Origin of the sequence: Streptomyces sp. NPDC090021 (assembly GCF_044748225.1) — a bacterium.
Classification (GTDB): Bacteria; Actinomycetota; Actinomycetes; order Streptomycetales; family Streptomycetaceae; genus Streptomyces.
The window spans coordinates 1-108,930 of sequence record NZ_JBIVFO010000029.1; the positions used below are offsets into that span (position 1 = coordinate 1).

Here is a 108,930-nt window from a genome sequence, read left to right on the forward strand (position 1 = left end):
CACCCCCCAGGTCATCCCTTCGACAGGGGGCAGACAGCCATACCGGGCCCGGGGGCCAGGCGCCCCGTTTCGGGGCCACGAGAAAGGTAACGGGGGGGGCGGGGCAGACGACAGCCGTACCGGCTCGGGCGGTTCAGGAGTCCGGTCGGGCAGGGCGGTTCAGGAGGCGACGGGCTCGTGGGTGATCTCCACACCGCCGGAGTCGCCGAAGGTGAGGCGGCAGGTATCGGCGCGGTAGGTGGCCACCGAGACCGCCGCCGTGCCCGCCGCGGTGAAGTACCGGGTGGTGACCAGGAGCACCGGTGCGCCGGGCAGCCGGTCCAGTTCCTTGGCGTCGTCGGCCCGGGCGGAGCCGAGTTCCACCGACCGGTCCTGACCGTCGAGGACCAGCCTCTGCAGCTCGCGCAGGACGGCACGGGCGCGGGCCGGTCCCGACGGGGCCTCGATGGCGGGCAGCCCGGGCACCGAGGCGGCCGGGACGTACAGCAGCTCGGCGGCGACGGCCTGACCGTTCGTCATCCTGGTCCGGCGCACGGTGTGGACCGGCTGGTCGGCGGCGAACGCCCCGCCGGTACCGAGCAGCTTCACCACCGCGGCGGGCAGCAGGGACTCCGAGGCGTCCTGCGGCTCCCAGCCGTCGACGGCCTCCCCGGGCCAGCTGTGCTGCGCGCTGCCGACGGCGACGCCCACGCGCGGCGGGGCGACGGTGGTGCCGACACCCCGGCGGCGCTGCAGCCGGCCTTCGAGCTCCAGCTGTTCCAGCGCCTGGCGCAGGGTCGCGCGGGCGACTCCGAAGCGGGCGGCGAGTTCACGCTCGTTGGGCAGCACCTCGCCGACGGCGAAGTCCTGGTCGAGCGCCTCGCTGAGGACGGTCTTGAGGTGCCAGTACTTCGGCTCCGGCACCGTTTCGAGCTGCGTGGTCCCCACCCTGACTCCTCCTGCCATCGCTGCACTCGCCGTGTGTTCCAGCGGCAGTTCCGCGCCCTTGTTTATTAAAGGTTCCTGCACTATCCCTGCGACGATAGGACGGTGCACCCCCTTGGTCAAGACCAATGCTCCTACCTTTGCCGGGCAGATCGGGCATATGTATCAAGCCGTTCACGGGATGTTCTCGTATCCCACAAAGGCTTGTAGTCAAGGGCTACCCGACGGTAATCATGGCGGTGGGCACTCCTGACAGCCTGTCTCGCAGCAGTCCAACCGACGAGGAGCAGCATGACCGCCACGGTCTCCTTCACGATCGATTCGCCGCTCGGCCCCCGCACCACCACCGTCGCCTACGAACGCAAGGGATCGGGCGAACCGCTTCTCCTGCTGCACGGCATAGGCCATCACCTCCAGGCCTGGCACCCGGTGACCGACATCCTGGCCGCCGAACACGACGTGATCGCCGTCGACCTGCCCGGCTTCGGCGCCTCGGAGCCGCTGCCCCAGGGGTTGCCGTACTCCCTGGACACCGTGGCCCCGGCGCTCGGAGCGCTCTGCACGGCCCTCGGCGCCGAGCGCCCGCACGTCGCGGGCAACTCCCTCGGGGGCCTGCTCGCCCTCGAAATGGGCCGGAGCGATCTCGTCCGCTCGGTCACGGCCCTCTCCCCCGCCGGGTTCTGGACCGAGGGCGAACGCCGCTACGCCTTCGCGGCGCTGCTCGCCATGCGGGCCGGCGCCAGGGCGCTGCCCCTGTCCGCCGTCCACCGGCTCTCGCGCAGTGCCGCCGGCCGGGCCGCACTCACCGGCACCATCTACGCCCGCCCGTCGCGCCGTTCGCCGGAGGCCGTGGCCGCCGAGACTCTGGCCCTGCGCCACGCCACCGGTTTCGAGGACACCCTGGCCGCGGGTGGTTCTGTACGCTTCACCGACGACGTTCCGGGGCTGCCGGTCACCATCGCCTGGGGCACGCGCGACCGCCTGCTGCTGCGCCGCCAGGGCGTCCGCGCCAAGCACACCGTCCCCGGAGCCCGGCTGGTCCGGCTCCTCGGCTGCGGCCACGTCCCGATGAGCGACGATCCGGCGCTCGTCGCCCGCGTGGTGCTCGACACGGCCCGCAGCGCCGCCGCCCCGGTCGCCAGGTGAGCGCACGGGACCGCCGAGCCTGCGGGGCGGGCCCGGCCGGGGCGGAGCGGAGCGGAGCGGGCCCGGCCGGGACCGTGAACGCGCCGCACCGTGAACGCGCCGGACCGTGAACGCGCCGGACCATGAGCGCACCGCACCATGAGCGCACCGGACCGTGAGCGTGCGGGACCGGTCCGAGTCAAGAGGTTGAACGTCTGAACGGGCGAGCGGCTGGCGGCTGTTCATCCGCGGTTCGCGTGGGCGACGCGACCGGGCCGGTGCGCGACGGCACGCTGGTCCGACCCGTCCTCGCCCCCCCTGGAGACGCACCGATGGCTTCGATCCCGCACACCCGACGGTCCCTCATCGGCGGTTCCCTCGCCCTGTCCTCCGCGCTGCTCGCCGCGCCGGCGCTCGCCGCCCCCGCCTTCGCCCGCTCAGGCCGCCCGAACGCGCACTGGGGCGTCCAGTCCGGCGAGATCACCGCACACTCGGCCACCGTGTGGGCCCGCTGCGACCGCCTCGCGCGCATGTACGTCGAGACCTCGCCGAGCGAGGCGTTCCGGTACGCCGTACGCCGCCACCGCGGCCCGCTGCTCGGCCCGTCGAGCGACTTCACCGGAACCACCGTCCTGCGCGACCTCCCGCCCGGCCAGCAGATCCACTACCGGGTCGTCCTGGCCGACCCCGACGACCCCCGCCGCACCGCCGAGCCCGTCCACGGCACCTTCCGCACCACCCCGGTCTCCCGCCGCCGCGACGTGCGCTTCCTGTGGTCCGGGGACCTGGCGGGCCAGGGCTGGGGCATCAACCCCGATGTCGGCGGCTACCGCGTCTTCGACGAGATGCGGCAGCGCGATCCCGACTTCTTCCTCTTCAGCGGGGACACGATCTACGCCGACGGACCGATCAAGGCTGCCGTGCCGCTGCGCGACGGGACCGTCTGGCGCAACATCACCACCTCGGAGAAGTCGAAGGTCGCCGAGACCCTCGACGAGTTCCGCGGGAACTTCCGCTACAACCTGCTCGACCGCAACCTGCTCGGCTTCAACGCCCAGGTGCCCGTCCTCGCCCAGTGGGACGACCACGAGGTGCGCAACAACTGGTACCCGGGCCAGCTGATCGACGACCCCCGCTACACCGTCAAGGAGGCCGACGTCCTGGCCGCCCGTGCCCGCCGGGCCTTCGGCGAGTACTTCCCGGTCACCGACCTGCGCGGCGGCCGCACCGAGGGCCGTATGTACCGCGTGATGCGGTACGGCCCGCTCCTCGACGTCTTCGTCCTCGACATGCGCACCTACCGCAACGCCAACTCCCCTGGCGGGCAGGCCGAGGACCCCGTGGGAATCCTCGGCACCGAGCAGTTGGCCTGGATCAAACGCGAACTCGCCCGTTCCCGGGCAACCTGGAAGGTCATCGCCGCGGACATGCCCCTGGGCATCGTCGTCCCCGACGGTGCGGCGAACTTCGAGGCCGTCGCCCAGGGAGACCCGGGCGCCCCGCTGGGCCGGGAGCTGCAGATCGCCGAGTTGCTGCGGCACATCAAGCACCGGCGCATCACCGGCACCCTCTGGCTCACCGCCGACGTGCACTACACCGCCGCGAACCACTACGCGCCCGAGCGGGCCTCCTTCACCGACTTCGCTCCGTTCTGGGAGTTCGTGTCCGGCCCCATCGGAGCGGGCGGCTTCCCGGCCGGGCGGCTCGACGCCACCTTCGGCCCCGAGACGGCCTTCGTCCAGTCGGCTCCCTTCGCCAACATGTCGCCGTCCGAGAACCCGCCGTACTACGGGGAGGTCGAGATCGACGGCGGCAGCGGGGACCTCACCGTCCGCCTGCGGCGCCAGGGAGGGGGCGTACTCTTCACGAAGAGCCTGCAGCCCGGCCGAGTGGGCCAGTAGGACGTCCGGAAAGAACTCCGAAAACCGGGTGAAATCGGCCAGAGGGACACTTAACCAGTCGGTCACAGATCGTTCGTGATCACGCAACACCCTTGAGCAACAGTGGTGTGCATGACTGACCGTATCCACACCTCCGCCCAGCGTCCCCACCGTCACCACTGGCGCCGCGACGTCGTCGAACTCGCCGCCCTGTTCTGCGCTGTCGCGGTCGCCGACGCCATCGCCAATCTCGTCGTGCACGGCCCCAGGGGTCCGGTCCTGCTGGTCGCCTCGGCCATCGCGCTGCTGGTGACCGCCGCCTTCCACACGTGGTGGGCGCGGCGCCACAGCCATGCGCCCCCGCCCAGCACACCGCCGCCCGGCGATCCGGTGGCCCCGGAGCCCGCCGCCACCGGCGAGGCCGGAGCCGGGGCCGGGGCCACCACCCTGTGGCGGCTGCGCACGACCGTACGGGACCAGCCCGGCTCCCTGGCCGTCCTCTGCACCGCCCTCGCCCGCAACGGCGTGGACATCCTGACGTTGCAGACGCACCCGCTGCCCGAGGGCGGCACGGTGGACGAGTTCCTGCTGCGCGCCCCGCAGAAACTCCCCTCCGCCGACCTCACCCGGGCCGTCTCCCGGGCCGGCGGCCACAGCACCTGGATCGAGCGCGCCGACGCCCACGACCTCGTCGACACCCCGACCCGGCTGCTGGGCCTGGCCACCCGCACCGCGCTGGACGCCGCCGAACTCCCGCTCGCCCTGCGCCAGCTCCTCGGCCGCTGCACGATCCACTCGATCCCGGCGACCACGCTCTCCGGCCGCCCCAACGCCGGCGCGGACGCCCCGGTCGAGGGAGTCCTGGAGGCCACGGTCATGCGGCTGCGCGACCCCTCGGGCGGTGCGATCACCGTGGAACGGCCCTACCTGCCCTTCACCCCCACCGAATTCGCCCGGGCCCGCGCCCTGGTGGAACTCGACGCCCGGCTCGGCCCGCGCGTCCCGCGCAGCCAGGACGTACTGACCCTGCCCGAGGGCAACGAGATCACCGTGCGCCGCGCCGACGGCTCCGACCTGCCCGCGGCCCGCGCCATGCACGACCGTTGCTCCGAACGGACCCTCGGGCTGCGCTACCACGGGCCCGTCGCCGACGCCGACCGCTACCTGGGCCACCTGCTCAGCCCCCGCTTCGGCCGCACCCTCGCCGCCACCACCGCGTCCGGGAAGCTCGTCGCCCTCGGCCACCTGCTGTGGGACGGCGACGAGACCGAGGTCGCCCTGCTCATCGAGGACGACTGGCAGCGCCGCGGCATCGGCTCCGAACTGCTGCGCCGGCTCCTCGCCATGGCCGTCGAGGCCGGGTGCGACAGCGTGTACGCCGTCACCCAGGCCGCCAACACCGGCATGGTCGCCGCCATGCGCGGCCTCGGCCTCCCCCTCGACTACCAGATCGAGGAGGGCACCCTGGTGATCACTGCTCGGCTGGACGCCACCCCCGCCGGCCCGCGGCACCCGTACGGGCTCCCGGTCGGGCTGCCGCACGAACACGGGGCCCCGCGACGCCCGCACTGAGCCCGGCCGGCCGCGGCACCCGCGGGCGCCCGCTCCCCGGAGCGGGCGCCTCCGTTCGGATCCGGCCAAACTCGGATCCGAGCCGCGGACCGCAGATCCACCTCCGGTCCGTGAAGTCCCCTGCGCACAGGGGTGGTTGACCCACACCGGCCGAGTTCGACAGCCGTGCTCCAGCCCGTGTCAGGAGGCCGACGACAATCGGTGATGACGGAAGGACGCGTCGCATACGAAGATGGCCGCATGTCAGAGACCCTCCACACCGGCAGCGCCCCCCGGCTGCCCCGCCAGGTGGCCGACGCCTACGTCGACAGCCTCATCGCCCTCGACCCGATCACCGGCACCTACCTGGGTGTAGCCGAGAGCTCCGCCAAGCTCCCCGACTTCTCCCCGGCGGGTCGCGCGGCAGTCGCCGACCTCGCCCGTGAGACCCTCGCCCGTCTCGACGCCGCCGAGGCGCTCCCCGGGGCCGACACCGACGCCGAACGGCGCTGCGGCCGTCTGCTCCGCGAGCGGCTGACCGCCGAACTCGCGATCCACGAGGCCGACGAGGACCTGCGCGCGGTCAGCAACATCCACAGCCCCGTGCACTCGGTCCGTGAGGTCTTCTCCCTGACGCCGGCCGACACCGACGAGGACTGGGCGGCGATCGCCGAGCGGCTGCGCGCCGTCCCGGCCGCCTTCACCGGCTACCGCGAGAGCCTCGCACTCGGGCTGGAGCGCGGCCTGTACGGCGGCCCGCGCGCCACGCAGACCATGATCGGCCAGCTGACCACCTGGGCCGGCCAGGACGGCACCGCCCCGGCCTTCTTCGAGGACTTCGCCTCCGGCGGCCCCGAGGCGCTGCGCACCGAGCTGGACGCGGCGGCCGCCGGCGCGACGGCCGCCGTCGTCGGGCTGCGCGACTGGATGACCTCGGTGTACGCCCCCGCCGTCGAGGGCCGGCCCGACACCGTGGGCCGCGAGCGCTACGCCCGCTGGTCGCGGTACTTCAACGGCACCGACCTCGACCTGGACGAGGCGTACGCCTACGGCTGGTCGGAGTACCACCGGCTGCTCGCCGAGATGAAGACCGAGGCAGCCAGGATCCTGCCGGGCGCCGGCCCCTGGGAGGCCCTGGCGCACCTGGACGAGCACGGCATCCACATCGAGGGGGTGGACGAGGTCCAGGCCTGGCTGCAGGGCCTGATGGACGAGGCCATCGAGAACCTCGACGGCACCCACTTCGAACTCGCCGAGCGCGTCCGAAAGGTGGAGTCCCGGATCGCCCCTCCGGGCGGCCCCGCGGCCCCGTACTACACCTCCCCGTCGGAGGACTTCTCCCGGCCGGGCCGCACCTGGCTGCCCACGATGGGCCAGACCCGCTTCCCGGTCTACGACCTGGTGTCCACCTGGTACCACGAGGGCGTACCGGGCCACCACCTGCAGCTCGCGCAGTGGACGCACGTGGCCGACCAGCTCTCCCGCTACCAGGCCACCGTCGGCTGGGTCAGCGCCAACTGCGAGGGCTGGGCGCTCTACGCGGAGCGGCTGATGGACGAGCTGGGGTACCTCAAGGACGCGGAGCAGCGCCTGGGCTACCTGGACTGCCAGATGATGCGCGCCGCGCGGGTCATCGTCGACATCGGCATGCACCTGGGCCTGGAGATCCCGGCGGACTCGCCGTTCCACCCGGGCGAGAGGTGGACCGTGGACCTGGCGCAGGAGTTCTTCGGCCTGCACAGCGGCCGGCCGGCGGAGTTCGTGGAGAGCGAGCTGACCCGCTACCTGTCGATGCCGGGGCAGGCGATCGGTTACAAGCTGGGCGAGCGCACCTGGCTGCTGGGCCGGGACAACGCGCGTGCCGCGCACGGCGACTCCTTCGACCTGAAGGCCTGGCACATGGCGGCGCTGTCGCAGGGTTCGCTGGGGCTGGACGACCTGCTGGACGAGCTCTCGAAGCTCTGACGCCGCCGCGGCCCGGTGGCCGCCGGGCCTCACGTCGTACGGGCCGCTCGTCTCCCCCCGGGGCGAGCGGCCCGTAGGCGTGGGCGGGCGCGTCAGCAGCCGCAGTCGGCCGAGTCGGTCGGCGCGGTCAGCGGGTCGGCCTCGTCGCGCTGCCGGGTGCCCTGCCAGGTCTCGACCTCGAAGCCCTCGCGGATCCAGTACTCGATGCCGCCGAGCATCTCCTTGACCTGGAAGCCGAGTTCGGCCAGGGCGAGGGCGGAGCGGGCGCCGCCGTTGCAGCCGGGGCCCCAGCAGTACGTCACCACGGGGACGCCCTTGTCCAGGAGCCGCTCGGCCTGCTCGGGTACGAGGGCGGTGGGCAGGTGGACCGCGCCCGGCACATGCGCCTGGTCCCAGGAGGGCGTGGACCGGGAGTCGACGAGCTGGAAGCCCAGCTCGGCGCCCGACTCCCGGTGGGCCCTGAAGGCGCTCGCGACGTCCGAGACGTCCGCGTGGCAGGCCAGGCTCGCGGCGAAGTAGGCGGCGGCCACGGCCGGAGAGGCCGGGGGGACGCGCAGCACGGGGTGGGCGGCGGCCGGGGCGGAAGAGGTGTTCGGCGTTGTTGTCATGGCCAGAAATCTAGGATCTGCCGATCTTCCATGGAAGTGACATTCCCCGGCCCTTTCCTTGTCCTGCCGGGGAATTCCCTGCTAGACCTGCCGCATGACCGACTATTCCCCTGACGCCACCGACTGGCGGATCCTCGAAGCGCTCCAGCGGGACGGCCGCGCCAGCTTCACCGAGCTCGCCCGCTCCGTGTCCATGTCCGCGAGCGCCGTCACCGAGCGGGTCCGCCGGCTGGAGGAGGCGGGTGTGATCACCGGCTACACGGCCGTGGTGGACCCGGAGAAGCTCGGCAAGTCGATCCTCGCCCTGGTGCGGCTGCGCTACCCGCACGGCAACTACAAGCCGTTCCACGACCTCCTGGAGGCCACTCCCGAGATCCTGGAGGCGCACCACGTCACGGGCGACGACTGCTTCGTCCTCAAGGTCGCGGCCCGCTCGATGCGGCACCTGGAGGAGGTCACCGGCCGGATCTCGGGACTCGGCTCCGTGACGACGAGCGTCGTCTACTCCTCGCCGCTGCCCCGCCGCCCGCTCAGTCCGTGACCGCGCCCGCCCGCCGCCCGCTCAGTCCGTGAGCACCGCCGTGCGGTGCCGCACGACGGAACCGCCGCGCTGCTTGACGATCTCCAGCTGGGTCTGGACCCGGGTCCGCAGGTCGGCGACGTGGCTGACGATGCCGACGCTGCGGTCCCGCTCGCGCAGGGAGTCCAGGACGTCGAGCACCTCGTCCAGCGCCTGGTCGTCGAGGCTGCCGAAGCCCTCGTCGATGAAGAGGGTGTCGAGGCGGGTGCCGCCCGCCTCGTCGGTGACCACGTCGGCAAGGCCCAGGGCGAGGGCGAGCGAGGCGAAGAAGGTCTCGCCGCCGGACAGGGTCGCGGTGTCCCGCTCGCTGCCGGTCCACGCGTCGACCACGTGCAGCCCCAGGCCGGAACGCCCGCGTCCGCCGGCCCGTGCGTCGGAGTGCACCAGGGTGTAGCGGCCGCCGGACATGCGCAGCAGCCGTACCGTCGCGGCGGCGGCCACCTGCTCCAGGCGGGCGGCCAGCACGTACGCCTCCAGCCGCATCCTGCGCTCGTTGTCGGCGGAGGTGCCCGCGGTCAGGCCGGCCAGCCGGGCGACCCGGTCGTACGCCTCCCGCAGCGGGCCGAGCGCGCGCAGTTCCTGCTCCGCCTGGCGGGAGAGCCGGTCCAGCTCCGCGCAGCGGACCCGGGCCGCGTCACAGGCGGAACCCGCCGTACGAAGCTTCGCCTCGGCCCGGGCCGCGTACGCCTCGGCGGCGTCCGGTGCGGCCGGGGGCAGCGCCGCCGCCTCGGCGGTGCCGGTCTCGCCGAGGCGGTCCGCGAGCAGGGCCTCCTCCGCCTGCCAGGCGTCCAGCCGGTGCTGGAGCGCGGTGCGTTCGTAGTCGGGGAGGACGGCGTCGGCGGCGGCCTCGATGGTGTCGAAGCCGGCCTTGAAGGCGGCGTCGGCGAGGTGGTCGTCGGCCTCCTTCAGCCGGGCGGCGGCCGTTTCCGCCCGGCGCAGTGCGGCAGCGGCCCCGGCGACGATCCGGACCCGGTCCTCCAGGGTCCGGGCTCGGGCCGCGACGGTGGGCGCGTCCCGCCGTACGAGGGCGAGTTCGGCCTCCAGTGCGGCCTGTTCCCGCTCCAGGGCCTCACGGCGGGAGGCCCTGGCGGCGGCCCGGGTCTCGGCGTCGAGCCGATCGGCGTTGCGCGCGGAGTGCTCGCGCTCGGCCCGGGCGAGCTGCTCCCGGGCGGCGTGCAGGCCGACGGCCGCGGCGTGGGCGGCGGCGTGCCGGGCACTCAGGTCCGCGGTCAGGGCGAGGAGTTCGCCGGTGGTCGCGTCCCCTGCGGCGGACGCCGCCTCGGCGCGCGCCTCCCGGGCGGCGGCGAGGCTGCGCTCGACGGCGGCCCGGGCCTGCTCGGCCCGTTCGAAGGCGGCGTGGGCGGCGTCCTCCGCGGCACGGTCCACGTGGCCGGGTGCGGGACGGGCCGGAGCCGGGTGCTCCGCCGATCCGCACACGGTGCAGGCCTCCCCGGCCACCAGCGCCTCGGCCAGTTCGGCGGCGATACCGCGCAGCCGGGCCTCCTTGAGCTCCAGCCAGCGTTCGCGCGCGGCGGCCGACTCCTCGCGCAGGTCGAGCAGTTCGCCCTCGGCGCGGTCCGCCTCGGCGGCGAACCCGTCACGTCTGCGGGCGGCGTTCAGGTTCATCCGGGCCGGTTCCAGCCTGCCCGCGAGCTGCTCGGCCAGGGTGGCTGCCTGCTGGGCGGCGTCCACCCGCTCCTGCAGGGCGCTGCGGGTCTCCTCCCAGCGCTCCAGCCATTCGGCGGACTCCTGGCGCTGCTCCTCGGCGGCGCGGGACTCCCTTTCCAGGTCGGCCCGTTCGCGGCCGATTTCGGCGCTGCGCTGCTCGGTGCGCCGGGCGGCGCCGAGCGCGCCCAGTTCCTCGCGCAGCCGCTGTTCGACGGTGGCGAGCTGTTCGGCGCCCGCCTCCCGCAGTGGGGGCGGCAGTTCCGTGCGGGCCGTCGCCTCGGCGTGGGCGGCGGCGAGGTGGGCCGAGCCCGCCGCACCGCGCAGTTCCAGGGCGGGGGCCACCTGGGCTGCCCGCCGGGCCCCGTCCAGCAGGCCGCGCACCCGCTCGCGCTCGGGCTCCGCCTCCGCGAGCAGGGCTGCCCGACGGGTGGTCTCCGCGTGCCGGCGCTGGAGCCGGTCGAGTTCCCGCGCGTCCTCGGCGGCCCGCCGGGCGGCGGCGTGCCGGCTCTCGACCGCGGCCAGCGCGTATGCGGCGACGTCGAGCCGTTCGCGCGCCGAGCAGCGGGCGACGGCCGCCCAGGCGCGGACCGCCCCGGCGAGCCCGGGGTCTCCCGGCTGGTGCCCGGGCAGCGGCCAGGCCCGCAGGTCCGCGCTGTCGCCTGCGGCCTGGGCGAGCCGCTGCGCGGTGTGGAGCACCTTCTCGTCGCCGGCCCGGACCCTGGCCTCGGCGGCCCGGCGCCGTTCACCGAGGAGGGTCTCGACGGCGGCGAAGCGGCGGGTGTCGAAGAGCCTGCCGAGGAGCCGGCCGCGGGCCGCCTCGTCGGCGCGCAGGAACCGCGCGAACTCCCCCTGCGGCAGGAGCACGACCTGGCAGAACTGCTCGCGGCTCATGCCGAGCAGCTGCTCGATCTCCTCACCGATCTCCTGGTGGGAGCGGCTGAGCGGCTCCCAGCCCGCTCCGGTGTGCTCGCGCAGCCAGCTCTGCGCCTTGTCCTTGGTGGTGCCCGTGCCCCGTTTCTTCGGCCGTTCCTGTTCGGGGCGCCGGGTGATCTCCAGACGGCGGCCGCCCGCAGTGAGTTCGAGGGTGACCTCGGTCGGGGTGCCGGCGGCGGCGTGGTCGCTGCGCAGGGTGGCGCCGGGGGCCTGGCGGGCGCCGGGTACGGAGCCGTAGAGGGCGTAGCAGACGGCGTCGAGGACGGAGGTCTTGCCCGCTCCGGTGGGGCCGTGCAGCAGGAAGATGCCGGCGCCGGAGAGGGCGTCGAAGTCGATCTCCTGGGGTTCGGCGAAGGGGCCGAAGGCGGTGACGGCCAGCCGGTGGAGCCTCATCGGTGGTTCTCCCGGACGCTGTCGTCGGCGCGTACGTCGTCGAAGGCGCCCTGGAGGACGGCCCGTTCGGCCTCGTCCGGGAGACCGCCGCCGCGCACGTGGGCGACGAAGTCCTCGGCGATCTGCTGGTCGGTCCGGCCGCGCAGCCGCTGGGCGTAGGAGGTGCCGGTCTCCTCCTGGCGCCCCTCGGGATCGAAGGCCAGGGTGAGGGTGTGCGGGAAACGGGCGGCGAGGCGGGCCATGGGGTCGTCGGGGCGGACCGGGTCGGTGAGGGTGGCCTCCACCCACGCGTCCTCGTGCACGGCGTGGACGGGGTCCGCGAGCAGGTCGTCGAGGCGTCCGCGCAGCCTCGCGAGGGCGCGGGGTACGGGGGTGTCGATGCGCTCGGCGCCGCTGATCGAGCCCTGCGCACCGAGCTCGATCAGCCACATGGTCTTGCGGTGGTCGGCTTCCGAGAAGGAGTAGGCGAGCGGGGAACCGGAGTAGCGGACCCGTTCGTTGATCGTCTGGCAGCCGTGGAGGTGGCCGAGGGCGGCGTAGTCCACCCCGTCGAAGACGGAGGCGGGTACGGCCTCCACGCCGCCGACGCTGATGTCGCGTTCGCTGTCGCTGGCCTGTCCGCCGGTGACGAAGGCGTGCGCCAGGACGACGGAGCGAGTGCCGGGCGGGCGGGTGGCGAGGTCGGCCCGGATCCGGTCCATGGCCGCGCCGAGGACCGCTTCGTGGCTGACCCTCTGCGTGCCGAACTCGTCCTTGACCAGGGCGGGCTCCAGATAGGGCAGCCCGTACAGCGCCACGTCACCGTGTACGTCGGCCAGTACGACGGGGTCGGCGCAGCCGGCCGGGTCGGTCCGCAGGTGGATCCCGGCACGGCCGATCAGCCCGGCCCCGACGCCGAGCCGGCGGGCGGAGTCGTGGTTGCCGGAGATCATGACGGTGGGCACCCCGAGCTCGGCGAGCCGGTGCAGGGCCCGGTCGTACAGCTCGACGGCGGGCAGCGGGGGCACGGCACGGTCGTAGACGTCGCCGGCGACGAGGACGGCGTCGACCTCGTGCGCGCGGACCGTCTCGACGAGGTGGTCCACGAAGGCGGCCTGGGCACCGAGCAGGTTCACCCGGTGGAAGGCGCGGCCGAGGTGCCAGTCGGAGGTGTGCAGGAACTTCACTCGCCGGCCCCGCCGCACATGCCGTCTCCCCCTGGTCGTCTCCCGCTCGCTGGTCCCCTCTACGCTAACCCGTCCCCGGGGTCGCTCAGGGCGCGTACGTCTCCCCGCCCAGGGTGAGGCCGGCCGTACCGGCCGTGATGTCGGCGAGCCAGGCCTCGAAGGCGGGCAGGTCCGCCTCGGGGAGGGCGACCTCGATCTCCACGGCGGCCCCGTAGCGCAGGTCCACCACGGTCCGCCCGGTGGAGCGCAGGTCGTTCTGCGTCTTGCCGGCCCGCTGGTGGTCGACGGTGACGGTGGCGAGCCGGTAGCGCCGCCGGGTGACGGTGCCGAGTTCGTCGAGGGCCTCGCCGACGACGCCGCCGTAGGCCCGGATCAGCCCGCCGGCGCCGAGCTTGACGCCGCCGTAGTAGCGGGTGACCACGGCGACCGCGTAGCGGACGTCCCGACGCATGAGCATCTGCAGCATGGGCACCCCGGCGGTACCGCCGGGCTCCCCGTCGTCGCTGGCCTTCTGGACGGCGGCGTCGGCGCCGATGACGTAGGCGTAGCAGTTGTGGGTGGCGGTGGGGTGCTCCTTGCGGATGCGCGCGACGAACTCCTGCGCCTCCCGCTCGGTCGCGGCGGGCGCGAGCGAGCACAGGAAGCGCGAGCGGTTGATCTCCGACTCGTGCGCGCCCTCACGGGCCACCGTCACGTACTGGTCTGCCTTCACCGCTCCACCCTAGTCCGTGGCCGCGCCCGCCCCGCCCCGCCCGCCCGACCTGGGCCGACGCCCCTTGCCCGAGCCGGCCACGGCAGCCGATCATGCACGGATGAGACCCGAAGTCCAGGAGTTCGTCGCCGCAGGCCCGCTCCCCGACTGGGACGCCGACGAGGAGGAGATCGGACGACGGGCCGATCAGCTCGAAGCGGTCTGCGCACCCGTCACGGCCGCCGAGGCGCAGGCCCTGGCCACCTGTTTCGGCCCCGACGACTGCTACGGCATCGCCTGGTCGCTGGTGCACGTGATCGAGACCGGCCCGGGCCCGGTGCCGGCGATGGCGCCGCCCGGCCCCGGTGCTACCGACTGGCACCGGACGCTCTGGGATCGCTGGGGAAACCGATCGGGCTGACCGCGCTGCGCTCGCCGGGCCGGCGGGAATCGGGCGGGCGGGGTTTCGGTTGTTGCGGCTGAGCAGCAGACGACGGCAGACAGCAGCAGGAGGCGGCACGCGTGTACGGCGATCCGGCAACCATTCGCAAGATCCTCACCGAGCTCGGCGACACCTGGGCCGTGGTGGGCCTCTCGAACAACCGCGACCGTGCGGCCTACGGGGTGGCCCGCGTGCTCCAGCAGTACGGCAAGCGCGTGGTCCCCGTGCACCCCAAGGCCGAGACCGTGCACGGCGAGCAGGGTTACGCCTCGCTGGAGGCGATCCCGTTCAAGGTGGACGTGGTCGACGTGTTCGTGAACAGCGAGCTGGCCGGGGCCGTGGCCGACCAGGCGGCCGCCGTCGGGGCCGACGCCGTCTGGTTCCAGCTCGGCGTGATCGACGAGGCCGCCTTCGACCGGACCCGCGAGGCCGGGCTGACGATGGTGATGGACCGCTGCCCGGCGATCGAGATCAACTCCCTGGGCTGACGCGTCCTCGAGAACCCCGGTCACCTCACAGATGACCGGGGTTTGGCGACTCCATGCAGCCATTCGGCACAATCGGGCGTCTGGAAGTGCACCGTGCGGTAAGCCTCTCAACAGGCGGCGGGCGCCGGCCTGGCCCTCGCCGGAACGGTCCTGCCGGCCGCCGGCTGAGCAGCTCCGGCTCCCCGCGGCGCCCTACTTCTCCGCCTCGGCGAGCGCCGCCTCCGCAAGCCCGGCCTCCGCGCGCTCGACCTCGGCCAGCTCGGCCTCGGTGAGCTCGGCCAGCACCCGCAGTTGCTCCGGGGTCGTCCCGTCGGGGATCGGTACGGGTGCCGGGGTCCGCAGCGGCGGCTGCCACCCCGTCTCCGGCGTCCAGCGCCGTACGATGCGCGCCGGCGCCCCCGCCACCACGGCGTGGTCGGGCACCTCGCCCCGTACGACGGAACCTGCGGCCACCACCACGTTGCGGCCCAGCCGCGCGCCCGGCAGGATCACCGCGCCCGTGCCGAGCCAGCATCCGGGGCCGATCTCCACCGGCGCGCTGCGCGGCCACTGCCGGCCGATGGGCTCGTGCGGATCGTCGTAGCTGTGGTTCGTGGACGTGATGTAGACGCCGGGACCGCAGAAGGTGTTCGAACCGATCTCGATGCGGGCGTCGGCGATGACGTGGCTGTCCCGCCCGATGACGACCCCGTCGCCGAGCAGCAGCATCGGTTCCGTGCCCAGGTCGAGGCCGGGCATCATGCCGGCGGTGAGGGTGACCTGCTCGCCGATGATGCAGTGCCCGCCGAGCCGGATCCACCGCTCGCCGAAGACCGTGCCCTGCGGGAAGGCGAGCCGGGTGCCGTCCCCGATCGCGCCGAACCGCAGCCGGCCCGGAGTCTGCGCGGTCACCGCGCCGGCCTGCTGCATCCAGCGCCAGCCGGTGTGGACCACGCGGCTCGCCAGCCTGCGGCGCAGGGCCGCCACAGATGAGAACGTGTTCTGTTTCTTCGGCACCCGGCCACGGTAGTGCGCCGGGCCCCGGTCGTCCGGACGGCGGTCCTGTGATCTTCACCCCATCGCGGGCGCGGTGGGCCGTGTGCCCTACCGTGCTGTTGGCGCGGCACCAGGACGACGGACCACGAACGACGGACGGCAGAGGAAGAGAAACATGACGGACCAGGCGGCCCAGGCGGCACAGGCACTCGTGGCGGGTGTCGGCGGCAAGACCCCGGACATCGACCCCACGGCCTTCACCGCGCCCACCTCGGTCGCGGTCGGCGACGTCACCCTCGCCGCCGGCGCCAGCATCTGGTACTCGGCGGTGCTGCGCGCCGACTGCGGCCCGATCACGCTCGGCGCCGACAGCAACGTGCAGGACAACTGCACGCTCCACGTCGACCCGGGCTTCCCCGTGTCGGTCGGCGAGCGAGTCTCCATCGGCCACAACGCCGTCGTGCACGGCTGCACGGTCGAGGACGACTGCCTGATCGGCATGGGCGCCACCATCCTGAACGGCGCGGTGATCGGCGCCGGTTCCCTGGTCGCCGCGCAGGCGCTGGTCCCCCAGGGCATGGTCGTCCCGCCCGGCTCGCTCGTGGCCGGCGTCCCCGCGAAGGTGCGCCGCGAGCTGACCGACGAGGAGCGCGAGGGCATCAAGGTCAACGCCCTGATGTACGTGGAGCTGGCCAAGCAGCACCGCGCCTCGGTCAGCCCCGAGGGCTAGAAATCCCGGGCCGCGCGGGAAGCCGTTCCGCCGGGCCCGGGCGCGCCGCCGTCACTCGCCGACGGTGGCGCGGGCGGCCGCCGGCTGCGCGGGGATGTCCGCGTCGGCCGTGCCCGCCGCGCCGGCGGCCTCGGCCGCCTTCTTCATCCGGCTGCGCACCACCAGGGTCACGACGAGGCCGAACGCCACGGCGAGGCCCAGGGCCAGCCAGGAGAACCGCTTCAGCCACGGCTCCGCGACGATGCCGACCGAGTAGATGACGGCGGTGGTCCCGCCCGCCCAGAGGATCCCGCCGAGGACGTTGGCGACGAGGAAGCGCCAGTACGGCATGTGCAGCACGCCGGCCAGCGGCCCGGCGAAGATCCGCAGCAGTGCCACGAACCGGCCGAAGAAGACGGCCCACATGCCCCACTTCTCGAAGGAGCGTTCCGCCAGCGCGACCTGCTGGGGCCCGAAGTGCTTCGGGAAGCGCCGACCCAGCCGCTCCAGGAGCGGCTTGCCGCCCCTGCGCCCGATGGCGTAGCCGATCGAGTCGCCCACGATCGCACCGGTGATGGCGCACAGCCCCAGGACGACGGGGTCGACCTCACCGTGCTGCGAGGCCAGCAGTGCGGAGCTGACCAGGATGATCTCGCCGGGCAGCGGGATGCCGAGGCTCTCCAGGCCGATGACCAGACCCACCAGGAGGTAGATGCTGACCGCCGGAATCGTCTCCAGCCATTCCTGGATGTGCACCGGTTCGTCCTCCCGAATCGTCCTCGGCGCGCCCCCTGTGACACGTCGAACGGGCAGCCTATCGGCTCGCCGGCACCACCTTTGACCTCAGAGTCAGTTCGCGCGAGGAACGGCCCACGAACACCTCGCGGCGGCCGGGGCCCAGCACCCAGGCGTGCTTGTCCGGGTCCCAGGACGACAGCGTCCGGGTGTCGATGTCGACGGTGACGCGCTGCGCCGCACCCGGCGCCAGGGTGATCCGCCGGTAGCCGGCGAGCGCGCGCACCGGCTGGTCGAGCCGGAGCTCCTCGGAGGGACCCACGTACACCTGGGCCACTTCGGTGCCCTTGCGCCGGCCGGTGTTGCGGACGGTGAACTCCACGCGCAGCCCGCCGCGCTGCGGCCGGACCGTGAGCCTCTCGTACTGCCAGGTCGTGTACGACAGGCCGTGGCCGAAGGGGAAGAGCGGGGTCTCTCCCTTGGCGTCGTACCAGCGGTGGCCCACGTGGACGCCCTCGGCGTAGTCCTGCCTGCCGCCCACCCCCGGGTAGCGCGAGCGGTCCGCGCCGACCGGGGTCCTGCGCTCGTCGGCCGGGAAGGTCTGGGTGAGGCGGCCCCCGGGGTCCACGTCGCCGAAGAGGACGTCGGCGGTGGCTCCGGCGCCCTCCTGACCCGGGTAGTACATCTGGAGGACCGCTCCGGTACGGGGGAGCCACGGCATCGTCGTACCGGAGGGGGTGTTCAGCACGACCGCCGTACGGGGGTTCGCGGCGGCCACGGCCTCGATCAGGCGCTCCTGTCCGCCGGGGAGGGCCAGGGAGGTCCGGTCCCGGCCCTCGGTGGAGTCCTCGTGGGCGAACAGGACCACGCTGCGGGCGGCTTTCGCGGTCCGCACGGCCTCGGCGAGGTCCGCGGCCCGGATCGCCCCGGTGATGTGACGCAGCCGCAGGCGCTGGCCCTTGTCACCGCCGTCGGCGGTCACGGCGAGCCGGTGGGTGCCCGCCTTGACCGCGAGGGTGCGGCGGCCCACGGCCATGCCGTCGGGGGCGGAGCCGAGCAGTCCGCCCTCATGGTGCTCGGCCGTGCCCTGCCTGACGGGGAAGAGTTCCGCCCCGTCGAGGCGGACGACGGGCCGCTTCCCGGTGTAGTGGAGAAGGAGGGTCCATTCGTCGTCCGCCGCGAGGCGGAACTCCCCCTCGTACGTCCAGGTCCGCCCGGGTCCGACCGCCCGGTCCTCCAGGTCCGCCGCCGGGGTGAGCAGCTCGGCCGGGAGCGGCCGCCCGTACAGGTCCTCGCCGAGGGCGTGGCGCACGGCCGCGCCCTTCCCGGCCCGCCGCCGGATGGCGGTGAGCGGGGCGGTCGCACCGTCGGGGACCACGTGCGAGCTGCCCCCGCCACCGGTGAACGGCACCACGGCGGTGGGGCCGATCACCGCGATCGAGCGGGCCGCCGCCCCGGTCAGCGGCAGGGTGCCGCGCTCGTTGCGCAGCAGCACCGCCCCGGCGGTGGCCACCTTGCGGGCGACCCGGGCTCCGGCCGCCGCGTCGCGCGGGGGCCGGGCGGGCTGCCGGGCGGACAGCAGCCCGAAGCGGTCCATGGTGGTCAGGATCCGGTGTACGGCCTGGTCCACGGCCGCCTCCGGTACGGATCCGCCGCGGACGGCCTCGCGCAGCGGACGGCCGAAGTGGGTGCCGCCGGGCATCTCCATGTCGAGGCCGGCCCGGACGGCGGCGACGGTGCTGTGGGCGGCACCCCGGTCGGAGACCACCCAGCCGTCGAACCCCCAGCTCCCGCGCAGCAGTTCGTCGAGCAGCGGTCCGCTCTCGCAGGCGTGGACGCCGTTGACCTTGCGGGAGGCGCCCATCACGACGCCCGCGCCGGCGGTGACGGCGGCCTCGAAGCCCCGCAGCTCGGTCTCGCGCAGGGTCTGTTCGCCGACGGTCACATCGACCGTGTCACGGCCCTGTTCCTGGTGGTGGAGGGCGAAGTGCTTGACGGTGGCGATGAGTCCCTCGTCCTGGATCCCGCGGACCAGCTCGCCGACCAGGTCCGCGGTCAGGCGCGGGTCCTCGGCGAAGGTCTCGAAGTTCCGGCCGGCGTAGGGGGTGCGGATGAGGTTGGCCATGGGGGCCAGCACGACGTCCTGGCCGAGGGCGCGGCCCTCGCGGCCGATGACGCGCCCGTACTCGCGCGCCAGCGCCGGGTCGAAGGCGGAGGCGAGGAGCACCGGTGCGGGGAGTGCGGTGGCGGGCCGGTCCACCCGTACCCCGGCGGGCCCGTCGGCGAGGCGCAGGGCCGGGATGCCCAGCCGCGGTACGCCGGGCACGTAGCCGGCCTGCCCCCGGGAGGCGGGGTCGGGGGCCCCGTGCAGGAGGGCGGTCTTCTCTTCGAGGGTGAGCCGCTGCACGAGCGTGTCGATCCGGGCGGCTCCCCCCGTACCGGTCCCGCTCCCGGCGACGGGTGCGTCCGGCGCACCGGGCGCCGGCCCGCGCGGGACGGCGCCCGGCGGCGGCACGGCCGGGACGCAGCCGGCGGCTCCGAGGGCCCCGGCCGTCGTGCCCACCGTCGTGATCAGCCGCATCGCCGAACGTCTGGACACGTCCTGGCTCATGGGTGCTCCCTGCGACGCGGTCGGCGGGAGCGGCCCGCGCCGGACCGCTCCCCGGGCCACTGTGCGCCGTGGGGGCGTGGGCCCGGCCGAGACGCGCCACCGGGGGCGTCCAGGTTCAGCCCTCCGGCAGGGGCGGCAGGCTGTCGTTGGCGCGCCGCGGCTCGTCCTGGCTCCGGACGCGCGCCTCGGTGCGGTGTCCGCGCGCGATGTAGTCCCGTACGACGGCCTCCACCGCGTCCTGCGGGGAGCCGACCCCGGCGAGCACCATCACCTTCACCACGAGTTCGGCGTCGAGGCTGATGTCGATCTTGGCCACGGGTACCCCCTCCATCGTCGTGCGAGGACTCTGGACCGTTCGCGCGCGATGCAGTCCCGTACGGGCTCGGCCGGTCCGACGGCAGGCCCGCGTACCCGGGCGCGGAGCGGGGCACGCCACGTACGGTGCCCGGGGAACAGGACGTGCCCGCCGCCCCACGGGGCGGCGGGCACGTTCCGGGCCGGGCGTCAGGCGTTGGGGCGCAGGGTCCAGACGACGGTCATCTCGCCGGTCACGGCCTCGTCCTCGCGCTGGATGGCGATGGTGACCGGGAACTCGGGGCGGCCGCCCGCGTCGAGTTCGGCCACGACCTCGGCGGCCGGGCGGCCGAGGGTGGCGGTGGCGGTGACGACGCCCTTGGCGAGCTTCTTGTAGCCGATCTCGGCCTTCACGGCGAGGGGCACGGCCCGGGAGAGCTGGTCGCCGAAAGCGGCCAGGACGATCGCGCCGCTCGCGGACTCGGCAAGGGTGAACATGGCGCCGGCGTGCGGGCCGCCGACGTGGTTGTGGTAGTCGGGCTGGTCCGGGAGCCGGACGACCGCGCGCTCGGGGGTGGTCTCCAGGAACTGGAGGTTCAGGGTCCGGGCCATGGGCACGGTCGCGGCGAGCAGTTCGCCCACGTTCATCTGATCTGCGCTCATGGACCGCGATGTTACCCGCGAGTAGACAGGATTGGCCAGAGCTCCCCAGGGGCGGCCGTGGCTCCCCCCGACCGCTCCCACTATCGTTACCGGCCATGTGGCCAGGACAGCAGCAGCCGCCCGGGGGCGAGCAGAACCCCCAGGACGCGCATCAGAACCCGTACGCGCAGCCGCCGGGACAGCCGGCTCAGCCGAACCCGTACCAGCAGCAGCCGGGTTACGGATACCCGCAGCAGCCCGGCTACCAGCAGCAGCCCGGCTACCCGCAGCAGCCCGGCTACCCGCAGCAACCGGGGTATCAGCAGCCGGGCGCCCCGGGCCAGTCCTGGGGTCCGCCCCAGGCACCCCAGCAGCCCCAGCCCTCCGGCGGGAGCCCGTACTCGACCAGGACCGTGGCCATCGTCGCGGCCGCCGCGGTCGTCGTGGCGGCCGCCGCGACCGGCACGTACGTCCTGACCCGGGACGACAAGAACACCGAGGCCAACGACAAGCCGCCGGCCGCGAGCTCCTCCGCCCCGGTCGAGGCGCCCGCCCCGGCGGGCAGCACCGCGAACCCGCGGGCCGGCGGCGCCATGCAGCCCGTCGTCCCGGGCTGGAAGGCCGTCGTCAACACGAAGTACAACGTGGCCTACGACGTGCCCCCGGAGTGGAACGTCAACGACCCCGGCGTCTCCCTCTTCTACGAGGACGAGGTCAAGAACGACGGCAATCCCGTCATCACGATGTCCGGCACCGCCACCCTCAAGCGGGAGTGGTGCACGGTCGACAAGAACGCCGACGGCAACCTCGAGAAGTTCTCGATCGCGGACACCGGCGTCAAGGGGGCCCAGGGCGCCAAGGACACCGCGCAGGCCGCGACCGACAACACCGGCACATGGGTGTGGGCGGGCTTCGCGCAGAAGGAGCCCAAGGGAACGGTCAAGGTGACCGAGCCCAAGGAGTTCACGACCTCCTCCGGCATCAAGGGCCACATGGTGGTCGCGACCGCCCCGAACGTGAAGAAGGAGCACAAGTGCTCCACCGACGGCAAGGCGGTCGGCTTCGCCTTCAGGAACGCCGCTGGCGACTTCGCCAGCTTCGCCCTGGTTTCCGCGGCCGGTGTGAAGGAAGAGGTCTCGACGGAGATCTCCGACAAGATCCTCGGCTCGATCCGGCTCGCCAACGGATGACCTCCGGCTGAACCCGCCCCGGCCCGGCCCGGTGTTCCGTTTGGATTCCGGGCCCGGGGCGGGGATAGTCCGGAGGTGAGTTCTCCCCCCGGCACACCGCACCACACGCCCGCGCCCCGCACCCGCCCCGCCCGGCCGACGTGGGCCGGCCGCAACTACACCCTGCTCACGGGTGCGGCGGTGATCACCAACCTGGGCAGTCACGGGGCGCTCATCGCCTCCGCCTTCGCCGTCATGGAAGCCGGCGGTTCGGGCGGCGACGTGGGCCTGGTCGCGGCCGCCCGCACCCTGCCCCTCGTCCTCTTCCTCCTCGTCGGCGGCGCCGTGGCCGACCGGCTGCCGCGCCATCGCGTGATGGTCGCCGCCAACGCCCTGAACTGCGTCTCGCAGGCCGTCTTCGCGCTGCTCGTCCTCACCGGCGACCCGCAGCTGTGGCAGATGATGCTGCTGACGGCCCTGTGCGGCACCGGTACGGCCTTCTTCAACCCGGCGGCCGAGGGCCTGCTGCTCTCCACGGTCTCCGGCGAACACGCCAACCGCGCCTTCGCCCTCTTCCGCATGGCCATGAACGGCGCCGGCATCGGCGGAGCGGCCCTCGGCGGAGCGATGATCGCCGCGATGGGCCCGGGCTGGGTGCTGGCCGTCGACGCCGCGGCGTTCGCGATCGCCGGGGCCATGCGCGCCTTCCTCGATGTCAGCCGCGCGCCCGACCGGGCTCCCGGCGGGGGCCTGCTGGCCGACCTGCGGGAGGGCTGGGTGGAATTCCACACCCGGCCCTGGCTGTGGAGCATCGTGCTGCAGTTCTCCGTGGTCGTCGCCGTCGTCGGCGCCGCGGAGGCGGTCTACGGCCCGCTGGTCGCCCGGGACCGGCTGGGCGGACCGGCGCCCTGGGGACTGGCCCTCGGCCTGTTCGGGGCCGGCACCATCGCCGGGGCCGTCCTGATGATGGTGTGGAAGCCCCGGCGGCTGCTGCTGGTCGGCACGCTGTGCGTGTTCCCGCTGGCGCTGCCGTCGGCCGGACTGGCTGTACCGCTGCCGGTGTGGGGGCTGTGCGCGGTGATGTTCGTCAGCGGAGCCGCGATCGAGGTCTTCGGCGTGAACTGGATGACGACGATGCACCAGGAGATTCCCGAGGAGAAGTTCTCCCGGGTCTCCGCCTACGACTGGTTCGGCTCGGTCTCGATGCTCCCGCTGGCCACCGCCCTGGCCGGGCCGGTCGAATCGGCCTTCGGCCGCACCGAGGCCCTGTGGGGCTGCGCGGGCCTGGTCGTCCTGGTCACCGCCCTGGTCCTGCTGGTCCCGGACGTGCGGCGCATGACGCGCAGGCCGCCGGTCCACCCGAGCGGAGGTCCTGTCGCCGACACGGCCGTCGACCCGGACTCCGACGCCCCCGCGGCCGCCGCCCCGTCCAGCCTCACCCCAGGCTGAACGCACCTTCCGGCGGAGCCGGCGAGGGGGCCGCGTCCGCGTCGGTGACGGGCGCGGCGCCCCTGACGAAGCGGGCCAGACCGTCGCCGTACTCCACCCGGGCAGGAAAGGCGTCGGAGGCGCACCTCCGGGCCAGGGCGCCCACCTCCAGGGGCGCGTCGGAGGCGAGCAGCACGGCGTTCCCGAAGCGCCGCCCCCGCAGCACCGCCGGTTCGGCGACGAGCGCGAGCTCCGCGAAGGCGGTGGCGAAGTTGGCCAGCTGCGTGCGCAGGAAGTCGAAGGGCGCCCCGTCCGCCAGGTTCGCCGCGTACAGCCCGCCGGGCCGCAGCACCCTGGCCGCCTCCCGCGCGTACTCCAGCGAGGTCAGCTGGGCGGGTACCCGCGAGCCGCCGAACACGTCGGCCACCACCACGTCGGCGCTTCCCGTCGGCGCCGCCTCCAGCCAGGCCCGGGCGTCGGCGGTGTGCACGGTGATCCCGGACCCGTCGGGCAGCGGCAGGTGCTCGGTCACCAGCTCGACCAGGCCGGCGTCGAACTCCACCACCGACTGCCGGGCTCCGGGCCGGGTGGCCGCGGCGTAGCGGGGCAGGGTGAGCGCTCCGCCGCCCAGGTGCAGGAGGTCCAGCGGGAGCCCCGGCTCCGCCGCGCAGTCCAGGACGTGCGCGAGACGGCGTACGTACTCGAACTCCAGGTGCTGCGGATCGTCCAGGTCCACGTAGGACTGCGGTGCCCCGTCGACGGTGAGCAGCCAGGCCCGTTCCCCGTCGACGTCCGGCATCAGCTTGGCGGTGCCCTGGCCCACGTCCCGTATCACCGGGATCCGTTCGTCGCTCACCGCTCCATTGTCCGGCAGGCCCCGGGAGGACTCATCGGGGGCCTCGGTCCCTGCCGTCCGACCAGACGGCCGCCGCGTCGGCGACGTGCTCCGCGGCCTGGGCCAGGCCGGCGCGGGCCGCCGGGTCCCGCCGGGCCGGGTCCAGGACGTTGCGCCCGAAGGCCTTGCGGGCCGTGGCCGACGGGGTGATGAGCAGCACCTTCGCCCCCGCCTCGCGCAGCCGGGCCGCCTGCGCGGCCGGTGCGGGGACGAGCCCCGAGCCGAGTGCGATGGGGGCGATGATCACCACGCGCGCATGGCCGGCGGCCAGGTCGGCGTTGGTGGCGGAGCGGATGCCCCCGTCGATGAAACGGCGTTCGCCGACCGTGACCGGGGGCCACACCCCGGGCACGGCGCAGCTCGCCGCCACGGCGTCGACCAGCCCGCTGCCGCTCTCCCGGTCGAACGCCTTGAGCTCACCGTTGAGCGCGTCCACCGCGGTGACCACGAGCCGCCGCTCGGGCCACTCGTGCGAGACCAGCCGGGCCGCCAGCACCTTGCGGCGCTCCGCCTCGGGGCCGGTGTCCGCGGCCAGGGCCATCGCCCCCACCCGGCGGCGGTAGGCGGCCGCGTCGCGGCCCGAGCGCGCCATCGCCAGTGCGTACCGGGCGATGACGCCCGCTCCCAGCTTCGCGACGGCCTCCCCCGCCGCGTCGCCGAGCTGGCGTTCGTACAGCTCCTGGGGGCTGAACCGGCCGGAGGTGAGCTGCGCGCCGACCACCGAACCGGCCGAGGTGCCGACGACCAGGTCCGCGGTGGTGAGGTCCACGCCCGCGCGGGCGAGCCCGTAGAGGACGCCGCACTCCCAGCCGATGCCGGTCAGTCCGCCGCCGCCGAGCACCAGTGCCGTGTCACCCATCTCCGCCCGCCCCCTGTGTCGTGTCCGCGCGTGCCTGTGGTGACGGCAGTCTGGCGCAGCCGTCCTGCCGTCACCACAGCGGGGTCCGATCGGGCGGGTCAGCCCAGGACGGCCGTCACCGTCCCGGCGCCGACGGTCCGTCCGCCCTCCCGGACGGCGAAGCCGAGCCCCGCCTCCAGCGGGACGTCCCGTCCGAGCTCGACGGTCATCGTGATCGTCTCACCGGGCCGGGCGACGCCCGCGGCCCCCAGGTCCACGTCTCCCACCACGTCGGCGGTGCGGATGTAGAACTGCGGCCGGTAGCCGCTGGCCACCGGGGTCGTACGGCCTCCCTCGCGTCCGGAGAGCAGGTACACCTGCGCGGTGAAGCGCCGCTTGGGCGTCACGCTGCCGGGGGCGGCCACCACGTGCCCGCGGCGCACGCCGTCGCGGGGCACCCCGCGCAGCAGCAGCGCGACGTTGTCCCCCGCCTCGGCGGACTCCATCGGCTTGCCGAAGGTCTCCAGGCCGGTGACGACCGTCTCGAGCGGCTCGCCGTCACCGCCGAGGACGGTGACGCGGTCGCCGGGGCGCACACCGCCGCGCTCGACGGCCCCGGTCACGACCGTCCCGCGGCCGGTGATCGTCAGCACGTTCTCGACGGGCAGCAGGAACGGCGCCCGCGTGTACCGCACGGGCGTCGGCACGTAGGTGTCCACGGCGTCGAGCAGCGCCTCGATCGCCCCGGTCCACCGCGGGTCGCCCTCCAGCGCCCGGAGCCCGGAGACCCGTACGACGGGTGCGGCGTCACCACCGTAGCCGTGCGCGGTGAGCAGCTCACGGACCTCCAGCTCGACCAGGTCGGTCAGCTCGGGGTCCCCGGCGTCCGCCTTGTTGAGCGCGACCACGACGTGGTCGACGCCGACCTGGCGCGCAAGGAGCACGTGCTCGGCGGTCTGTGGCATGACCCCGTCGAGCGCGGAGACGACGAGGATCGCGCCGTCGAGCTGCGCGGCCCCGGTGACCATGTTCTTGATGTAGTCCGCGTGACCGGGCATGTCGACATGGGCGTAGTGGCGGGTGTCGGTCTCGTACTCGACGTGCGTGAGGTTGATGGTGATGCCGCGGCGGGCCTCCTCGGGGGCCCGGTCGATGCGGTCGAAGGGCACGAAGGAGGCGCCCCCGCGCTCGGCGAGGACCTTGGTGATGGCGGCGGTGAGGGTGGTCTTGCCGTGGTCGACGTGGCCCATGGTGCCGATGTTGAGGTGCGGCTTGGTCCGCACGAAGGCCGTCTTGGCCATGATCTCTTCCCGTTGCTCGAAGCGTGGACGGGACCCCTGAACCGAGCCGACCCTCCCCCTGCGGGGCCCGCCGGACGATCCGGGAAGGGTCAGCTTCGTGCGCCGTCGAATGCGGCGAAGACGGGTGCGTCCGCGAACGCGGCAGCCTTCGGCGCGTCCGCGACTGCGGACGGCGCTGCGGGGAAGGCGTACCGGGACATGGCACTGATCCTGCCGTGCCGTCCCGCGGGCGTCGAACGATTTAACGGGCGGACCGGCGGGCGGTCAGAGGTTCTTGAGCGCTTCGCGCACGGACAGTGGGGACAGGGTGTCGCGTTCGGCGTCGACGAAGGCGCGCACCGCGTCGGGGTCCGTCCTGGCGTACTCGCGCAGGGCCCAGCCGATGGCTTTGCGGAGGAAGAAGTCCGGGTCGCCGGCCCGGCGGCGGCAGTGGGCGAAGAGCCGACCGGTGTCGGTGGACCCCTTGCGGCGGAGCTGGTGGAGGAGGGCGGTGCGGGCGAGCCACCGGTCCTCGCTCTCGATCCACTCGTCCATCACGGGCCCCAGGGCGTCCGGGTCGGCGGCCACCAGCGGGCCGACGGTGTGCGCGGCGAGCAGGTCGACGGTGTCCCACCAGGGGACGGTGGTGATCAGGTGCCGGACGGCCGGGAGGGAGCCGGAGGAGCACCGGGCGACGTGGCGGCGCAGGTAGTCCACGGCGAAGTAGTGGTACTCCCGCTCCGGAAGCCGCCAGCAGCGCAGCGCGAGTGCCACGCAGTCCGTCTCCGACGGCCGGGGAGTGTTCTTGGTCACTGTCTTCGACAGGTCCCGGCGCAGTGGCGCGGGGATGCCGAGGAAGGGGGCGACGTGTTTCATGTAGGCGCCCATGGCCTCGGCCCGCACCGGATCGGCCGCGGCCGGGTACGTCCCGGTGAGCCGCTGCAGCAGGGTGTCCGCGAGGTCGCTGCGGGGAACCCCGGGGGGTCGTCCGTCGTTCGACAGCATGAGGCCCAGATTACGGCGCGGTGCCGCATACCTGGGCTAGTCTCCCGGGATGTCCCTCCTCCTCACGCCGTGGACCCGGCTGGCGCTGCTCGTCGTGCTGCTCTCGGCGGCCGGCGCGTGCGTGCTGGTCTACGAGCCCCAGCGGATCCTCTCGGAGGGCTGGCCCCCCGGTCTCCCGGTGGGCGCGGCCGTTGTGCTGTTCGCAGCCGTGTACGGCGTGTGCTCGGCCGCGTTCGTCCCGCGCCCCCTGCTCAACCTGGCCGCGGGAGCCGTCTTCGGCACGCAGTTCGGCGTCGTCGCGGCGGTCGGGGGCACCGTGCTGGGCGCGGGCATCGCCTTCGGGCTGGGCCGCGTCATGGGTCAGGAGGCTTTGCGTCCGTTCCTGCGCGGACGGCTGCTGGCGGCGGCCGACGGGCAGCTCAGCCGGCACGGATTCCGCTCGATGCTGGCGGTGCGGCTGTTCCCCGGGGTGCCCTTCGTGGTGGCCAACTACGCCGCCGCGGTGTCCCGCTGCGGGTGGGCGCCCTTCCTGCTCGCGACGGCGCTCGGCGTGGTCCCGAACACCACGGCGTACGTGATCGCCGGGGCCAGCGCGTCCACCCCCGGATCCCCCGCCTTCCTCGTCTCGTTCGGCTTCATCGTGGTCTCCGTGGTGGCCGCGGGAGTCGTCGGCTGGCGCAAAAGGCACCGTCTGGCAGCCCCTCGCAACGACGGTCCGGCGTACGAACTGACGCCGCAGCACCCCCCTGTGGTCAGCGGCGCTCCACACGGGCCCTAGCATCGGGGGCGAACTGCCCGACGATCACAAGGACGAGCGCACCCCGACATGAGCTGGTTCGAATCCCTAATCCTCGGTCTCGTCCAGGGGCTTACGGAGTTCCTCCCGATCTCCTCCAGCGCCCACCTGCGGCTGACCGCGGCGTTCGCCGGCTGGCACGACCCAGGAGCGGCCTTCACGGCCATCACCCAGATCGGCACCGAGGCCGCCGTGCTGATCTACTTCCGCAAGGACATCGCACGGATCGTCTCCACCTGGTTCCGGTCCCTGTACACGAAGGCCCTGCGCTCCGAACAGGACGCCAAGATGGGCTGGCTGGTGATCGTCGGATCGCTCCCGATCGGCATCCTCGGCCTCGTCTTCAAGGACGCGATCGTCGGTCCGGCCCGCGACCTGCGGCTGACGGCCACGACCCTCATCGTGATGGGCATCGTGCTGGGTGTCGCCGACCGACTGGCCGCGCGCGACGAGGAGGGTGGCCGCCACCGGGCGGTCCGTGAGCGCAAGACGCTCCAGCATCTGGGCGTCAAGGACGGCCTGATCTTCGGCTTCTGCCAGGCGATGGCGCTGATCCCGGGTGTCTCCCGCTCCGGCGCGACGATCTCGGGCGGTCTGCTGCTGGGCTTCACCCGCGAGGCGGCGGCCCGTTACTCCTTCCTCCTCGCCATCCCGGCCGTGCTGGCCTCGGGCGCCTTCGAGATCAAGGACGTGGTGGAGGATCCGGGCCACATCTCCTGGGGTCCCACGATCTTCGCGACGGCCATCGCCTTCTTCGTGGGTTACGCCGTGATCGCGTGGTTCATGAAGTTCATCACCACCAAGAGCTTCATGCCGTTCGTGATCTACCGGATCCTGCTGGGCATCCTGCTGTTCGTGCTGATCGGCACGGACGTGCTGAGCCCGCACGCGGGTGAATCGGGCAGCTGATCCAGGGCCGCACAGGTAGCGCCATCCAGCATTTCCTAGCGCCTGAATGCAGCACCATGCCGTGATCATCTCCCACTTGTCTCCCACCCACCTCCCACCGGGGAGCGGGATACACCCCACTAGGACGCGTGCATCCGCAAAGTAGGGGATGGCGCGGAAGGGCCCGCACGGCAGTGCGGGCCCTTCCGCGTGGCAGTGCGGGCCCTTCCGCGTGGCAGTGCGGGCCGGGGTGAGGTAGCCGAAGGTCTTGTGCTTGCGCAGGCGGCGGTTGTAAAGGTCTCGATGAAGTCGAAGACCTCGGCGCGGTCGGTGGCCCGGCGGGCCAGAGGCGGGTGCCGATCTCTTCTTTGAGGAGCGCCCAGAAGCTCTCAGCGTCGGCGTTGTCGAAGCAAGATCCGGTGCGTCCGCAACTTTGCCTCAGATTCAACTCCGTTACTTGTGGCGGAATTCGGCTGACGCGTATTCGCTTCCGCGGTCGCCGTGTATGACGCATCCTGGGCGGAGTCGGGCCCGGCCGTGCGCCATCTTCAGGGCGTCGGTGACGAGGGAGGCGCAGTGGTGGTCGGCCATGGCGTAGCCGACGATCTCGCGGGTGACCAGGTCCAGCCGGCAGACGAGGTAGAGCCAACCCTCGGCGGTGGGCAGGTAGGTGATGCCGCCAACCAGCTTGGTGCCAGGGGTCTCGGCGTGGAAGTCACGGCCAATCAGGTCCGGGACCGGCCGGGCCTTCTTGTCCGGGCAGGTCAGCGAGCGCCGCTTGCGGCGGGTGACACCGGATGCCGGCCTGGCGCATGATCCGGGCGACACGCTTGCGGTTCACCCTTCGGCCCAGACGCCGCAGCTCGGCGTAGATCCGCGGCCCCCGTACGTCTCGCGGGACGCGATGTGGAGCACGGCGATCTCGTGCGCGATCACGTCCCGCCGGTACTCCGCCGATTACCGCTTCGTGTACTTGCTCCCACCTGGCACTACTTCCTCTGGAACCTTCACGTCCCAGTCTCCAGGTTCCACGATCAAGGGGGAAGCTTCACACGCTGGGTGATCCCGAAATGTGGATCGGAGCCATCTACTGACCGCCATCAGACAAGGGAGCAGATATCAAGCCATTTACCCTGCATTCGGCATATGCATTATTGAGTTGCGACATGAATGCGGCGTAGGGTGACCATTCGTCAACAGCATGTCAAGAGATCTGACTGAAGGGCGCCCGAAGACCGAGCCGGGGCTGTGTGAGGGTCGGGGAGGTGGATCACATGCTCTCGAACGGTACGACAGACCGGGGCGGTGGTCCCGGTCGGACGCGCGGGGGGCCTCGCCCAGACGAGCGGCGGCCCCGCCGCGGCCTGCGCGCGAGCCCGACGCCGAGCCGGCCCCCGGCCGCACCGGGGGCCGCACGCCTCCTCCCGCACGCGCTCGACGTTCTCACGCTCCCCGCGACCCCGGACCCCGGTTCCGCAGGGTCCGGCATTCCCCCTCGGGGGCCAGGATCTTTCCCCGGCGGTACCCGCATCGGTGGGTCATGCGCCCCGTCCGGCGCAACGCAGTCGTCTCCGTGCCCCCCTCGAAATTCTGATCTGGAGCGTCATGGGTCCTCACGCACCATCGTTGCCGGAGGTCCGCGGCCGGGAGCAACAGCTGGCTCGGATAGGCGCGAGTCTGCAGGACGTCACCGGCATCCGGCAGAGCCAGGTCCTCCTGGTGGGGGCAGGGCCCGGCGCGGGCAAGACCCGCCTCCTGGCCGAAGCCGTCAACGCCGCCTTCCGGAACGGTTTCGCGGTCGTCCATGGCGCCGCGGCCGGTTCCGGTGCCGCTCCGGGGACCGCGTCCGCCGGTACCCGTCCCCGCGCGTCCGACACCGCCGAGCAGGCGTTCCCGCACCCCAATGCCTGCTCCGTGATCGAGGCGGCGCAGACCTGGCTGCGCAACGACCTTGAGGACGTCCGCACCCTGGTCACGCTCGACGACCTCCATCTGGTGCCCCCTTCCTCCCTCAAGGCGCTGGGTGACCTCGTCGTGGCCTGCCGGAACCGCCCGATTCTGTGGCTGCTCGCCTTCACCTCGGAACGGAGTTCCACGCCGCCCGAGCCGCTGAGGTCCCACTTCGCCAAGCTCCGGAGCCGGCTCCCGGTGGAACCGGTGCCGGAGCTCGCTCCGCTCCGGGGCGAGGCGTTGGCCCGCCTGGTCGCCGACTACGCCGGAGCCGCTCCCGCCCCGGCGCTGCTCGCCCTGGCGGAATGCCTCAACGGCGTACCGCGTGCGGTGATCGAGCTGGTGCGCGGTCTTGCCGAGGACGACGACATCGATATCGTCGACGGCATCGCGCACTTACGGCCGAGCGTGCCCCAGGAGTCCTCGACGGAGGACAGCATGGGCGTGCCACCACCGGTGCCGAAACGTTTCTCCGCTTTGATCAGGGAGGATCTCAGCTCTCTCGCCGAGCCCACCATGACCGCTCTCCGGCTGGCGGCGGTGCTCGGATCGCCGTTCGCACCGGACGATCTCTCCGCCATGCTCGGCGAAGCGCCGGTGGGCCTGCTGGCGGTGGTGGACGAAGCGGTCACCCGGGGGCTGCTGGTCTGCGGCGAGCGCGACTTCTCGTTCCGCGACGAGCCGGTCTGGCGGGTGCTGCTCGACTCGGTGCCGCCTCCGGTGCGCGCGGCGCTGCGCCGGCAGGCCGCGGAGATGCTGCTGTCGCGTCCCGACGGCATCGAGCGTGCCGCCCTTCAACTGGTGCACATCGCCCAGCCCGGCGACGTGGAGGCGCTGCGCGTCATCTCCGAGGGGTCCCAGCGGCTGTTGGCCGTCGATCCGTCGACCGCGGCGACGCTGGCGATCCGCTGCATGGCGCTCGTGTCCCCCGGGCAGGCCGAACGTCTGCGGTTCGCGAAGACGGCGGTCGGGGCGCTCACCAGGGCCGGCGATCTGGACCGGGCGATCGCCCTGGCCAAGGACACCATCGAGGAGAGCATCGGATTCGCGGCAGCGCGCCCGCCCGCGGCGTTCGCCCACGGCATCGCCGCGCTGCAGGCCTCGATGGCGGCCGCGCTGCTGCTGATGGGAGACACCCGGTCGGCCCGCCGGTCCGCCCGCGACGCGCTCGCCGGGCATGAGGCCGGAACCCAGCAGCACGAGGCCGTCATCACTCATCTCGCCGCCTCCTACCTGACCGGCGACAGCACCGCGGTCGAGCGGGCGCAGAAGATCATGCGCTCCCCCGATCGGCACGCGCAGTCCGTGCGGGTGGCCGCGATGACCCATCACGCGCTCGGTCAGTGGCGCGACGGCCAGGTGGGCGATTCGGTCCAGACGCTGCGCGAGGCCGTCGCGCTCGATCGCCGGGGAGAGGACGTACAACTTCTCGATCCGCGCTGGTTCCTTGCCTTCGCGCTCACCAGGACCGACGAGTACGAGGAGGCGGACGCGGTCATCCAGTGCTCCGTGCGGACCGGCGTCTCGGAGGCGAGGACGCTGGCGGGTGCCACCCCCGCTCTGCTCCGGGCGCCGCTGCTGCTCGCCCGGGGCCGGCTGGAGGCGGCGGAGGCCGCCGCGAGGGACGCGGTCGGAACGGACGGTCCCTGCGTGCCGATGCTCGCCCCGCAGGCGTGGCTGGTGCTCGGCGCGGTGGCGCTGCGCCAAGGGGCGCTCGGCCAGGCCGAGGTGCACGTGAAGACCCTGGAGCAGGACTTCCCGCAGCAGGACTCCAACCCCTGGCAGGGCGCACACCTGCTGCTGAGCGCACAGCTGACCGAGGCCCAGGCGGACATGGCGGCGGTGGCGGACGTGCTGTCGGGGATCGCGGCACGGGCCGACACGCTCCGCGCACTCCTCTTGGAGGATCCGGCCGCCGCCGCGTGGTGCGTGCGTGCCTCGCTCGCGGCGGATCTTCCGGACGTCGCCCGGACGGTGGCCGCCTCGGCGGAGTGCCTCCGCGTGCTCAACCCGCGTGTTCCCGCGGTCCTCGCCGCGGCCACACACGCCCGCGCGCTCGTCGACAAGGACGCGGACGCCCTGGCCGGGGCGGGACAGCTGCACCGGAACCCGTGGGCGCGCGCCGCGGCGGCCGAGGACCTCGGCGTCCTCCTGCTCGACCGCGGCGACCGAACGGGCGCGATCGCCGAACTGGAGCGTTCGATGGGCGAGTACGGCGTGCTCGGCGGCGAGCACGATGCGGCGCGCGTGCGGGCACGGCTGCGTCAGCTCGGTGTACGGCGCCGGCACTGGACGCACACGAAGCGCCCGGCGTCCGGCTGGGAGAGCCTCACCAAGACGGAACGGAAGGTGGCAGAGCTGGTGGCCGACGGGCTCACCAACCAGCAGGCCGCACGTCATCTGTTCATCTCACCGCACACAGTGGGATTCCATCTGCGGCAGGTCTACCGCAAGCTGGAAATCAGGTCCCGTACGGCCCTGATCCGGATCAGGGCATAGCGTCCGCCCCGCCCCGGAGACCCGTAGCGGCGGTCGTGGCCCGTGCGGTCGGGCACCCGCAGGGCGCGCTGCCAGGGGCTCCTGGGGCGTCGAGCGGACGGGCTGGTCGGTTCCAGCCCCGGGAGATCAGCACGGCGTGGGCCAGGCCGGGCGATGCCTTCCGCGGGAGGCAGGTGACGTCCGGGCCGAACCGTGCGCCGTCTCCGACCGCGGCCTCGATCTCGGAAGCCGAGTCACCCACCACGACGCCGACCTCGCGGATGCCCGGCGCCGGGACTTCCTCGGCGCCGGGCTGCGCGCGGCGGCCGCTCCCGCGCGAGCCCCGCCTTCAGGTGAGTACGGCCGGCAGGACGCTCATCCGCCGGATCATCCACTCCGACTCCCACTCGACGTCGGTGGCGGTGCTCAGCCGTGCCTGCGGAAAGCGGTGCAGGAATCCGCGCAGGGCGAGCTGTGCCTCCAGCCGGACCAGGGAGGCGCCGATGCAGTAGTGCATGCCGAGGCCGAAGGTCAGGTGGCCGTGACCCTTTCGCTCCGCGGCGAAACTGTCGGCCTCCTCGCCCGGTTCCCGGTTCGCCGCCGCGATGCTGACCTGGAGGGCGGCGCCCTTGGGGATCAGGTACCCGCCGAGGTCGAGGTCCTCGGTGGCGAAGCGCCAGGTCGGATGCGGGAACGGCGGGTGCACCCGCAGGGTCTCCTCGACCCATGCCGCGATGTCCTCCTCGGTGTGCGGCCGCTCCTGCGGCGGACGCCTGAGCGCCTCGTAGATCGCTGCGGAGATCAGGCTCCCGGTCGTCTCGTAGCCGGTGATGATCATCCCGACCGTCCAGACGACGACCTCGCCCTCGGAGACCGCGGCGTCCGGCCCGTCGGAGGAGGCCAGCAGCCCCGTGATCACCCCGTCGCGCAGCGGAGCCGGATCGCGTACCCAGCCCTCCACCGCGCCGAACAGCGCCCCGACCGCCTCGGTCCGGGCCGGGTAGTCGGAGGAGTAGAGCATGACGTCGGTGATGCTGCGCAGTTCGCGCTCGGCCGCGAGCGGGAGGCCGAGCATCTCGGAGATGAACGCCAGCGGAATCCGGTGCGTGTAGTCCGTCACCACGTTCACTTCGACGGAACCCTCGGCGGACGCCTTCTCCAGCTCGTCCAGGAATCCGTCGACCTTGACGCTGACCCGCTCGCCCCACCTCTCGGTGTTGCGCGGGCTCAGCACCGGCGCGTGCAGCCGCCGGATCCGCGCGTGGTTCTCGCCGTCGCTCATGATCATGGCGCGGGCGTACTCAGGAGGCGGCTGCGAGCCCACCATCAGGCCCGGCTTGCGCATCCACTCGGGGACCAGCGAGATGTCCTTCTCCAGCTTGGGGTGCGTGAGCGCGACCCGTACCAGCTCCGGATCGCACACGACGTAGGCGTGGTGTTCGAGATACGGGATCCGGATGACGGGTGCCACGCGCGCGGCGGCCAGCAGGTCGGGCATGCAGTCGAAGGGGCCCGGGTCCGTGGGCATGGTGGTCTCGGGGGCTTGTGCCAAGCCGGTCTTCGTCGTGACGTTCATCGTGTGACACCTCCGGTGGGGATCTGGCCCTGGGACTGGGCCATGGACTCGATGAGTTCGGCGGCGCGCTGCGAGGCGTCGCGGCTGCGGTGTTCCTCGGCGAGTGCGCGGGCGCGCCGTCGGTAGCGCTCGTCGTGCAGCACGGTGGTGACCGCTTCGCGCAGACCGGTTTCCGACACGGCCCGCCGTCCGAGGACGAGACCGGCCCCGGCCCATTCGACCCTGGCGGCGACATCGGGATTCTCCTCCGAGCGGGGCGCGACGACCAGCGGCACGCCCTGGGCGAGGGCGGCGTTGACGCCGTTGTAGCCGCCATTGGTCACCATCACGTCCACGTGCGGAAGCAGGTGGTGGTACGGGACGAAGCGCTCCAGGCGGACATTGTCCGGCAGCGGCTCCAACAGGTCGACGTCCAGGGAGCTTCCGGTGGTGACCACGACGAGGACGTCTTGGTCGGCCAGGGCCCGGACGGCGGGGGCGAGCAGCCATTCGACGTCGTTGGCGGTGGTGCCCTGGGTGAGCAGCACCACCGGCCGCCCGCCGTGCAGTTCCGCCCACCAGGCGGGCGGATCGAAGTGGTCCGGCGGGGGCCCGAAGAGCCCGCCGACGAAGTGGGTTCCCGGCAGCAGGTCGCTGCGCGGAAACTCGAACGAGGGCACGGTTCCCATCAGGTACAGGGCCGGCGGGCGGGCGATGTTCTCCATGGCGCCGGTGCGCAGTCGTGGCAGTTTCACCTGGGCCCGGGTCCGGTCGGCCTCCTCGCGCAGGTCGCGCATCACCACCCGGTCCCCGAGGAATCCGAGGATCGTGTTGCGCACCCGTCCGAGCCGAGTTGTGCTCGGGCACAGGCCGCGGCCGAGCGGGGCGGTGTCCCTGCTGCCGAGGATGTAGATCGAATTGTTCAGCCAGGCCAGCGGGATGCCGGTGTGCTCGGCGGCGAAGCACGCGCCGTAGCACATGTCGTCGGCGAGTATGCAGTCGGCATCGAAGCGCCGGAGCACGGCCAGCAGGTCATCCAGCTGGCCCGGTGCCGTCCGGTAGAAGATGTCCCGGATTCCGATCTTGAAGCTGGCGACACCGGTCAGCCCGGCGTGCTCGGGGAAGGCCTCCTGACGGCTCTTGCCACCGAAGTCGATTTCCTCGCGCATGGGTTCGAAGTGCGCCCCGGTCTGCTCCACCTTCTGCTGGAAGGCACGACCGGTGTACCAGCGCACCTCGTGCCCCCGCCGGACCAGCTCCCGTGCGACCACAAGCATGCTGACGATGTGTCCCGGTGCCGGTGTGGTTGCGATCAACACTCGCGTCAACGTCGCCTCCGTCGGGTTCTTTGCCGCCGTTTCGGCCGGCCGTCCCATCCGCTCGCCCGGTCCGCCCGGGTGCCTCGCGGTGCCGGGCCGACCGGCGGACGCACGTCAGCATTGCCCCTCCTGGGGTGCTGGACACCGCAGCGCGCAAAGCCTGCGTGATCGCGCAGGTTGCCGTGGACGCGGCGCCCTGATCGGTCACACGATCCGGTGATCAAGCCACCCGTGCCGGGGGCCGTTGGGGGATATGGGCGCCACTGCCCGCAGGCAAGCATGGCCCGACAAGCAATCCCGGCATCGCCTTTCCGGTACCGGGTAAGGGCGCTGGCGTTCATCCAGGACATGCTCCCGGCCTAGGACATCGCGTACTGGAGGAGACTTGATGACGGCACCCTCGCAGGAGATTGACGGGCCGGACGGCGCCGACGGCGAACCGAAGAAGGTAACCGTCATCGGCGCCGGCATCTCGGGTCTTTTGGCGGCATACGAGTTGGAGCGGCTCGGGCACCGCGTCGAAGTCATCGAAGGAAGCCCCGATATCGGCGGCCGTATTCACACCCATCGTTTCCCGGGCGGTTCCGGCCCCGGGCCCTTCGCCGAGCTCGGTGCGATGCGGATACCGGCCGCGCATCGGCTGACGATGCGCTACATCGACGAGCTCGGACTGCAGGACCAGGTGCGCGAGTTCCGGACGCTGTTCTCGGACGACGCCGCCTACCTGCCCAGCTCCACCGGTTATCTGAGGGTGCGTGACGCACGCGACACCCTCGTGAAGGAGTTCGCCGCCGGGCTCCCGAACCACGACTTCCGCGACAACACCCTGATGTTCTGCGCCTGGCTGGACGCGAGCATAAGGGCCATCGCCCCCCGGCAGTTCTACGACGGGCTGCACGGCGAGATAAGCATGGAACTGCTGAATCTCGTCGACCGGATCGACCTCACCCCGTACCGGAGCGGCAGCTCGGGAAACCAGGTCGACCTGCACGCCTTCTTCGCCGACCAACCCCAGGTGCGGTCGTTCTGCCCGCCGCGCCTCGACCGCTTCCTCGACGACGTGCTGGACGAGACGAGTTCCAGCATCGTCCGGCTGCGGGACGGCATGGACGTACTCCCCCGGCGCCTCGCGTCCCGGATTCGGGGAAAGATCTCGACCGGACAAGAGGTGGTGGGCATCGACGTACGGGACGACACGGTGGTACTGCGCATCCGCCAGGGCGTCAGGATTCTCACCAAGGTGTGCGACTACGTGGTGTGCACCCTCCCGTTCACGGTGCTCAGAAGGATGCAGCTGTCCGGCTTCGACGAGGACAAGCTGGACATCGTCCGTCGGACGAAGTACTGGCCGGCGACGAAGGTGGCCTTCCACTGCCGTGAGCCCTTCTGGGAGAAGGACGGGATCAGCGGCGGCGCCTCCTTCACCGGCGGGCACGTGCGCCAGACCTACTACCCGCCGGCGGAGGGTGATCCCGCGAACGGCGCGGTACTGCTCGCGAGCTACTCCATCGGGCCGGACGCCGACGCTCTGGGCCACCTGGGCGAGGCGGAGCGCAACGCCGTCATCATCCGCGAACTGAGCGCGATGCATCCCGAGTTGCGCCGTCCCGGAATGATCCTGGAAGTGGCGGGCCGGGCCTGGGGGTCGCACCGATGGTCCTGGGGGGCGGCCACGGTCCGATGGGACCAGGAAGCCGCCCTGCGCGAGGCGGAGCGCCAGGAGGCGGCCCGGCCCCAACGGGGACTCTTCTTCGCGGGCGAGCACTGCTCGTCGAAGCCCGCGTGGATCGAGGGCGCGATCGAGTCGGCGATCGAAGCCGCGCACGAGATCGAGTGGTACGAGCCGCGGGAAAGCCGCGTGTTCGCTGCCAGCCGACCGAGCCGCTCGAACGGATCGGCATGAGCGTATTCGACCTGCCCCGGCTGCACTTCCGTGGCTCCGCGACCACTCATCTGCCCACCGGCGCGCGGAGCGGACTCGTCGACCTGGCGACGAACACGGCGCTGACCGAAGACGGCCGCCCCTTCCCCGCGCACCGGCCGCCCGGTGAATACCACGACTTCCTCCAACAGTTGGGCCCGAGGTTCGACCTCGAAGGCCGCCCGTCACCGGACGGACCCTTCAGCGCGGCCAAGGGAGAGGACTTCGCGGGCAACGGACACTTCTGCGTCGACGCGCACATCGTCGGCGTCGAGTGCCATGCCGGCGAGATCGACACCGCCGACCCTGTGGTCGGACGGGCTGTCGACATGTGGGGCCACTACAACGACTACCTCGCCACCACGGTGAACCGGGCCCGTGTCTTCGACGTCGACCCGTCCTGCGACTGGACCACCACGCTCATGGTCGGGCAGTTCGCCTTCGGCCGCGAGGGCCGCACCCACGACGTGGGCTACATGGCCACCGGAGGCGTCCGCGGCTTCCACCCCCCGAGGTGGCACAACGGCGGCCACGTCCGCGACGTGGCCGACCACTGGATGGCGAAGCGGCTGCGCAGGTCCGTGGTCCACCAGTTCGTCGTGGCCGAGGAGGACGGACTGGCCTGGCTCGACGGGTCGGCCGCCTCTTCGGCCGTGCGGCGGCTGCGCGCCGCGACCGAATCCGCGGAGGCGGGGGGGCTGGTGGTGCAGTTCGCGCTCAGCCAGCTGTCCGCCCCGCGAGCGCCCGACCGGCCGGGCCGGTGGCAGCTGCGCGGGACGATCGCGCCCTGGCACCCGCACGAGCCGCGCACCTACCCGGCGGGCCGGCTCCTCGTCCAGGACCGCCGCACGCCCGCGGACGCCCCTGGCGCACTGCACAACCTCTCCGTCGAGCTGACGGACGAACACGTCACCCTCAACATGATCACCGCGGTGCCCGCCGTCGGCCCGGTGCCGGGGAGCCCGTCCGTCGCGACCGCACAGGCCCACGTACGGGTCGACGTCGGCGACCTGGAGCTGCGCACGGCAGGCACCGGCCGGCTGGTGGCCCGGGTGCCCCGGCAGGCTTACCTCGGGGAGGAGTTCGCCCTGTCCGGCGGCCTGGTGACGGTGCCGAGCGAGATGCCGGCGACCGCCGCGGCCGAGGAGGCACTGCTCCTCACGGGCCCCGGCGGGCAGATCGTGCATCTGCGCGAGAAGGAGATCAGCCTGCAGGTGGACGACGCGTGCCTCTTCCTGGAGCACCCCCGGGACGCGGCCGACGCCGACCACGACGTCGAGGTGCTCGTCCGGTCCTTTGTGCGCGGCCGTCCGGGTCCCGTCGCCGGGATCGGCGTACGGCAGTTCTTCAATCCTGCGGCCCTTCCCCGCGATCCTTGCGCGCGCTCCCCCGAGGCGCGGAGCTCCGACCTCGACATCGTCCGCTTCCGCGCGGGGCGGCTGGACGCCGCCGGTACGTGGTCGGGCGCCGGCGTGCTGGACACCGACGCCAGCGGCCACGGCTGGTTCACCATGCGGGGCGCGACGGCGGGCACCTCGCGTGTCCTGCTGTCCGCCGACGCGGGTGACCTGCCGTGCGACCCGGAGCTGCCCGGGTCGGCGGCCCTCGGCTACGACCGCGACGACGCCCTCGGCTACTGGCCCGGCGCAGGGTACCTGTCGGTGCGCGTGCTTCCCGACGACTGGCACCTCGCGGACCTCGGCCAGGACGAGGCGACCTTCGACCTGGTGTACAGGGAGGTCTTCGCGTACTACGAGCACCTGTACTCCTTCATGAAGTCGGAGGTCTTCGCCCTGGCGGACCGCTGCAAGGTGGAGACGTACGCGAAGCTGATCTGGCAGATGTGCGACCCGCGCAACCGGGCGAAGACCTACTACATGCCGCCGACCCGGGACCTGTCCGCACCCAAGTCGCAGCTCCTGCTGAAGTTCCTGCGCGCCCAGCAGACACCGGACGAGGTCCTGGTCACGGCGCCCGCCACCGGCAGGAGGAGCGGGAGGATCTCCACCCGCTCGCAACTCGTCAAGGTGCTGCGCGACGCCGCCGGGATCGAACTCGCCGTCATGCTCCAGTACTTGTACGCGGCATACTCGGTGCCCACGCACGGGGCCGGCGCGGAGTACGTACGGCGGGGCGTGTGGACGCCCGAGCAGCTGCGGCTCGCCTGCGGCGACGGCGGCGAGACCTCCGACGAGGGGATACGCGGCCTGCTCATGGGCATCGCCCGCGAGGAGATGATCCACTTCCTCCTCGTCAACAACATCCTCACCGCGGTGGGCGAGCCGTTCCACGTGCCCCGGATCGACTTCGGCACGATCAACCAGGAGCTGGCGGTACCGCTGGACTTCGCCCTGGAAGGACTCGGGCTCGGCAGCATCGAGCGGTTCGTGCTGATCGAGCGGCCGGAGGACCTGGTCCGCGACGTGCGTCGGGGTGACGTCCCGTCACCTCCGCCGGCGTACGACGACCGGCATCCCTACGCCTCGTTGAGCGAGCTGTACGCGGACATCCGGGAGGGTCTGCAGCGGGTCCCGGATCTCTTCATGGTGGACCGGGGACGGGGGGGCGGTGAGCACCACCTCTTCCTGCGGGAGTCGGTCAACCGGCACCACCCGGACTACCAGTTGGAGGTGGACGACCTCTCCAGCGCGCTGTTCGCGCTCGACGTCATCACCGAGCAGGGCGAGGGCGGGGTGATCGAGCCCGGGAGCGGCGAGGAGTCGCACTACACCTCGTTCCTGCGGATCTCCGAGCTGCTCTGCGGCCCACCAGCCACGGGCGGGTCCCGGGGCGTCGCACGGTGGAACCCGGCCTACCCCGTCGTGCGCAACCCCACCCTCAGGGAGGGGAATCCGGCTACGGAGACCGTCACCGACCCCGACGCCCGGTCGGTCATGGAGCTGTTCGACCGCTCCTACTTCATGGCGCTGCAGCTCATGGCCCAGCACTTCGGTGAACGCCCCGACGAGAGCCTGCGCCGGTCCGACCTGATGAACGCGGCCATCGACATGATGACCGGCATGATGCGCCCCCTGGCGGAGCTGCTGGTCACCATGGGCTCAGGGCGGCGGGGCACGACCGCCGGGCCGGCCTTCGAGCTGACCGAACAGCCCGCGCCCGTCGCCCGCCCGGACGTGGCGAGACGCATGATCGCGCTGCGCCTCGACCATCTCGCGGCGGCCTGCGGCAAGCACCCGCTGGTGCCTGCCCGGGTGGGTGAGATGAGCGCGTTCTGGGCCGACCACTTCCGGCAGCCGCGCCCGTAGGGCAGCCACGGCACCTCACCTACCCACACCTCACACAGCACACCGCATACCTCATACCGCCGAGGCACGAGGCGACCGCGCCCGTCCGCCGACCGAAGGAGAGACCGCATGCCATCCGCGACGCTGCCGCGGTTCGACCTCTTGGGCTGGGCCGAGGAGGACATCGCCCACCCGTACCCGGTGTACCGGCGCTACCGCGAGAACGCGCCGGTACACCGCGGGGCGCCGCAGGAGGGCAGGCCCGACACCTACTACGTCTTCACCTATGCCGAGGCCGTCCACGTGCTGTCGAACCGGCGGTTCGGCCGGGACGCACGAGCGGCCTCCCCCGCCACCGGTGCGGCGTCCGGCCCGATCCCCGCCGAGTACGAGGCCCTGCGGACACTCGTCGAGAACTGGCTGGTGTTCCTGGACCCGCCGCGGCACACCGAGTTGCGTGCCCTGCTCGGCACGGAGTTCTCCCCCTCGGTCGTCGCCGGCCTGCGGCCCCGCATCTCGGAGATCGCCCACGAACTCCTGGACGGGCTCAGGGAGCACCGGGAGGCCGACCTCGTCGAGGGCTTCGCAGCACCGTTTCCCCTCCTCGTCATCTCCGCGCTCCTCGGCCTTCCGGCGGAGCACCACGGGTGGCTCCGCGCCAACGCGCTGGCCCTCCAGGAGGCCAGCACCACCAGGTCGCGAGGCGGTGCGGGCGGCTACGCGCGGGCCGAGGCGGCCTCCCGGGAGTTCTCCCGCTACTTCCGCCGGGAGGCCCGCGGCCGCTGCGGCGGCGGCGCCGACGACACGCGCGGGGACCTGCTCACGCGCCTCGTCCGCGCCCAGGAGGAGGGCGCACCGCTGGGCACGGACGCTCTGGTGGGGACCTGCGTCCATCTGCTGACCGCCGGACACGAGACCACGACCAACTTCCTGGCGAAGGCGGTCCTGGCACTTCGGGCGCACCCGCAGTCCCTGGAAGAGCTCCGCGCCGATCCCGAGCTGACGCCGGGTGCGGTCGAGGAACTCCTGCGCTACGACCCGCCGGTGCAGGCGGTGACGCGCTGGGCGTACGAGGACACGCACCTGGGCGGGCACGAGGTGCCGCGCGGCAGCCGGGTGATCGCACTGCTGGGTTCGGCGAACCGGGATCCCGCGCGTTTCCCCGACCCCGGCACCCTCGACCTGCACCGCCCCGCCGACCGCCACCTGGGCTTCGGCTTCGGCATCCACTACTGCCTGGGCGCGGGGCTGGCGCGCGCCGAGGCCGAGATCGGCCTCACCGCGCTGCTGAACCGCCTGCCCGGCCTGGACCACGGACGGCAGCACGTCGAGTACGCCGACGACATGGTCTTCCACGGGCCGGCCCGCCTGGTGCTCAGCACGAGCGGCCTTCCCTGATCCACCACCGCACGCCGGCAGCGCCGAAGAGTCCGTACGAGGAGAAGCAGCCATGACGCAGCAGTCCGATCCCGCCCGCAACGCGACCACCGATTCCACCTCCGGACCCACCGCCGACTCCGTCGGGCAGGCCTACGAACTGTTCTCCGAGGCCGGTGCCACCACCGCCCTGGGCGGCAACATCCACGTGGGCTACTGGGACGACGACCAGGACCTGCCGATCGCCGAGGCCACCGACCGTCTCACCGACCTCGTCGCCGAGCGTCTCGCCCCGCAGCCGGGGCAGCGGCTCCTGGACGTGGGCTGCGGCAACGGGCTCCCGGCCCTGCGCATCGCGCAGAGGCGCAGGGTACGGGTCACCGGCATCACCGTCAGCCGCCCGCAGGTGGAGCAGGCTTCCCGGGAGGCGGACGGGTCCGAGGCCCGCGGCCTGGTCGACTTCCAGTTCGCCGACGCCATGAAGCTCCCCTACGAGGACGGTTCCTTCGAGGGGGCCTGGGCCATCGAATCGCTGCTCCACATGCCCGACCAGAGCGCCGCGCTGGCCGAGATCCACCGGGTGGTGCGCCCCGGCGGCAGGCTCGTCGTCGCCGACCTGTGCCAGCGGCAGCCGTTCACCGGCGAGGACAGGTCCGTGCTGGACGGCATGGTACGAGCATACGAGATCGCCGGCATCAACACGCCCGACGAGCACCGTGCGCACCTGGCGGAAGCGGGCTGGGAGTTGTTGGAACTGACGGACATCGGCGAGCAGGTCCGCGCCAGCTACCGGCACGTCTCGGCGACCTTCCGGGAACTCGCCACCACCCTCGACGGCTTCGCCGCGGAGCAGATCACCGAGGCGGCCGACCTGATGGAGGCCTTCGGCAGGCACCCGCACGCCGGCTACCTCCTGATCACCGCGCAGCGGTCCTGACCCGAAGCCGGCCGGTTTCGTCCGGACCTGCGTGACGAAACCCGGCGGGCACCGGCTCGTTCCGATCCCCCGCAGACAGGGAGTTCTCCGATGTCGTCCAGCCCCGTCCCCCCTCTCGCCGTCTCCGCACCGGTGCCCGGCGCTCCCGGCTCCGCGTCCCTGGCAGCCCCCGGCCCCGTTGCCGTGCGCCCACGCGAGGATCACGAACTGGTCGAACGTCTCGCCCTGTCGGCCGCGACGCCCCGGGGGGCGCACCTGCGCACCGAGGACGTCCACACCTGGCTGGTCGAGCGCCACCGGGCTCACGCCTTCCACGTACGACGCATACCGTTCGCGGAGCTGGGCGACTGGCGGTTCGAACCGGGCTCCGGCAATCTCGCGCACCGCAGTGGGCGGTTCTTCACCGTCGAGGGCCTGCACGTCGTGGAGCGCGACGGACCCTTCGGCGACGGACCCCGCCGGGAGTGGCAGCAGCCCGTCATCAGCCAGCCGGAAGTCGGCATCCTGGGAATCCTAGCCAAGGAGTTCGACGGGGTCCTGCACTTCCTGATGCAGGCCAAGATGGAGCCGGGCAACCCCAATCTGATACAGCTCTCACCGACCGTGCAGGCCACCCGCAGCAACTACACCAAGGCCCACCGGGGCACGGACGTCAAGCTCATCGAGCACTTCGGCCGACCCGACCCCGACCGGGTCGTCGTCGATGTCCTCCAGTCCGAACAGGGCTCGTGGTTCTACCGCAAGTCCAACCGCAACATGGTCGTCGAAACCACCGACGAGGTCCCCGTACTGGACGACTTCCGCTGGCTCACCCTCGGCCAGATCGCCGAACTGCTGCACGAGGACGACCTGGTCAACATGGACGCCAGGACCGTGCTGGCTTGTCTGCCGTATCGGGACCCCGCGCCCGGCGCGCTGCACTCCGACACCCAGCTCCTGTCGTGGTTCACCGGCGAGCGCTCCCGCCGCGACGTGCGCGCCCGCCGGATTCCGCTCGCCGACGTGCGCGGCTGGAAGCACGGCGCCGAGGCGATCGAGCACGAGGACGGCCGCTTCTTCAAGGTGATCGCCGTCTCCGTGCAGGCCGGCAACCGTGAAGTGGTCCGCTGGACCCAGCCGTTGATCGAGCCCATCGGCCTGGGAGTCTCGGCGTTCCTCGTGCGCGAGTTCGACGGGGTGCCGCACGTACTGGTGCAGGCCAGGGCCGAAGGCGGCCTGCTGGACACGGTCGAGCTGGGTCCGACCGTGCAGTGCACGGTGGAGAACCACTCCCACCTGCCGGCGGCGGACCATCCGCCCTTCCTCGACGTCGTCCTGGGTGCGGCCGCCTCGCGCATCCGCTACCAGGCGGTGCACGGCGAGGAGGGCGGACGCTTCCTGAACGCCAGGAGCCGCTACCTCCTGGTCGACGCCGACGAGTCCGCGGCCCCGCTGCCGCCACCGCCCGGCTACACCTGGGCCACCCCGGGTCAGCTCACCGCACTCACCCGGCACGGCCACTACCTGAACGTGGAGGCCCGCACGCTCCTGGCCTGCCTCCATGCCGTGGCAGCACGCCCCCGGTCCCAAGAAGAGATGTGACATGACACGCACACCACAGACCCACCGACCGCTGGTCACCGTGCTCGGCGCCTCGGGCTTCGTGGGTTCCGCCGTCGTCCGCGCGCTGTCGAGCCGTCCGATCCGCCTGCGGACCGTGTCGCGCAGGCCGGTCACCCCCGTGGCGGGCGACGCGGAGACGACCGTCGTCACCGCCGACCTCACCGACCGGGCCGCCCTCGCCGAAGCGGTCGCCGGCTCGGACGCCGTGGTGTCCCTGCTCCTGGCGGACGGCGGGTGGCGGGCCGCCGAGAGCGACCCGGGCGCTGAACGCTTGCACGTCGGGGTGATGCGCGACCTCGTCGACGTACTGCGTCCGGCCGCCGACGGGACCCTGCCACTGGTGCTGTACGGGGGCGCCGCCTCCCAGGTGGGAGTCCCACCGCGCGAGCCGCTCGACGGCAGCGAGCCGGACCACCCCGAAACGGCGTACGACCGGCAGAAGCTGGCGGCGGAGCAGATCCTGCTGAAGGCGACCGCCGCCGGCCGGGTGCGCGGCATCAGCCTGCGCCTGCCCATGGTGTTCGGTGAGTGCGCGGCGCCCGGAGCCACCGATCGCGGTGTCGTGTCCGCCATGGCCCGGCGGGCCCTCGCGGACCAGGCACTCACGATGTGGCACGACGGCACGGTACGGCGCGACCTGGTGCACGTCGACGACGTCGCGGCGGCGTTCGCGGCGGCACTGGACCGCCCGGACCCCCTGGTGGGCGGCTTCTGGCTGATCGGCGCGGGCCGGGGCGACGCGCTCGGCGATGTCTTTCGTCTGGTCGCCCGCAGCGCGTCCGACCACACGGGACGCCCCCCGGTGGACGTGGTGTCCGTGGAACCTCCCGCACACGCTCCCCCGACGGACTTCCGCAGCGTGACCATCGACTCCTCGCCGTTCCGGGCGGCCACCGGCTGGAGCCCGCGGCTGTCGCTGCCCGAGGCGGTGCGCCGTACGGTCGCGGCCCTGGCACGCCGGCCGGACGAAGGCCGGTGAGCACACCTGCTCCCCGTACATCCACCCCACAGTTCTCGAAAGGCTGGCACATGACCACGCGCGTATGGGATTACCTGGCGGAGTACGAAGCCGAGCGTCTGGACGTCCTCGACGCAGTGGAGACGGTCTTCAACTCGGGCCAACTCGTGCTCGGCGCGAGCGTGCTCGGTTTCGAGGCCGAGTTCGCCGCCTACCACGGGGTGGACCACTGCGTCGGCGTCGACAACGGCACGAACGCCATAAAGCTGGGCCTCCAGGCACTGGGCATCGGCCCCGGCGACGAAGTGATCACCGTGTCGAACACCGCGGCGCCGACTGTGATCGCCATCGACTCCACCGGAGCCACCCCCGTCTTCGTCGACGTCCGCGCCGACGACTTCCTCATGGACACCGACCAGGTGGCCGCCGCGATCACGGACCGCACGCGGTGCCTGCTGCCGGTGCACCTGTACGGGCAGTGCGTGGACATGGCTCCGCTGAAGGAACTGGCCGCCCAACACGGGCTGACCGTTCTGGAGGACTGCGCGCAGGCCCACGGGGCACGGCAGAACGGGACCCCGGCGGGGGCCGCGGGCGACGCGGCCGCCTTCTCCTTCTACCCGACCAAGGTCCTCGGCGCCTACGGGGACGGCGGCGCGACGCTCACCTCCGACGCGACCGTGGAGCGACGGCTGCGACGGCTGCGGTACTACGGGATGGAGGAGCGCTACTACACCCTGGAGACACCGGCTCACAACAGCCGTCTGGACGAGGTCCAGGCCGAGATCCTGCGGCGCAAGCTCAAGCGGCTCGACACCTACGTCGCCGACCGCCGCGCCGTCGCGCAGCGTTACGTCGACGGCCTCGCCGACACCGAGCTCGTACTGCCGCGCACCGTCCCGGGCAACGAGCACGTGTACTACGTGTACGTGGTGCGCCATCCCCGGCGCGGGGACATCATCGAGCGCCTCAAGGCGTACGACATCCACCTGAACATCAGCTACCCGTGGCCGGTGCACACCATGACCGGGTTCGCCCACCTCGGATACGCGACGGGCTCGCTCCCGGTCACGGAGGCGCTGGCCGGTGAGATCTTCTCGCTGCCGATGTACCCCTCGCTCTCCCCCGGCCGGCAGGACAAGGTCATCGACGCCGTGCGCGAAGTATTGGCCACGCTGTGAGGGCCCCGGCGCCCCGCCGGCCCCCAACTCCCACCGGACAACCCGCCGAGAAGTCCATCGAGCCATCGGAGCAGACGACATGAAGGCCCGCAAACTCGCTGTCGAGGGGGCACTCGAATTCACCCCCAGCGTCTTTCCCGACGACCGGGGCAGGTTCCTCTCGCCCTTCCAGGAGGAGGCGTTCACCGCGGCGCACGGCGCCCCGCTCTTCCGCGTCGCGCAGACCAACCACAGCGTGTCCCGGCGCGACGTGGTCCGGGGGGTCCACTTCACCGCGACGCCTCCCGGTACGGCGAAGTACGTCTACTGCGCCCGGGGCAAGGCCCTGGACATCGTGGTCGACATCCGGGTCGGCTCGCCCACCTTCGGGCAGTGGGACTCGGTGCTGATGGACCAGCAGGATCACCGGGCCACCTACTTCCCCGTGGGAGTGGGCCACGCGTTCGTGGCACTGGAGGACGACACCGTCATGTCGTACATGCTCTCCGAGAGCTACGTGGCGCTGCACGAACTCTCGCTGTCCGTCCTGGATCCGGCCCTGGGACTGCCCCTGCCCGCGGACACCGAACTCGTCCTCTCCGACCGGGACCGCGCGGCGCCCACCCTCGCCGAGGCGCAGAAGCAGGGCCTGCTGCCCGACTACGAACGGTGCCAGGAGATCGAACGCCGACGCCTGCCGAACACCGCGACGGTGGGCGACTCCTGACCCGTACGACCTTCCCCAGGGCCCCTGAACCACCTGCCCACATCACCTGTTCACACCTCTCGCGCCTCTCACACCTCAGAACGAAAGGCCATGCCATGACCGAGACCAAGACCGCCCAGACCCTTCCCGTGCCCGGAGCCGTGGGCGAGCTGTACGACCGGCTGACGCTGAGCGCGATGCGCGACGGCAGCTTCAACACCAACGTGCACATCGGCTACTGGGACACACCGGACTCCGAGGCCACGATCGAGGAGGCGATGGACCGGCTCACCGACGTGTTCATCGACTGGCTGAAGGTCGACGGTTCGTCCCACGTCCTCGACTTGGGCTGCGGGGTGGGTGGTCCCGGCCTGCGGCTCGTCTCGCACACCGGAGCCCGGGTCACCGGCATCAGCATCAGCGAGGAGCAGGTGAAGACCGCCAACCGGCTGGCGGCCGAGGCCGGGCTCGCCGACCGGGCCTCGTTCCAGCACGGCGACGCGATGAAGCTTCCCTTCGCGGACGCGTCGTTCGACGCCGTGATGGCGCTGGAGTCGATCTGTCACATGCCGGACCGGCAGCAGGTGCTCACCGACGCAGCCCGGGTGCTCGCCCCGGGCGGCCGCCTCGTCCTGACCGACGTGTTCGAGCGCCACCCGCGCAAGGAGGTCCGTCACCCGGGCATCGACAAGTTCTGCCGCGACCTGATGTCCACGACGGCGGACGTCGACGACTACGTCGCGCTGCTCCACCGCAGCGGACTGCGGCTGCGCGGCATCCTCGACATCACGGAGCAGACCACGCTGCGTCTCGCCGAGGAACTGGGGAAGCTCGCCACCGCGGAGGACCGCCCCGCGGCCATGAACGAGGGCAACTTCGCCTTCTCCGACGACGCCTTCCAGCCCTCCGACCTGGCGGGTGTCGACGACTTCGGCTGCCTGCTGGTCATCGCAGAACGCCTGTGAACCGCTGACCGTGCCGCGTCGTCCCACCGAGATCCCCCCAGACCAGCCCCAGAAACGAAAGGCGAGAGCGACATGACACGTTCCGGTGAGCGGACCGATCTGGAGCGCACTGACGTGCTGATCGCGGGTGGCGGCCCGGTCGGGATGGCGCTCGCGCTGGACCTGACGTACCGCGGGATCGACTGCATGGTCATCGACGCCGGCGACGGCACGGTTCGCCACCCCAAAGTAAGCACCATCGGTCCGCGCTCGATGGAACTGTTCCGCCGCTGGGGTGTCGCGGACGCGATCCGCGACACCGGCTGGCCGGCCGATCACCCTCTGGACATCGCCTGGGTCACCAAGGTCGGCGGCCACGAGGTCCACCGCTACCGCCGTGGTACGACGAAGGAGCGTCCCGCCTTCGCGCACACCCCCGAACCCGACCAGATGTGCCCGGCCCACTGGCTGAACCCGGTGCTGACGCGGGCCGTCGGCATACACCCGGACGGCCCGCTGCGGCTGCGTACGACCGTCGACGACGTGCGTCAGCACGCCGAGCACGTCGATGCCACCCTCACCGACCACACCACCGGAACGACTGGTTCCGTACGGGCCCGGTACCTGGTCGCCTGCGACGGCGCGGCCTCCCCCATCCGGCGGTCCTGCGGCATCGACGCCCCCGCGCGCCATCGCCCGCAGGTCTTCCGCAACATCCTCTTCCGCGCCCCCGCGCTCAAGGACCGGCTCGGCGACCGCGCCGCGCTCGTCTACTTCCTCATGCGGTCGTCCACACTGCGCTTCCCCATGCGTTCACTGAACGGCAGCGACCTGTACAACCTGGTCGTGGGGGTGGAGGACGAGACGGCGCCCCGCATCGACGCGCTGTCACTGATCAACGACGCCCTCGCGTTCGACACGCCGGTGGAACTGCTGGGAGACGGGGAGTGGCACCTCACCCACCGCGTCGCCGACCGGTACCGGTCGGGCCGTGTCTTCCTCGCCGGCGACGCGGCGCACACGCTGTCGCCCTCCGGCGGTTTCGGGCTCAACACCGGCATAGCCGACGTCGCCGACCTGGGCTGGAAGCTCGCCGCCACGCTGAACGGCTGGGCCGGGAGCCAACTCCTCGACACGTACGAGACCGAGCGCAGGCCCATCGCCGTGGAAAGCCTGAACGAGGCCCACCTCAATCTCCAGCGCACCATGCGCAGGCAGGTGCCGCCCGAGATCCACCTCGACGGGCCCGAGGGCGAGCGCGCCCGTACGGTGATGTCGGAGCGCATGCAACAAAGTGGCGTGCAGCGGGAGTTCGACGCACCGGAGATCCACTTCGGGCTGCGCTACCACTCCCCCGTCATCGTCGAGGACCCCGGACTGCCGGTGCGCCACGGCAAGCCGGACGCCGCCTGGCGCCCCGGCAGCGAGCCGGGATACCGCGCCGCGCACGCGTGGTGGGACGACACCCGCTCGACCCTCGACCTGTTCGGGCCCGGATTCGTGCTGCTGTGCTTCGCCGAGCACGCCGCGCTCCCGCGATTCGAGAATGCGTTCGTCGAGCGGGGCGTGCCGCTGACCACACACAGGGGGCGTGAGGGCGAGGTGTCCAAGCTCTACGAACGCTCCTTCGTGCTGGTCCGCCCGGACGGCCATGTGGCGTGGCGCGGCGACAATCTGCCCGAGGACCCGGCGGAACTGGTCGACACGGTAAGAGGGCGGCCCCGGCTGCCATGGCCTTCTGGGCACCGGAGGCGAGGCGACCTGAGGCGCTGATGCGGCCCGGGGCGTCCCACTGCTCGGGGGTGTCGGAACATCGATCTTGATGTCCTCCACGGGACCGAAGGTGCCGTCGGCGCCCTTGTCGAAGAACGTGCCGCGGCCCGCCCCCAGGGCTTCATGTGCTGGCACGGTGCTGACGTGTGTCAGCACCGATCTGCCGCGATTCCTGGCTGGCGAGCCCCTCCAGCTCCCGCACCGAACCCGTGCTGCTCCGGGAACACGGCCACGGGAGGGAAGATCCGGGGGCGCTCCTGGCTGCGGTCTCCCGGCCGTCAGGCGCGCAGCAGGGTGACGGTGCGCCCGGAGGGCGTGGTCTGCTGCGAGAAGGCGGTGCGCTCGTGGACCGGGGCTGCCTGCGGGCGGGTGTCGAAGACGACGAGGGTGCCCGTGGACAGCTCCATGCGGTCCAGGTAGTCGTCCAACTGCGCCAGCCCCTCGGCGAGGGGGTCGGTGCGGCCCTGGCGCCACACCTTCAGCTCCAGCGCCTCGCGCTGCACCGCCCGCGAACCGTCGGCAGTGGTGTACGGCTGGCGAATCAGCAGGTCCACGCGCCGCCGGCCGACCCCGTACTCCCGGTCGATGAAACCCGCCCCGTTCACGATCCGGTGCAGGTAGGCCATCATCACCAGCTGTGCTGCGGCCTCCGGGTAGGTCGAAGCGGTGGCCAGGATCTCGCCGTTCTCCCGCCAGAACTCGGCGAAGGAGCACAGCAGCTTGTCCATGTCGATCCGGCCGTCCGGCAGCCGGAAGCTGCTCGGGACGGCGACGACCTGGCCCTCCGTATTGTTTCCCAGGACCCGGACAATGACCTCCTGGTAGATCGGATTGGCCACCCGCACCGGCGCGTCCGGAGCGACCAGCCCCAGGTCGCGCACGTACGCCAGATCGTCGTCGTACGTGTCCGTCGGCAGGAGCAGCTCGCCCGCGATCAGCGGCTGGATCACCCGCCGCACCCGGTCCTCGCCCAACCTGGCGGCCAGCGAGTCCAGATGCGTCGCACGCGCCAGGATCAGCCGCTCCTTCGCCTCCTCCATGTGCTCGGCCGTGATCGGCCTGTCCGACGGCACCCCCATCTCCTCGACGACCTCCCGGGCCAGCGCGTTGACCAGCCACGGCTGTCCCTGGGTAAAGCTGAAGGCACGCTCCAGCGCATCCACCGTGAAATCCTGGCCCGTCTCCGTGGTGTGCTGCCCGTACAGCTCGGCGACCTCGGCCTCGGTGAAGTCGCCCAACCGCAGCGACGCCACCTTGATGTTGAACGGACTCGACGTACCAAGGCGCCCCGGATCCCCGCCCGAGGCCGCCTTGTAGTCACGCACATCCCGCAGCCCGCACAGCACCACCGCATGCGGGAAGCCGCCACGGCTGACAGTGAAGCCATCGCGCAACTGGCGCAGCACACTGCGCAGGCTCTCCCCCCGCAGCGCGTCGATCTCGTCGAAGAACAGCACCAGCGGACGCGGACAGTTCCGCACCCACTCAGTCAGCCCCCGCGTGAGCCGGGACCCGGGCACCGCGTCGGGCCAGGAGGCGGGGGGCGCGAGCTCAGCAGGAAGCCCAGCGGACTCCGCGGACCGCCGAATCGCCTCCAGCACCAGCAGCTCGGCCTGGCCGTAGTCCTCCCCGGCCACCTCCGCGCTCTCGCACGAGAAGTGCAGCGCCGCGTACCGGCCCGAGGCTGTCAGTTCCCGGGACATCGCCGCCAGCACCGTCGTCTTCCCGGTCTGCCGTGGCGCGTGCACCACGAAGTACTGGCCCTGCTCGATGTACCCGCGGGCCCTGGGCAGCCGCTCCTGGGCCGGCACCATGTAGTGACGCGTGGGGACGCACGGCCCGGCCGTATTGAAGTAGCGCATACCTCGCACGCTAGCCGACGGCACCGACAACCTGAGGCGACCGTGCACCCGACCATCGGCTACACCACCCCGTACGGGCACGAAGAGCAGCGGTGCTCCGGTGCGGAGATCGCCCGGCGGGCAGACGCAGAAACGCGGCCGGCGCCCGCTGGGGTGCAGTGACCGCTGGAGCGCCTCCGGCGACCGCCAGGGCATGCAGGTCACCGCGGCACAGCTCTTCACGGGCCGATCAGCTCATCCGGGGCACCGTTGTCGTCCCAGTCGGCCTCATTCATCCTGCCCTTGCCGAAAATCTCATCCGGGCTAGTGAGCGACCGGGGCGCGCACTGCGGCCAGTGTCCTGTTGGACAGTTTGGCCGCGGGTCAGGGGCCGGTTCCCCGCGACCACGAACGCCCGCAAGCGGCTGTACCTGCTTCGCCACGGCGGCAAGGAATGGCTGGACGAAGATCGACACAGTCGCATCGCCGTGGAGACCCGCATGGGCCGCGAGGTCGCCGGCGCGGAAGGTCTCTACTCGCACGTTGCCCTGGCCATGGAGCAGGAGATTGCCGATTCGCTGCAAAGCAGGTGGCTGCGTTTCGCGGCCAGCGAGAGAGAGCACTGGAAGGCACCATCCCCCACTGCCCTACTATTCGATCTTGAAGAGTGGCGGAAAACAGCAGGTCAAAGCCGCTCAGTACACGTCGACATAGTTTCGTTCATGAAGTTCATCACCACCAAGAGCTTCATGCCGTTCGTGATCTACCGGATCCTGCTGGGCATCCTGCTGTTCGTACTGATCGGCACGGACGTGCTGAGCCCGCACGCGGGTGAATCGGGCAGCTGATCCAGGGCCGCACAGGTAGCGCGGCGCTCGGCTACCTCACACCAGCCGAGTTCGAACAGCAACTGATCACGTCACGTACGCTGTCACTCGTCGTATGAAACCCGGTGTCCGCTCCGGGGGATCAACCTCAACCCGCCCCTTGCCCCCCCCACGTCATGAAAGTGGGGGGCAAGGGGCGGCGCTCGAGATCGGGCCGCCGCGGACGGGATCCGCCGCGGAGCCGGGGCTCCGCCCGGTCAGCTCTTGTCGCAGAGCGCGGCCACCAAGGTGGCGCTCCGGTTGACGCCGCCGCCGCTGCCGCTGCCGGCCATGGCGTCGATGTCGTTCACGCCGAGATTGTTGACCTCGACGAAGGCCGCCCGGCCGTCGGCCGTGGCCGCCGCGATGGTCTGGTAGCCCGGCCAGATGCCGTAGTGCCCCCAGGCCTCACCACCGCACGGGAGGGTGAACCTGTCCACGCCGAGGCCGTAGTTCGGGGCGGTGCTGCCCGGGGCGTTGGTGGGGGTGAGCATCTCGGTGAGTTGCGCGGAGGGGACCACCTCGCCGGCCATGAGGGCCTGGAAGAACCGGGTGGCGTCGGCCCCGCTGGTGACCAGACCGCCGCCGGAGAGGCCGATGCTCGGCTCCACGCGATCGGTGACGTCGATCGAGAAGAATCCCAGGTCGAGGTGCCCGCGCACGTGCCCCGGGGGCAGGGTCGGATCCCCCGGCGTGGGAAGGTAGGTGTTGGTCAGGCCGAGCGGGGTGACGATCCGGGAATTGACCGCTTGGCCGTATGTGGTGCCGGTGGCCTTTTCGATGATCATGCCGAGCAGCATGTAGTTGGTGCCGGAGTAGTGATAGCCCGCTCCCGGGGCGAAGTACGGTGGCTTCGAGAGCCCCCAGGAAGCCAGCTCGGCCAGCGTGTGTGTCCTGTTCTGCTGGACGATCAGGAAGTCCAGAAGGTTGGCTTGCTTCGCTTCGAGGTAGTCGTAGATGCCGCTGGTGTGGTTGAGCAACTGGCGGACGTTGATCGAGTTCCCGTCGTAGCCGTTGCCCTGCACGACGCCCGGCAGGTACGTCTCGACGGAGGCGTTCAGATCGACCTTCTGCTCGGCGACCAGCTGCATGACAACGGCGGCGGTGAACGTCTTGGTCAGGCTGCCGACCTTCACCTTGTGGTCCGCGCCGAACGGCAGGTTCTGATTGATCGCCCGGGTGCCGCTGGACACGCTCCACATGTCGTCACCGTCGCGGACCACGGCTCCGGCACCGGGTGCGCCGTGGGAGGTCTTGAGGGTGTCGATCGCGGTCTGGGTCGCGTGGTGCGTTGCCGAGCCCGCAGGCGGAGCGGCGGTGGCCGCCGGCACGACGGTCGCGCTCACCGACACGGCAAGGCCCATCGCCACCAGCGTCAACTTGATTCCTAACGGTGTACGCACATCAGTCCCCGTTCCCCTGAGTACTCGTGCCCCCGGCCCCAGCATCGGGCTGTGGCCCGGCCGGACTATAGAACAGGGCTGAGGGGATCGCCCAGGGCTGCCCGAGGTGGCCGGAGATCTTCAGCCACCGGGGCCGGTCATGGCGGTTGTGCACACGCACGTGGGCGCGGCTCCGAACCGGTCCGGACTACCGCCGGTCTCGTTGCAGGGAGTCGATCACCGTGCACAGCCCATGGCTGCGGCGACAGGAGGCCCCGGCCGGTCCCGTGATCTTCGTCGGGAACACTGTCAGTCGAGGCTGAGACGCGCCAGCAGCCCCTTGGACACGGCTGGCGCCGCGCGTATCTCACAGTCCAGGGCTACCGGAGCAGACCAGCCGCCGTCAGGCGAACGGCTCCGACATCACGCAATCACGTTCAGTTGTGCTCAGCGATAGCTGTTCTGCGCCTTGGAGGATGTCCTCCAGACGACTCTTGCTTTCCGGCGTCTCCGGGACAGCAAGGCTGCTTGCGCGACTCCGGATCAACTGCTCAAGCCGGGAATCCCTGTATGCCGCGTAATCCTTGCTGGCGAGCGCTTCCTTGAGCGCCCCAGAACCCTCGTCCTCCCGTTGATCCAGCCGCGGATGTCGCGTTCGAGGTCGACGACGCTGCGGTAGCCCGGGCGGCGGAGCTTGCGGCAGCTCAGCTCGGCGAACCAGCGCTCGACAAGGTTGAGCCAGCCGACGTGCACCACTCCGCCGAAGCGGCTCGTCCATGGACCACGTCGTCCGGATCCACACCGAGATGATCATCGGTGTCCTGCGCGTCGGGCCCACACGGGCCGAGTGAGAGGTCCGGTCGCTCGACTATGCTGACACCAGCGTTGCGCCCGTGTCCGCGATCCGGGATGAGGGCCCCTGACCTCTTCGAGGCGCCTGGAGGAAGCCGTGACCGCCGAACTCCCCGACTGGATGATCCCGCCCAGGATCAGCGGCTGGGAAGCCGATGACCTCGACGGCCTCGCCCAGGCACCGCGGCACACCGAACTCATCGACGGAGCCCTGATCTTCATGATGTCGCCGCAGCGGTCCTGGCACGCCCGGCTGGTGGAGAACCTGACCTTCGCCCTGCGCCAGGCCGCCCCCGTCGGGTTCGACGCCGAGCGTGAGATGACCGTCCGGCTCGACAAGAAGAGCCGCCCCGAGCCGGACATCCTGATCACGACCGCCCCGTACGACCCCGACCGGACTTGGTACGCGCCCGAGGACGTCGCCCTGGTCATCGAGGTCGTCTCGGAGGAGTCGGCGGACCGCGACCGGTCCCTGAAGCCCTTCAAGTACGCACAGGCCAGGATCCCCCACTTCTGGCGCGTCGAGGACGAGGCCGGCGCCCCCACCGTCCACACCTACGAACTCGACGTCATGACCAGCAGCTACGTGGCCACCGGCATCCACCGCAACCGGTTGAAGGTCTCCGTCCCCGTCCCCCTCGACATCGACCTCGACAGCCTCGTGCCCTGACCGCCTCTCCCGGACGCCGGGGCACGGTTTCACGAGCTGGAAGAGTGAGCCGCCTCACGCCCCCGAGGGCGAAAACGGTTCACTCAGCTCGTACCGGCCGGTGACGTCGCCGACCAGATTGTCGGCGGGCGGGTCGAGGCGGGCGGCGCGGGCGAAGTCGACGCGGTCGAGGCGGGCCAGACGATGTCGGGATGGGCCTCGTGCCAGGCGTCCCAGATGTCGCTGCGGAGTCGGCCTCGCGGTGGCACGTCCATCCCCTGGCCCTTGGCCCACCGCCGCACCTCGGCCACCGGCGGTGTCGGCGCGGATTGTGAGGGCTCCGGTCGGTGGCGCGCGGGGACAACGGGCTGGGCGGGCGGCTGGGGCAGGGTCTCGGGGGTGGTGGCGGTGAATCCGCGGCGTTCGAGGATGCGGCGACGCTTGTGGTGCATGCGTTCCAGCCAGGGCACGTCCGCGTCGAGGTAGTCGTGGGCCTCGACGTGGGACTTCTTCATCTCGGTGTTGCGCATGATCCGGCCGACCTGCTGAATCACCCGTCCCTTGAAGGAGATCGGGCTGGTGAGGAACAGGGTGTCGAGCCTGGGGGCGTCGAATCCTTCGCCGGCCAGCTTGTCGATGGCCAGCAGCACCGGCGGGGTAGTCGTTTCATCGGCCAGGCGGGTGCGGACCCGGGCTCGCTCGGCCGGCGGCATGCCGCCGTGCAGGAGCAGCGGTTCGATGCCGTGCGCGGCGAGGGACGTGGCGAGTTGGTGGAGGTGTTCGACTCGGTTACTCAGGGCCAGGCTGCACCGTCCGCGCCGAGAGGCGTCGGCGATGTCGGCGGCGATCTGGGTGTTGCGGTCGCAGTTCGCGGCGAGTTCGCTGTAGATCGCCTGGAAGGAGGCGCCGTCGTTGCCCGGCTCGTCGGTGGTGAACGAGGTGGGGTGGACGATGAGGTGCTTGGCGAAGGCGCTGGCGTCGGCGATCTCGTGTCGGATGGGTCCGCACTGCATGGTGATCAGCGGATCCATCTGGTCCGCCCGGTAGGGGGTGGCCGACAGGCCGATCCATCGAGGGGCGCGGGCTTTGCGGATCGCGGCCTCGGCCCCCTGGGCGCCCACGGCGTGGCACTCGTCGACGACCACCAGGCCGTAGCCGTCCAGCAGGCCGTCGGGGGCGTCGCGGTGGCTGAGTGTCCGCAGCATGATCAGGTCGACCACGTGGCTGCGGCGGTCCTTGCCCGCGCCCAAGGAACCGACGCGGCCCTCGCCGAGATCGAGGAACGTGGCCAGACGGTCCTGCCACTGGGACAGCAGCTCGGAGCGGTGAGCGATGATCGCGGTGGGCGTCTTGTGGTGGGCGATCATCGCGCAGGCCATCACGGTCTTGCCCGAGCCCGGTGGCGCCACGAGCACCCCGCTGGTGTGGTCCTTGAACGCGTCGACCGCCTGGCGCTGCACCGTGGTCAGTTGACCGGTGAAGCGAGCGCTGATCGGCGCGACATCTGGGAGCTCGCTGGTGATCGTGAGCGTGCCGCCGGCGGCGGCAATGAGCTGGGCGGCCTCATCCGCCAGGCCGCGCGGCAGCTTCAGCCAGTCCGGGTCGGTGGCGTCGAAGGAGCAGACCAGGCGTGGGGTATCCCAGGTGGAGTACCGCTGGCTCTGGCGTCGGTAGAACTCCGGGTTGTGGAACGACGCCGTGTGCTTGAGCGCGGCAAGCAAGGCGGCCGGCAGGCCCTTGGCGGAGATCGCAAGCATCGCCGACAAGCGCGCCTCGACGACCTCGGGGGCCTTGCCCAGCGCGCGCCGCCGGGGCTTGGGCGGCAGGACCGGCGCGGTCGCCGACGGGCCCGCCTTGACCTCGCCGAGCTTGTCGACGAGCGCCTCGACCTGAGCCGGGGAGAGCCGCTCGGCCTGGGACAGGTGCGCGAACTGGTCGGGGTACGGCTCCCAGGTGTGCGGGTCGCAGAACACCGTGGTGCCCTTGAGGCGGGAGGCCCCCTGCAGCGGGAGCGCGATCAGGTTGCCGAACCGGGCGTTGCCCTTGGCGTTCGTCGGCAGCAGGTCCTGGGCGGGGAAGAGCCGGTCGTAGCTGGACAAGGTCATCTGCCCGCGGACGTCGATCGCCCGGCGCAGCAGCGCCATCCCCAGCGTGCGGGCGGTGACCGCGGCGACGGGATCAGTGAAGAAGGTCCACACGTGCCCGCCCGCCCCGGAGCGGGAGACCTCCACCAGGGCGGGGACACCGACGTCGTGACAGGCGGAGGCGTAGGCGGCCGCATCGCCGCGCCAGTCCTTGCCGTCCTTGCCGTCCTTGCCGTCCTTGCCGTCCTTGCCGTCGAAGTCGACCGCCAGAAGCCGGCAGGTGTCATCAGCCAGCAGCGGGTACATCCCCAGGTGGGTCTCCCGGGCGCCGGGCTCGGGGCGGGAGAGGTGGTTGTAGACGGCCCGGTCCGTCAGCGGCCAGAACACCCGCTCGGCATCGGCCTTGTTCTTGGCGAACGGGTTGTCCTCGGCGGGGCTCCAACCCGTCCGGCCCGACTTCGCGCTCACCCACCGGGTGGCGTAGACGTCCTCGCGGCCGGCGAACAGCGCCCGGAACAGGGCGATCTTCGCCTCCGTCCCGGAGGACGCGTCCGCGTACGGCAGCCCGTGGCTGCCTTCCGTGATGACCCGTGGGGGAGACTCGGGGACCGGAGCCGGCGCCCGTGGCGCGTCGGGTGCGGGAACTCCCAGCCGGGTGCGCAGACGCCGATTCTCAGCTCGCACCTCGGCAAGCTCCGCGCGTAGTTCGGCGTTCTCTTCGAGCGCCACATCGAGGCGGATGCGCAGTTCGGCCAGGTCGTTACAGTCGTACCAGTCCTCCACCCCTCCATGATCCGGATTCGCGCCCGTGGAGAGGTCGTTTTCGCGTAGATTCCCACGGGGTGATCGAGCCGATGGCCTACCCGTCCGGCGCCGGTCCGCCGGCCGCCCGGGCTTGCGCGGCCGCGAGGTACCGGCAGGTGGCGATGCGCGGCCGGCCGGGACGCGGTGGCATCCGCGTCCCGGGTGCGGATGCCGGTTCCGGGCGCGCGAGCCGCGGGGCTTGTCTGTCCCCTTTCAGCCGCGTGGCCGGGGCCATGTCTCCCGCAGCCACGCCAGGTCGGTCTCGGTGCGGATGCGGGCCGCTTGCTCACGGGTGAACACCTCGTTCGTCTTGGTCAGGACCAGGGTGTACGGGCGTCCCTGACGCCGGGTGGTGTGGGACACCGGCAGGCCGGCCAGATCGATACGGCTGTGGATGTGGCGGCGCCCGTCCTTCGCGAGCGGCCAATCCATGACCCGACGGGTGCGGGAGGTGAGGAAGGCGTCGAGGTCGGGGCAGAGGCCGCAGCCGGACCGGCAGGTACCGGCCGGGGTGAGTGACCAGTCGTCCGCCGCGCGTACGGGGCGGGTGACGGACGCGGTGAGCCGGGCCTCGCAGTGGTCGGCGAGCGTCTGGAAGGCGTGGGCCGCGGGTGCCCCGTCTCGTACGGTCGTCGGTCGGCGGGCCGCGGTGCGCAGGGCCGGGAGCAGGCATTCCAGGGCGGTGTCCGGCAGGCCGCGCAGCGCGGTGACGATCGTGTCGGCGGTTTTCGGGTCGCACGCCTGCAGGATGCGGGCCAAGGGAGCTCCCAGCCGTTCCATGCCCGCGCGGCGCTCCGCCTCGCGGCCCACGTCGAGCCAGCTGGTGAGCTGCTGCTCGACCGCTTGCCACACGCCCTCCACCAGCGGTGCCGCCACCGCGTCTCCGTCACCGTCAGCGGTCCGCAGCGCGGCACAGAGGCCGGGCAGAGACTCCAGCCACGCGGCGCGATCCGCCCCGGTGTACGCGGCGGCCGGGCCGAACCAGCTGCCGACGGCCCCGCGCGACCACGTCCGCCCGTACCGTGCGGCCGCTTCCGCGAGATCGGGGACGTGTCGCTCGCCCAGGGCCTCCACCCCGAAGGGCGCGAGGAGCATCGCGGCGGTGTCCGCTTCCTCCAGTCCCACCGCGACGTGCAGGGCGGCAGTGAAGAGTGGAGCGGCCGCTTCGCCCGAACCGTGATGCTTCCAGATCGGGGCGAGCGACCGGGCGAGCGTACGCCCCAGCTCCAACTCCCCGGCGTCCAGGTGGCCCTGGAGTTCTCGCAGGGCTCCCTCGGAGCCGGCCTCGGCGCGTGCCGCGAACGAGTGTTGCCGGGGCCAGAGCACCACTGCGGCCCGCCGGTACCAGCGGTCCAGGGTGTTGCCGTAGTTGCCCATGTAGCCCTCGTACTCGGACTGGTAGGGCGTGAGGTCCTTGCTCTCGGTGGTGGCGCACACCTCGGCGTAAGAGACGGGCAGGGAGATCTGCTCACCGTCGGCGCCGTCGGGGCGGGTCCACCAGTCGAGGGTGATCTCGTCGTCGATCAGGTCGCCCAGCTCGTAGTCGGAGAAGTCGCCACTGCGGCGGCGCTCGGCCCCGGGCTCCCCGTCGGGGTCAAGGAGGCACTCGCCCTCGCACTCCTCGTCCTCGCAGCCGTCGAAGTGCTCGACATCGCCGTAGTAGTCGTAGCGGTCGTAGGGCGGTACGGCGTCCCAGGTCTCCTTCACCTCGGCCAGTGCGAGGACCGCCTCGCAGCCTGCCTGCCCGGCGGCCTGGCGGAGCCGGGTGGCACGCGTGGCGTCGGCACCCTTGAGGCGGTCCCAGTCCAGACCACGCTGGGTGTACTCATGGTCGAGGAGGTACACGAGGCGGTTCGGGGGCGCCGTTTTCCGGCGGCCGTAGGCGTAGCGCTCTTCGGCCGGCTCGGTGAAGTGTTCGGTCAGGCAGTGGGCCAGGTCGGCGGCCGGGCCGTCGTCGTCCTCGCCGGCCGGGCGGGTGCGTTCGGCGAGGAGGTTCATGGTGAGGGTGACGCGGTAGCCGGACCTGACGGGCTTGACCTCGTGCAGGCAGTCCGCGTAGAAGGCGGCGAAGGTCAGCTTCTCCCGGGACGCCTGGTAGACGACGCTCCGGCCGGCGTGCGAGACGAGGAGTTCACCGCCGGTGTGGTGCGAGGGCAGCGAGACCACCAGGGTGCCCACCATGGAGTCGTCCTTCTCGGAGTCCTGGTGCGGCAGGAAGAACTGGCCCTTGCCGTAGACGAGCAGCGCGTGCGGTTCGGCCCGCAGGACGGTGGTGGGCGGCAGACCCAGCGCGGTACGGACGCCGTCGAGGACGCCGCTCAGGGTGCGGTCCCAGTCGGGGCCGCCCAGGGTGATCCGGTCCGGGGTGATCTCCCAGGTATCGCGCACGCTGGTGTCGGACAGCGTCTGCTCACCGCGGCCGAAGCGGGCCTGCCGGGCCTGCGCGATCAGCTTCTTGGTGACCGGAGCGCGCAACGGCAGGGGCAGCACCCCGACGCCGTCGACCTCGATCCGCAGCGCGCGGGCGGACATCTCGATGCGGGTACTGAAGTCCCCGCATCGCTCCGAGGCATCGAGCAGCTTCGCCAGTTGCTTTCGTGCTCCGTGTCCCATGGTGTTTCGTTCCCCCGGTCGGCAGCGTGCCATTCCCTCTGTCCCGGAAACCCTAGCGCTGCGGGAAGTCCCTGTTCTCAGATGCCAGAACGATGCCGTGCGGTGAGCTCTCTGAGCGGCCGCGCCGACGAACAGCCGGGCTTGCGGCGGCGGGAATCGCGGATCGCCAAGGACGACTGGCGGGCGCCGCACGCCACACGCCAGTCACCTGCCGTCCATGTTCCAGGACCTTCGCCGGCAACGGGGCCAGATCATGGCGCCGCCTGGTCTCTTCCGGGACATCTGACCAGCAGGCTCAGTAGGTCTGCGCTCAGCGTCACCTGCCCTCGGCGCCCCATCGACATACGCCCACCTGACAGGGCCTGATCTGCCCGACGGATCGCCTGACCCATCCGGCGCCGCCCGTTGGCGATGGGCCGAGCCCGCGCTGGCGCCGGCGCCGGCGGACAGGGCGGCCGTAGTCGCTGCATCAAGCTCGTGACGCGATCGTGAGTGGGTGTGCTGGTCGGGCGTGTCCGGTGTGCTGATGTGGCCCTTGTTGGTCGTGTGCGTACTCTGCCGTGGATCGTGGACCATGGCTTGTGGGCAGTGAGCGAGTCGTTGCTGCCGCTCCTGCCGGAGAGGTCGCCGGGGCCGGAGCCAGTGGGCGACCGGTTGTGCCTGCAGGGCGTTCTGCTCGACGATCCGCCGGTTGGACTGCGGACCTCGGTCACTTCTGAACCGCCGTCAAGGGGCGGCTGACCAGGGCTGCCGCCTGGCATGTGCCTTTCCGGTCGTGCCATGGCGTCCAGGGGCGTGGCCGCCGGGAGGCGGCGGCGGACCGCACGCGTCGTCGTCAGACGCGCACCGTGACATGGGGCAGCGGAGCACCACTGGCGTCGAACAGTCGGGCGCCGCAGTCGCAGTGCCCGTCGGCCACATCCTCGGAGATCAGCCACATCTGCCATGTCGAGCAGTGCGGGCAGCGCAGACCGGCCCAGACCTCCGCCGCCCTCGAGTCCCAGGTCCGCACCGCGCATCCCCGGTGTTCCAGTCCGGTCGGCGCGCCCTCGGCAGTGGTCGGGGCGACCAGCAGCTCGTAGGTGTCGGAGCCGTTCTCCCGCAGGGCGAGGGTGAAACCGAGACGGGCGAGCACACCGGAGAGATGGTCCAGTTGACGGATCGGGAAGTCACCGCGGGCCAGTGTCGTGTCACCCTCGGCCGCCTCGTAGACGGCATCGGTATCGACGTCCGTCGGCTCCACGCCGAACGCCCTCACGCGGTCGGCCGCGAACGCCGCCACCTGGCCGCGGTGGTCCTCGCCGGTCCAGTCCATGCTGTGTATCACATGGTCGACTTCGATCCCCCGGGTACGCTCGTCGGGCGTCAGGACCAGTTCCGCCAGTTCGATCATGATAACCACGCTATCAACCGCCGCGCGAAGCACAGTCGTTGGCAGGTATGTCCGGTTCGCGGCCGTCGCTGGTGATCCCTACGGGCGGTCCGCGTGAACGGCGGTTGCCGTCCAGCGGGTTCACCGGGTGCGCGACGCTCCCGGGAATCGGGCCGCCGGCCTTCTTCGTCGTGTCGTGGCTCCGGCGGCCGGAGCCACCCGAGGGAGCGCTCCACGGGCTGCTTCCCACAGTCGTACTCGCGCTCCCGTCGTTTTGACAGTCCATGTCCGGCAGTCACTGGGCGACCCGGTGCCAGTGGCGGCGCAGGACCTCCAGGTCGGGCCAGTAGCCGGCTGCCGGTCCGGCGGCGTAGGCCGCGCCGCCGTCCGGCGCTCGAACCGCCCCACACAACCATGGCCCGAACAGGTGACGCGAAAACGTTTCTGCTGGCGGGATCGCAACCGGCAGACCCCGTCAGGGGAACAGAGGTCGACAGCACGTTCGTTCCTTCAGAGAGGACCAGCTCATGCGCCTACGCAACATCCTGGCCGCCGCTCTCGGTGCCCTCATGCTGTCCGCGGCCCTGCCGGCGTCGCCCGCCGCGGCCGCCCAAGGCGACTTCCTGTACACCTACGTCGGCCTCAACGGCGCAAGGCTGCGAGGTCAGCTCGTCGATCCGCCCAGCAGCCAGTGCATCGACATCCCCGAGACGGTCGACTCGGCCCTGCCCGCCTTCGCCCCGCGCAACTTCACGGACGCCACCGCCACCGTCTTCCTCGAAGCGGACTGCGCCGGCGACGTCTTCTACGTGATGCCCCCGGGCAGGGTTCTCGGCGACCGCCTGCGGCTGCGCTCCGTCGTCTTCAGCTGACACCCCACACGGCAAGAAGCCGGGCCGCCATTCCCGCTCACGGGGCCCGGCTCCCGGGCAACGGGGTCGCTCGGGCCACCCTGCTCAGCCGTCACACCCGCCATCCCCCAGTCCACGAGTATGACGGGACACGGTCACAAGATCTCCGGCTGCAGTACGAGGGCTCCGGCGCGGAGGTCTCTACTCGCACGTTGCGCCGACCATGGAGCAGGAGATCGCCGATTCGCCGCAAACCAGCCGGCTGCGCTTCATGCCCTTCGTGATCTACCGGATCCTGCTGGGCATCCTGCTGTTCGTGCTGATCGGCACGGACGTGCTGAGCCCGCACGCCGGCGAGTCCGGCTCGTAGCGGGGCCCGCACCACCACTTCGCGTGAATCGGAGGCCGCCCGGGAACGTTCCCGGGCGGCCTCCGCGTCGTTCTTGACGAAGACAGCGCAAGGCAAGCATCAGGGGGTGTCCCATGGGTCGGGTGGTACTGGAGCGTTTTCCGGCCGGAAGTCCGCGGGGAAGCTGGCCCGCCGAGGAGTACGCGGCGCAGCGGATGCGCGAGGGCGTACCGGCCGAGGTGGTCATGGATCTCGCCAGCGACGCGTTCCTCGTCGTGGTCCGGCAACGGGAGGCGCGTTCCGGTCACTGACGGGCCGCGGGGAGACCCCGTGGGCGCACGCCCCTTGGCCCCGCGCCCGCGCGGCCCCACACTGACCCGATGACTCAGCGTGTGGATCTGGCGACGGTGATGGACCGGCTGGCGATCGACGACGTGGTAACGCGCTACGCGGTGGCCGTGGACGACGGCGACTGGGCCGCCTACCGGGCCCTGTTCACCGCCGACGGGCGGGCCGACTACAGCTCGGCGGGCGGGGCCGAGGGTCCGGTGGAGCAGGTCGCGGACTGGCTCGCGCAGACCATGAGGCTCTTCCCCGTACGTCAGCACCTGATCGTCAACCGGCTGATCCGGCTGGAGGACGTCGCCGGTTCACCCGGCGACGGCGCCGAGGTCCGGGCCGACTTCCTGAACCCGATGCGGCTGGCGGGGCCGGAGGACGACGGGACGGTCACCTCCCCCGATTTCGTGGCCGCCGGGCGCTACACCTTCGTCCTGGCGCGGACCCGGGACGGCTGGCGGCTCACCCGTGTCACCGTGCACGAGAAGTGGCGGCACACGAGCGCGTGAGCCGGTGCGGGCCGGCCCGCCCGCGCGGCCCGCAGGGCGGTTCCGCCCTGCACTGCCACACTGGAAGCGGAGGCGCGCCATGATCGTCACGCACAACGGTTGGTCCCGCCGCTGGCGCGCGGCCGCCGCGGTGGCCGCCGGGGCGCTGCCCGCCCTCGCGTTCCCCGCTCCCGCGCTCTGGTGGTTCGCCTACGTGGCCCTGGTGCCCTGGATGCTGCTGCTGAGGTCCGCCCCCGGCAGGCGGCGGGCGGCCCTGGAGGGCTGGCTCGGCGGCGCCGGGTTCATCCTGGCCGTGCACCACTGGCTGCTGCCGAGCCTGCACGTGTTCCTGGTCCCGGTGGCGGCCCTGCTGGGGTTGCTGTGGATCCCCTGGGCGCTGCTGGTGCGGGAACTGCTCGGCGGCCGCCCCTCGGCGCGCCGGGCGGCCCTGGCGCTGGTCCTCGTACCGGCGGGATGGCTGCTGTCGGAGCTGGTCCGGTCCTGGCAGGGGCTGGGCGGGCCGTGGGGGCTGCTGGGGGCCAGTCAGTGGCAGGTGCCGCCCGCGCTGCGGCTGGCGTCGGTGGGCGGGGTGTGGCTGATCAGCCTGCTGGTGGTGGCGGTGAACTGCGCCGTGGTGCTGCTGGTCGCCGTGCCGGGTGCGCGGGTCCCCGCGGTCGCCGCAGTGGCGGGCTGTGCGCTGCTGACGGGTGCGGTGTGGGTGTGGTCGGTCCGGCCGGCGGAGTCGGGCGGGCTGCGCGTGGCCGTCGTGCAGCCGGGTCCGGTGCCCGACGGCCCGGACAGTGCGGAGCGGCGGTTCGCGGCCGGTGAGCGGCTGACCCGGCCGCTTGCCGGGCAGCGGGTGGACCTGGTGGTGTGGGGCGAGAGCAGCGTGGGCGAGGACCTGTCGGCCCGCCCGGACCTGGCCCGCCGGCTCGCCGCGCTGTCGGCGGAGGTCGGGGCTCCGCTGCTGGTGAACGTGGATGCGCGGCGGGCGGACCGGCCCGGGATCCACAAGAGCGCGGTGCTGGTCGGCCCCGGCGGCCCGACCGGTGACCGGTACGACAAAATGCGGCTGGTCCCCTTCGGGGAGTACGTGCCAGCCCGGACGCTGCTGGGCTGGGCGACCTCGGTCGGCAGGGCGGCCGGCGAGGACCGCATACGCGGGGACGCTCCGGTCGTCATGGACCTGCCGGGGCAGCGGGACGGGGGCACGGTGGCCCGTCTCGGACCGCTGGTCTGCTTCGAGTCCGCGTTCCCCGACATGAGCCGGCGCCTCACCCTCGACGGGGCCTCCCTGCTGATCGCCCAGTCGGCGACCTCCACCTTCCAGGAGAGCTGGGCGCCGGCCCAGCACGCCTCGCTGGCGGCCCTGCGGGCGGCCGAGAACGGCCGTCCGATGGTGCACGCCACCCTGACGGGGGTCAGCGTCGTGAACGGCCCCTCGGGCGAGCGGATCGGCGCCGCCCTGCCGACGTCGGCGCGGACCGCGGAGGTGTACGAGGTGCCGCTCGCCCGGGGCTCGACCCTGTACGTCCGTTTCGGGGACTGGCCGGTGACCGCGGCCCTAGCCGCCCTGGCCCTCTACTGCGGCGCGGCGGGCGCTCGTTGGCTCACAAGGCCTTCTGCGCCTGCGCCAGAGCCGAGTTCACCACCAGCTCGCACAGCTCGTGGGTGAGCAGGGCGTCGCGCGCACTGAGCGTCCGGCCCGCCGCGACCGCCTCCAGGAAGTGGTCCACCACCTGCTCGATGCCGCGCTGGCGGGCGACGGACACCCAGTCCCCGCGCCGCCGCACGGTCGGCTGACCCTTGTGGTCGATGATCTCGGCGAGGTTGACGACCTGACGCTTGGTGTCCCGGCCCGAGACCTCCAGGACCTCCTCGTTGGACCCGGACAGGCGGTTCATGATGCCGAGCGCGCTGAAGCCGGCGCCGGAGAGGTGGAGCACCACCTGGTGCATCAGGCCGTCGCGCACCACGGCGCGGACGTCGGTGTGCTCGGCCTCCCCCGGCAGCAGGAAGCGCAGGGTGTCGACGACGTGGATGAAGTCGTCGAGCACGAGGGTGCGCGGGTCCTCTGGCAGCCCGATCCGGTTCTTCTGCAGGACGATCAGCTCGCGCGGGTGGTCGGCGCACTGGGCGTAGCCGGGCGCGTAGCGGCGGTTGAAGCCGACGGCGAGCGACACCCCGCGCTCCTCGGCCAGTTCGACCAGGTGCCGTGACGCCGTCAGCTCGTAGGCGAGGGGCTTGTCCACGTACGTCGGTACGCCGGCCTCCAGCAGCCGGGTGACGATCTCGGGGTGGGAGGCGGTCGGCGCGTGCACGAAGGCCGCGTCCAGCCCCTCGGCGAGCAGGGCGTCGAGATCGGTGTGCCGGTGCGCCGCCGGGACGCGGTGGACACCGCCGACCCGTTCCAGGGTCTCGGGAGTGCGGGTCTGCAGGTGCAGTTCGATGTCCGCGCGGGTGGTGAGGACGGGCAGGTACGCCTTCTGCGCGATGTCACCGAGTCCGATGCAGCCGACCTTCACCGGGGCCTCCAGGTTCGTTCCTTGTGGGATTCCGGCAGCTTAATCCCTGGTGACCGGGGTCCCGGTTCGCTCAGGATGGACCGTATGACCACCAGTTCAGGATCACATCGCCCCGAACCCGCCACCACCGCCGACGAGCGGGAGATGCTCGACGGCTGGCTCGACTACCACCGCGCGACCCTCATGTGGAAGTGCGAGGGACTGCGGGACGAGGAGCTGCGCAGGATGCCGCTCGCGCCTTCCGGGCTGAGCCTCCTGGGCCTCGTACGGCACATGACGGAGGTGGAGCGGTACTGGTTCCGGGAGATCATGCTGGGCGAGGACCTGCCCGAGCTGTACGTCACGGACGGGGACCGGGACGGCGACTTCCACTTCACCGAGGCGGCCACCTGGGCCGAGACCGAGCAGGAATGGCGGACCGAGGTCGAACTCGCGCGCCGGGCCGCCGCGGGCCGCTCGCTCGACCTGCGCTCGGACGCCGCGAGCCACCGCCGCGGCGAGGTGTTCAGCCTGCGCTGGGTCTACACCCACATGATCGAGGAGTACGCGCGCCACAACGGGCACGCGGACCTGCTGCGCGAGCACATAGACGGCGCCACCGGCGAGTGAGCCGCAGCGCGGCCCCCGGTGGCGGGTGATCCGCCGGTCACCCCGCCGCGCGTCACCCGTGCGGGGTGAATATGGGCTCCCGGTTTTCACAACGGGGTCCTCGCACAGCAGAGTTGCGCGGGTGCATCCAACGCGAACCACGACAAAGCTGCTGCTCGGAGTCGCCTGCGCCGTTTCGGCGGTGTCCGGCTGCGTTCAGGTGAACCCCGGCCCCGCGCAGCCCGCGGCGGCCCCCGCCACCGGGGTACCGCCCCGGCACGTGCCGCGCAGCGGGCCGGGGGCCGCCCCGGTGGCCGTACGGGCGCCCGCCCTGGAGGCGCTGGAGGCGGTCGGGGCGGCCCCGGAGCAGCCCGCGCGGCCGGCGGGCGCGACCCCGGCCGTACGGGCCTCCGGGCGGGGCACACAGGGCGCCTCCGGCGGGCCCGTGCGGGACGCCCCGCCGGTCCCCGACATCCCGGAGCCCCGGCGGGCCGCCGAACCCGCCCAGGGGCGCCCTGACGGCCCCCGGCGCCATGCCCGGCCCGACACCGAGGCGGAACGTGAGCTGGTGCGGAAGCTGCCGGTACGGCCGGCCGACGTCTGCGCGCTGGGCCGCCGTCACGGCCGCTGGCATCCCGACAGCCCGGAGGCCCGGATCTGCGCGGGCGTGCACGGAGGCTGACGGGGAAGCCGCCGACCCCTCTCGGGACTGTTCGGGCCAGGACTGTCCGGGTCAGGACTGTTCGGGAAAGGGCCGGGGCCCGGGGCCCGGCCCCGCTTCCGCGGCGAGACGGCGTTCCAGCCGTGCGATTCCCGCCCGTACGCCGTTGCCGTAGCCGTCGTCCGCCAGCGCGCCGGAGGCCGCGCGGGCCCGGGCCAGATGGACCCGGGCGGCATCCGGCCGCTGCAGCTTCAGGTAGTCGGCGGCCAGGCTGAGGTGCAGGGACGGGTAGAAGACGCGCATCGCGGCGCGCGGTTCCCGCTGCACCGGGGGTCCGTCCCCGCAGCCGGTGCCCGGCCCGTCGCGCGGGGCGTCGGCGGCGGTCAGGGCCCGAAGGTCCCAGGCCAGCTCGTCGGCGGGATCGTCCTGGGCGTCGGCCATGTAGTGGGCGAGGGTGCACCGGTGCAGACAGTCGCCCTCCTCGCCGATCTCCTGCCAGATCTCGCCGAGCCGGTTGCGGGCCTCCTCGCGGTCCCCTGCGTGCAGCAGGATGACCGCCTGGCCGATCCTCGTCATGACGGCGTCCTCCGACGCCTCCTGCTGCTCGGTCACGCGGCCTCCGGCTCGCTCTGCCAGACCTGCGCCGGTCTGATCATCAAAAAGCTAGCCGGAGGTACGGGCGATGCCGCCGAGGCGCGGTGGGGCGTCAGCCGAGGTCCGGGATCCGCCAGTCGATCGGCTCATGTCCCTGGGCGGCGATGGCCTCGTTGATCTGCGTGAAGGGCCGGGAGCCGAAGAACTTCTTGGCGGACAGCGGCGAGGGGTGGGCCCCCTTGACGATCACGTGCCGCTCCTCGTCGATGAGCGGGATCTTCTTCTGGGCGTAGGCGCCCCACAGGACGAACACGGCCGGGTCGGGGCGGTCGGAGACCGCGCGGATCACGGCGTCGGTGAACTTCTCCCAGCCCTTGCCCTTGTGCGAGTTCGGCTCGGCCTCGCGGACGGTGAGCACCGCGTTGAGCAGCAGGACGCCCTGCTGGGCCCACGGCATCAGATACCCGTTGTCCGGGACCTCCAGGCCGAGCTCCTCCTTCATCTCCTTGTAGATGTTGCGCAGCGAGGGCGGGGTCTTGACCCCGGGCTGCACGGAGAAGCACAGGCCGTGGCCCTGGCCGGCGCCGTGGTAGGGGTCCTGGCCGAGGACGAGGACCTTCACCTGCTCGAAGGGCGTGGCGTCCAGGGCCGCGAACACCTGCTCGCGGGGCGGGTAGACCGGCCCGTTCGCCCGCTCCTTCTCGACGAACTCGGTGAGCTCTTTGAAGTAGGGCTGGTCCAGCTCCCCACCGAGGACGGGGAGCCAGGACTCGGGCAGCATCTCGGTCACGGCGACAACCTCCGGTACAAGTTCGTGCAACTGCTCCAGAACCTACCGGGGGCCACTGACAACGCGTCGGCCGCCCGGGAGATCGCCCGGGCGGCACCGCGGCTACCAGCTGGTCTTGCGGTACAGCTCCCACATCTGCATGGCGGTCTGCGGGTCGAGGGCCCGCTCGGCGCCCGCGATGTCCTCGCGTGCGGCGACGTACAGCTTGCCCTGCCACAGGGGCAGCAGCCGCACGTCCTCGGCGAAGATCTGCTGGGCCTTCTCGAACTGCTGGACCCCGGAGGAGCGGTCTCCGTCGCGGCGGGACTTGGGCAGCAGTTCGGTGAGGATCTCGTTCTGCTCGTACGGGGTACCGACCGCGTTCTCCTTGCCGACGAACGGCGCGATGAAGTTGTCCGGGTCCGGGAAGTCGGGGAACCAGCCTCGGCCGAAGACCGGGTACTCCTGGCTCTTGTAGCCCTCCTGGAAGGTCTTCCAGGGCTGGCTGCGCAGGGTGATGCGGAACAGGCCGCTCTCGTCGAGCTGCCGCTTGATCTCGGTGAACTCCTCGGCGGTGGAGGCGCCGTACCGGTCGGTGGTGTACCAGAAGGTCAGGTCGACCGGCTGGTTGATCCCGGCCTCCTTGAGGATCTTCTTGGCCTTGCCGACGTCAGCGGCGCCGTACTTGTCGTAGAACGGCGTCTTGTGGCCGACGACGCCCTTGGGAACCATCGAGTACAGCGGCTCCGCGGTGCCCTGGTAGACCTTGGAGACGAGGGTGCCGCGGTCGATGACCTGGGCGATGGCCTGGCGGACCGCGAGCTTGTTGACCGCCGGGTCCTTGGGGTTGAAGACCAGGTAGCGGATCTCGGCGCCGACGTTCTCGACGACCTGGACGCCGAGTCCGTGTGCGGCGGGGCTCTGGAGGTCGGTGACCTGCGGGGCCGACAGGCCTCGGTAGGTGGCGTCCAGCTCCTTGGCCTTCAGGTCCGCGACCATCTTCTGGGAGTCCGCGTAGTAGCGGATGGTCACGGCCTTGTTCTGACGGTTCGCGAAGCCCGTGTAGCCCTTGTACTCGGACAGCACGGCCTCGCCGCCGTCCCTGTAGGAGTCCAGCACGTAGGGGCCCGAGCCGGTGATCTTTCCGTCCTCGCGCACCTTGTCGGCGGGGTAGTCCTTGGGCGCGACCAGCGAGGCCGCGGGCGAGCCGAGGACGTACGGGAAGGTGGCGTCCGAGGTCTTCAGGTGGAAGACGACGGTCAGCGCGTCGGGGGTCTCGATCTTGTCGAGGCTGCCGAAGAGGTCCTTCGGGCCGACCTTGGAGCCGATCGTCCGGATCCGGTCGAGGGAGTGCTTGACGGCCTTGGAGTCGAGGGGCTCGCCGTTGGAGAACTTCAGGCCCTTGCGCAGGGTGCACCGGTAGGCCTGGCTCGCGCCGTCGGTGAACTCGCAGTTCTGTGCGGCGTCCGGCTGGGGCTTGGTGGAGCCCGTGGGGAACGCCAGAAGGGTCTGGTAGACGTTCCGGTACAGCTCCCAGGAGCCGTCCCACGCCGCGGCGGGATCGAGGGTACTCGGTGCGCTCGTGGTCCCTACGACGATCCGCTTCGCCTCGTCGCCGTCGTCATCCGACAGCAGGCCGCAACCGGCGAGCAGGGATATGGACGCAAGGGCCGCAGTGATCTGCAGGCATCTGGTCCGGTTGAACACGTGCACGCTCCTCGATCAGCCAGGGGTGCGGCAGACCCTACCGCAGTGCCCCACGAATCCAATGGGTTGGTTTCGTGAGGCACTTGACCGGTTCCGTGCATATTCGATACCTATTTACCTCCCTTTCGGAGGCAAATACGTCCGATTATCGGTCAGTGCACCCCGGAATTGAGGAACATCCCACCGTCGACGACCAGAGTTTGGCCCGTGATCCATTCCGCTTGTGCAGATGTAAGAAAGGCCGCGGCCCCGCCGATGTCCTCCGGGAGGCCGAGCCGGCCGAGCGGATAGGCCGCCGCGGCCTCCTGCTCCCGGCCCTCGTACAGCGCCTGGGCGAACTTGGTCTTGACCACCGCGGGGGCGATCGCGTTCACGCGGACCCCCGGCGCCATCTCGTGGGCGAGCTGGAGGGTGAGGTTGACCATGGCCGCCTTGCTCATCCCGTACGCGCCGATGAAGGGCGAGGCGGAGATGCCGGCGATCGACGCGATGTTCACGATCGCGCCGCCGTTCTCCTTCTGCCAGGCGTGCCAGGTCCGCTGGGCGAAGCCGAGCGCGGAGATCACGTTGGTCTCGAAGACCTTCCGGGCGACCCCGAGGTCGAGGTCCGCGATCGGGCCGAAGACCGGATTGGTGCCCGCGTTGTTCACCAGGAAGTCGACCCGGCCGAAGGCCTCCATCGTGCGCTCGACGGCAAGGGCCTGGTGGGCCTCGTCGTGCGCCTTCCCGGCCACCCCGATCACCCGGTCCGCACCGAGGCGCTCCACGGCCTCCTTGAGGGCCTCCTCGTTGCGTCCGGTGATGCAGAGCCGGTCACCCCGGGCGACCAGCGCCTCGGCGATGCCGTAGCCGATGCCCCGGCTCGCCCCGGTGATCAGCGCGACCCTGCCGCTGTCGGTACCGCTGTACGTCATGACGTGCGCCCTGCCTCTCGTTCGGTGCGTCAGTTGAGGGGGCCGCCGGCCACGTACATGACCTGGCCGGAGACGAAGCCGGCGGCGTCACCGGTGAAGAAGGCGATGGCGTTGGCGATGTCGTCCGGGCGGCCGACGCGCTGGACCGGGATCTGGGTGGCCGCGGCGGCCTGGAAGTCCTCGAAGCCCATGCCGACCCGGGCGGCCGTCTGGGCGGTCATCTCGGTGACGATGAAGCCGGGGGCGACGGCGTTGGCGGTGACGCCGAACTTGCCGAGCTCGATGGCCAGGGTCTTGGTGAAGCCCTGCAGACCGGCCTTGGCGGCCGAGTAGTTGACCTGGCCGCGGTTGCCGAGGGCCGAGCTGCTGGAGAGGTTCACGATGCGGCCGAACTTCGCCTCCACCATGTACTTCTGACACGCCTTCGACATCAGGAAGGCACCGCGCAGGTGCACGTTCATGACCGTGTCCCAGTCGGTCTCGCTCATCTTGAAGAGCAGGTTGTCGCGCAGCACGCCCGCGTTGTTGACCAGGATGGTGGGAGCGCCGAGTTCGGCGGCGACGCGCTCGACGGCCGCCTCCACCTGCGCGCCGTCGGAGACGTCGCAACCGACCGCCAGCGCCCGGCCGCCGGCCGCCGTGACGGCCTCGACGGTGTCCTTGCAGGCCGCCTCGTCGAGGTCGAGTACGGCGACGGCGCGGCCCTCGGCGGCCAGGCGCACGGCGGTGGCCGCGCCGATGCCCCGGGCCGCCCCGGTCACGATGGCGACGCGCTGCTCGGTGGTGGACATGCTGGTTCTCCTCGCCCTTGAGAGACGGCCGCCCAAGGTGAGCAACCGCTTAGTAGCTTCAGCTGAGGAGACGCTAGGAGCCCTGGCACCCCGTGTCAACGGCCGCCGGTACGACACCGGCCGCGGACACGCCCTCAGCGGACGAGGAGGTCCAGGAGCCGCTCCACCTCCGCCGCGGGGTCGGCCGTCAGGCCCGTGTGCACCGGCCCCGGCTGCACCACCGTGCTGCGCGGGGCGATCAGCCAGCGGAACCGGCGCCCCGCGTCGTCACCCGCCGCCTGCCCCGCCGCCTCGCCGCCGCCGCACACTCCCTCGACCCCGCGCAGGGCGGCCCGTACGCCGGCCACGTCGGCCGCCGGGTCCAGCGCGAGGAGCTTCGCCTCGTCGAGGTGGGTGCGCGCGGCCACGTAGGAATGCGCCCGGCAGTAGACGATCACGCCGGCGTTGAAACACTCGCCGCGTTCCATCCGGGGCACCACGCGCACCAGCGCGTACTCGAACACGTCCCGCTCGGTCACTCGTCGCCGCTCTTCTTCTTGTGGGTCTTGTGGGTCTTGTGGGGCCATTCCGGCAGGTGGTCGGTGAGCCAGCCGGGAGGTCCGGCCGGCGCCTTCACCTCGGCCTCCAGCGAGATCCTCTCGTGGATCGTGGCCGCGCGCGGCAGCAGCGCCTCCACGTAGGCACGGCGCAGCGCGTCGGTGGAGTCGAATCCCGGCTCGTCGACCAGCCACTCGTCCGGGACCTCGGCGGTGACCTCGGTGAGCAGTTCCTCGGTGACCAGCGGTGCCAGTGCGGCGGCCGCTGCCTCGATGTCCGGTCCCACGGGGGCCAGTACGTGGTCGGAGGCGTTGTAGGGCTTCGCGGCGGCTGCCTGGGCCGTGGGCCAGTTGTGGTGCCAGATCATGGTGGCGCCGTGGTCGATGAGCCAGAGGTCCCCGTGCCAGACCAGCATGTTCGGGTTGCGCCAGGACCGGTCGACGTTGTTGATCAGGGCGTCGAACCAGACCACGCGCCCGGCCTCGGCCGGGTCCACCCGGTAGGCGAGCGGGTCGAAGCCGATGGAGCCCGGCAGGTAGTCCATGCCGAGGTTGAGTCCGCCGCTGGCCTTGAGCAGTTCCTGGACCTCCTGGTCGGGCTCGGCGAGCCCGATGACGGGGTCGAGCTGCATCTGCACCAGCGTGGGGACCCTGAGCCCCAGCCGCTGGGCCAGGCGGCCGCAGATGACCTCGGCGACCAGGGTCTTGCGGCCCTGACCGGCTCCGGTGAATTTCATGACGTAGGTGCCGAGGTCGTCGGCCTCGACGATCCCGGGGAGCGAGCCGCCCTCACGTAGGGGCGTCACATAGCGGGTCGCGATCACTTCTGTGAGCATTTTCCCAGGCTATCGGGCGAACAAGGTGCATGATCAAAGGATTTTCCCGGTCGGGGGGCGAACCGATGGAAAACACCCCTCCCGGGCTCACGCCCCGGCGGCGTCCCCGGCCTTGCTGGAGGGCTGGACCGTCGGGATGCGCTGGGTGAAGAACAGCGCGACGAGCGAGGCGAAAGCCAGGACGGAGAGGGCCGCGCTCAGCCCGTCGACCCTGGCCTGCTCGTTCGCCGCGAGCGCGGCGTCGGCCACCTCGGGGGTGACGCCGGCTTCGGCGAGCGCGCTCTCCAGCTGGGCGTCCGACAGGAAGGGTGCGCCGCTGGCGAGCTGGACGGTCGCCTGGCTCTTGACCGAGCTCGGGACCGCCGGGTTCTCCGTGATGCTGCTCAGGAAGGAGGACGTGAGAGTCGCGATCATGATGGATCCCGCGAGGGCCGTACCGATGGACGCGCCGAGGTTGGTGACGGCGTTCTGGACGCCTCCGACCTCGGCGGACTGCGCCTGTGGCACCGCGGACACGGTGACCGCGCCCAGCTGGGACGCGAGGGCGCCCATGCCGAGCCCGATCAGCAGCAGCGGGACGGCGACCACCTCCGCTCCCGCGTCCACGTCGAGCGCCCCCAGCAGGACCACCGCTCCGGCGAGCAGGGCGAGGGTCCCGAGCCGGACCACGCGACGCGGTGAGACGTCCGGCAGGAAGCGCGGGATCAGGGTCGCGGCCGCCAGCAGCGTGATCGACAGCGGCAGGAGCCGGGCACCGGTCGCCAGCGCGGACAGGCCCAGCGCGACCGACAGGTAGAGCGGGACGACGAAGAAGACGCCCATCATCACGAGGTACTGGAAGAAGAACATGGTCAGCCCGCCGGTGAGCTGCTTGTTCCGCAGCATCGCCGGGTCGACGAGCGGCTCCTGCCGCCGCGCCACCAGCCGGCCCTCCCAGCGGAGGAAGAGCCAGACCAGGAACAGCCCCAGCAGCATCAGCCACAGGGTCGGCGACACCCCGAACCACGCGGGCCCGCCCTCCTTGGGCCTGAACCAGCCCCACTCGTCCGACCGGAGCACCCCGTAGACGAACGTCCCGAGCCCCAGCGCCGACAGGACGACGCCGACGAGGTCGATGCGCGGACGCTCCTCGCTCACGGCGTCCGCGATGGGGCGGGCGAGCACGAGGATGCCGGCCACCATCAGCACCTCGCCGGCGAAGACCCACCGCCAGGAGAAGTAGGTCGTGGCGAGCCCTCCGATGAGGGGCCCCAGCGCGATGGCGATGGCGCCGGCCGCCGCGACGAGGCCGTAGGCGGCGGGACGGCGTTCGGCGGGGAAGTTCCCGGCGACGAGGGCCACGATCGCGGGCAGGATGAGCGCCGCCCCGACCCCTTCCAGGAACGACCAGCCGATCAGCAGCACGGTGAGGTTCGGTGCGATCGAGGTGACGAGGGAGCCGCTGCCGTAGATCACGCAGCCGATCAGGAAGGCGCGTTTGCGGCCGATCAGCACCCCGACCTTGCCGCCGGGGATCATGAGCATGGCCATCACGAGGGTGTAGGCCGTGATGGCACCCTGGATGCCGGTCACGGTGGTGCCGAGGTCCCCGGCGACGGTGGCGATGGAGACGTTCATGACGGAGCTGTCGAGTGCCATCAGGAACTGGCCCGCCGCGAGCGTCATCAGGACGAGTCGCGCCTTCGGGGGATTACCGGTCGCCGTCCCTGCCCTGGATGCCATGGCTGCATGCTTCCAGCCGTACGCGGGAGCGGCCGGACGACCCGCCCGAGAGTCAGCCGGACGGACAGGCGGCGACCGGATCGTCGTGGACCAGGGCGCAGACCATCCGTGCGCCGCGCGGTTCTCGGGGTAGGCGGCGCGGAGCTCCTCCTCGAAGGCCTTCCACTGCCGGGTGATCTCGGCGGTGGCGCGGCGGAAGTGGTCGCCGGTCCGCGCCCGGGCGGACGCGGGCGTGTTCACGGCAGGCTCCCGGCTCGGTTCCGGCGAGGGTGCTTCCATGCTGCGCACGGCCGGGCCGTCCCCGCATCCGCGGCCGTGCGCGGGCTCCCCGGCAGCACTGCGTACCGCGTCCGTCCCGGTGGCGGCCGGGCGCCCTCGCGCGCCCGGCGGGCGCCAGACCTACAGTTGAGGGCGAGGTGGCGTGCCGGGACTCGGGGCGGCCGCTCCCCCTTGCCCAGTCCCCCGCGCCAGGGCGCGACAACCCCAGGAGGGCATGCGACATGTCCACTGCATCTGAAACCCCGGTTCTGGACACCCTCGCCGCCATGACGGTCGATTCGCTCGAACGGTGCGGGTTGGACCCGACCATGCTGCTCATGACCCGGATCGCGGCGCTCGCCGCCTCGGACGCTCCTCCGATCTCCTACCTCGCCCACATCGACCCCGCGGTCAAGGCCGGCCTGACGGCGGAGCAGTTGCAGGACGTCCTGGTCGCCATCGCGCCCATCGTCGGCACCGCCCGTGTCATGACGGCGGCGGGCAACATCACCAGGGCGTTCGGCGTGGCCATCGCCGTCGCCGAGGCGGAGGCCCAGGCCGAGATGGACTCCATGGGCTGACTCGGAACGACAGCCGGACCGGTCGGGTGGCCGACCGGTCCGGCCCGGGCGGGGCGGGTCACGTAGGCAGGCAGCAGGCAGCAGGCAGATCGATCAGGCCGGCAGCCAGGAGTCAGGAGTCAGGAGGGCCCCCATGTCCCGGAGTGCGATCACCGCGATGCGTGCGGTGCCCGGTGCCACACCCGAGGAGCGCGCGGCCATGGGCAAGGACGCCCGCCGCCGTTGTCCCCGGTCGGGGCACGCCGTGTACCAGCCGTCCCCCGACCGGCCGGATCCCCTGGCGATCCTGGAGGCGCAGTCCGCGACACGGGTGCCCGAGCTGGTCCCGATCCGCTACGCCCGGATGACGGAATCCCCGTTCCGCTTCTACCGGGGTGCCGCCGCCATCATGGCGTCCGACCTGGCCGGGACCCCGGCCTCGGGCATCGCGGCACAGCTCTGCGGTGACGCGCACCTGCTGAACTTCCGCCTGCTGGCCTCGCCGGAGCGGCGGCTGATGTTCGACATCAACGACTTCGACGAGACGCTGCCCGGCCCCTGGGAGTGGGACGTCAAGCGGCTGTCCGCGAGTCTGGTGATCGCCGCCCGGGCGAACGGCTTCGACGAGGCCGAACGCGCCCGCATCGTGAACTCCGCGGTGCGCTCGTACCGCGAGGCGATGACCGGCTTCGCCGGGATGGGCAATCTCGACGTCTGGTACGCGAAGACCGACGCGGAGGGGCTGGAGGCCCTCGTCACCGAACAGCTCGACAAGCGCGGCCGCAAGAAGCTGGCCACGGCGCTGGCGAAGGCCCGGTCACGCGACAACCTGCAGGTCTTCGACAAGCTCACCGAGATGGTCGACGGGCAGCCCAGGATCGCGGCGGACCCGCCGCTGCTGGTACCCCTCGCGGACCTGCTGCCGGACGACGAGCGCGGCGAACTCGTGGAGCGGCTCGCCTCGCTGGTGGGCCACTACGGCCACACGCTGGAGAGCAACCGCCGGGCGTTGCTGGAGGACTACCGCCTGGTGGACGTCGCCCGCAAGGTGGTCGGCGTCGGCAGCGTCGGCACCCGCTGCTGGATCCTGCTCCTGCTCGGCAAGGACGGCCGCGACCCGTTGTTCCTCCAGGCCAAGGAGGCCGACACCTCCGTGCTCGCCGGCCACGTCGGCGCCAGCCTGTACGCGAACCAGGGCGAACGCGTGGTGTCGGGGCAGCGGTTGATGCAGGCGGCGAGCGACATCTTCCTCGGCTGGGAGCGGGTGGACGGCATCGACGGCAGGAAGCGGGACTTCTACATCCGCCAACTGCGCGACTGGAAAGGCATCGCGATGCCGGAGACGATGTCGCCCGCACAGCTGGAGACCTTCGGCAACGCCTGCGGGATGACCCTGGCCCGCGCGCACGCCCGCTCCGGCGACCGGGTGGCGATCGCCTCGTACCTCGGCCGGGGAGACGTCTTCGACCGGGCGCTCGCCGAGTTCGCCGAGGCGTACGCCGACCAGAACGAACGCGACCACCAGGCCCTGGTGGACGCGGTACGGGCCGGCCGCCTGCCCGCGCGGGAACTCCCGGCGGACTGACGGCGGACCCGCGGGGCCGGACGGCACCATCCCCTCCTGCGGCGCCGACCGGCGGGGCGCGTGATCAGAACGCGAAGACCGCGTTGCCGTTGAGGGTCGCGGCCATGGTGCAGGAGTTGGCGAACGTGTGGTCCCAGGCCACGCGGCGGCCCTCCCACACGCCGACCGCGGACACGGTGACGGGGGCGTAGTGCATCGGGCACGCCCGGTCCGGGTTCGGGGTGGAGAGCAGCCGGTCGAACGTGCCTCCGGTGGACTTCAGGGCCGCGCACGCGGCCTCGGGGTCGGGGTGCGTTCCCCGGGGACCCGGCGCGCAGCTGACGGTGGTGGCGCGGACGACGGTGGCTGCGGCCACGTCGTCCCCCTGGGCGACGCTGAAGACCATGGCCGACGGGGCGTACAGGCTCTCGGGCTGAGCCTGCGCGATGCCGGCGGCACCGGCCAGACAGAGGAGCGCGGCAGCGGAGACGGCGGCGGAGCGACGGTAACGCACGGGAAGACTCGCTTTCGATTCTTTGGTTGAGCGCGATGATTCCTTTCGGTATCGCGCTCCGTTGCGCCAAAGCCTCGCTGAGTCGAAGGGGCATTGCACATCGACGACCGATTTACGGACACCTCGTCCGCATAACGGTGACCGAATGGCCGTTCGGGCAGCTCAGACGGGGTGCGACCGCACTGTCACCCTGTGCGACCGTCGCACGGTCCGGGCGATGACGTGCGGCGTTGCGGACGCGGCACCGCTCCGGGGCGCCCCGGGTTCACCGGACGGCTACCCAGCTTGTCCGGATGTCTGCGCTCCGAGGCGGCCCGCGGGGGCCCACCGGCCGAGCAGCTCCTCGGTCGTGGTGATGGCCGCCACCAGCGCGAGCGAGTTGCGGATGACCTCGGCGGTGCAGGAGGCGGGCACTCCGGCGATCGCGTCGGCGGGGACCACGACCCGGTAGCCGAGGTTCACGGCGTCGAAGACGGTGTTCGGGATGGCGATGTTGGAGGAGACCCCGGTGACCACGAGGGTGCGGATGCCGAGGTTGCGCAGGAGCGCGTCCAGGTCGGTGCCGGCCATGGGCGAGAGGCCGTGCAGACGGCGCAGGACGAGGTCCCGCTCGGCGACGGTGAGCGGCGCGGCGACCTCCACCGCGCGACTCCCGGTCAGCTGTCGCACGGGAAGCCTGCCGGCCGCCCGGAAGAGCCGGGCGTTGGTGTTCGCCGCGAGGCCGTCCGGCCGCCGCTCGGCGACCGCGTGCAGCACTTGTACGCCGGCTCCGCGCGCGGCCTCGACCAGCGCGGCGACCCGACCCAGCATGCCGGAGTCCCGCGCCTCCTTGGCGAGTTCGGGCAGCGCGCTCTCCTCGCCCACGACGCCGTTCTGGCACTCGACGGTCAGCAGCGCGGTCGTGACGGGATCGAGGTCCGGCATGACTCCCCCTGGCGTGGCGTCGGAAGAGCCCTCATGATTCCTGACACACAGTCAGATGTGAAGGGGCGCGGTACCGATGGACGGGACTCAGCGGCGGGGCCGCCGCATCATGATGAGCACGGCGGAAGTGGACGCGTTCCTGCGGGAGCAGAGGACCTGCCGGGTGGCGACGGTCTCCCCCGACGGGCGCCCGCACGTGGGCGCCCTGTGGTTCGCATGGGACGGCGGCTCGCTGTGGCTGTACTCGATCACGCGCAGCCGACGCTGGGCGGACCTGCGCAAGGACCCGCGGATCTCCGTGGTCGTGGACGCGGGCGAGTCGTACGACGAGCTGCGCGGCGTGGAACTGTCCGGCAGTGCGGTCTTCGTGGGCGAGGCCCCGCGCACGGGCGAGCCCTGCCCCGAACTGGCGGAGGCCGAACGGATCTTCCCGGTCAAGAACTTCGGAATCGAGGAGATGCCGCACGACGGACGCCACGCGTGGATCCGCCTGACCCCGGACACGGTCGTCTCCTGGGACTTCCGCAAGATCTGACGGCCCGCGGCCGTGCGGGCACCCGGGCCCTGCCGTCGAAGCCCCGCCCGGCCCGCGACGCCCGGCGCTACGTGGACGACAGAACACCTAGGGCGTGTTTTGAAAGTAGCGCCGGGCGCCCGAAGGGCGTGGCTCACGGCGTCTGGTGCCGTGCATCGCAAGGCGGAGGGGCGCCCTTGTACTGGACGTACTTGGGCGAACCCGACAACGCAGCGAGGTGCGGTGCCAGGCGTCGTGGGCCAGGCGGGACTTTCAAAACACGAGCTAGGCGTGCTGGAGTTCGGCGGCCGTGGTCCGCAGGGCGTCGACCGCGGCCCGGATCGAGGGCCGGCGGTCCGCGTCCGCGCGCCAGACGGCGTACACGTGACGGCGCACGGCGTCGCAGACGGGCAGCAGCCGGACGCCCGGCGGTACCGGGCCGCGGCCCAGCTTCGGCGCGACGCACACCCCGAGCCCGGCCTCGACGAAGGCCAGCTGGGTGTGGTGCTCCTCGGCGATGTGCGCGATGCGCGGCTCCGTTCCGGTGCCGCGCAGGGTGAAGACCAGCCATTCGTGGCAGAACTGACCCTCGTTCCAGGAGATCCACTCGTCGTCGGCGAACTCGGCGAGGGAGATCGAGGACCGGTCCGCCAGCCGGTGGCCGGCCGGGACGGCGATGTCGACGGAGTCGTCCAGCAGGTGCGTCCGGGTGAGCTCGGCGGGCACCGGCATCCGCTTGTTGTGCCAGTCGATGGCGAGGGCCATGTCGAGGTCGCCCCGCACGACGGCGGCCATGCTCTCCTCGGGCTCCTGCTCGCACACCCGGACCCGTAGCTCCGGGTGGCCGGTGCGCAGCGCGGACAGGGCCTGGGGCAGCAGCCCTCGCATGGCGGTGGGAAAGGCGCCGATGCGCAGCTCCCCGACGGCGCAGCCGCGCTGTGCCTCGACGTCGGCCTGGGCCTGCTCCACCTGGGAGATGATCCGGGCCGCATGGTCGGCGAGCAGTCGGCCCGCGTCGGTGAGGCGGACCCCGCGGCCGTTCCTGGCCAGCAGCGGCTGGCCGACCTCGCGCTCCAGCTTGGCCATCTGCTGGGACACGGCGGAGGTGGTGACGTGGAGGCCGTCGGCGGCGCCGCTGACCGAGCCGTGACGGGCGAGGGCGTCGAGGGTGCGCAGGCGCTCCAGGTTCAACATGTAAGCGATGCTACGCCGTCACCGAGAGAAACTCTCGCTTGTCCTACGAAGTTGATACGAGCACAGTAAGGGGCATGAGCGCACCCGCAGCCCCTCGGCCGACCCTGCCGGCCCCTTCACCGACCGCCGCCGCCACCGTCGCGACCGCCACCACCTCCACCACCTCGCCCACGCCGGCGGCGGTCACGAGCGCGGCGCCCCGTCGGCGCGGCCTGCTCGACTGGCGGGTGCGGTTCGCGATCCTCTCGGTGGTCTGGGGCTTCAGCTTCCTGCTGATCAAGGTCGGCACCGAGGCGTACGCGCCCTTCCAGGTGGCCCTGGGCCGGGTCCTGTTCGGCGCGCTCGCGCTCCTCGCCGTGCTCATGCTCCGCCGGGAGCCGCTCCCCCGCGGGCTGCGCACCTGGGGACACCTCACCGTGGCGGCGCTGCTGCTCAACACCGCCCCGTTCTCGCTCTTCGCCTACGCCGAGCTGAGCATCCCCTCCAGCCTGGCCGGCATCTGCAACGCCACGTCCCCGCTCTGGGGCATGGCCCTGTCGCTGGTCGCCCTCTCCGAGGACCGCCCGACGCGTCGTCGCTTCGCCGGCCTGGGCCTGGGCTTCCTCGGCGTGCTGACCGTGCTCGGCGCCTGGCACGGCTTCTCCGGCGTCGACGCCAGGGGCACCGTCTTCGCCCTGCTGGCCTCGCTCTGCTACCCCGTCGGCTGGATCTACGTCCGCCGCACGCTCGCCGGCACCCCCGGCTCTCCGGTGGCCCTGACCGGCGGCCAGCTCATGGTCTCCACCCTCCAGCTCGCGCTGGTCAGCGCCCTGTTCACGTCGGCCCCGGCCTCGTTCCCGCTCTGGCCGACCCTGTCGGTGATCGCCCTGGGCGCCCTCGGCACCGGCATGGCCCTGCAGATGCAGTACGGCCTGGTCACGGAGGTCGGGCCGACCACCGCCCAGATGGTCACCTACTTCATCCCCGTCATCGCCACCACGGCCGGCGTCCTGGTCCTCGGCGAACAGCTGAACTGGAACACCCCGGTCGGCGCCGCGATCGTCCTGGCGGGCGCCGCCCTCACCCAGACCCGGCCCGGACCTGCCAAGCCGGCCTGACCGCGCCCACCCCGGTGGCCCCGCCCCGGCGACGGGGAGCACCGGGGCGGGCGCGTCCGGCCCGCGGGGTCCCGCCCGGCGGCGGGACCCCGCGGTCAGTCGTTCCGGCCGCCCGCCGTGCCCGGCCGGACCGCCGCGGCCACGGCGTCGGCCAGGACCGGCACCTCCGACACCTCCAGGCGGGACACCGTCAGCCGCACGCCCGGCCCCGACTCGACCCGGAACACGGCCCCGGCCGCGACCCCCCACCCCGCCGCGAGCAGCCTCGTGACCACCACCGTCTCGTCGGCCACCGGCACCCACACGTTCAGTCCCGTCCGCCCGTGCGCCGGCACGCCCCGCTCCCGCAGGGCCTCGACCAGCGCGTCCCGCCGCTCCCCGTAGGCCCGCGCGACGGCCGCCCGGTCCACCGCCCGCGAGGTCCACAGTTCCACCACCGCGTGCTGGAGCAGCCGGCTCACCCACCCCGGACCCAGCCGCTGGCGTCCCCGCACCCGGTCCAGGGTCACCTCGTCGCCCGTCAGGACGGCGAGCCGCAGGTCCGGCCCGTACGCCTTGGCCGTGGAGCGGATCAGCACCCAGTGCCGGGTCACCCCGCCCAGCGGGTGCAGCGGCAGGTCGACGATCCCGTGCCCGTGGTCGTCCTCGACCAGCAGCACCCCGGGGTACCGCGCGAGCAGTTCCCGCAGTTGCGCCGCTCGCTGCGGGCCCACCGCGGCGCCGGTCGGGTTCTGCGCGCGCGAGGTCACCACCAGCGCCCGTGCCCCCGCCGCGAGGGCCCGGGCCACAGCTTCGGTCCGGGGCCCGTCGTCGTCGACCGCGACCGGCAGCAGCCGCAGCCCGAGTGCGGGCACCAGGTCGAGCGCACCGCCCCACCCCGGGTCCTCGACCGCCACGGCGTCACCGGGCCTCAGGTGCGCGACCAGGACCCGTTCGATCGCGTCCAGCGCCCCCGAGGTCACCGCGACCGGCCCGGAGGGCACCGCGTCCGCGTCGAGTTCGGCGCGGGCGATCCGCGCCAGATCGGGCGCGACCGGGTCCGCCCCGTAGAGGGTGGGCGCCTGCGCGTGACGGCGCGCGGCGGCCGCCAGTGCCCCGTCCAGCGCGGGCAGCAGCGACACGTCGGGGTTGCCCTCCGCGATGTCCCGCACCCCGGGCGGCACCACCATCCGCAGCGCGTCCCGCGGGGTGCTCGACGGGCGGGCGCGCACCCGGCTCCCGCGCCGCCCGTCCGTCTCGATGACACCGCGCTCACGCAGCGTCCGGTAGGCGGCCGCCACGGTGTTCGGGTTGACGCCGAGCACGCCCGCCAGCTCCCGCATCGGCGGCAGCGGCGATCCGGGCGGCAGTTCGCCCGACGCCACGCCCGCCTCGACGCTGGCCGCGATTTCAGATGTGCGACGACCTGTGATCCGATACTCTCCTAGCACAAACAACATTATGCACTAGTGCAATGGAGTCCGCATCATGACGGCCACGCCTGCCACCGAGACCACGGAGACAACGGAGACGACGGAGAGCACCGGGACGACCGGTGCGTACGAGCCCACCGACCGCACGGTCCCCACCCGCTCCCGCGACCGGGCGCGCTACGACCGCGAGACGGTGCACTCGATACTCGACGGGGCCTACATCTGCCATCTGGGCTTCGTCCGCGACGGCGCGCCGGTGGTCCTGCCGACGCTGTTCGCCCGGGTCGGGGAATCGCTCTACGTGCACGGTTCCACCGGGTCCCGCCCGCTGCTCGCGGCGGGCCGCACCGACCCGGGCCTGCCCGTCTGCGTCACGGTCACCCATGTCGACGGCCTGGTGCTGGCCCGCTCGGCCTTCCACCACTCGCTCAACTACCGCTCGGTGGTCGTGCACGGCACCGCCCGCCAGGTGACCGACGAGGCGGAGTGCCGCACGGCCCTGGGCGCCATGGTCGACGCCGTCGCCCCGGGCCGTTCCGGCGACGTCCGGCCGGCCAACGCCAAGGAGCTCGCCGCCACCGCGGTGATCCGGGTGGACCTGGAGGAGGTGTCCGCGAAGCTCCGTACCGGAGGGGTGAACGACGACGCCGAGGACCTGGGCCTGCCGCACTGGGCGGGCGTGGTCCCGGTCGGCACGACGTACGGCACGCCCGTGCCCGCCGCGGACCTGACCCCCGGCATCGCCGTCCCGGACTACCTCACCGGGCTCTGACGGGCCGGCCGCACGGCGGCGGGCGCTGCGGGGCCGGTGGCTCCGGCGGGCCCCGCGGACGGGCCCGCCGGACGACGGGACTCCGCCACGATCAGCGCGCCGACCGCCGCCAGCAGCAGTGCGGTGCCCAGGACCACGGCGCCGGTCAGCCGCTCCCCCAGGACGAGGACGGCGATCGCCGCCGCGCTCACCGGCTCGATCAGCATGATCACCGAGACGGTCGCGGCCCGCACGGCAGCGGCGCCGGTGAAGTAGAGGACGTACGCCAGCGCCGTCGGCACGGTGGCGACGTACAGCAGCAGCCAGAGCACCCGCCCCAGGTCCGCGGTGTGCGGCAGCAGCCCTTCGGCCGCGGCGAGCGGCAGCAGGCACACCGCGCCCACCGCGACGGACCAGGCGGTGGTCACCAGCGGGTCCCCGGCAGCGCCGCGCCGGCCCAGCCGGCGGGCCCGCAGGGTCATCGCCGCGTACCCGGCGGCCGACAGCAGCGCCCAGCCCACGCCGAGCGGGCGCACCTCGGCCCCGCCGCTGCCCAGGACCAGGACGGCCAGCCCCGCGAGCGCCCCCGCGACGGCGACCGTGCCACCGCGGCCGAGCCGTTCGCCCATCCAGGAACGCGCTCCGAGCGCGATGAGCACGGGTCCCGCGCCGAGGGTGACCACGGTGCCCACGGCCAGCCCGGTCTCGCGCACGGCGGCGAAGTAGGCGGCCTGGAAGACGGTGAAGAGCAGCCCGGTCACGATCAGGGAGCCCACCGAGGGCGAGACCGCGGACGGCCGCACCCGCCCCCGCCCGCGACGGACCCGCCGGTCACGGACCCGTCGGACGGCGAGCACCCCGAGGAGCACGACGAGCCCGCCCGCGCAACGCCAGAACGACAGGGCGAGCGGGCCGAGGTCACTGGCCAGGTAGAGGAGGGAGGCGGCCGCCCCGGCGGTGCCCCAGGCGGCTCCGGCGACGACGAGGTACAGCAGACTGCGCCCGGCAGCGGGCGAGTGGTTCGACACGTGAGTTCTCCGCGCGTGAAGGATGAGTGGATCGAGGTCATCGCTTCGCGGGCAGCACCGACCCGCCCGGGGACTGCCCGGGCCGGATCGTCGTCGTGGGGCGCCGCCCGCTAGGACGCGGGAGGCGGAAGCACGGTCGCATGCATGTCGGTCACCCTACAGGGCGGCTTTCGCGGGTTCGCGGTCCGCCCGGACCGGTTCGGCCGCCTGCGGGGCCGGCCGCGAGGACTGCGCGATGAAGGCGCCGCCCAGCACCAGGGCGCCGCCGGCGATCTGCCAGGTGGAGAGGTGCTCGCCGAGCAGGATCCAGGCCAGCACGGTGGCCACGACGGCCTCCAGGAAGGCCACCACGCCCGCGACCTGGGGCGAGAGCCTGCGCACCGAGACCACACCGGTCACGTACGCGAAGACGGTCGCGACGAGCACGACCCAGCCGAGCAGCGCCGGCGCGGGCACCATGGTGCCGCCCACGGACGCGTCCCCGCCCAGCACCGACCAGTCGATCTCCCACGGCCGGGCGATGACTGTCATCACCAGGGCGCCGATGAGCATCCCGTACGCGATCACCCCGAGCGGGTCGGGGGCGTCCTCCCCGTCGGCGCCCTGGTCGGCGAAGACGAAGTAGAACGCCTGGCAGCAGGCCGCGGCGAGACCGAAGAGCACGCCGAGCAGGTCCAGGCTGAGTCCGGCCCAGATCTCGACCACGCAGGCCAGGCCGACGACGGCCACGGCCGCGCCGGCGGCGGCCCCCCGCGTCACCGGCTTGCGCTGTACGAAGCGGATGTAGCCGAGGAGCAGCGCCGGGCCCAGGTACTCCAGCAGGAGGGCCACACCGACCGGGATCCGGGACAGCGAGGCGAAGTAGAAGGCCTGCACGCCCGCGACGGCGACGAGACCGAAGCCGGCGAGCAGGGCGGGCTTGCGCAGCAGGAGGTCGCGGTGGCGCCAGGCGAGAGGGGAGAGCACGAGCGCCGCGCCGGCCACCCTGAGCCAGACCATGTGGAGGGGGTCCAGACCCGCCTCGATCAGCGGCTTCGCAGCCACTCCGGAACCACCGAACGCGAACGCCGAAACGAGGGCGAGGCCCAGTCCGGCGTTTTTCCCTGACGCTTGCATCCGGCCATCATGACAGGGCAAGTCAGGAGCGTCACTGCTGTGACACCTGTTGAGACAGACCTGAGATCACGCCTCGCCGAGCCCCACCGGATCTGACAGGCCGTCAGTATTGAATGTTCCCGCCGCCGGGGCTACCTTCCGCCGCACGTACCCGACGAGAAGGGGTGGTCGCATGGCCGAAGTCACCGCGGAATCACGCATCGAGGCGTCCGCCGCGCAGCTCTGGTCCCAGCTGACGGACTGGGACGCGTACGGGCAGTGGAGCATGACCCACACGAACTTCCCGCAGGGCGGCCCGCAGACCCTGGCCGTCGGATCGACCTTCGCCGAGAACATGAAGATGATGGGATTCCCGGCCGAGGTGATCTGGACCGTCTCCGAGCTGGAGGACGAACGCCTCTTCGCGATCACCGGCAAGGGCCCGATGGGCGTCGCCGTCCTCACCCGGTACACCCTGACGCCGGACGGCGGGGCCACGACCGTCCGCATCGACGGCGAGTTCACCGGGGCCGCCGTCTCCCTGATGGCGGGCAAGCTGAAGGACTCGGCCACCGCCGCCCTGAACGAGTCGCTGCACAAGCTCGCCGGCCTGGTCGCCTGAACCGGGCCGCACCCACCCGCACACGGGGACGGCGCGCCCCGCGACGCGTGGTCGCGGGGCGCGCCGCGCCCGCGGGGGCCGCACGGGCTCAGTGCTCGTCGGCCAGGATCAGGTAGAGCTTCTTGCGGGCGTCACCCAGGACCGCGAGCGCCTTCTCGCGCTGCTCCGGCGAGCCGGTCCTGAAGACCTGGCCGAACGCCTCCATCAGGCCGGCTCCGGCCTGCCGGGCCTCGTGCACCGCCTCGAAGTCGAAGCCCCGCCCGGCGTCCGCCCAGGGCGCCTCCGGTCCCGCCCCGGCCTCGGCCCGGCCGGCCTCGGTGAGCGTGAACAGCTTCTTGCCGCCCTCGCTCTCGCTGCTGATGAGACCTTCGTCCTCCAGCAGGTTCAGGGTCGGGTAGACCGAGCCCGGGCTGGGCTTCCACGCCCCGCCGCTGCGCTCGCCGATCTCCTGGATCATCTCGTAGCCGTGCATCGGCCGGTCGGCGAGCAGCGCCAGGATCGAGGCCCGTACGTCGCCGCGCCGGGCCCGTCCCCGCGGTCCCCCGCGGCCGCCGCGCCCACCGAAGGGCCCCGCGCCGAACGGCGGCCCGAACGGGCCGAAGGCCGCGCGGAATCCCTGGAATCCCTCCCGACGGTCCGGCCCGCAGTGGCCGTGACCCCGTCCGTGCTCGTGGCCGTGCTGTCCGTGCTGTCCGTGCTGTCCGTGCGAACGCATGACTGCGCTCCTTTCGTCACGTCGTGCCCGTGTCATCGGTTCTCCGATGCATCCACTATCGACGAGCGGTCGCGATGCGTCAACGATATATCGGAAACCGTCTCACCGAACCGCCCTGGAGAAGGCCAGTCACCCCGGATTGGCCTTTGTCGATGATCAAGAAACCGTCCTAACGTCGGTCCATGCGCATCCGAATCGTCGACGCCTTCACCGACCGCCCCTTCCACGGCAACCCCGCCGGGGTCCTGCTCCTCGACGGCGGATTCCCCCCGGACGCCTGGCTGCAGCAGGTGGCGTCCGAGGTGAACCTCTCCGAGACCGCCTTCGCCCACCCCCTCCCGCCCGGCGGGGACGCCGACTGGGCGCTGCGCTGGTTCACCCCGGCCGCCGAGGTCGACATGTGCGGTCACGCCACGCTCGCCACGGCCCATGTGCTGGCCACCTGTGGACTCGCCGAGGGGCTGATCCGCTTCTCCGCCCGCTGCGGTGTGCTCACCGCGGAGACCGCCGCGGACGGCACGATCACCATGGACTTCCCCACGTCCGCCCTGATCCCGGTCCCGGCGCCGCCCTCCGTGGACCACGCGCTCGGCGGCGCGCCGATCCTCTCCGTCCACGACACCGCCGCGCACATCGGCGACCTCGTCGTCGAACTCGCCGACGAGAAGACCGTCCGCGAGCTGGAGCCGGACCATGGCGCCCTGCGCGCCTTCGCCAAGCGCGGCGTGATCGTCACCGCCGCCGCCGAGGACCCCTCCCGCGGGTACGACTTCGTCTCCCGGGGCTTCTTCCCGGCCTTCGGGATCGACGAGGACCCGGTCACCGGCAGCGCCCACACCGCGCTCGCGCCCTTCTGGGCGCAGCGCCTGGGACGCAACGAACTGACCGGCCTCCAGGGCGGCGCCCGGCAGGGACTGGTACGGGTGACACTGGCGGGCGACCGCACCCTGTTGACCGGACACGCCGTGACCGTCCTCGACGGGGAGCTGCTCACCGCCCCGTGACCGGGCGGAAGGCGACCGCCGGGCACCTCCGGGCACCGGCGGGCACCGGCGGGGAGGGGCGGGTCAGCGCGCAGGTCAGCCGGCGGGCCCGCCCCGCCGCCCGCGGGCCGCCTTCGACCGTCGCCTCGCCTCCGCCTTCGCGCGTGCCGCGGCCCGCCGCTCCCGCTCGCTGTCCGCCCAGGCCTCCGAGTCGATGCGCTTGCGGTAGACCTGCCCCGGCTCGGCGGCGCCCAGGTGCACCGTCCACCACCACAGGGCGGCCGACACCACGAACAGGCAGAACGCCGTCAGCAGGTAGGAGGTGACCTCCTCGGACTCCGGCACTCCTTCGTCGTGCATGAAGCCGGGTACGCCGGAGACGAGCGCGTTCACCCACCACGCGAGCGCCAGGTTGAACAGGACCAGGGAGATCCAGTAGGCGACCCGCATGCTCCTCGCCGCGCCCGTCACCTCGCCCAGCAGCAGCAGGCGCCGCAACGAGACGGGTCCCGTCCGGTGCCGGCTGCCGGTGTCCGCCTTGGCGCGGCGCACCGAGGCGTAGAGGTCGTCGAGCCAGCGGCCCGGCTCCGGATCGGGCGGCGGGCCGTCGGTCGGGGCCAGCTGTTTGGCCTGGATCCAGCCGGAGATGAACTGGATCTCCAGCTGGGCCTTCTCCAGCCGCCGGCGGTAGTGGTGGTCCGCGCTGCGCGCCTCGCGGCGGTCCCGGATGAGGAGGCTGGCCCCGCCCACCAGACCGCTGACCACGGGCACCAGGAACGGGGCGAACGACACCAGGGAGTCCATGACAGCCACCGCGCGCGCCTCCTCACTCCCCCCAGCGTCGCACCGGCGCGGCCCGCGGCCACGCCCTGCGGGGCCGATCGGGTGCGCCGCCCCGTCACGGCGTCGGCAGCCAGCCCACCTTGCCCGCGAGCAGGGCGTACCCGCCGAAGGCCACGATGTCGAGCAGCGCGTGCGCGGCGACGAGCGGCCCGACCCGTCCCCAACGGCGGTAGGCCAGCACGAAGACGACGCCCATCACCACGTTGCCGATGAAGCCGCCGATGCCCTGGTAGAGGTGGTAGGAGCCGCGCAGCAGGGAGCTGGCCGCCAGCGCCGCCAGCGGCGACCATCCCAGCTGGCCGAGCCGGCGCAGCAGGTAGGCCAGTACGATGACCTCCTCCACGACCGCGTTCTGGATCGCGGAGAGGATCAGCACGGGAAACTTCCACCACACGTCGGGCAGGGCCTCCGGCACCACCGTGAGGTTGAAGCCGGCGGCGCGCGCCCCCAGGTAGAAGGCCAGCCCCGCGCTCCCGATCCCCGCCGCGACGACTGCGCCGCGGCCCAGGTCCCACAGCGGCCGGGTCCGGTCGAAGCCGAGCACCCGCAGCCCGGGGGCGCCCTCGCGGGTCAGCAGGTGCGCCACCAGCAGTACGGGGACCAGCGCGCTCGCGATCCCGAACAGCTGCCAGGCCAGGTCGAGCCAGGGGCGACCGGGGGCGTAGGAGCCGTTGAGCGTGGCGGCCTGGTCCTTCAGGCCGCCCGGCTTGGTCAGCGAGCCCAGGAAGCTGATCAGCGCGGAGACCCCGCTCGCGCCCAGCGAAAGCGCCAGGACGAGCAGGGTCTCGGTGCGCAGGAGGTTCCGCCGCCCCTCCTCGCCCAGCTCCACGAACACCGGCTCCGGCTCAGCCCGCACGACCGACTCCCGTCCTGCCATCCCGTTGCGACCACCCCATACTGCCTCGTCGGCCGGGCGGGTGGATCGGCGAGGGAGGATCGGGGGAACACCGGGCAGGAGGCCGCCGGGCGCGGCACGGTGGCGACGGGGCGGCTCAGCGCCGGGCGGGCACCGCCGCGGCCACCTCCTCCGTCAGCCCCACGGGCCAGGTGTGCACGGGGTCGCCCCGGTGCATGAGTTCGCTGTAGCGCCGGGTGGTCGCGGCCAGCGCCTCGTCCCGGTCCAGCCCCGCCGCGAGCGCCCGGTGGTAGGTGTCCACCTGCCACGTCGCACCGTTCACCCGCCGCCGGCAGCGCTCCTCGATGATGCCGAGGTAGTGGTCGCGGTCCGCGGGTTCGATGCCCCAGGCATCCAGGCCCGCCGCGGCCATCGGCAGCAGTTCGTCCAGGACCAGGCGTACCGCCGGCACGCTGACCAGGCCGCCGGCCCGGCCCCGGCGCGGCCACCGCAGCCGTGCGTCGATCCCGTACCGGCAGGCCGCGTCGAAGTTCGCCTCCGCCTCGGCGAAGGGCAGCCGGGTCCACACGGGGCGCGGCTCGTCCGCGAGGGTGCGGACAAGCCCGTAGTAGAAGGCGGCGTTCGCGACGACGTCGGTGACCGTCGGCCCGGCCGGCAGCACCCTGTTCTCCACGCGCAGGTGCGGCACCCCGTCCGCCACCCCGTACACGGGCCGGTTCCAGCGGTAGACGGTGCCGTTGTGCAGGACCAGCTCCTGCAGGCGCGGCACCCCGCCTTCGGCCAGCACCCGCAGCGGCTCCTCCTCGTCGCAGATGGGGAGCAGGGAGGGGAAGTAGCGGACGTTCTCGGCGAAGAGCTCGTACGCCGAGTCCACCCACCGCTCCCCGAACCAGGTGCGCGGCCGCACACCCTGGGCCTGCAGCTCCGGCGGCCGGGTGTCGGTGGCCTGTGTGAACAGCGGCGGCCGCGACTCCCGCCACAGCTCGCGCCCGAACAGGAAGGGCGAGTTGGCGCCGACGGCTATCTGCGCCGCGGTCACCGCCTGCGCCGCGTTCCACACGGCCGAGAAGCGGGCGGGCGTCACCTGGAGGTGCAGTTGTACGGAGGTGCAGGCGGCCTCGGGCACGATCGACCCGGAGGTCCAGATCAGCCGCTCGACGCCGTCGATGTCGAGCGTGAAGTCCTCGCCGCGCATCATCAGGATCTGCTCGTTCAGCAGGGAGTAGCGGTCCACCGCCGAGAGGTTCGCGGTGACCAGGTCCGCGCGGGAGATCGTCGGCAGGATGCCGATCATCACCACCCCGGCATCGATCTCCGCGGCCTGCCGGTGGGCGTATCCGAGCCCCGCGCTGAGTTCTTCGGCGAGCCGGTCGAATACCCGCCCGCCGAGCCTGTGCGGCAGAACGTTCACCTCCAGGTTGAACATTCCCAGTTCGGTCTGGAAATCGGGGCTGGCAATCCGCTCCAGCACCTGGGCATTCACCATTCGCGGCAAGCCGTCGGTCCCCGCGAGATTCAGCTCGATCTCCAGCCCCATCATGTTCTTCGGGCGATCGAACCTCTTCTCCGCCAGAAGTCGCTCCAGTCCCTCCAGGCACTCGTGGAGTTTCCTTCGATACCGCTGCCGATCGGACAGGTCGAATCCTCCCGCCACGACCTTCTCCCCCATCGAAGCGTCCCTCCTCGAGTGGGCCTGGCCCGGGGCACCCAGGCGCGCGTTACGGTCGATGATGCCCCGGCATCGTGATCCATAACGCGGAGGGGGCGTGCGTGGCGAGGAGCGCGCGCCGGGTTGGCCGAAGGGCGCTTCGGCACATTCACCTGGCAAGTCGCCTCACGCAAATTCATCTTGGCATTTGCCCACCCTTGAATACAGGTCCTTTCCAGCCGAGCCCCCTTCCGGTAACCTCCGAGGTCAGCGCGGCACGTTCGCGCTCATCCGGCACGAATGCCATGTCAGCGGGACCGGTAAGCGCCTTGTCAGCAATAGGCGGGACAGCTAGCCGAAACACTGCGTGAACACATGTCGTATAAACTCCGCAAACGAGGCAGAGAGTTGGCGCGCGGCCATTGCCCCTCGGCCCCCCTCTGGCCCCAGAATGCGACAGCGCCGTCCCGCACCTGCCCCCGTTCCACAGGTCTCCCAAGTGAGAGGCGACCCACCATGCCGCTGCATGTCCCCCCGGCTCCCGCACCCGCCCTGCGCAGCGTCCTCGCGGCACTCGGTTCCCCCACCGCCGTCCATGAGGCGCACACCCCGGCCCTGCGCGCGATCCAGGGACCGCTGACCGCCGAACTCCCCCTTCCGGTCCACGTCCTGGACCGGCTGAACCTCTCGGACCTCGCGTCCGCCGGCCGGCCACCCCGGACCCGGCTCGTGGGCTGGCGGTTCCTGATCCGCAGCGGGGAACGCCACGTCGCGGCGGCCGACACCCGGCTGACGCCGGACGGCTGGACCTTCTCCCACTTCTTCGAGGGCCCCTACGTGGCCGCCACCGAACGCGCCCTGCGCCAGGCCGAGCTGCTCGCCACCGGCTACCAGCCCCGGCTGCTCTCCGTACCGGAGCTCTACATGCTGACCCTGTGGCTGCACGGGGCGGTGGGCGCGGACGCCGCCGCCGGACTGCCCGCCGGTGAGGACCTGCTGGTGCCACTGGCCCCGGCCCCGCCCGGCATCGCCGCGTACCGGCCGCATCCGGTCTCCGAACTGCTGCCCGTGCTGACCCACCGGCTCACGCCCGCGACCGCGCCGGTCCCGCCGTCGCTGGCAGCGCCCGCGGCCTGACCCGATTCACCCATCCGGCCTAGTCCGCCCGGGCCACCTGTGAACCATCCGAAATGACAGGGGAGTTGGCCTGAACCGCCCGCACGAGTGATGCGTCATCAATCCATGAGGACAGCTGCAGCGAAATCCCTGCGAAGCGGCTGTCGTGGGGGAACACTGATGGCAAGCGCCCCGCGGCTGCGGGGATGACCCAGGGGGACGGCCATGAATCAGGTATCGAGCCGTAGCACACAGACCACACCGCAGCGAAAGAACGCATCCATGTGCCAGCACCAGCCAGCCTGCCCGTCTGCCGAATCCGCCGACCGGGAGGCCGCGCGCCCCGTGGCCAACCACCCGGAACAGGGCTGGAGCCTGCTGTGCAACGGCGTCCTGCTCTTCGAGGACACCGGTGAGCTGCTCCCGGACGGGCAGATCATCGCCCCGCACCGCCCGCTCGCTGCGGCGTAGACGACGCTGGGACGGCGAAGGGGCCGGTCCGGAAGATTCCTTCCGGACCGGCCCCTTCGTCATGTCGTCCGACGGCCGTCGCAGGCGGCGCGGCGCCTCAGTTGTCGTACTCGTCCAGCGGCGGGCAGGAGCACACCAGGTTCCGGTCGCCGAAGGCACCGTCGATGCGGCGCACCGGCGGCCAGTACTTCTCGGCGGCCGTGACCCCACCGGGGAAGACGGCCTCGTCCCGGCTGTACGGGTGGTTCCACTCGCCGCCCAGCGCGGCGGCCGTGTGCGGGGCGTTGGCCAGCGGGTTGTCGTCGGCCGGCCACTCGCCGCCCGCGACCCGCTCGATCTCGCCGCGGATGGCGATCATCGCGTCGCAGAACCGGTCGATCTCGGTGAGGTCCTCCGACTCCGTCGGCTCGATCATCAGCGTGCCGGCGACCGGGAAGGACATCGTCGGCGCGTGGAATCCGTAGTCGATCAGACGCTTGGCGATGTCGTCCACGCTGACGCCCGTGGCCTTCGACAGCGGGCGCAGGTCGATGATGCACTCGTGCGCGACCAGGTTGCCCGGGCCGGTGTAGAGCACCGGGTAGTGCGGCTCCAGGCGCTTGGCGATGTAGTTGGCACCGAGCACCGCCACCTGGGTGGCGCGCTTGAGGCCCTCGCCGCCCATGAGGCGCACGTACGACCAGGAGATCGGCAGGATGCCGGCCGAGCCCCACGGAGCGGCCGAGATCGGGCCGACGCCCGTCTCCGGACCGGCGGTCGGCTGGAGGGGGTGGTTCGGCAGGTACGGGGCGAGGTGCGCCCGGACGCCGACCGGGCCGACGCCCGGGCCGCCGCCGCCGTGCGGGATGCAGAAGGTCTTGTGCAGGTTCAGGTGCGAGACGTCGCCGCCGAAGTGACCCGGCTTGGCCAGGCCCACCAGGGCGTTCAGGTTGGCACCGTCGACGTAGACCTGGCCGCCGGCCTCGTGCACCTGGGCGCAGATGTCGGCGACGTGCTCCTCGAACACACCGTGCGTGGACGGGTAGGTGATCATCAGCACGGCGAGCTCGTCGCGGTGCTGCTCGATCTTGGCGCGCAGGTCGTCCGCGTCCACCTCGCCGTCGTCGGCGGTCTTGACGACGACGACCTTCATACCGGCCATCACGGCGCTGGCGGCGTTGGTGCCGTGCGCGGAGGACGGGATCAGGCAGATGGTGCGCTGCTCGTCACCGTTGGCGCGGTGGTAGGCGCGCACGGCCAGCAGACCGGCGAGCTCGCCCTGGGAGCCGGCGTTCGGCTGGATGGAGACCTTGTCGTAGCCGGTGACCTCGCAGAGACGTTCCTCCAGCTCGTTGATGAGCGTGAGGTAGCCCTCGGCCTGCTCCGCCGGGGCGAAGGGGTGCAGCTGGCCGAACTCGGGCCAGGTCACCGGCTCCATCTCGGTGGTCGCGTTGAGCTTCATGGTGCAGGAGCCCAGCGGGATCATGCCGCGGTCCAGCGCGTAGTCCTTGTCCGAGAGCTTGCGCAGGTAGCGCAGCATCGCGGTCTCGGAGCGGTGCTGGTGGAAGACCGGGTGCGTCAGGTAGTCGTCCGAGCGCAGCAGGCCTTCGGGCAGGGTGTCGGCCGTGGACTCGTCGAGCGCCTCGATGTCGGCGGTGACGCCGAAGGCGGCCCAGACGGCCTCGATGTCGGCGCGCAGGGTGGTCTCGTCGCAGCTGATCGAGACGAGGTCGGCGTCGACCCGGTACAGGTTGACCCCGCCCTCGCGGGCGGCGGCGACGACCTCGGCCGCTCGGCCGGGAACCCGGGCGGTGACCGTGTCGAAGTAGGAGCCGTGCACCGTCTCCACCCCGCCTGCCTGCAGGCCCGCGGCGAGCAGCGTCGCGTAGCGGTGGGTCCGGCGGGCGATCGTCCGCAGGCCGTCCGGGCCGTGGTAGACGGCGTACATGCCGGCCATGACGGCGAGCAGCACCTGCGCGGTGCAGATGTTGCTGGTGGCCTTCTCGCGGCGGATGTGCTGCTCACGGGTCTGCAGGGCCAGGCGGTACGCCTTGTTGCCGTCCGCGTCCACCGAGACGCCGACGAGGCGGCCGGGCAGCGAGCGGGCGTGCTTGTCCTGGACGGCCATGTAGCCGGCGTGCGGTCCGCCGAAGCCCATCGGGACGCCGAAGCGCTGGGTGGTGCCGACGGCGATGTCCGCGCCGAGGGCGCCCGGGGACTCCAGCAGGGTCAGGGCGAGCAGGTCGGCCGAGACGGTGACGACGGCACCGAGCTCGTGCGCCTGGTCGATGACCGGCTTGATGTCCCGGACGGCGCCGGAGGCACCGGGGTACTGGAGCAGGACGCCGTAGACGCCGCGCTCGGCGATCTCGGCGGGGATGCCGTCGGAGAGGTCGGCGACGACGACCTCGATGCCGATCGGCTCGGCGCGGGTCTCGATGACGGCGACGGTCTGCGGCAGGGCGTCGGCGTCGACGAGGAAGACGTTGCCCTTGACCTTGCCCACACGGCGGGCCAGGGTCATGGCCTCGGCGGCAGCGGTGCCCTCGTCGAGCAGCGAGGCGCCGGAGGTCGGCAGGCCGGTGAGGTCGGCGACGACGGTCTGGAAGTTCAGGAGGGCCTCCAGGCGGCCCTGCGAGATCTCCGGCTGGTAGGGCGTGTACGCCGTGTACCAGGCCGGGTTCTCCATGACGTTGCGGAGGATGACCGGCGGGGTGAAGGTCCCGTAGTAGCCGAGACCGATCATGGAGGAGAGGACCTGGTTGCGGTCGGCGAGCGAGCGCAGCTCGGCGAGCACCTCGGCCTCGGTCCGCGCCTCGGGCAGGGCGAGGGCCTCGGCGGTCTTGATCACATCCGGTACCGCGGCGGCGGTCAGTTCGTCCAGGGAGCCGTAGCCCACCTGGGCGAGCATCTTCGCCTGCGCCTCGGCATCAGGGCCGATGTGGCGCTGTTCGAAGGGGATGCCTCGCTCCAGCTGGGAGAGCGGAATGCGGTTGGCGGTCATGTACGGAGGCCTCCTGGTCATATGACCTGCGAGGGGCACCACGGCGCGGGCACCCGGACGGCCTCCCCCTCTGTCATCTGCACCTGAGAGTTTCACCGGAAGTCGCGGGGGTCGCCCGCGGGATCCGGCTTTCACCGTCGGTGAGGAGGGGGACCGGCACTGCGCCCGGTACCCGCCCTGCTTTCCAGAGTGGCCTCGTCCGTGCGGTACGTATGCCTGAGAGATTCCGGGGAGGATTTGCTCCTTCGGCGCCTCCGTCTTGCTCACTCGGAGGACTCTCCCGCACAGGGTCGACAGCCGTCACCCAGACTACCAGCGGGGTTCAAGGGGCTCCCCGAGTGGCCTCCGCTGCGGAAATGCACTTCTGTAGTCATTGGGGAGCAGTTGCGACCATTTGGAGGGACCGTGCAGACCGACATCGATCCGCGCAGCCTGATCGGCCGCAAGGCGTTCGACCGCAACGGTGCCAAGATCGGCACCATCGACGAGGTCTACCTCGACGATGCCACGGGTGTCCCGGAATGGGCCGCCGTCCGCACCGGCCTGTTCGGCCGGGACGCCTTCGTCCCGCTGGAGCCGAGCGAGATGGTCGGCGAAACCCTGCGGGTGCCCTTCGAGCGCTCCCTCATCAAGGACGCACCGGATTTCGGCGTCGGCCGACACCTCTCTCCCGAGCAGGAACTCCAGCTCTACCACCACTACGGCCTGGACACGACCCTGCCGTCCGACTTCCACCGCGACTTCGGCCGCCTGGCGGGCGACGAGGGCTGAGTCCGCCCCGGGGCCCTCATCCGGAGGTGTCCCCCACCAGCGGCAGCGGGTCGGACGGCTCCAGGTCGGGGTCGTCCACCCGGAAGGTCCGTACCCGGCCGGGCTCCGATCCGGGCTGCTCGAACCGCACGGTCACCCTCCCGACCCCGCTGCCCTGCACCCATCCCGGCCCGTACAGGACGTGCCGTACGTCGCTCCCGGCCGCCCAGCGCCGCTCCGGAGCCTCCTGGGGCTCCCCGGGCGGCTCCGGTCTCTCCGGAGCCCCGGCGGCCCCGTCCGCCGCCTCCGGCTCGGCCCTCCCGACTGCGGCTCCCGTACGGTCCGCACCGCCGGCACCGCCCGCACCTCCGGCACCGCCCGCCGCGTCCGTACCGCCCGCCGCGTCCGCCACGTCCGATCCGGCGGCGAGCGACTGCGCGAAGAGGTCCTCCTGCGTGTAGTCGGCGAGCCCCGTCACCCCCACCCCGAGCAATCGCACCCCGCCCGTGGTGTCCACCGCCTCCAGCAGCCGCGCGACCGCCTCCCGCACCACTCCCGGATCGTCCGTGGGCCCCCGCAGGGTCTCGGACCGCGTCAGGGTGGAGAAGTCGTAGCGCCGCACCTTGAGCACGATCGTGCGCCCCGAGTGCCCGGAGTTCCGCAACCGCGTCACGCACCGGTCGGCGAGCCGCTGCACCTCGCCCCGGATCCGCACCCGGTCGTGCAGGTCCACGTCGAAGGTGTCCTCGACCGACACCGACTTCGCGTCCCGCTCCGCGACCACCGCCCGGTCGTCCAGCCCCAGCGCCATCCGGTACAGCCCCGCGCCGTGGGCGCGCCCGATCATCCGGACCAGCTCGTCCTCCCCGGCCTCCACCAGCTCCCCCACCGTGGTGATCCCGGCACGGCGCAGGTGCTCCCCCGTGGCCGGCCCCACCCCGGGCAGGGTCCGTACGGACATCGGCGCGAGCAGCTCGCGCTCCGTCCCCGGCTCGATCAGCAGCAGCCCGGCGGGCTTGGCCTCCTCGGAGGCCACCTTGGCCAGCATCTTCGACCCGGCCAGCCCCACGGACCCGCTGAGCCCCGTGGCGGCCCGGATGCCGGCCCGCAGCCGCTCACCCGCCGCCCGCGCGGAATCCGAGTCGAAGGCGACCCCGCCCGCCTCCAGGTCCACGAAGGCCTCGTCCAGGCTGAGCGGCTCCACCAGCGGCGACAGCTCCCGCAGCATGGCCATCACCACGTCGCTGACCTGCCGGTAGAGGGTGAAACGCGGGATCAGATAGGCCCCGTTCGGGCAGAGCCGCCTGGCCTGCGCCGTCGGCATCGCCGAGTGCACCCCGAACCGCCTGGCCTCGTACGAGGCCGTGGCGACGACCCCGCGCGGCCCGAGCCCGCCGACGATGACGGCCTTGCCGCGCAGGCTCGGCTTGGACGCCTGCTCCACGGAGGCGTAGAAGGCGTCCATGTCCAGATGCAGGATGGTCGGAGCGGCTCTCACAGCACCGATGCTGCCCTACGCCACTGACAATGCCGTGGCCCGGTCCGGCCGCTCAGACGGCGCGGTTGCGGCGGGCGGCCAGCTCGTCCGTCGGGTTGTGCCCGACCAGGGTCTCGCCGGTGTCCACCCGCTCGCCGTGCAGCTGCGACAGCGCGCTCTGCACGTCGCGCCGGACCACGCCCACGGCGATGCCGAAAACGCCCTGCCCGCCCTGGAGCAGGCTGACGACCTGGTCGGTCGAGGTGCACTCGTACACGGTGGCGCCGTCGCTCATCAGCGTCATCCGCTCAAGGTCCGAGAGCTCGCGGTCGTGCAGGTGCTGCACGGCCGTGCGGATGTTCTGCAGGGCCACACCGGTGTCCAGGAACCGCTTGACGATCTTGAGGACGACGACGTCGCGGAAGCTGTAGAGGCGCTGGGCCCCCGACCCGTACGCGGCCCGCACGCTGGGCTCCACCAGCCCGGTGCGCGCCCAGTAGTCGAGCTGCCGGTAGGTGATGCCGGCCGCGGCGCAGGCCGTCGGTCCGCGGTAGCCGATCTGCTCGGGCGTCGGCTCGTCACCCACCGGTCCGACCGGCGTCGACTCCGGCTGACGGCGCGCGGATCCGACCGCACCACCGTGCAGCGGGTACGGCCCAGCGTCACTCCGTACGGGGGTGCCCCCGGTCGTACCGTCGCCCGTGATCCTCACGTCGACCCTCCGTCCTTGACCTGCCCACCTCGAAGGTAGGCAGTCACCAGGGGTGCGTCAACGATCGCCACACTCGGCACGCCGAGTGATAATCACCCTGAGAGTGGTTTCCCGTGCCCCTCCGCGGGGAAAGGCTACTCGAATGGGCCGGGGCGCCACCGTGGACGACGGGGTCGGCGGCTCACTGCGGGCCGGTACCGAAGTCCTCGGGCGAGATCTGGTCGAGGAACTCGCGGAACTTCTCCACCTCGTCCTCCTGCTCGTCCGGAATGGCGATTCCGGCGTCGTCCAGGACCCCGTCACTGCCGTAGATCGGCGTCCCCGTCCGCAGGGCGAGGGCTATGGCGTCGGAAGGCCGCGCGCTCACCTCGACCCCGCTGGCGAAGACGAGCTCCGCGTAGAAGACGCCCTCCCGCAGATCCGTGATCCGGACCTCGGTGAGCTCCTCACCGACCGCTTCCAGCACGTCCTTGAACAGGTCGTGCGTCAGCGGCCGGGCAGGGGCCATCCCCTGCTGGGCGAAGGCAATGGCCGTCGCCTCCCCCGGACCGATCCAGATGGGGAGGTACCGGTCGCCTCCCACTTCACGCAGGAGCACGATCGGTTGGTTGGAGGGCATTTCCACCCGGACACCCACAACGTCGAGCTCGTTCACACAGCAACCCTAGGACCTGCCCGGCAGGTTTGGGTAGTCGGGGCTCCCCCTCGACCGGCGCGGTCAGCGCAACCGGACGCCGAGAGCCGTCTGCACCAACGCCTCATGCAGCCGGACGGACAGTCCCGCGAGTTCCTTCATGGTGGCTTCGGCGTGGGCCCTGGTCTGCGGGTTGCGGTGCCTGCGCAGCGGTGCGACGACCTGCTCCACCAGCCCCGCCTCCCGGTCGGCGGCGGCCTTCATGGCGCGCAGGTGCCGCGGCTCCAGACCGAACCGCCCCAGGCCGGCCACGAGCCGGGCCACCGTGACCGCGTCGGCGTCGAACCCGCCGCCCGGCGCCTCGGTGAGGAGCCCGTACGACTCCCACTCGACCAGCTGTTCCTCGTCCACGCCGACGGCCCCGAGGAGCTCGGCGCGCCCCACCCGGGCCGCCGGGGGCGGCTCCGGCGGGGTATCGCCGTAGACGGCGGCGGGAACGGCCGGATCGGACGGACCTGCCGAATCGCCGTGCGCCGTGGGCGCCGGGATGCGGATCTGCTCCCCGCGTGCGATCGCGTCGAGCTGCTCGCGGATGACCTTCAGCGGCAGGTAGTGATCACGCTGCAGGCGCAGGATGCGGGCGAGCCGCTCCACGTCCTCCGTGCTGAACTTGCGGTATCCGGAAGGTGTGCGCCGGGGCTCTACCAGCCCCTCCGCCTCCAGGAAACGAATCTTCGAGATCGTGACTTCGGGGAACTCGTCACGCAGCGTGGTGAGCACCGTGCCGATGCTCACCAGCCGCCCGGCCGAGCCGGCGGTGCCGTTCCCGGCGCCGCCCGTCGGATTGCGCAGCATGGGACCTTCCCTCGGGTCTCCCCCGGACCGGGTCCGGGAGAGGGTCAGACGCCCCGCAGGCTCGCGTAGAAGACCATCCGGTACTTGCCGATCTGCACCTCGTCGCCGTTGTGCAGGGGGACGGAGTCGATCGGTTCGCGGTTGACGTACGTGCCGTTGAGGCTGCCGACATCGGCGACGGTGAAGCCGCCGTCCTGGCTCCTGCGGAACTCGACATGGCGCCGGGAGACGGTGACGTCGTCCAGGAAGATGTCGCTCTGCGGGTGCCGGCCGGCCGTGGTCAGTTCGCCGTCCAGCAGGAAGCGGCTGCCGGAGTTGGGTCCGCGCCGCACGATGAGCAGGGCGGAACCGGGGGGCAGTGCCTCCACCGCGGCCTGGGCCTCGGGGGACAGCGAGGACGACACGTGCGTCTGGCCCGTCACCTCGGCCTCGTAGGCCTCCAGGCCCGAGATCGAGATGGTGGACGTGGTCTCCGAGGCACGCTCCGGCGTCAGGCCCGCCCGCAGCGGCGCTCCGCAGTTGGAGCAGAACCGGCTGGCCGCATCGCTACGGTGTCCGCACCTGCTGCAAACCTGCTCGGCCGACATGGACGGCTCCTCGCGCCGCGGCTGCCCCGCGGAGGCATTGGTGGCATACGGGTCGGGGGCAAACCCTCCACCCGCACTTGAGGTTGATGGATCACCGAAACCTATGCGGCCGGTACCGGCGGGGTCAACAGACGACGCGCCGTGCGCACCCGAATCACCCGTGCCCGGGACCTCGTCACGGAACAGCGGGCGGTCACCCTGCCCCTCCGCGCCGCCGGCGCGGTGCCGCGCCGCACCGCTCTCCTCACGGTTCTTCTTGCCGAACAACTTCTCAAACAACTTCACGGGCGATTCCCCTTGACTGAAACAGACCCGCCCGTGGGGCAGGACGAACTCCGAATGCAGACACCTGCCGACCCGGACATTCTCACAACGTCCGTAACCACCAGACAGTTTCCACCACGCACCGCAACTTCGGTGCGGCGACCCCCCGCAGGCATCAGCCCGCGTGAGCCGCACCACCCTCCACTCCGCTTCATCCCGATGACGACCGAGCGTAGTCAGGCTGCTTCGCAGCCCGCAAGGCATCCACAACGATCTTCGCCGACCGTGTGACGGCCACCGTGGCCTGCTCCTTCTCCAGCGTCTGGACGACACCGCCCGGGATGTTCAGCGCGGGCTCCAGATCCTGCGGCTTGCCGATCACCTTGAACTCGTAGGGTTGTGTGATCTTCTTGCCGTCGATCCCGACCCCGCCGTTCTCGTCCGAGAAGTACGAGCCCGCCACGATGCGCACCCCGTTGATCTGGATCGCCTCGGCCCCGGCTGCCCGCAGCTCCTGGAGCGTGTCCAGCAGCTGATCGGACTGCACCTGACCGGTGGGATCGGTGATCCTGAGCGTGATGCCCGGTCCCTGGGCTGCCACCGTACCGGCCAGGATGCCCAGTTGACGTTCCTTCTCCACGGTCTGCTTGCGGGCCTCCTCGGCCTGGTTGGAACTGCTCTCCAGCTCCCTGCGCTGGTCCTCCAACCGCTGCTTCTCGTCCTCCAGCCGTTTGGTCCGCCCGTCGAGCTCGTCGAGGATCCGTACGAGGTCCTCCTGCCGTGCCCCGCGCAGGGCGCTGGAGTCGCTGTTCGAGCGCACCTGGATCGCCAGGCCCAGGCCCAGTACGAACAGCAGCAGCGCCACGATCAGTTGGGCCCGGCTGACCCTCGGCGGCCACAGACCGGCGGCGAGCCGCTGTCGGCCGGTCTCCTCGGTCTTTCCCTCTTCAAGAGGCCGTTCCGGGACGTTCGGTTCCTGCGCCGGGGTGTCGTTCGCGCCGCTCATCGCCATCACGCCCGGAAAACGTGCCGGCGGATGGCCGCGGCGTTGGAGAAGATGCGGATGCCGAGGACGACCACCACGCCGGTGGACAGCTGGGAGCCGACGCCCAGCTTGTCGCCGAGGAAGACGATCAGCGCGGCCACGACGACGTTCGACAGGAACGACACCACGAAGACCTTGTCGACGAAGATGCCGTCCAGCATGGCGCGCAGACCCCCGAAGACCGCGTCCAGCGCCGCCACCACGGCGATGGGCAGATAAGGCTCCACCACGGCCGGTACCTCGGGCCGGACCAGAAGTCCGACCACCACTCCGGCCAAGAGGCCCAGTACCGCGATCACGATGCACCCTTCTGCTGCTCTGCTGCTGTGGCTGTACGTACGATCAGGCTGGAAGCGGCGGGCAGCCGCAGCTCGTCGGCCGCGGACAGGGTGTAGCGGATCCCGTAGCTCTCCTGCAGTACGTGCAGGTAGTGGCCGTCCGCCGAGTCCTGGAAGGCCGGGCCGAGCCGCTTCTTGTCGCCCACCGCCAGCACCTCGTACGGCGGCACCAGCGGCCGGTTGTCGACCAGTATCGCGTCACCCGCGGCCCTGATCGCCGACAGTTCCGTCAGCCGCTGTCCGTTGATCGAGATCGCCTCCGCGCCGGACTGCCACAGTCCGTTGACGATCTTCTGCATGTCGCGGTCACGGAGCCGGCCGGTGTCCGCGAAGCCGCTGCTCTCGCGCGGCTTCCCGCCGTCGCCGGTGGAAGAGCCCTTCGCGTCGTCCACCACCAGCCGGATCCCCGGCCCGCGGACCTCGGTGGCGCCGGCCAGCAGCGAGACGAGCTCGCCCTGACCGTCCGGGGGCTGCTTGAGGGCCGCGCGCTGACGTGCGGCGACATCGGTCCTCAGCCGGTCGATGTTCTGCTCCAGGGCGTCCGCGCGCTCGTCGGCACGCTGCACCCGGTCGATCAGTTCCTGGCGCTCCTTGGCCAGCACCGGCGCGTCCACGCGTGCCTCGGCGGCGCCGAGGGTGACGACCATCGCGGCGGCCACGAGTCCGGCGGCGAGCCCCAGTTTCGCCTTGAGCGTGCGGGGCAGGCCGGCCGTGCCGTCCGCCTCGCGCCGGGCCGTCGCCTCCGCGTAGCCCTCGTCGAGGCTGTGGTCCATCACGTGCGTCAGCAGCGACATGGAGGCGTCGGGGCGCGCCGGCACAGAAGACGCCGGAGTCCGGTTGTGGGGCGGCTGCGACATGCCGCACATCGTCGCATGTCGGCGCCGCGCACACCCAATGCGTCCATCCGGTGGGCCGGGGCCGGGCTTCCGCCCCGGCCCACCGGACTTCCGTCCTACGTCATCGACCGTCCGGGACTCAGTTGCCGGCGCCGTCCACCACGCCCGCCCACTCCTCGAGCAGGGCCTGCGCGGAGGCGTCGTCGGGGCCTTCGGCCCACAGGTGCGTCACGGCCTCCGCGGGGTCCGGGAGGACCAGCGCCCACCGGCCGTCGGCCTCCACCACCCGCACCCCGTCCGTGGTGTCCACCTGCCGGTCTCCGGCCGCTTCCACGACCCGTCGCATGACGAGCCCCTTCACCGCCCACGGCGTCGGCACGTCGCGCTTGAGCACGTGGGCCCGCGGGATCCGGGCGTCGATCTGGCTCAGGGTGAGCTGGGTACGCGCCACCAGGCCCAGCAGCTGCACGAACGCCGCCGACCCGTCGAAGACGCTGCTGAACTCCGGAACGATGAAGCCGCCCCGGCCGTCTCCGCCGAAGATCGTGTTCTCGGCCCGCCCGACCCGGGTCAGGTCGTCGGGCGAGGTCGTCGTCCACTCCACCTGAGTGCCGTGGTAGGCGGCCACCTGCTCGGCGACGCGTGTCGTGGTGACCGGCAGCGCGACCTTGCCGCTGCGCTTCTCCGCGGCCACCAGGTCGAGCATGACGAGCAGCGCCCGGTCGTCCTCGATGATCCGTCCGCGCTCGTCCACCAGGGAGATACGCTCGCCCACCGGGTCGAACCGCACGCCGAAGGCCGCCCGCGCCGAGGCCACGATCTCGCCCAGCCGCACCAGGCCGGCCCGCCGGGACTCGGCGGTCTCCGTCGGCCTGGACTCGTCGAGCCCCGGGTTGATCGTCAGGGCGTCCACGCCGAGCCGGCCGAGGAGGCTCGGCATGACCAGTCCGGCACTGCCGTTGGTGGCGTCGACGACCACCTTGAGCCCGGCGTCACCGATCCCCGTGGTGTCCACCCGGCGCAGCAGCGAGCCGGTGTAGGCGTCGAAGACGCTGCCCGGGAACTGCAGGTCGCCGATCTCGCCGGGGAAGGCCCGCCGGTACTCCTGGCGCGCGTACACGCGGTCCAGCTTGCGCTGCTGCTGCAGCGAGAGGTCCGCGCCCCGTTCGTCGAGGAACATGATGTCGACGGAGTCCGGCACTCCGGGCGAGGTCCGCAGGACGATCCCGCCGGCGCTGCCTCTCGCGGTCTGCTGCCGCGCCACGGGCAGCGGGACGTTCTCCAGGTCCCGCACGTTGATCGCGCTGGCCTGCAGTGCCGAGATCACGGCCCGCTTGAGCGCTCGGGCGCCGCGGGAGTGGTCGCGGGCCGTCGTGACGATCGCGCCCTTCTTCAGGGTCGTGGCGTAGGCGCCCGCGAGCCGGACCACCAGTTCCGGGGTGATCTCGACGTTCAGGATCCCGGAGACTCCGCGCGCACCGAAGAGGTGGGCCTGGCCACGGGACTCCCAGATGACGGACGTGTTGACGAAGGCACCGGCCTCGATCGTCTTGAAGGGGTAGACGCGTACGTTGCCCTGGACGATCGATTCCTCACCGACGAGGCACTCGTCGCCGATGACGGCGCCGTCCTCGATGCGGGCGGCGCGCATGATGTCGGTGTTCTTGCCGATGACGCAGCCGCGGAGGTTGCTGTGCGGGCCGATGTACACGTTGTCGTGGACGACCGCCCGGTGCAGGAAGGCGCCGCTCTTGACGACGACGTTCGACCCGATGACGGTGTGCTCGCGGATCTCCACACCGGCTTCGATCTTGGCGTAGTCACCGATGTAGAGCGGTCCGCGCAGCACGGCGTCCGGGCTGACCTCGGCGCCTTCGGCGACCCAGACCCCCGGGGAGATCTCGAAGCCGTCCATCTCGACCTCGACCTTGCCCTCGAGCACGTCGGCCTGCGCCTTGACGTAGCTCTCGTGGGTGCCCACGTCCTCCCAGTAGCCCTCGGCCACGTAGCCGTAGATCGGCCGGCCTTCCTTCATCAGCTGGGGGAAGACGTCGCTGGACCAGTCGACCGAGACGTCCGCTTCGACGTAGTCGAAGACCTCGGGCTCCATGACGTAGATGCCGGTGTTGACCGTGTCCGAGAACACCTGGCCCCAGGTGGGCTTCTCCAGGAAGCGCTCCACCTTGCCTTCCTCGTCCACGATGGTGATGCCGAATTCCAGGGGATTCGGCACCCGGGTCAGGCACACCGTGACGAGCGCGCCCTTCTCCTTGTGGAAGCGGATCAGGTCGGTGAGGTCGAAGTCGGTCAGCGCATCGCCGGAAATGACGACGAAGGCGTCATCCTTCAAGGCTTCCTCGGCATTCTTCACGCTGCCGGCGGTCCCGAGTGGCTTTTCCTCGTTGGCATAGCTGAGCTCCATCCCGAGCTCTTCGCCGTCCCCGAAGTAGTTCTTGACGAGCGAGGCCAGGAACTGGACGGTTACCACGGTCTCGCTGAGCCCGTGCCGCTTGAGCAGCCTGAGCACGTGCTCCATGATCGGGCGGTTCGCCACCGGCAGGAGCGGCTTGGGCATGCTCGAGGTCATGGGGCGAAGGCGTGTGCCCTCGCCGCCGGCCATCACGACGGCCTTCATGTCGGAAGAGTCCTCCTTGAGAGATGACAGTCGTGCCGACTCTCACCCGCCTCGTTCGGTGACTTCGCGACTCCTCCGCGTCAGCCGGCGTCGGGCGGGCTCAATCGGCCGTGGCGTCAGCCTTCACCAGACGGCGGACTTGAACCACGTAAAGGATTCCTGCCCACCAATAGAGGGTTGTACCCCATCCCGCGAACGCCCATCCGAAAACTGACGCCAACCAGGCCAACCAGCCGCTTCCGTCACTGAGCAGGAGCAACGGGAAGGCGTACATCAGGTTGAAGGTCGCGGCCTTGCCGAGGAAGTTGACCTGCGGCGGCGGATATCCGTGGCGGCGCAGGATCCACACCATGACCAGCAACATCAGCTCTCGTGCCAGGAGAGCTCCGGTGAGCCACAACGGAAGGATCTCGCGATAGGTCAGACCGAACAGCGTCGACAGGATGTAGAGACGGTCCGCGGCGGGATCCAGCAGTCGGCCGAGCTTGCTGATCTGATTCCAGCGCCGGGCGAGCTTCCCGTCGAGGTAGTCACTGACCCCGCTGAGCATGAGGACGGCCAGGGCCCACCCGTCGTACTCCGCGAGGATCAGCCACAGGAACAGGGGCACGCCGGCCAGGCGAGCCATGCTCAGGATGTTCGGAATGGTGAAAATTCGGTCAGTCTGAACCCGAGTCTCCTGGACCTCCACCCGGGGGCCTCCACTGTGACGGTAGAAATGGTCGTTCGATGCCCCCTGACCCTACAGGAGTCCACACAGGGGTCCGGAACGCAGAAAAGCCCCGCACCCAAAGGGTGCGGGGCTTTCCCACAATGATTGTTCGGCGGCGTCCTACTCTCCCACAGGGTCCCCCCTGCAGTACCATCGGCGCTGAAAGGCTTAGCTTCCGGGTTCGGAATGTAACCGGGCGT

General features: G+C 71.9%; 93 protein-coding genes, 1 rRNA gene, 3 pseudogenes and 1 riboswitch. Of the genes and pseudogenes, 42 read left to right on the top strand and 55 right to left on the bottom strand.

Annotated elements, in window-relative coordinates; all coding sequences use genetic code 11:
* Positions 1 to 159: 159 nt before the first annotated feature.
* Positions 160 to 927, bottom strand: coding sequence for a GntR family transcriptional regulator (locus ACIPXC_RS22895; RefSeq protein WP_401621194.1), 768 nt, complete (start codon positions 925 to 927; stop codon positions 160 to 162).
* 288 nt (positions 928 to 1,215) lie between these two features.
* On the opposite strand from ACIPXC_RS22895, the gene ACIPXC_RS22900 reads away from it, so the two are divergent.
* From ACIPXC_RS22900 to ACIPXC_RS22915, 4 genes are all read left to right on the top strand, one after another.
* Positions 1,216 to 2,070, top strand: coding sequence for an alpha/beta fold hydrolase (locus tag ACIPXC_RS22900; protein WP_401621197.1), 855 nt, complete (start codon positions 1,216 to 1,218; stop codon positions 2,068 to 2,070).
* 311 nt (positions 2,071 to 2,381) lie between these two features.
* A complete protein-coding gene (locus ACIPXC_RS22905) occupies positions 2,382 to 3,950 on the top strand; it encodes an alkaline phosphatase D family protein (RefSeq protein ID WP_401621200.1) in 1,569 nt (522 codons plus the stop codon).
* Positions 3,951 to 4,061: 111 nt separating this feature from the next.
* A complete protein-coding gene (locus ACIPXC_RS22910) occupies positions 4,062 to 5,501 on the top strand; it encodes a GNAT family N-acetyltransferase (protein ID WP_401621203.1) in 1,440 nt (479 codons plus the stop codon).
* A 240-nt stretch (positions 5,502 to 5,741) separates the two neighbouring features.
* The gene (locus tag ACIPXC_RS22915; RefSeq protein WP_401621206.1) at positions 5,742 to 7,445 is read left to right on the top strand and encodes a DUF885 domain-containing protein; all 1,704 of its coding nucleotides are present in this window, start codon (positions 5,742 to 5,744) and stop codon (positions 7,443 to 7,445) included.
* Between the two features lie 92 nt (positions 7,446 to 7,537).
* Here ACIPXC_RS22915 and ACIPXC_RS22920 read toward each other — a convergent pair whose 3' ends face one another.
* The gene (locus tag ACIPXC_RS22920; RefSeq protein WP_401621209.1) at positions 7,538 to 8,053 is read right to left on the bottom strand and encodes a rhodanese-like domain-containing protein; all 516 of its coding nucleotides are present in this window, start codon (positions 8,051 to 8,053) and stop codon (positions 7,538 to 7,540) included.
* A gap of 94 nt (positions 8,054 to 8,147) precedes the next feature.
* On the opposite strand from ACIPXC_RS22920, the gene ACIPXC_RS22925 reads away from it, so the two are divergent.
* Positions 8,148 to 8,594 carry an Lrp/AsnC family transcriptional regulator gene (locus ACIPXC_RS22925; RefSeq protein WP_401621212.1) on the top strand — a complete coding sequence of 149 codons (447 nt, stop codon included), beginning with the start codon at positions 8,148 to 8,150 and terminating at the stop codon, positions 8,592 to 8,594.
* Between the two features lie 21 nt (positions 8,595 to 8,615).
* On the opposite strand, the gene ACIPXC_RS22930 is transcribed toward ACIPXC_RS22925, so the two are convergent.
* The 3 genes from ACIPXC_RS22930 to ACIPXC_RS22940 form a co-directional block, all read right to left on the bottom strand.
* Complete coding sequence (locus ACIPXC_RS22930) at positions 8,616 to 11,627, bottom strand: AAA family ATPase (protein ID WP_401621215.1); 3,012 nt, start codon at positions 11,625 to 11,627, stop codon at positions 8,616 to 8,618.
* The gene (locus ACIPXC_RS22935; protein ID WP_401621218.1) at positions 11,624 to 12,793 is read right to left on the bottom strand and encodes an exonuclease SbcCD subunit D; all 1,170 of its coding nucleotides are present in this window, start codon (positions 12,791 to 12,793) and stop codon (positions 11,624 to 11,626) included. Before ACIPXC_RS22935 ends, ACIPXC_RS22930 begins: the two co-directional genes overlap by 4 nt.
* Positions 12,794 to 12,878: 85 nt before the next feature.
* Positions 12,879 to 13,505: a YigZ family protein gene (locus tag ACIPXC_RS22940; RefSeq protein ID WP_401621221.1), complete on the bottom strand. Its 627-nt coding sequence runs from the start codon at positions 13,503 to 13,505 to the stop codon at positions 12,879 to 12,881.
* A 100-nt stretch (positions 13,506 to 13,605) separates the two neighbouring features.
* Here ACIPXC_RS22940 and ACIPXC_RS22945 point away from each other — a divergent pair, with 100 nt between their 5' ends.
* Together ACIPXC_RS22945 and ACIPXC_RS22950 are read left to right on the top strand one after the other, a co-directional pair.
* Positions 13,606 to 13,905, top strand: a complete 300-nt coding sequence (locus ACIPXC_RS22945; protein WP_401621224.1) for a hypothetical protein — start codon at positions 13,606 to 13,608, stop codon at positions 13,903 to 13,905.
* A 101-nt stretch (positions 13,906 to 14,006) separates the two neighbouring features.
* Positions 14,007 to 14,414 (top strand): CoA-binding protein, encoded by a 408-nt coding sequence (locus ACIPXC_RS22950; RefSeq protein ID WP_401621227.1) that lies wholly within the window; start codon positions 14,007 to 14,009, stop codon positions 14,412 to 14,414.
* A gap of 192 nt (positions 14,415 to 14,606) precedes the next feature.
* Here the strand turns inward: ACIPXC_RS22950 and ACIPXC_RS22955 are convergent, their stop codons facing one another.
* Positions 14,607 to 15,410 (bottom strand): acyltransferase, encoded by an 804-nt coding sequence (locus tag ACIPXC_RS22955; RefSeq protein WP_401621230.1) that lies wholly within the window; start codon positions 15,408 to 15,410, stop codon positions 14,607 to 14,609.
* 154 nt (positions 15,411 to 15,564) lie between these two features.
* On the opposite strand from ACIPXC_RS22955, the gene ACIPXC_RS22960 reads away from it, so the two are divergent.
* Positions 15,565 to 16,119 carry a gamma carbonic anhydrase family protein gene (locus ACIPXC_RS22960; RefSeq protein WP_401621233.1) on the top strand — a complete coding sequence of 185 codons (555 nt, stop codon included), beginning with the start codon at positions 15,565 to 15,567 and terminating at the stop codon, positions 16,117 to 16,119.
* A 51-nt stretch (positions 16,120 to 16,170) separates the two neighbouring features.
* Here ACIPXC_RS22960 and ACIPXC_RS22965 read toward each other — a convergent pair whose 3' ends face one another.
* The 4 genes from ACIPXC_RS22965 to ACIPXC_RS22980 form a co-directional block, all read right to left on the bottom strand.
* Positions 16,171 to 16,854, bottom strand: coding sequence for a DedA family protein (locus tag ACIPXC_RS22965; RefSeq protein ID WP_401621236.1), 684 nt, complete (start codon positions 16,852 to 16,854; stop codon positions 16,171 to 16,173).
* Positions 16,855 to 16,912: 58 nt separating this feature from the next.
* The gene (locus tag ACIPXC_RS22970) at positions 16,913 to 19,444 is read right to left on the bottom strand and encodes a beta-glucosidase (protein WP_401621239.1); all 2,532 of its coding nucleotides are present in this window, start codon (positions 19,442 to 19,444) and stop codon (positions 16,913 to 16,915) included.
* Positions 19,445 to 19,559: 115 nt separating this feature from the next.
* Positions 19,560 to 19,760: a DUF2191 domain-containing protein gene (locus tag ACIPXC_RS22975; RefSeq protein ID WP_401621241.1), complete on the bottom strand. Its 201-nt coding sequence runs from the start codon at positions 19,758 to 19,760 to the stop codon at positions 19,560 to 19,562.
* Positions 19,761 to 19,948: 188 nt separating this feature from the next.
* Complete coding sequence (locus tag ACIPXC_RS22980) at positions 19,949 to 20,401, bottom strand: DUF4442 domain-containing protein (protein WP_189973593.1); 453 nt, start codon at positions 20,399 to 20,401, stop codon at positions 19,949 to 19,951.
* Between the two features lie 95 nt (positions 20,402 to 20,496).
* On the opposite strand from ACIPXC_RS22980, the gene ACIPXC_RS22985 reads away from it, so the two are divergent.
* Positions 20,497 to 21,570, top strand: coding sequence for a hypothetical protein (locus ACIPXC_RS22985; RefSeq protein WP_401621244.1), 1,074 nt, complete (start codon positions 20,497 to 20,499; stop codon positions 21,568 to 21,570).
* 75 nt (positions 21,571 to 21,645) lie between these two features.
* Positions 21,646 to 22,998 carry an MFS transporter gene (locus ACIPXC_RS22990; protein WP_401621246.1) on the top strand — a complete coding sequence of 451 codons (1,353 nt, stop codon included), beginning with the start codon at positions 21,646 to 21,648 and terminating at the stop codon, positions 22,996 to 22,998.
* Here the strand turns inward: ACIPXC_RS22990 and ACIPXC_RS22995 are convergent.
* The 4 genes from ACIPXC_RS22995 to ACIPXC_RS23010 form a co-directional block, all read right to left on the bottom strand.
* Positions 22,985 to 23,776 carry a spermidine synthase gene (locus tag ACIPXC_RS22995; RefSeq protein WP_401621411.1) on the bottom strand — a complete coding sequence of 264 codons (792 nt, stop codon included), beginning with the start codon at positions 23,774 to 23,776 and terminating at the stop codon, positions 22,985 to 22,987. The two genes, ACIPXC_RS22990 and ACIPXC_RS22995, sit on opposite strands and share 14 nt — an antisense overlap.
* A gap of 88 nt (positions 23,777 to 23,864) precedes the next feature.
* A complete protein-coding gene (locus ACIPXC_RS23000) occupies positions 23,865 to 24,731 on the bottom strand; it encodes a patatin-like phospholipase family protein (protein WP_401621249.1) in 867 nt (288 codons plus the stop codon).
* Between the two features lie 98 nt (positions 24,732 to 24,829).
* Positions 24,830 to 26,011 carry an elongation factor Tu gene (gene tuf, locus ACIPXC_RS23005; protein ID WP_401621252.1) on the bottom strand — a complete coding sequence of 394 codons (1,182 nt, stop codon included), beginning with the start codon at positions 26,009 to 26,011 and terminating at the stop codon, positions 24,830 to 24,832.
* Positions 26,012 to 26,275: 264 nt separating this feature from the next.
* On the bottom strand, positions 26,276 to 26,995 hold the full coding sequence (locus tag ACIPXC_RS23010; protein ID WP_401621255.1) for a DNA alkylation repair protein: 720 nt from the start codon (positions 26,993 to 26,995) through the stop codon (positions 26,276 to 26,278).
* A 49-nt stretch (positions 26,996 to 27,044) separates the two neighbouring features.
* Here ACIPXC_RS23010 and ACIPXC_RS23015 point away from each other — a divergent pair, with 49 nt between their 5' ends.
* Both ACIPXC_RS23015 and ACIPXC_RS23020 read left to right on the top strand, forming a co-directional pair.
* Positions 27,045 to 27,773, top strand: a complete 729-nt coding sequence (locus ACIPXC_RS23015) for a TVP38/TMEM64 family protein (protein ID WP_401621257.1) — start codon at positions 27,045 to 27,047, stop codon at positions 27,771 to 27,773.
* 48 nt (positions 27,774 to 27,821) lie between these two features.
* Entirely contained in the window at positions 27,822 to 28,700 is an 879-nt protein-coding gene (locus tag ACIPXC_RS23020) for an undecaprenyl-diphosphate phosphatase (protein WP_401621260.1), read from the top strand.
* Between the two features lie 432 nt (positions 28,701 to 29,132).
* Here the strand turns inward: ACIPXC_RS23020 and ACIPXC_RS23025 are convergent, their stop codons facing one another.
* Together ACIPXC_RS23025 and ACIPXC_RS23030 are read right to left on the bottom strand one after the other, a co-directional pair.
* Positions 29,133 to 29,447 carry a DDE-type integrase/transposase/recombinase gene (locus ACIPXC_RS23025; protein ID WP_401621414.1) on the bottom strand — a complete coding sequence of 105 codons (315 nt, stop codon included), beginning with the start codon at positions 29,445 to 29,447 and terminating at the stop codon, positions 29,133 to 29,135.
* Positions 29,395 to 29,520 (bottom strand): hypothetical protein, encoded by a 126-nt coding sequence (locus ACIPXC_RS23030; RefSeq protein WP_401621263.1) that lies wholly within the window; start codon positions 29,518 to 29,520, stop codon positions 29,395 to 29,397. The genes ACIPXC_RS23025 and ACIPXC_RS23030 overlap by 53 nt, the downstream gene beginning before the upstream one ends.
* A 764-nt stretch (positions 29,521 to 30,284) precedes the next feature.
* On the opposite strand from ACIPXC_RS23030, the gene ACIPXC_RS23035 reads away from it, so the two are divergent.
* The gene (locus ACIPXC_RS23035; RefSeq protein ID WP_401621266.1) at positions 30,285 to 33,128 is read left to right on the top strand and encodes a LuxR C-terminal-related transcriptional regulator; all 2,844 of its coding nucleotides are present in this window, start codon (positions 30,285 to 30,287) and stop codon (positions 33,126 to 33,128) included.
* A gap of 328 nt (positions 33,129 to 33,456) precedes the next feature.
* Here ACIPXC_RS23035 and ACIPXC_RS23040 read toward each other — a convergent pair whose 3' ends face one another.
* Together ACIPXC_RS23040 and ACIPXC_RS23045 are read right to left on the bottom strand one after the other, a co-directional pair.
* Positions 33,457 to 34,683, bottom strand: a complete 1,227-nt coding sequence (locus tag ACIPXC_RS23040; protein WP_401621269.1) for a cytochrome P450 — start codon at positions 34,681 to 34,683, stop codon at positions 33,457 to 33,459.
* Entirely contained in the window at positions 34,680 to 35,939 is a 1,260-nt protein-coding gene (locus ACIPXC_RS23045; protein ID WP_401621272.1) for a glycosyltransferase, read from the bottom strand. The genes ACIPXC_RS23040 and ACIPXC_RS23045 overlap by 4 nt, the downstream gene beginning before the upstream one ends.
* A gap of 430 nt (positions 35,940 to 36,369) precedes the next feature.
* Between ACIPXC_RS23045 and ACIPXC_RS23050 the strand changes: the two genes are divergently transcribed.
* The 10 genes from ACIPXC_RS23050 to ACIPXC_RS23095 all read left to right on the top strand — a co-directional run bounded on the left by ACIPXC_RS23050 (position 36,370) and on the right by ACIPXC_RS23095 (position 50,604).
* Positions 36,370 to 37,884 carry a flavin monoamine oxidase family protein gene (locus ACIPXC_RS23050; protein WP_401621274.1) on the top strand — a complete coding sequence of 505 codons (1,515 nt, stop codon included), beginning with the start codon at positions 36,370 to 36,372 and terminating at the stop codon, positions 37,882 to 37,884.
* Complete coding sequence (locus tag ACIPXC_RS23055; RefSeq protein WP_401621277.1) at positions 37,881 to 41,168, top strand: ferritin-like domain-containing protein; 3,288 nt, start codon at positions 37,881 to 37,883, stop codon at positions 41,166 to 41,168. The genes ACIPXC_RS23050 and ACIPXC_RS23055 overlap by 4 nt, the downstream gene beginning before the upstream one ends.
* A gap of 108 nt (positions 41,169 to 41,276) precedes the next feature.
* Positions 41,277 to 42,545: a cytochrome P450 gene (locus tag ACIPXC_RS23060; RefSeq protein WP_401621279.1), complete on the top strand. Its 1,269-nt coding sequence runs from the start codon at positions 41,277 to 41,279 to the stop codon at positions 42,543 to 42,545.
* A gap of 52 nt (positions 42,546 to 42,597) precedes the next feature.
* On the top strand, positions 42,598 to 43,461 hold the full coding sequence (locus tag ACIPXC_RS23065) for a methyltransferase domain-containing protein (protein WP_401621282.1): 864 nt from the start codon (positions 42,598 to 42,600) through the stop codon (positions 43,459 to 43,461).
* Positions 43,462 to 43,551: 90 nt separating this feature from the next.
* On the top strand, positions 43,552 to 45,042 hold the full coding sequence (locus tag ACIPXC_RS23070; RefSeq protein ID WP_401621285.1) for an NDP-hexose 2,3-dehydratase family protein: 1,491 nt from the start codon (positions 43,552 to 43,554) through the stop codon (positions 45,040 to 45,042).
* 1 nt (position 45,043) lies between these two features.
* On the top strand, positions 45,044 to 46,042 hold the full coding sequence (locus tag ACIPXC_RS23075; RefSeq protein WP_401621288.1) for an NAD-dependent epimerase/dehydratase family protein: 999 nt from the start codon (positions 45,044 to 45,046) through the stop codon (positions 46,040 to 46,042).
* A 50-nt stretch (positions 46,043 to 46,092) separates the two neighbouring features.
* Positions 46,093 to 47,202, top strand: a complete 1,110-nt coding sequence (locus ACIPXC_RS23080) for a DegT/DnrJ/EryC1/StrS family aminotransferase (protein WP_401621290.1) — start codon at positions 46,093 to 46,095, stop codon at positions 47,200 to 47,202.
* A 79-nt stretch (positions 47,203 to 47,281) separates the two neighbouring features.
* A complete protein-coding gene (locus ACIPXC_RS23085; protein ID WP_401621292.1) occupies positions 47,282 to 47,908 on the top strand; it encodes a dTDP-4-dehydrorhamnose 3,5-epimerase family protein in 627 nt (208 codons plus the stop codon).
* Between the two features lie 95 nt (positions 47,909 to 48,003).
* Positions 48,004 to 48,852, top strand: a complete 849-nt coding sequence (locus tag ACIPXC_RS23090) for an SAM-dependent methyltransferase (RefSeq protein ID WP_401621294.1) — start codon at positions 48,004 to 48,006, stop codon at positions 48,850 to 48,852.
* Between the two features lie 72 nt (positions 48,853 to 48,924).
* Positions 48,925 to 50,604: an FAD-dependent monooxygenase gene (locus tag ACIPXC_RS23095; protein WP_401621297.1), complete on the top strand. Its 1,680-nt coding sequence runs from the start codon at positions 48,925 to 48,927 to the stop codon at positions 50,602 to 50,604.
* 278 nt (positions 50,605 to 50,882) lie between these two features.
* Here the strand turns inward: ACIPXC_RS23095 and ACIPXC_RS23100 are convergent, their stop codons facing one another.
* A complete protein-coding gene (locus ACIPXC_RS23100; protein WP_401621300.1) occupies positions 50,883 to 52,466 on the bottom strand; it encodes an ATP-binding protein in 1,584 nt (527 codons plus the stop codon).
* Positions 52,467 to 53,155: 689 nt separating this feature from the next.
* Between ACIPXC_RS23100 and ACIPXC_RS23105 the strand changes: the two are divergent.
* Positions 53,156 to 53,293 (top strand): annotated as a pseudogene (locus ACIPXC_RS23105) (undecaprenyl-diphosphatase); the annotation flags it as partial.
* A gap of 236 nt (positions 53,294 to 53,529) precedes the next feature.
* Here ACIPXC_RS23105 and ACIPXC_RS23110 read toward each other — a convergent pair.
* On the bottom strand, positions 53,530 to 54,675 hold the full coding sequence (locus ACIPXC_RS23110; RefSeq protein ID WP_401621303.1) for a serine hydrolase domain-containing protein: 1,146 nt from the start codon (positions 54,673 to 54,675) through the stop codon (positions 53,530 to 53,532).
* Positions 54,676 to 55,323: 648 nt separating this feature from the next.
* A pseudogene (locus ACIPXC_RS23115) lies at positions 55,324 to 55,434 on the bottom strand (IS630 family transposase); the annotation flags it as partial.
* A 232-nt stretch (positions 55,435 to 55,666) separates the two neighbouring features.
* On the opposite strand from ACIPXC_RS23115, the gene ACIPXC_RS23120 reads away from it, so the two are divergent.
* Positions 55,667 to 56,215: a Uma2 family endonuclease gene (locus tag ACIPXC_RS23120; protein WP_401621417.1), complete on the top strand. Its 549-nt coding sequence runs from the start codon at positions 55,667 to 55,669 to the stop codon at positions 56,213 to 56,215.
* 83 nt (positions 56,216 to 56,298) lie between these two features.
* Here ACIPXC_RS23120 and ACIPXC_RS23125 read toward each other — a convergent pair whose 3' ends face one another.
* From ACIPXC_RS23125 to ACIPXC_RS23135, 3 genes are all read right to left on the bottom strand, one after another.
* The gene (locus tag ACIPXC_RS23125; RefSeq protein ID WP_401621306.1) at positions 56,299 to 59,061 is read right to left on the bottom strand and encodes a TOTE conflict system archaeo-eukaryotic primase domain-containing protein; all 2,763 of its coding nucleotides are present in this window, start codon (positions 59,059 to 59,061) and stop codon (positions 56,299 to 56,301) included.
* A 234-nt stretch (positions 59,062 to 59,295) separates the two neighbouring features.
* Entirely contained in the window at positions 59,296 to 61,695 is a 2,400-nt protein-coding gene (locus ACIPXC_RS23130; RefSeq protein ID WP_401621309.1) for a 2OG-Fe(II) oxygenase, read from the bottom strand.
* Between the two features lie 835 nt (positions 61,696 to 62,530).
* Entirely contained in the window at positions 62,531 to 63,088 is a 558-nt protein-coding gene (locus ACIPXC_RS23135; RefSeq protein WP_401621312.1) for a hypothetical protein, read from the bottom strand.
* A 506-nt stretch (positions 63,089 to 63,594) separates the two neighbouring features.
* Between ACIPXC_RS23135 and ACIPXC_RS23140 the strand changes: the two genes are divergently transcribed.
* From ACIPXC_RS23140 to lnt, 5 genes and pseudogenes are all read left to right on the top strand, one after another.
* Entirely contained in the window at positions 63,595 to 63,939 is a 345-nt protein-coding gene (locus ACIPXC_RS23140) for a hypothetical protein (RefSeq protein ID WP_401621314.1), read from the top strand.
* A gap of 247 nt (positions 63,940 to 64,186) precedes the next feature.
* A pseudogene (locus tag ACIPXC_RS23145) lies at positions 64,187 to 64,288 on the top strand (undecaprenyl-diphosphatase); the annotation flags it as partial.
* A gap of 113 nt (positions 64,289 to 64,401) precedes the next feature.
* Positions 64,402 to 64,578: a hypothetical protein gene (locus ACIPXC_RS23150; RefSeq protein WP_106967693.1), complete on the top strand. Its 177-nt coding sequence runs from the start codon at positions 64,402 to 64,404 to the stop codon at positions 64,576 to 64,578.
* 69 nt (positions 64,579 to 64,647) lie between these two features.
* On the top strand, positions 64,648 to 65,115 hold the full coding sequence (locus ACIPXC_RS23155; RefSeq protein WP_401621317.1) for a nuclear transport factor 2 family protein: 468 nt from the start codon (positions 64,648 to 64,650) through the stop codon (positions 65,113 to 65,115).
* A 79-nt stretch (positions 65,116 to 65,194) separates the two neighbouring features.
* Entirely contained in the window at positions 65,195 to 66,769 is a 1,575-nt protein-coding gene (gene lnt / locus ACIPXC_RS23160) for an apolipoprotein N-acyltransferase (RefSeq protein WP_401621320.1), read from the top strand.
* Here the strand turns inward: lnt and ACIPXC_RS23165 are convergent.
* Entirely contained in the window at positions 66,705 to 67,619 is a 915-nt protein-coding gene (locus ACIPXC_RS23165) for a Gfo/Idh/MocA family protein (RefSeq protein WP_386527031.1), read from the bottom strand. The two genes, lnt and ACIPXC_RS23165, sit on opposite strands and share 65 nt — an antisense overlap.
* A gap of 84 nt (positions 67,620 to 67,703) precedes the next feature.
* Here ACIPXC_RS23165 and ACIPXC_RS23170 point away from each other — a divergent pair, with 84 nt between their 5' ends.
* Both ACIPXC_RS23170 and ACIPXC_RS23175 read left to right on the top strand, forming a co-directional pair.
* Positions 67,704 to 68,228: a DinB family protein gene (locus ACIPXC_RS23170; RefSeq protein WP_401621323.1), complete on the top strand. Its 525-nt coding sequence runs from the start codon at positions 67,704 to 67,706 to the stop codon at positions 68,226 to 68,228.
* 121 nt (positions 68,229 to 68,349) lie between these two features.
* Positions 68,350 to 68,889 (top strand): hypothetical protein, encoded by a 540-nt coding sequence (locus tag ACIPXC_RS23175; RefSeq protein WP_401621326.1) that lies wholly within the window; start codon positions 68,350 to 68,352, stop codon positions 68,887 to 68,889.
* A gap of 51 nt (positions 68,890 to 68,940) precedes the next feature.
* On the opposite strand, the gene ACIPXC_RS23180 is transcribed toward ACIPXC_RS23175, so the two are convergent.
* The 8 genes from ACIPXC_RS23180 to ACIPXC_RS23215 form a co-directional block, all read right to left on the bottom strand.
* Entirely contained in the window at positions 68,941 to 69,480 is a 540-nt protein-coding gene (locus ACIPXC_RS23180) for a hypothetical protein (protein WP_401621328.1), read from the bottom strand.
* A 94-nt stretch (positions 69,481 to 69,574) separates the two neighbouring features.
* Positions 69,575 to 70,243 (bottom strand): uracil-DNA glycosylase, encoded by a 669-nt coding sequence (locus ACIPXC_RS23185; protein ID WP_392578638.1) that lies wholly within the window; start codon positions 70,241 to 70,243, stop codon positions 69,575 to 69,577.
* Between the two features lie 111 nt (positions 70,244 to 70,354).
* Positions 70,355 to 71,938 carry an ABC transporter substrate-binding protein gene (locus tag ACIPXC_RS23190; RefSeq protein WP_401621331.1) on the bottom strand — a complete coding sequence of 528 codons (1,584 nt, stop codon included), beginning with the start codon at positions 71,936 to 71,938 and terminating at the stop codon, positions 70,355 to 70,357.
* A 152-nt stretch (positions 71,939 to 72,090) separates the two neighbouring features.
* Entirely contained in the window at positions 72,091 to 72,852 is a 762-nt protein-coding gene (locus ACIPXC_RS23195) for an SDR family oxidoreductase (protein WP_401621333.1), read from the bottom strand.
* Positions 72,853 to 72,881: 29 nt separating this feature from the next.
* Positions 72,882 to 73,643: a 3-oxoacyl-ACP reductase FabG gene (gene fabG / locus ACIPXC_RS23200; protein WP_401621336.1), complete on the bottom strand. Its 762-nt coding sequence runs from the start codon at positions 73,641 to 73,643 to the stop codon at positions 72,882 to 72,884.
* 134 nt (positions 73,644 to 73,777) lie between these two features.
* Complete coding sequence (locus ACIPXC_RS23205; protein WP_030770975.1) at positions 73,778 to 74,161, bottom strand: DUF3037 domain-containing protein; 384 nt, start codon at positions 74,159 to 74,161, stop codon at positions 73,778 to 73,780.
* Positions 74,158 to 75,015: a HipA family kinase gene (locus tag ACIPXC_RS23210; RefSeq protein ID WP_401621339.1), complete on the bottom strand. Its 858-nt coding sequence runs from the start codon at positions 75,013 to 75,015 to the stop codon at positions 74,158 to 74,160. Before ACIPXC_RS23210 ends, ACIPXC_RS23205 begins: the two co-directional genes overlap by 4 nt.
* An 87-nt stretch (positions 75,016 to 75,102) precedes the next feature.
* Positions 75,103 to 76,737 (bottom strand): MFS transporter, encoded by a 1,635-nt coding sequence (locus ACIPXC_RS23215; protein WP_401621342.1) that lies wholly within the window; start codon positions 76,735 to 76,737, stop codon positions 75,103 to 75,105.
* 500 nt (positions 76,738 to 77,237) lie between these two features.
* Here ACIPXC_RS23215 and ACIPXC_RS23220 point away from each other — a divergent pair, with 500 nt between their 5' ends.
* On the top strand, positions 77,238 to 77,576 hold the full coding sequence (locus ACIPXC_RS23220) for a carboxymuconolactone decarboxylase family protein (RefSeq protein ID WP_401621345.1): 339 nt from the start codon (positions 77,238 to 77,240) through the stop codon (positions 77,574 to 77,576).
* A 133-nt stretch (positions 77,577 to 77,709) separates the two neighbouring features.
* Positions 77,710 to 79,140 (top strand): DUF2252 domain-containing protein, encoded by a 1,431-nt coding sequence (locus ACIPXC_RS23225; RefSeq protein ID WP_401621348.1) that lies wholly within the window; start codon positions 77,710 to 77,712, stop codon positions 79,138 to 79,140.
* 64 nt (positions 79,141 to 79,204) lie between these two features.
* Here ACIPXC_RS23225 and ACIPXC_RS23230 read toward each other — a convergent pair whose 3' ends face one another.
* Together ACIPXC_RS23230 and ACIPXC_RS23235 are read right to left on the bottom strand one after the other, a co-directional pair.
* Positions 79,205 to 79,633, bottom strand: coding sequence for a subtilase-type protease inhibitor (locus ACIPXC_RS23230; RefSeq protein WP_401621351.1), 429 nt, complete (start codon positions 79,631 to 79,633; stop codon positions 79,205 to 79,207).
* Positions 79,634 to 79,909: 276 nt separating this feature from the next.
* A complete protein-coding gene (locus tag ACIPXC_RS23235; protein WP_401621354.1) occupies positions 79,910 to 80,557 on the bottom strand; it encodes a cysteine hydrolase in 648 nt (215 codons plus the stop codon).
* 76 nt (positions 80,558 to 80,633) lie between these two features.
* Here ACIPXC_RS23235 and ACIPXC_RS23240 point away from each other — a divergent pair, with 76 nt between their 5' ends.
* Entirely contained in the window at positions 80,634 to 81,092 is a 459-nt protein-coding gene (locus ACIPXC_RS23240) for a pyridoxamine 5'-phosphate oxidase family protein (protein WP_401621357.1), read from the top strand.
* 264 nt (positions 81,093 to 81,356) lie between these two features.
* Here the strand turns inward: ACIPXC_RS23240 and ACIPXC_RS23245 are convergent, their stop codons facing one another.
* On the bottom strand, positions 81,357 to 82,265 hold the full coding sequence (locus ACIPXC_RS23245; RefSeq protein ID WP_401621360.1) for a LysR substrate-binding domain-containing protein: 909 nt from the start codon (positions 82,263 to 82,265) through the stop codon (positions 81,357 to 81,359).
* A gap of 74 nt (positions 82,266 to 82,339) precedes the next feature.
* Between ACIPXC_RS23245 and ACIPXC_RS23250 the strand changes: the two genes are divergently transcribed.
* Positions 82,340 to 83,362: a DMT family transporter gene (locus ACIPXC_RS23250; RefSeq protein WP_401621363.1), complete on the top strand. Its 1,023-nt coding sequence runs from the start codon at positions 82,340 to 82,342 to the stop codon at positions 83,360 to 83,362.
* Positions 83,363 to 83,457: 95 nt separating this feature from the next.
* Here ACIPXC_RS23250 and ACIPXC_RS23255 read toward each other — a convergent pair whose 3' ends face one another.
* The gene (locus ACIPXC_RS23255) at positions 83,458 to 84,792 is read right to left on the bottom strand and encodes an aminotransferase class I/II-fold pyridoxal phosphate-dependent enzyme (protein WP_401621366.1); all 1,335 of its coding nucleotides are present in this window, start codon (positions 84,790 to 84,792) and stop codon (positions 83,458 to 83,460) included.
* A gap of 37 nt (positions 84,793 to 84,829) precedes the next feature.
* Here ACIPXC_RS23255 and ACIPXC_RS23260 point away from each other — a divergent pair, with 37 nt between their 5' ends.
* On the top strand, positions 84,830 to 85,546 hold the full coding sequence (locus ACIPXC_RS23260; protein ID WP_401621368.1) for a pyridoxamine 5'-phosphate oxidase family protein: 717 nt from the start codon (positions 84,830 to 84,832) through the stop codon (positions 85,544 to 85,546).
* Here ACIPXC_RS23260 and ACIPXC_RS23265 read toward each other — a convergent pair.
* Positions 85,528 to 86,553 (bottom strand): DMT family transporter, encoded by a 1,026-nt coding sequence (locus ACIPXC_RS23265; protein ID WP_401621371.1) that lies wholly within the window; start codon positions 86,551 to 86,553, stop codon positions 85,528 to 85,530. The genes ACIPXC_RS23260 and ACIPXC_RS23265 overlap by 19 nt on opposite strands.
* A 156-nt stretch (positions 86,554 to 86,709) precedes the next feature.
* The gene (locus tag ACIPXC_RS23270; RefSeq protein ID WP_401621374.1) at positions 86,710 to 87,669 is read right to left on the bottom strand and encodes an EamA family transporter; all 960 of its coding nucleotides are present in this window, start codon (positions 87,667 to 87,669) and stop codon (positions 86,710 to 86,712) included.
* 172 nt (positions 87,670 to 87,841) lie between these two features.
* Between ACIPXC_RS23270 and ACIPXC_RS23275 the strand changes: the two genes are divergently transcribed.
* The gene (locus ACIPXC_RS23275; protein ID WP_401621377.1) at positions 87,842 to 88,270 is read left to right on the top strand and encodes an SRPBCC family protein; all 429 of its coding nucleotides are present in this window, start codon (positions 87,842 to 87,844) and stop codon (positions 88,268 to 88,270) included.
* A gap of 88 nt (positions 88,271 to 88,358) precedes the next feature.
* On the opposite strand, the gene ACIPXC_RS23280 is transcribed toward ACIPXC_RS23275, so the two are convergent.
* Entirely contained in the window at positions 88,359 to 88,985 is a 627-nt protein-coding gene (locus tag ACIPXC_RS23280; protein WP_401621379.1) for a PadR family transcriptional regulator, read from the bottom strand.
* A gap of 182 nt (positions 88,986 to 89,167) precedes the next feature.
* On the opposite strand from ACIPXC_RS23280, the gene ACIPXC_RS23285 reads away from it, so the two are divergent.
* Positions 89,168 to 89,989 carry a PhzF family phenazine biosynthesis protein gene (locus ACIPXC_RS23285; RefSeq protein WP_401621382.1) on the top strand — a complete coding sequence of 274 codons (822 nt, stop codon included), beginning with the start codon at positions 89,168 to 89,170 and terminating at the stop codon, positions 89,987 to 89,989.
* 75 nt (positions 89,990 to 90,064) lie between these two features.
* Here ACIPXC_RS23285 and ACIPXC_RS23290 read toward each other — a convergent pair whose 3' ends face one another.
* The 3 genes from ACIPXC_RS23290 to ACIPXC_RS23300 all read right to left on the bottom strand — a co-directional run bounded on the left by ACIPXC_RS23290 (position 90,065) and on the right by ACIPXC_RS23300 (position 93,336).
* On the bottom strand, positions 90,065 to 90,781 hold the full coding sequence (locus ACIPXC_RS23290) for a hypothetical protein (protein WP_401621384.1): 717 nt from the start codon (positions 90,779 to 90,781) through the stop codon (positions 90,065 to 90,067).
* Positions 90,782 to 90,866: 85 nt separating this feature from the next.
* Positions 90,867 to 91,667, bottom strand: coding sequence for a CPBP family intramembrane glutamic endopeptidase (locus tag ACIPXC_RS23295; RefSeq protein WP_401621387.1), 801 nt, complete (start codon positions 91,665 to 91,667; stop codon positions 90,867 to 90,869).
* A 136-nt stretch (positions 91,668 to 91,803) separates the two neighbouring features.
* Positions 91,804 to 93,336 carry a glutamate-cysteine ligase family protein gene (locus tag ACIPXC_RS23300; protein WP_401621390.1) on the bottom strand — a complete coding sequence of 511 codons (1,533 nt, stop codon included), beginning with the start codon at positions 93,334 to 93,336 and terminating at the stop codon, positions 91,804 to 91,806.
* 495 nt (positions 93,337 to 93,831) lie between these two features.
* On the opposite strand from ACIPXC_RS23300, the gene ACIPXC_RS23305 reads away from it, so the two are divergent.
* Both ACIPXC_RS23305 and ACIPXC_RS23310 read left to right on the top strand, forming a co-directional pair.
* Positions 93,832 to 94,452 carry a hypothetical protein gene (locus tag ACIPXC_RS23305; protein WP_030959989.1) on the top strand — a complete coding sequence of 207 codons (621 nt, stop codon included), beginning with the start codon at positions 93,832 to 93,834 and terminating at the stop codon, positions 94,450 to 94,452.
* Positions 94,453 to 94,713: 261 nt separating this feature from the next.
* Positions 94,714 to 94,902, top strand: a complete 189-nt coding sequence (locus tag ACIPXC_RS23310; protein ID WP_030009772.1) for a DUF5999 family protein — start codon at positions 94,714 to 94,716, stop codon at positions 94,900 to 94,902.
* A 97-nt stretch (positions 94,903 to 94,999) separates the two neighbouring features.
* On the opposite strand, the gene gcvP is transcribed toward ACIPXC_RS23310, so the two are convergent.
* Complete coding sequence (gene gcvP / locus ACIPXC_RS23315) at positions 95,000 to 97,885, bottom strand: aminomethyl-transferring glycine dehydrogenase (protein ID WP_401621393.1); 2,886 nt, start codon at positions 97,883 to 97,885, stop codon at positions 95,000 to 95,002.
* A gap of 194 nt (positions 97,886 to 98,079) precedes the next feature.
* Positions 98,080 to 98,178: riboswitch (glycine riboswitch) on the bottom strand.
* 112 nt (positions 98,179 to 98,290) lie between these two features.
* Between gcvP and ACIPXC_RS23320 the strand changes: the two genes are divergently transcribed.
* The gene (locus ACIPXC_RS23320) at positions 98,291 to 98,656 is read left to right on the top strand and encodes a PRC-barrel domain-containing protein (protein ID WP_386463382.1); all 366 of its coding nucleotides are present in this window, start codon (positions 98,291 to 98,293) and stop codon (positions 98,654 to 98,656) included.
* A 16-nt stretch (positions 98,657 to 98,672) separates the two neighbouring features.
* Here the strand turns inward: ACIPXC_RS23320 and ACIPXC_RS23325 are convergent, their stop codons facing one another.
* From ACIPXC_RS23325 to rrf, 11 genes are all read right to left on the bottom strand, one after another.
* On the bottom strand, positions 98,673 to 100,133 hold the full coding sequence (locus ACIPXC_RS23325; RefSeq protein ID WP_401621397.1) for a DNA polymerase IV: 1,461 nt from the start codon (positions 100,131 to 100,133) through the stop codon (positions 98,673 to 98,675).
* Between the two features lie 52 nt (positions 100,134 to 100,185).
* Positions 100,186 to 100,824 (bottom strand): MerR family transcriptional regulator, encoded by a 639-nt coding sequence (locus ACIPXC_RS23330; protein ID WP_401621400.1) that lies wholly within the window; start codon positions 100,822 to 100,824, stop codon positions 100,186 to 100,188.
* 181 nt (positions 100,825 to 101,005) lie between these two features.
* A complete protein-coding gene (locus ACIPXC_RS23335) occupies positions 101,006 to 101,479 on the bottom strand; it encodes a bifunctional nuclease family protein (RefSeq protein WP_007262890.1) in 474 nt (157 codons plus the stop codon).
* Positions 101,480 to 101,542: 63 nt separating this feature from the next.
* The gene (locus ACIPXC_RS23340) at positions 101,543 to 102,313 is read right to left on the bottom strand and encodes a MerR family transcriptional regulator (RefSeq protein ID WP_401621403.1); all 771 of its coding nucleotides are present in this window, start codon (positions 102,311 to 102,313) and stop codon (positions 101,543 to 101,545) included.
* A 44-nt stretch (positions 102,314 to 102,357) separates the two neighbouring features.
* Positions 102,358 to 103,293 carry an FHA domain-containing protein gene (locus tag ACIPXC_RS23345; RefSeq protein WP_401621421.1) on the bottom strand — a complete coding sequence of 312 codons (936 nt, stop codon included), beginning with the start codon at positions 103,291 to 103,293 and terminating at the stop codon, positions 102,358 to 102,360.
* An 82-nt stretch (positions 103,294 to 103,375) separates the two neighbouring features.
* The gene (locus ACIPXC_RS23350; RefSeq protein ID WP_401621424.1) at positions 103,376 to 104,176 is read right to left on the bottom strand and encodes a DUF881 domain-containing protein; all 801 of its coding nucleotides are present in this window, start codon (positions 104,174 to 104,176) and stop codon (positions 103,376 to 103,378) included.
* Positions 104,176 to 104,508 (bottom strand): small basic family protein, encoded by a 333-nt coding sequence (locus ACIPXC_RS23355; protein WP_007262894.1) that lies wholly within the window; start codon positions 104,506 to 104,508, stop codon positions 104,176 to 104,178. Before ACIPXC_RS23355 ends, ACIPXC_RS23350 begins: the two co-directional genes overlap by 1 nt.
* Positions 104,505 to 105,413 (bottom strand): DUF881 domain-containing protein, encoded by a 909-nt coding sequence (locus ACIPXC_RS23360; protein WP_401621406.1) that lies wholly within the window; start codon positions 105,411 to 105,413, stop codon positions 104,505 to 104,507. Before ACIPXC_RS23360 ends, ACIPXC_RS23355 begins: the two co-directional genes overlap by 4 nt.
* Before the next feature lie 109 nt (positions 105,414 to 105,522).
* Entirely contained in the window at positions 105,523 to 108,018 is a 2,496-nt protein-coding gene (locus ACIPXC_RS23365) for a sugar phosphate nucleotidyltransferase (protein ID WP_401621408.1), read from the bottom strand.
* A 100-nt stretch (positions 108,019 to 108,118) separates the two neighbouring features.
* Positions 108,119 to 108,709, bottom strand: coding sequence for a CDP-alcohol phosphatidyltransferase family protein (locus ACIPXC_RS23370; RefSeq protein WP_031149849.1), 591 nt, complete (start codon positions 108,707 to 108,709; stop codon positions 108,119 to 108,121).
* A 128-nt stretch (positions 108,710 to 108,837) separates the two neighbouring features.
* A 5S ribosomal RNA gene (gene rrf, locus ACIPXC_RS23375) occupies positions 108,838 to 108,930 on the bottom strand; the annotation flags it as partial.

Excerpts from the sequence above, each read along its gene's own strand:
- ACIPXC_RS22900 (WP_401621197.1), top strand. The coding sequence starts at position 1,216 with ATGACCGCCACGGTCTCCTTCACGATCGATTCGCCGCTCGGCCCCCGC.
- ACIPXC_RS22905 (WP_401621200.1), top strand. The coding sequence starts at position 2,382 with ATGGCTTCGATCCCGCACACCCGACGGTCCCTCATCGGCGGTTCCCTC.
- ACIPXC_RS22910 (WP_401621203.1), top strand. The coding sequence starts at position 4,062 with ATGACTGACCGTATCCACACCTCCGCCCAGCGTCCCCACCGTCACCAC.
- ACIPXC_RS22915 (WP_401621206.1), top strand. The coding sequence starts at position 5,742 with ATGTCAGAGACCCTCCACACCGGCAGCGCCCCCCGGCTGCCCCGCCAG.
- ACIPXC_RS22920 (WP_401621209.1), bottom strand. The coding sequence starts at position 8,053 with ATGACAACAACGCCGAACACCTCTTCCGCCCCGGCCGCCGCCCACCCC.
- ACIPXC_RS22925 (WP_401621212.1), top strand. The coding sequence starts at position 8,148 with ATGACCGACTATTCCCCTGACGCCACCGACTGGCGGATCCTCGAAGCG.
- ACIPXC_RS22930 (WP_401621215.1), bottom strand. The coding sequence starts at position 11,627 with ATGAGGCTCCACCGGCTGGCCGTCACCGCCTTCGGCCCCTTCGCCGAA.
- ACIPXC_RS22945 (WP_401621224.1), top strand. The coding sequence starts at position 13,606 with ATGAGACCCGAAGTCCAGGAGTTCGTCGCCGCAGGCCCGCTCCCCGAC.
- ACIPXC_RS22960 (WP_401621233.1), top strand. The coding sequence starts at position 15,565 with ATGACGGACCAGGCGGCCCAGGCGGCACAGGCACTCGTGGCGGGTGTC.
- ACIPXC_RS22970 (WP_401621239.1), bottom strand. The coding sequence starts at position 19,444 with ATGAGCCAGGACGTGTCCAGACGTTCGGCGATGCGGCTGATCACGACG.
- ACIPXC_RS22980 (WP_189973593.1), bottom strand. The coding sequence starts at position 20,401 with ATGAGCGCAGATCAGATGAACGTGGGCGAACTGCTCGCCGCGACCGTG.
- ACIPXC_RS22985 (WP_401621244.1), top strand. The coding sequence starts at position 20,497 with ATGTGGCCAGGACAGCAGCAGCCGCCCGGGGGCGAGCAGAACCCCCAG.
- ACIPXC_RS22995 (WP_401621411.1), bottom strand. The coding sequence starts at position 23,776 with ATGCCGGACGTCGACGGGGAACGGGCCTGGCTGCTCACCGTCGACGGG.
- ACIPXC_RS23000 (WP_401621249.1), bottom strand. The coding sequence starts at position 24,731 with ATGGGTGACACGGCACTGGTGCTCGGCGGCGGCGGACTGACCGGCATC.
- tuf (WP_401621252.1), bottom strand. The coding sequence starts at position 26,011 with ATGGCCAAGACGGCCTTCGTGCGGACCAAGCCGCACCTCAACATCGGC.
- ACIPXC_RS23010 (WP_401621255.1), bottom strand. The coding sequence starts at position 26,995 with ATGCTGTCGAACGACGGACGACCCCCCGGGGTTCCCCGCAGCGACCTC.
- ACIPXC_RS23015 (WP_401621257.1), top strand. The coding sequence starts at position 27,045 with ATGTCCCTCCTCCTCACGCCGTGGACCCGGCTGGCGCTGCTCGTCGTG.
- ACIPXC_RS23020 (WP_401621260.1), top strand. The coding sequence starts at position 27,822 with ATGAGCTGGTTCGAATCCCTAATCCTCGGTCTCGTCCAGGGGCTTACG.
- ACIPXC_RS23035 (WP_401621266.1), top strand. The coding sequence starts at position 30,285 with ATGGGTCCTCACGCACCATCGTTGCCGGAGGTCCGCGGCCGGGAGCAA.
- ACIPXC_RS23040 (WP_401621269.1), bottom strand. The coding sequence starts at position 34,683 with ATGAACGTCACGACGAAGACCGGCTTGGCACAAGCCCCCGAGACCACC.
- ACIPXC_RS23045 (WP_401621272.1), bottom strand. The coding sequence starts at position 35,939 with ATGCTTGTGGTCGCACGGGAGCTGGTCCGGCGGGGGCACGAGGTGCGC.
- ACIPXC_RS23050 (WP_401621274.1), top strand. The coding sequence starts at position 36,370 with ATGACGGCACCCTCGCAGGAGATTGACGGGCCGGACGGCGCCGACGGC.
- ACIPXC_RS23055 (WP_401621277.1), top strand. The coding sequence starts at position 37,881 with ATGAGCGTATTCGACCTGCCCCGGCTGCACTTCCGTGGCTCCGCGACC.
- ACIPXC_RS23060 (WP_401621279.1), top strand. The coding sequence starts at position 41,277 with ATGCCATCCGCGACGCTGCCGCGGTTCGACCTCTTGGGCTGGGCCGAG.
- ACIPXC_RS23065 (WP_401621282.1), top strand. The coding sequence starts at position 42,598 with ATGACGCAGCAGTCCGATCCCGCCCGCAACGCGACCACCGATTCCACC.
- ACIPXC_RS23070 (WP_401621285.1), top strand. The coding sequence starts at position 43,552 with ATGTCGTCCAGCCCCGTCCCCCCTCTCGCCGTCTCCGCACCGGTGCCC.
- ACIPXC_RS23075 (WP_401621288.1), top strand. The coding sequence starts at position 45,044 with ATGACACGCACACCACAGACCCACCGACCGCTGGTCACCGTGCTCGGC.
- ACIPXC_RS23080 (WP_401621290.1), top strand. The coding sequence starts at position 46,093 with ATGACCACGCGCGTATGGGATTACCTGGCGGAGTACGAAGCCGAGCGT.
- ACIPXC_RS23085 (WP_401621292.1), top strand. The coding sequence starts at position 47,282 with ATGAAGGCCCGCAAACTCGCTGTCGAGGGGGCACTCGAATTCACCCCC.
- ACIPXC_RS23090 (WP_401621294.1), top strand. The coding sequence starts at position 48,004 with ATGACCGAGACCAAGACCGCCCAGACCCTTCCCGTGCCCGGAGCCGTG.
- ACIPXC_RS23095 (WP_401621297.1), top strand. The coding sequence starts at position 48,925 with ATGACACGTTCCGGTGAGCGGACCGATCTGGAGCGCACTGACGTGCTG.
- ACIPXC_RS23100 (WP_401621300.1), bottom strand. The coding sequence starts at position 52,466 with ATGCGCTACTTCAATACGGCCGGGCCGTGCGTCCCCACGCGTCACTAC.
- ACIPXC_RS23110 (WP_401621303.1), bottom strand. The coding sequence starts at position 54,675 with ATGGGCCTTGCCGTGTCGGTGAGCGCGACCGTCGTGCCGGCGGCCACC.
- ACIPXC_RS23120 (WP_401621417.1), top strand. The coding sequence starts at position 55,667 with ATGATCCCGCCCAGGATCAGCGGCTGGGAAGCCGATGACCTCGACGGC.
- ACIPXC_RS23130 (WP_401621309.1), bottom strand. The coding sequence starts at position 61,695 with ATGGGACACGGAGCACGAAAGCAACTGGCGAAGCTGCTCGATGCCTCG.
- ACIPXC_RS23135 (WP_401621312.1), bottom strand. The coding sequence starts at position 63,088 with ATGATCGAACTGGCGGAACTGGTCCTGACGCCCGACGAGCGTACCCGG.
- ACIPXC_RS23140 (WP_401621314.1), top strand. The coding sequence starts at position 63,595 with ATGCGCCTACGCAACATCCTGGCCGCCGCTCTCGGTGCCCTCATGCTG.
- ACIPXC_RS23150 (WP_106967693.1), top strand. The coding sequence starts at position 64,402 with ATGGGTCGGGTGGTACTGGAGCGTTTTCCGGCCGGAAGTCCGCGGGGA.
- ACIPXC_RS23155 (WP_401621317.1), top strand. The coding sequence starts at position 64,648 with ATGACTCAGCGTGTGGATCTGGCGACGGTGATGGACCGGCTGGCGATC.
- lnt (WP_401621320.1), top strand. The coding sequence starts at position 65,195 with ATGATCGTCACGCACAACGGTTGGTCCCGCCGCTGGCGCGCGGCCGCC.
- ACIPXC_RS23170 (WP_401621323.1), top strand. The coding sequence starts at position 67,704 with ATGACCACCAGTTCAGGATCACATCGCCCCGAACCCGCCACCACCGCC.
- ACIPXC_RS23185 (WP_392578638.1), bottom strand. The coding sequence starts at position 70,243 with ATGCTGCCCGAGTCCTGGCTCCCCGTCCTCGGTGGGGAGCTGGACCAG.
- ACIPXC_RS23195 (WP_401621333.1), bottom strand. The coding sequence starts at position 72,852 with ATGACGTACAGCGGTACCGACAGCGGCAGGGTCGCGCTGATCACCGGG.
- fabG (WP_401621336.1), bottom strand. The coding sequence starts at position 73,643 with ATGTCCACCACCGAGCAGCGCGTCGCCATCGTGACCGGGGCGGCCCGG.
- ACIPXC_RS23210 (WP_401621339.1), bottom strand. The coding sequence starts at position 75,015 with ATGCTCACAGAAGTGATCGCGACCCGCTATGTGACGCCCCTACGTGAG.
- ACIPXC_RS23215 (WP_401621342.1), bottom strand. The coding sequence starts at position 76,737 with ATGGCATCCAGGGCAGGGACGGCGACCGGTAATCCCCCGAAGGCGCGA.
- ACIPXC_RS23220 (WP_401621345.1), top strand. The coding sequence starts at position 77,238 with ATGTCCACTGCATCTGAAACCCCGGTTCTGGACACCCTCGCCGCCATG.
- ACIPXC_RS23225 (WP_401621348.1), top strand. The coding sequence starts at position 77,710 with ATGTCCCGGAGTGCGATCACCGCGATGCGTGCGGTGCCCGGTGCCACA.
- ACIPXC_RS23235 (WP_401621354.1), bottom strand. The coding sequence starts at position 80,557 with ATGCCGGACCTCGATCCCGTCACGACCGCGCTGCTGACCGTCGAGTGC.
- ACIPXC_RS23240 (WP_401621357.1), top strand. The coding sequence starts at position 80,634 with ATGGACGGGACTCAGCGGCGGGGCCGCCGCATCATGATGAGCACGGCG.
- ACIPXC_RS23245 (WP_401621360.1), bottom strand. The coding sequence starts at position 82,265 with ATGTTGAACCTGGAGCGCCTGCGCACCCTCGACGCCCTCGCCCGTCAC.
- ACIPXC_RS23250 (WP_401621363.1), top strand. The coding sequence starts at position 82,340 with ATGAGCGCACCCGCAGCCCCTCGGCCGACCCTGCCGGCCCCTTCACCG.
- ACIPXC_RS23260 (WP_401621368.1), top strand. The coding sequence starts at position 84,830 with ATGACGGCCACGCCTGCCACCGAGACCACGGAGACAACGGAGACGACG.
- ACIPXC_RS23270 (WP_401621374.1), bottom strand. The coding sequence starts at position 87,669 with ATGCAAGCGTCAGGGAAAAACGCCGGACTGGGCCTCGCCCTCGTTTCG.
- ACIPXC_RS23275 (WP_401621377.1), top strand. The coding sequence starts at position 87,842 with ATGGCCGAAGTCACCGCGGAATCACGCATCGAGGCGTCCGCCGCGCAG.
- ACIPXC_RS23280 (WP_401621379.1), bottom strand. The coding sequence starts at position 88,985 with ATGCGTTCGCACGGACAGCACGGACAGCACGGACAGCACGGCCACGAG.
- ACIPXC_RS23285 (WP_401621382.1), top strand. The coding sequence starts at position 89,168 with ATGCGCATCCGAATCGTCGACGCCTTCACCGACCGCCCCTTCCACGGC.
- ACIPXC_RS23300 (WP_401621390.1), bottom strand. The coding sequence starts at position 93,336 with ATGGGGGAGAAGGTCGTGGCGGGAGGATTCGACCTGTCCGATCGGCAG.
- ACIPXC_RS23305 (WP_030959989.1), top strand. The coding sequence starts at position 93,832 with ATGCCGCTGCATGTCCCCCCGGCTCCCGCACCCGCCCTGCGCAGCGTC.
- ACIPXC_RS23310 (WP_030009772.1), top strand. The coding sequence starts at position 94,714 with ATGTGCCAGCACCAGCCAGCCTGCCCGTCTGCCGAATCCGCCGACCGG.
- gcvP (WP_401621393.1), bottom strand. The coding sequence starts at position 97,885 with ATGACCGCCAACCGCATTCCGCTCTCCCAGCTGGAGCGAGGCATCCCC.
- ACIPXC_RS23340 (WP_401621403.1), bottom strand. The coding sequence starts at position 102,313 with ATGCTGCGCAATCCGACGGGCGGCGCCGGGAACGGCACCGCCGGCTCG.
- ACIPXC_RS23350 (WP_401621424.1), bottom strand. The coding sequence starts at position 104,176 with ATGGCGATGAGCGGCGCGAACGACACCCCGGCGCAGGAACCGAACGTC.
- ACIPXC_RS23360 (WP_401621406.1), bottom strand. The coding sequence starts at position 105,413 with ATGTGCGGCATGTCGCAGCCGCCCCACAACCGGACTCCGGCGTCTTCT.
- ACIPXC_RS23365 (WP_401621408.1), bottom strand. The coding sequence starts at position 108,018 with ATGAAGGCCGTCGTGATGGCCGGCGGCGAGGGCACACGCCTTCGCCCC.